Here is a 114,416-nt window from a genome sequence, read left to right as displayed (position 1 = left end):
GTCATAGGTCGCGCCTTCAGGACGTTCGGTGAAGCCGAAGCCGACCATATCCGGGGCGATGACGCGATTGGATTTGGCGATTTCGGGAAGGACCAGCCGCCAATTGGCCCAGGCGCTGACGCCCGGCCCCGACCCATGGATGAACAGCACCGGAAACCCGGAGCCCTGATCGTGATAATTTGTGTCGATGCCGGCGGCGCGCGTCCGTAGCGCGATTTCCGGATTTGCGGCGTTCATGATCCTGCTCCCGGGTGGTGGCGAGACGAGAGTCTCGTGATTTCATGATTTAGTGTATGCGATTCATATTATCGTGGAAATGAAAAAATATCGATATTATAGGAAATGCTGCGCGGCGCGAAGGCGTCCCCTTCAAATTTTCCGGGAGGCGTTCAATTGACGTCCGAATTCATGACCAACCGCTTCAAGATGGCGCTGCAGAACAGGCAGAAGCAGATCGGCCTCTGGCTCGCCATGGCCGATTCCTATAGCGCCGAAATCTGCGCCGGATCTGGTTTCGACTGGCTCTTGCTCGATGGCGAGCATTCGCCGCTCGACCTGCGCACCATGCTGGCGCAGCTGCAATCCGTCGCGCCCTACGCCACCCACGCCGTGGTGCGGCCGCCGACGGGCGACCCGGTCCTGATCAAGCAGATGCTCGACATCGGCGCGCAGAGCCTGCTCATTCCGATGGTCGAAACGCCGGAACAGGCGGAAATGCTGGTGCGCGCGACGCGCTACGCGCCGCAGGGATTTCGCGGCGTCGGCGCGGGCATAGCGCGGGCGGCGCGCTGGGGCCGCATCGCCCATTATCTCGATCAGGCCAATGATCAGGTCTGCCTGCTGTTGCAGGTGGAGACCCGGACCGGGCTCGAAAATTTGGAGCGCATCGCCGCGATCGAGGGCGTGGACGGGATCTTTCTCGGCGCGCCCGATCTCTCCGCGTCGCTCGGCCATATCGGCCAGCCGCAGCATCCGGAGGTCGTGGCGGCGATGGAAAGGGCGATCGCCGCCATTCTCGCGAGCGGGAAGGCCCCGGGATTGCTGGCGACGGATGAGGCGACGGCCTCGGCCTATCTGGCCCAGGGCGCGCAATTTGTCGCCGTCGGGGTCGATGTGCTGCTGCTGGTGCAGGCCACCCAGGCGCTGGCGCGGCGCTTCAAGCCGGACTCGGCGGCGCCCGAAGCGCCGTCGCCTTATTGAAAGCGGCGGACGCTTGATCGACAACAGCGGGCGCTTGATTGACCGCAGCGGGCGCTTGGCGCCCGCCGAAAAAAGTCACTCCACGGCGATCTTGTGCTTGCGCAGGCGATAGGCGAGCGTGGGCCGGCTGATGCTGAGCAGGCGCGCGGCGAGCGAAAGATTGCCATTGGCTTCCGCAAGCGCCAGCCGCAGCATGCGCGCCTCGGTGTCGGCCAGCTTCGGCAATCCGCCTTCGGCGGTCGGCGCGTCGGTCTCGATCATATCGGCCGCGGGTCCCAGCGCGCCGTTCTTCTGCACGATGAAGGTCGTCGAATTCAGTTCCTCGCCGGTCGTGAAGAGATGGCAGATGTCCAGCGCGCCGCCGTCGTCGGCAAGAATGACGGCGCGCTCGATCAGATTCTCCATCTCGCGCACATTGCCGGGCCAACTGTAATTGATCAAAGCGTCGACCGCGCGCTCGCGAAAACCGGTGATGGTCTTGCCATTCTTCTTGCAGGAGCGCTGCATGAACCAGTTCATCAGCAGCGGAATGTCGTCGCGGCGGTCGCGCAAGGGCGGCACGCGAATGGGAAAGACATTCAGCCGGTAGAACAGATCCTCGCGGAAGGAGCCGTCCTTGACCGCATCGCGCAGATTGACATTGGTCGCCGCGATCACGCGGACATCGACCTTGCGCACCCTTGAATCGCCGACCCGCTCGATTTCGCCCTCCTGCAAGGCGCGCAGCAGCTTGCCCTGCGCGGTGTAGCTCAAGGTGCCGATTTCATCGAGGAACAGGGTTCCGCCATGCGCGCGCTCGAAGCGCCCGGGCCGCGAGACTGTCGCCCCGGTGAAACCGCCCTTCTCGACGCCGAAAAGCTCCGATTCCGTCAATTGCTCGGGAATGGCGGCGCAGTTGACCGCAATGAACGGTCCCTTCGCCCGGTTGCTCAGCCGGTGCAGGTTATGCGAAAAAATCTCCTTGCCGACGCCACTTTCGCCGAGGAAAAGCACGGTCGCTTCGGTCGGCGCGACCTTCTTGACGAGATGGCAGACATTGTTGAAGCCGCTCGATATGCCGACCATCCCGAAACTGTTCTCCTGACCCGCGAGGCGCGCCGCAAGACGGGCGGTGACGGGCGGCTGGTTGGGCGGCGCGGGCGTCCATTTGACGAAGTCGCCAATTTGCAGAAAGCGGAGGTCCTCGCGCGCGTCGTCGCCCCATTCCTCGACGGGGCGGCCAACCACGCGGCACCGGTCATGCCCCATGGCGCGGCACTCGACTTCGCGCCAGAGGATGGGCCGGCCCATGAAGGTGCTGGTGTAACCGCAGGCATAGCCGACCAGCATCCAGCAGGACGATTCCTCGCCAATGCCGAAAGAGGCCACATGGGCTTCAGCCTCGGCGCAGTCGATCAGGGCGAAATCGCCAAAGTAGCGGCCGCTGCCGACATCGATGTCGAGGGCGATCGGTTCGCAATGCACGATCCCCTCAAGCGAGACCAGTTGCGGCCCGGCGAGGAAATGTTCGTAGGTGCTGGAAGAGGAGCGCAGTTTTTTGGCCATTTCGGCGTCGCGCGCGCCGGCCTGGTAGCCGATGCGCGTGATGACGCCGCGCGCGGCCTCCTTGCCCAGGCTGCCGATCAACTCCTCGCGAAGGGCGCCCAGCGAACTCACATGCATCAGCATCATCCTCTGGTCATCCAGCCAGATGCGGCCCTGTTCGGGGGCGAAGCGGAGGCGGTTGGCGAGATCGTGGATTTGGGGCACGCGGATGGCGCAACAGTCGGCGTGTTCGGCCACGGCGGAGGCGACGGCGCGTCCCGTCGGGACAGATTTCAGCACCGGTCTTTTCAAGAAATTGGCGCCCATTTTGCCGTCCTCCCTTCGCAATTGCCATCGCTCTTGCCGCTGGCGGCTCGCCTGGTTCAGCTGTCTTCGACTTTGTTATCCAGACGCTTCCCAATTGTGCGTCGATCTACGGCGAGGCCACGCCGGTCGGATCGAAAGATTGCCTCACATTGTCGCCGACGCGTCACGGAGTCGGCTTGACGTGGGTCATTTCGGGCGGAATCCCAGGTTCGACGATCAGCTAATCGACTCGCGGTTGCGGAAGGAGGCCTGATAGCCGCGTCCAGACTCAACGACTGGCGCGGGCAAACGCTTCCCCCACGCCCGCCCGACGAAGGACCGCTGGCCTCTTACCAATTTTAGATCGCTCCCCCGGTGGCTGGAATGCTTTTATTTTTACGCATCGCCACCGCCCTTTTTCGTAACAGCAGCCGTGCCTCGGGTCAAGATAATTGTCGATATTATATCATAATAACGATTGCATCCGGGCGGGCCGGCGCCCGCGCGACGCAAAAAAAGAGAGCGACGTCCTCGCGGACATCGCTCTCGATCCGATTGTTTCACCCCTTCTCCGACAGCTTTCAGGCGTCAGAAGAATTTGTCGAAATGGATTTGCGCATGCGGCGCCTTCCAGCGCATCACGAGCAGATCCTGCATAGCCTCGATCATCGGCGGCGGCCCGGCGAAATAAAATTCGTGATGCTCGACGGGAAGCTGCAGAGACTGTTCGACCTGCGCATGGACGAACCCGCGCGCGCCGCTCCAGCCGCTGTCCTCGGGTTCCGACGACAGCACCGGGATATAGTTCAGCGCCGCCATTTCCCTCTCCGTGAGCAGGGCCGGGACGCAGAGATCGGCGCGCGTGCGCGCCCCCTCGAATATATGCACGCCCTTCTCCCGGCCGAGCTTCAGCGCCGCGCGGGCGACCGAGACGACCGGCCCAACGCCGGACCCGCCGCCGACGCAGACGACCTCGCGCTCATTGTCCTCGCGCAGGTAGGCGTTGCCGTAAGGCCCGTCGATCGTCAGCGCGTCGCCGGGCGCGAGCGCGTCGAACATGGCGTTACTGCCCTTGCCGCCGGGCATGCGGCGCACGACGAAACGCCATTCGCCATTGGCGTTGGGAAGATTGGACATCGAATAGGCGCGCGGCCCCTCGACGCCCGGCGGGTGAAACACGGCATATTGTCCGGGCAGGAAGGTCGCCGGTCCGGGCGCCGTGAAGGTCAGCTCGGCCATGCCGGGAGCGACTTCGCGCCGCTCGGTCAGCACCGCCTGCAGGCGCCGGGTCGGGACGACCGGGCGATATTCGTCCGCGCAGCGAACGCGGACGACGCAATCGCCGAGCGGACGGCTCTGGCAGGCGAGCCGCTTGCCACGCTTGCGCTCCCGTTCCGAAAGGCCGGGCGCTTCGGGCCAAAGCGTCTCCATCTCGCCCGAAACCAGGTCAAAGCGGCAATTGCCACAGCCGCCGACTCCGCATTCGTAGGGAAAGCCAACTCCCGCACGCAAGGCGCCGCGGAGCAGGCTATCCTCGTCGGCGGAGACGTCGAAACCGTCTCCGCCCTCGATCTGGATGCGATGTTTCATCGATCCCCTGCCATCACAGGCCATAACCGCGGCGCAGCGCGGCGCAGGCTTCGCGGGCGGTTTGCGCGGCGCCGGGCGAATCCGGCAGATGCGCGCAAAAAGCGTCGATCGCGGCGTCGCCGAGCGGCGCCCATTTCGCCAGCCAGTTTTGCAGCGCTTCGCGATTGCCCTCGGTCTCGAGCGCCATCTTGACCAGCGCGCCGGTCCAGCGCCGATGCCGCTCGGCGTCGGCCAGTTGCGCGTCGGTCAGCAGGCCAAGCAGGGTGTCGCCATTGTGGCGGCCCGCCTGGCCAAGGGCGCGAAGCCCCGCCTCCTCGAACGCCGGACGCGCGACGAGATTCAGCGCGACGAAGCCTTCCGCCCAGTCATAGGCGCAGAGGCCCTTTTCGACCAGTTCGCGGAAGCCCTGCCAGGCCGGATCGTTTTCCCAGATGCCGCGTTCGCCGGTCCCGAAGCCGAGGTCGCCGAAGGTCTTTTTCAGCTCGGCGGTCCGGTAGGCAGTGTGGGTGAGCCAGCGCAATGAATCCGCGGCCTGATAGGTGGCGCAGTTCGAGATGGTCGAGGCCGGCGCCATCTGGGACAGATAGGCCGAACCCATCTGCAGCGTGTGCATCAGGTACCGCCCCGGCGTGTAAAGCCGGGCGAGATGGCGCGCCCAGCCGTCTTCCAGCATCGCGTCGTGACCGCGCGCGGAAAACTGGTCGAACAGGCCGAACACATAGTTTTCATGGCCGTCCTGCAGCATGTTGTAGGTGCGGTAGATGATTTCGTCGGGATCGCGAAAGGCGTTCCAGTCGCCGTGCTTGAGCGGGCTGGCGTTGCGGTTCTTCTTGAACCATTGCGCCATCGGAAAGTTCGGATCGAGCTCGAACGGCGCGTCCGGATTGTCCGTGGTGAAATGCAGATTGGTCGAGACGATTTCATATTCGCTCGGCTTGCGGCGCTTGCCGGCGAGATGGCTCCAGGTTTTCAGCGGCTTGGCGATTTGAGGCTCGGACATGGCTTGCTCACGAAATTTGGGCGCGTTGCTCGAAGGCGAAGAAATCGCGGACGAGTGCGGGCGTTGAGAGAAAGATTGGCGCGTCTCGCCGCGCGAGCGGCGAGGGAGGAATCAGAGCGTCTTCTCGTAAAAGAAGCGGACGAAGTCGTCCGTCGTCTCGATGCGGCCGGCGAAGGAGCCGAGATTGACTTCGAGCTCCGCCATCTTGAACGGCCGGCCGAGCGCGCGCTCGAGCGTCTCGCGGCGCAGGATCAGCTCGCCATCGCAGTCGATGCGGACATAGGCGATCTTGTCGTCGACGCGGATGGTCTTGTCGGGATTGTCTTCTTCAGCCGCTTCGATGACGCTGGCGGTGATGGGACTCGCCCGCAGGACCGGGCCCACCCGATTGTTGCGATAGCCGTCGGCAACGTTTTCCTTGGTCACGATTGGTACCTCCCGTTTTTTTCTTATGTGTGCGCGAACAGGGGCTTGATGCCCTCGATCGCGACGAGGACGGAATCGCCCTCGACTTTGACCGGATATTCGGCGAGGCGGCAGTCCGACGGATTGAGGCCGGCTCCCGTCTTTGCGTCGAAAGTCCATTGATGGGCGCGGCACATGATGACGCGGCCATCGAACTTGCCTTCGGAAAGCGGGATGTCCTGATGCGGGCACATGCCCTGAAAGGCGCGGATTTCTCCGCCTTCGGGCCAGACCAGCAAGATCGGCAGGCCGTCGACCTCGACCTCGGTCATGTCGCCTTCCCACAGATCGTCCAGAGTGCAAGCGGGCTTGAAGGACATGTTCTTTTCACCTGTCGCAGAAAATGAACTCAAGCGTCTCCATCGGCTTGATGCCGGTTTCATGGAGCCGCGCGTCGCGGGGGAAGAACTGCTCGTCGCCCTGGCGGCGCACGCGGACCACCTTGTCGGGACGCGGCGCGACGCGGCGTCCGACGGAGTGATGCGCGGCGGCGGCGGCGACCTCGTCCATGGTGTTGTCGGTGTCGACAGGCAGGAGTTGCAGCACGAAGTCATATTGGAAGTTGGAAATCACCGGAAACAGAGCCATTGCAGGCGTCCTTCTCGAAGGTTGTCGTTTTGAATGGGTTCAGCGAGGCGCCGCCCGCGAACGCAATGAGCGTCCGCGGGCATTGCGCGCTGTCATTCCGCCGCGGCTTTGGCCGGCTCGCGGAATTTCTCGACCCAGGAATAGCCGTGCGCGTCGTCGCCCATTTCGCCTGGCTGGAGGTTCATGTAGATCAGCGCGCCCAGCAGGTTCGGGGGCGAGATCTTGCCGGCGAGGAAGCGATCGACGAGGGTCATATGATCGCGATAGCGGGCGGGATCCTGCTCGAAGATCCAGCGATCGATTTCGGAATTGAAGTGATAGAGCCGTCCCTCATGTTCGAGCGGATAGTCCTTCACGTTCCAGCCGTCGCCGGGCACGGCGCAGATCGGAATCTGGCTCATGTTGCAGACGATCGGCAGCGTCTCCGGCGCCGTCAGTTCGGGGCGGCCATTGAGCAGGTTGTCGGTGATGACGTCCCAGCACTTGCCGAAAGTGGCGTTCCAGCCGGGATATTTCTCCTCGAGCCATTCGCGGCATTCGGGCGTCACGCCGGCGGCCGGATTCCACCACAGGGTCGGGCGCCAGAACCACAGGCCCATCTGATAGGCGTGGTGCTGGTAATCGAACTCGGCGATCATCTTTTCCCAATACCAGGGCAGATCGAGGCCAAGATCGATCAGGCTGCGCTCGAACTGGCCGACGATCCACTCCTGCATGAACTCCTTGAAGCTCTGCTTCCGGTGTTCGAGCGGCGTGTTGTAGTCCATCGACGGGCCGGTCAGGATGCAGAAGATCCGCCAGGCGCGGGCGATGGCGATATCGACCAGCCTCTGCGCTTCAGCCTTGCGGCCATTGGCGATCAGCACCTGCAGCGCCGGTCCGCCGATCTGGGCGTGACGCGACTCGTCGGTCTGGATGCTCGAAATCAGGCTGGCGAAGGTGAAGTCGCCGGTTTCAGCCGCATCGGCGGCGAGGCCGAGGAACTGCATGTTGGTGAAGCCCGTTTCAAACGCGAAGGTCAGCATGACGGCGATGTCGGTGGCGCTGCGCGACATGAACAGGTCGTCGAAGGCGTGGCGCGCCGCGATCGCCGCCCATTCATTGGTGTGATAGGCCTTGTGCGCCCAGTCGAACTGGCGGTCCTTCGGGCAATATTCATGCGGGAAGAACAGCTGGATCTGCGCGTGACGGTTCTCGTCCATCATGCCGAAGGTCGCCATGTTGCGCATGCCGGGCGCCTGGCCGAAACGCACCATGCGGGCTTCGGCGCTCATGGCGGCATATTCGCCAAGCGCGATAGCGCCGTAATGGGACTTGAGAATCGAACGCCAGCCCGGATCGGCGTCTTCGAAAATGCGGCTGCGCTCGAGCGCGGCCTTCACCGAATAGGCGCCGGCGTCCTTTTCGCGCTGGATGCGCACATATTCCGGATAGGAAGTCTTGTACGGCTCGTCGTAGACTTCCCATTTCTCCATCGGCACGCCCTGCGCGCCGGTCATGAGGTCTGGAAAAAGCTCCGCTTGGGAGACATATTTCGGCGTCCAGTTCGTGGCGCGAGCGATGTCGTACCATTCGGCGCGGTCAAGCAATGCCATGACGTTTCCCTGTAACGATGTTGTTGGCGGCGCGCATTCGGAGCGCGCTTCACGCAGCATTCATCGCAAGGTTGGCGCCAGCAGTCTGGCGGACAAATTCGCTGCACCGCAACAATTCGGCCTCTCGGTTATTTCCTCTAGGGGAATCGTTGTTTCAAAAAAATGGAATGCTGCGGTGCAAATGCTTTCTCGTCCGCAACACTCGACGGTTTGATCAAACCGGATTTGGCCGCGCGTCCATCCAAATTCATCAAATGATCAAACGCGAATTCCGCCTGAGCCGCCGCCTCAGTTTTGGTGAACCGGGCATGAAAAGCGGCCGCGGCTCCCGAAAGCGGAACGCCCCGCCGCTGGGTAAGCGACGGGGCGTTCTGAAGGGCGATCGCGCGTTGCGCCGGCGCTTACCAGTGGTAGGCGAGACCGCCGCTGACGATCGTCGGATTGAGACGAACGCGCGCCGTGACCGGCGCGCCGCCCACGTTGCCCGTGGCGCTTACAGAAAGGAAAAGATATTTCGCGTCGGCGAAAATGGACCAGTTCGGGGTCACGAAATAGTCGAAGCCGCCCTCGACGGCCCAGCCGCCCGAACTCGGGATGCTGAGATCGTGAACCGCGCGGCTTTGCGTCGAGAAAATGATCGCTTCCACGAAGCCCGCGCCGAGATAGGGCTGGAAGGCGCCGAAATTCCTGAGGTGATAGTCCAGAGTCAGGACGGCCGGGCCATAGGTCACTTTTCCAAGCGCCCCGAGCGCGGCGATGTTTCCGGTTCCGGTCAACGTGCTGGTCGGCGGGTAGCCTCCCGTCAATTGAATCGAAATGTTGTCGTTAATATAATAGCCGAACTCGACAATCGCCGTGACGTTGTCGCTCGCGTGGGCGGAGGCCGAGGGAACGCCGGCGCCCGCAAGGGTCAAGGTGGCGCTGGAATCGAACAGGACGCCGCCGGCGCCCAATCGGAAAAACCACGGCGGGTTGTAGGCGGCGACGGGCCCGACGACGGGCTCTTTGACGCTCGGCAAATCGGCGGCCTTCGAAGCGCCGGCGGCCGCGGCGAGCGCGACTGCTCCCATCCCGATCAATTTCGAAATCGTTCCGATTTTCATCCATCCCCCCGTTTTTTCATCATTTGAATCCGGCCGTTCATGCTGATTCTCGCGCAGCCAGCCTGGACACGCGGCAGCAAGGTTGGCGCCACCGGAAAAAGGGGATGACACGGCGCCAAATAGAAACTGAATTACTTGTTTATCTTCAATATCTTATAAGAGACGCACTCAAGACGGCGCTGACCAGCGGCAACGCGTTTGAGCACGCCACGCTAGATGGTTTGATCAAATTTTTGTGATCGCTTGATCGGGGCAATTTACCAAATGATCAACCGCAAATTCGGCCCGGCGGCCTTGCGCGCCCCTCCGCAAATGAAAGCGCGATCGTCACTTTCAGAAATGATCGCGGTCGGCGCCGGAGGGGGCTCTTTCGCCGCGCTCGCTTCGGAACTGCCCGGCGTCAAAGGTCGCGCCATTCGGCCCGGTGACGCTTCGGACGATGTGCCCGTTGATGGTCAGCGCCCGCGCATGAACGAGGGCGCCATCGAAGGTGAGGCAGGACGCCGAACGGGATTCGGCCCGCCGAGTGACGCTGTAGTAGTTTACATGCCAACCAGCCATGTCGATCACCTGTTTTCCGCAGCACGACAAGCAGCATAGAGGCGCCTCGTGGCGAGCCTGCGGCGGGACAATGGCAATTTGGGCTACGCGCCGACCGGGCGCCGCGATTTTGAGATTCTGCCTCGGGCCGCCGCGAGTTTGACACAAGTCCGGGCGATCATCCTCTCAATTCCAAGGCGAGCTCGGATGTACAGCCGCCAGGGAGGCAGCCCCGCACGGTGAAAACCGGTTGCGGGGTTTATCGTTTTTCGACATGGGGCCGGATCGTTCCGCCGCAGCAAAAGCGTCGCCTGACGCCATTGGCGCAAAATCGCGGCTGGAACGCCTTGACGTGAAACGGACGCCATGATGGAGGCGAATGGTCTCGTGACATTCACCAGTCGGATAAAAACTGGATCGTTTCGTCAAACACTTTTGCACGATGCTCGAAGAGGTGCTCGTTCAAAACGGTTTTCTGCGCTCGTGCGGCGCTCTCACGGCGCAAGTTCTCATCCGACAACAATTTGCCGATGACCGTCTCGAAGGTTGCGGCGTCCTCATAACTAAAAACGTCCTCGGAAAAAACACTCTCAAGACCAATGACGCTGTCCGTCACGACGCATCCGCCCGCTGCGGCGACGTCAAAGACACGGTTGGAGATGATTCCCCACTTCCTCATGTCCTCCCAATGATCATTGATCGTGATTGGGGCTTCCTCGTAAAGCGATAAAAGGTCGTCATATGGAATGCTCGTGGCGCGAATATTGTCAACGGAAGCGAAATTCTCCCATCCGTAACCGATCAGATCGTATTCCGCGCCGATTTGTTCCAACATCTTGGCGCCGACCCGCATTTCGCCGCGGGTATTGCAGGCATAAAGCAGTTTGTGCTTCAGCGCGATTTCGGCTTTCTTCGGCTTCCGGCGCAAGGTGGCGCACTGGAGCAGCACAGAGGCGTTCGAGGCGCCCATTTCCCGAAAGCGGCGGCACGATTCTTCACTGGCGGCGAAGACGTGGTCATATTGCCCCAGTTCACTTGCGGAGACGTCATCGGGATGCGAGATGACCCAGACGATATTGAGCGCGGTCGTAACCTTGGGGAATGCCTTCAGGCCTCGCAGGTCGATGACGACATCCTCGCGTCCAGAGGCTCTTTCCCAATCCTGACGAGTTTGAACCACGACCCAATAGCCTAAACGGCGCAGTTCGAAAGCCAATTGTTCCGCGTAATGGACGTCTCCCCAGACTTCCTTGGTATTTCGGGACGGAGCGCAAACTCGAATGGCGATCCGGCGGCAGCGCGCACTCAATTTGATGATCTTCGAAAGCGACGTAGCCCTTTCCGCGTAAGTATGCCGGTCCATGACGATCGTCCGCAATTTTTCGACCAGAGCGAGTCGTTCTTCCGGATGAGCCAGATAGTGCTGGATCTTGCAGATGAGATCGTCTCCGTCGGTCCAGACGGGAAGCAAGCCGTCGAACGAAGCCGCTGACGTCTGGGCTGAATTCGTGATGATCAAACATCCAGCCGAGAGTGCGTCGAAGACGCGGCTGTTTGTTCCACCCCATTTCCGCGCGGAAGTATTGGCGTCGTCGATGACGATTTTCGTCGACGCATAAAGGTCCGGCATGGAGTCGTATTCTACGAATCCGCTTAAATATTGCTCCAATGCGCTGCCTTCCCACCCGGAGCCGAAGACCTTGAAAGAAAATGGCAGCTCCTTTTCGGCGAATTCAGCGTTGAGATCGCGGTCGGCTCCGGCAAAGGAGCCGTTAAAGATGACATCGGCGGCATAGCACGGCTGAAATACGCCTCGCGCCATTTTTGCCGCGTTGGCGGCGATTTCGAGCTTGGAGCCGGAAATTCCCGTTTGTTCCCTGATTTCCTCCAAAAAGGGTTCCGACGACGAAAGGATATAATCATACGTTTCGAGGGCGCCGCCTTCGAGCCAATCTTCGAAATTGTTCCTCAACCAAGCGATTTTGAGCATGTTCGGCTTCGGATTGGCCAGGTCGCGTATGTCAAACTCGTTTCGCAAATTAATGATGACGTCGAAATCGCCAGCCGTATTCCAGCCAGTCGCTGCGTCGATGAAGAAGACGCTGCACGACATGGTCTTGACGAGTTCGCCCGCCAGTTCGCGCGCCGTAAAATAATCTCCGGCGCGAGTCACAGGACTGGCGTCGAAAACAATGAATGCGACGGTCAGCTTTTTCGTCGTGTAAACCCAATCGCCAGCATAGAGACTCTTCAGATATTGCTGGCGGATAAGCCTGCCATAAAGATCGGCGATGATCTTGTCGTTATGGCGAACACGCTGCATGAACTCTTCATCCATCTTTCCGGACAGGCGCATGAAGCCGCGATGGTGGAAAGAGGTGACGTCATTCAACGAAACCGCGCGCTTGTTGAGTCGTTGCATCACTTTCAAGCCGAGAGTAACGTCTTCATAACCATAGAAAAATTGCTCGTCGAAACCGCCAATCGACAGAAATTCGTCGCGGTTCATGATGCAGAAGGCGCCCGTCACCGAGGCGACATCCGTCGGCACGAAGCTTCGCCACGCGTTCTCGGCGTCATCGACGATTTCCATGGGCTTGATCGTGGCGGTCCTCCGATCCTCGGCATAGGCGATTCCGAGATGGTGAACTTTGAAATCGTTCATTGAATCAGCAAAACGGGACTTGCGCAGCTCGAGCAATTTGATGCCGACGAGGCCCACATCCGCATTGGCGTCCATATAGTTTCGAACCGACGACAGCACGTCTTGCGTAAACACGATATCGTTGTTGACGAACGCGACGCGACGACCGCGCGCATGCCGAGCGGCAAAATTGTTCGAATAGGAAAAGGTATTGTTGCCATCGCGTACAAATAACCTGATTGGAAGACGCTCGGACCAGCGTTCGACCACCTTAAGCGAATTATCCGCCGAAGCGTGATCAACCAAAAGGATTTCGAAGTCATGTTTCCAGAAATAGTCCGCTATGGATTCGAATGCGCGTTCAAGAACTTCCCCGGCGTCCTTGTTGAGAATGATCAGTGAGAATTCAGGAGTCTCGCTGGCGACGATTTTTGGCGGATCAAGCGGCGCGAGCGGCGAACGCAGGCCATTGAGATGAGGCGTCCGAGGGAACGGAAGATCGGGGAGACGCTTCGGAAACCTGATGGATTGCGGGCTGCTATTAAGTGGCGCCATGCTCTCCGCATTGATAATCGAGACGAGATGCGTACGGCCGTCCATCAGCGGGGCCGGTATCGCGATCTTGAAGCCGTGATTGAAGGATGTGATCCCTGTTGATTTGAGGTCGCCCCTCATATCCGTGGCCGGATATTGTCCCATCACGATCCCGTCGATGGTGACCAGCACGCCAAGGGATCTGTTATGGTCGCCGGCGTCGAACAGCCATCCGGTCAGCGCATCGCTATGTAATCCGTCAAAATTTGAATGCAGTTTGCCGGTTAATTTCGCCGGCTGATCAACCAGCGACAAACTTAGCCCTTGAGGCAGCAGGCGGAGATGCATGCGCCCCGGCTCGAGGGTGCGATCAGGCAAGGGCATTTCGAAATCGACTCGCTCAGCGATGCGGGACGTGTCAGTTCCCAGCCAGCACGATCCGACGACGTCCTGGCCGACGATCAACTCGATCCGGCTTGCTGACGAAATGAAACCCTTCTCCACGAAACCGACAATCGAATCGCTGGTCACGCGCGCCTGTCCAGGATTGGACGGGCTGCTGATCGTGGATTCGACCGAGCGCAGGACTTTCTTCGTGTCGAGCCTGACAACTTCAATCTTGTTGGCGGCGGGCAACAGCCGGTTGTGCGGCAGCGGCAGCAAGAAGCCGCGGGCGCCCTGGCCGGTCGCCTCCTCGACATCGGGCCGGGGACGGCGCGCCGTCGTCCGGCCGCAGGGCGCATCGTTGATTCGAAGCTCGACCTGGGGCTCGACATTGTCCTCGATACGCACCCAGCCGCCGACGAAATGGGGTCCGATCTGGTCGACCTTTCCGTCATTGCTCCTGACAATCGGCGCCTTGCGCGGCCGCATGCCGTCGAGGCTTCCATCGAGGGTGATTTCGCCGAAAATCGTGTCGGACCCGGCGAGTCTGCAAATAACCCGGACGCGCCCGCCTTTCGTGATGTCCGCAAGATCGGCGGCGACGCCGATCAGACCTTCGATGCGTTCGCCCTGTATGTCGAGCGAATGGCTGAAGCGACGATCTACCGAAAAGACTCGTCCATCCTCGGTTACAAGTTCGATCTCGCAAGGCTGGTTGGGGTCGCGCAGATCGAGTGCAATGGCCTCGAAGGCACTGCCATAAACAGTGAGCAGCTTGAAATAGGCAGGGCTCTCGAAAATGAAGTCATCGCCCTCTTTCAGGTGCTGTCCTTTGGCAAAGACTTTCGTTGATTTGAGGTCATCGATCGGGATATCCGGCGGAATCGCAAATTGGAATTGATGCGCGCTACGGGCGCGCCTGTCCTTGGTCGCTTCCGTCCGTCGGGCAAATTTTGCCTCGACATTTCGCCGCTCCTTCGCCCAACGCACTTGCATCGCCGGCAAATCCCCCGACGCGGGGATTCGGACCCAGCCTGTAACGTGAATGGGCCCGAAACGTTGAACCTTTCCCTTCGCAGCGGGGTCGAAGCTCGGCGCGGTGGCGACGCTCGGCTCCGCTTCTACATTCGCCTCAATCGCGTCGGCTAAAATCTCCACGAACTCGTCATCCAGCGATTCCAACAGGCGTTGCGCCTTGTCGTCGACGTGATTTTCCATATAGGGGCGCATCGTGTTGAGGTGGCTCTCCCGGGAGAGAGCGAGAATCCCCTGGCTCTGTCGATGCGCGATCTCACCCTTGATCGAAACAATGAACACAGCATCAGGGTCAGATGTAATCGCAGCGTAAGCGAGCGCTCCATTATCCTCGACGCTGAGTTGCGCCACGAAACATTTGCCAATGCCGAAAAGATCCTCTCGCTCAAAGAGCAGCGCGGTCGCCTCTCCGCTGATCTCGCCGGACCCGTTCCAAATCTTGACTTCGACCCCAACTTCGCCCCGCCGATCCGTGCGGAGCCAGCCGCTCAAGAGCACACGTCGCGATGCCGGCAAATAGGAAACCATCTCGAAATTGCCGGGACGCATGATTTCATCGTCTTTCGCCAATTTGATAGATTTGCTTTCCATCACAGCGTTTCCCATTTTGCGTCGAGAGTCGACCGATCAGATCACAGCACAAACCTCGAAAACAATCTCGAATCAAGATTCTTGGACATTCCGTTGGGGAAAAGAGCAGCTCCTCTGCTGCTTCCGCCAGGACTCTCTCGAATCAATCGTTCGCCCCCCGGGACCGCCCTGAATTGGGAATCTGCCGATTTTCAATGCGCCAACCGGCCTTATTCGCCACTGGGGCCGGTGAAGCCTCAATTTTGTGTTCTGACGATCTGAGGCGCCGGTTGTTGCTCTGCGCCTTCGCCGCTCGCTGGATCGAACAGCCGCGCCGGCGATGGCCTGCATCAGGGCTCCCGGCGGCGATCGGCTTACGATAAACGGAGGCGAAAGCCGATCGGACGCGGCTTGCCGCTTAGATGACGCGGGCGACAATTTTCAAAAATCTCAGCCGCAAGCAAGCAGCCGTATGCAAAACGAGGCGCGCCAGGGCGCGTTGTTCCTTCTGCAAAATTTGACGCAATGGCGGAGGTGGTTGGAGCGAATTGCCCAACAAGCCAGATGACGCAACCAAATCCTGCGCGCTGACAGCGCCTTTGATCACGCTCGCCAGCTCGCCCAGCAAATCTGGCGAATAAAACGGGCTAGACCCGGGCCGACATCCATCTCAAACTAGGGATATTAAAATCACGCGGCAAGCCTTAGACTCGCCACGCACCATGCAACGCTGAACCTATCGAACGAAACCGCCTGCCACGATATGATGGAGCATTGAATGGAAACACCCATAATATTCTAAGTTTCTGTCAAATCGATAGCGAATCACAAAGGCATTTTTCGTATTTCTTACATCGGAATTAATATAGAGGGGAAGCCCAAGCCCGCCCTCGGGCCACTCCTTCCAGTCAATCGAATTTCGTCCACTATCAGCGCGTTTTCGCAAACCGTAAATAAATAATCATCAGGAAATGGCGATGTCGACGACTGTAAAATGCGACGCCCCCACTGCTCGCGCGGGCAATATGCAACAGAATTCAGCGGAAGAGCTTTCCCGCTCCGAATATTCGTCGGATACCAATCTGTCAGGCGAGTCGTCAGCACGCGCCATCACCGCAAATTCTGGCCCTGAAGCAAATGCGCCTCCCTCGACGCAAGACAAGGCGTTGCCGGCCGATCATTCAGTCCAGCCTAAATTTCATGGGCGTTTCGATGACGTCGCCGATGGAATTGCTACTGGATGGGCGACCGATGCGATTGATCCCACGAAACAACTTGTCGTCGAGATCTGGGCCGATGACGCCCTCATCGCCTCGGGACAAACGTCAAAATACAGGGTGGACGTCGCTAAAGCCGGCTTTGGCAGCAGCAACTGCGGCTTCGCGATTCCGCTTCCCAGACTCGCTATCGGCGAACATAAATTGATCGCTAAAGTATTAGGTTCCAACAAGGCGCTAAATGGCGTCGTAAACGTAAACATATCCAAGGGTACGATTCAGGGTGGAATTGATAAGCTTCAGGGCATGACCCTTGACGGGTGGCTGACCACCTCAGGAAATTATGATATCACCGTCCAACTTGTTGCCGATGGCGCCATTATAGACGAAAAACAGTTTCTCTTACCAATCCAGGGTCATCGTTATGACTTAAGAACAGCGCTTCCGGCCGCTCTGGCAGATGGAAGAATCCATTGGTTTCAGCTGAGAGATCCCGATTCGGAGCAGATCATTGCGGAGGCAGTCTTTGCCACTCCGATCGTCACAACGCCTGAAGACGCCCTTCAGAAATATGCCGCTCATTTTCCGAGCTTCCTCTCGCCCAACGCGGCAAATCGCTATGCCTCTTTGGAAGGACAGCTTGAGCTTGCTTTATCCGACGCATCGGACGAGCGCCAAGGTTTGGCCGCACAATATTTCAGGCAACTCGCGTCGGCCCATAAGCGCGTTAAATGCGGCATTGCCGAACAGCTGAAGACTCCGGACGAATTCAATTTCCCAATCCATGAAAGACCTCTTGTAAGTATTATTATTTCAGTTCAGAATAAATTTTCGGCAACTCATAATTGTCTTGCGGCTCTATTGCTGGCGCCCAATCGCAGCACGTTCGAGGTCATTGTCGTTGATGACGGCTCTTCTGATCTCACGACCGAGCTGGAAGCTTATGTTACGGGAATCACCATACTACGTAACAAAGTGAGCCTGGGTTTTGTCAAAAGCTCGAATCGCGGTGCGCAATCAGCCCGCGGCGAGTTCGTGATTATGCTGCACAATGACACAGAGCCCTGCGCATTTTGGATCGACGAACTTATCCATGTGTTCAGGTCGTTCAACGATGTCGGGCTTGCTGGATCGAAACTTGTTTACCCGGATGGACGACTCCATGAAGCGGGAGGGATAATCTTTCCCAACTTCGACGGGGCCAATTACGGTCGCAACGGTAATCAACACGATCCCCGGTATAATTATACCCGGCAAGTTGATTACGTTTCTGGCGTGAGCCTTATGTTGCGTCGCGAATTATGGGACGAACTTGGCGGATTTGACGAACTCCTCGCTCCTGCCTCCCACGAAGACATTGACCTCGCATTTCGCGTAAGAGCCAAAGGGCTCAAGACCTACTATACACCATTCTCCAAAGTCGTTCATTTTGAAGGCATATCGAGCGGCGCTTCATTAGAGTCCGGAACAAGTCGGTTTCAACTCATCAACGAGCCGAAACTCTCGGCGCGCTGGGCTTCGACAATTCGAAAACTCCCCGCGAGCCTTGACAGCGAATTTGTCAAGGATCGCGGCATCCAGCTGCGCGCTCTTGTCGTCGACATTCAGATTCCCCAACCGGACAAGGATGCGGGAAGTTACGCCGCCGTCCAGGAAATAAGGTTGCTGCAGTCGCTCGGGTTCAAGGTGACGTTTCTCCCGCACAACATGACCTATCTGGGCAACTACACCGAGGCGCTGCAAAGAAGCGGGGTCGAGTGCCTTTACGCCCCGTTCCAGACCTCCGTTTCGGAGGTTGTCGAGCAGAGGGCTAAAGAATTCGACATCGTTTACATCACCCGCTATTCCGTTGCTGATCAATGTGTTGATATGATCCGGAAGTACGCGCCAAAAACAAAAATCATATTCAATAACGCGGACTTGCATTTCCTGCGGGAAATCCGGTTGGCGCTGGCCGCGAAAAATCGCGAGGCGCTTCGCAGCGCGCTCGAGACGCGTGACATCGAGCTGTCCGTGATGCGGCGAACGGACATCACCTTGTCATACAGCGATACGGAAGCCGCGATTATTCTGTCGCATAATTTGGATGCGACGAAAATCGCCCGCTGTCCTTGGGTCGCGCAAGTCGACAAGTCGATTCCGTCATTTGCCGAGCGTAAAGGGCTCGCCTTCCTCGGAAACTTCAGCCACCCGCCGAACGAGGAAGGCATTCGCTACTTCGTGAGCGAAATATGGCCCGAATTGCGCCGGCAAGTTCCGGATATAGAATTGAGCATTTTTGGCTCCCATATGCCGTCCGATCTTCGCAAGCTTGAGGCAGAAGGGGTTCAGTTCCGAGGCTATGTCGAAGACGTGGCCGAAGTCTATCACTCGTGCCGCATCTTCATCGCCCCCCTGTTGTCTGGCGCCGGGATCAAAGGGAAGGTCATCGGCGCCTTAGCCGCGGGCTCGCCGACGATCATGACCTCGATCGCAGGCGAAGGCATTGCCATCAGCAATGGGTCGGAAGCTTTCATTGCCAACGCGCTGACCGAATGGGTCGACAGCGTCAAAACGCTCTACATGGACGAAAAGCGTTGGATGGACATGTCGGATCGAGCGCGTCGCTTTGCCCGCCTGAATTTTTCTTTTGAGGCCGGCCGAATCAAAATGAAGGAGGCCTTGGCCAAAGCGGGCGTATATGTGGATTAATGCTCAAATTGGCGTTCTCGCCATTCGGCGGCGCCAAACGGCTTCGATTCTGCTCAGGCCAAATCGCGGCGGCGGCGTCTCTCCTTGATTGCGATGAGGCGATCAGGAGTCAGCGCTATTCGACGAGTTCCAGAACGACGAACCGCCATGCGTAGAATTTTGCCCATCTTTTTTTTGGCGCCGGGCATTCTGGTGACGCTTTCACAGGAGGCGCGCTGCGCCTCTGCTGGCCTCGTCTTCGGAGGCCACGGTCAAGCGGAAACTATCCATTTGCCGGCGGTCCATCCACGAACATTTATGACGCGGGCCGATGTGGCTGATCTTGCTGCGCGATCGGGAAGAAAAGGAACGTTTTCGGCATCCATGTTCGTTAGACTTATGGAAACCGTGCGCCAAAGCCTTGATCCAAAAATCGATTGGGACGCAGCATACAGCGGCTGCGATATCGAAGCCTACTTGCATCTTTTCTCATACGAACCCGCAGGAGGCTACGCCAACGAAATCCGCTCGGACGGCGAGCTTCGAGCCGCAGCGCATGTGGACGCCGGAATGGATCCGCCCCGGGGGGCGGCCGTTGTCGCGGCCCGCGCCGCGCTTTACGCCGCGCTGCTCAGCAACGGCGCGCCCCGCCTTGCGAACGCCCCCACCGCCGAACAGGCGGCGGAATTGACGAAACGAATTTTGCAGACCTGGGCCCGCCATGGTTTTCGCGATGGACAAGGCAAGTATCTCAATTCTTCGGAGCAATTTTGCGTCGATGGTAAGCCGGACCTCGGCGCCCAGGTCGGCATGCCGCTGCAAATTTCGCGCGGCGTGGTCTATTCGGCTTTTGCTCAGGATCTGCTCGAGTCCATCGACGCGTTAAACGTGTCGGAAATCAAGGAATTGAACGCCTTCCATCTGGCGATGGACGATCTCATCGGCAACGGGCAGGCCTTATACGCCAGGATCACAAAACCGCTCGATTGCGAATATTTCAACAATCAGGTCGCGAGCCATATTGTCGGCCGAATGGCGATCGCCGCGCTCCTTCGCGATGAGATCCGCTTGCGTTCGCTTCTCGACGGCGAGAACGCCGCCCTCGCTCCGCCCGCTCCATTGCTGACCTATTTCAACCACGCTTTCTACGGCGAGGGCGACAAGTCAAACAGTTGCTTTGCGAATACGGGCCGCGACGGAGCCACAAGCCAGCCCACTTTCAGCACGGCCCGCGCCGCGCTCGGCGAGATCGACGACCGTTACCGGAACGCGAATCCGGCGCAGGCGATCGGCTATTCTGCCGGCGTCGTGACCCACATGTACCGGGCTGCCGAAATCCTGAAGATTGCGGGCTTCGATTTTTACGCCTATCGCGGCGATCATGGCCAGTCGATTGAAGCGGCGACGGCGTTCTTCTCTTGTTATGTGAAGGGCGCGGGCCTGGGCAAAACGATCGACGCAACGAATGCGGCTCATTGCAGCAATTTTCCCCAATATGATGGCAAGGTCGTCAATGGCGTTGAAAGCAATATCGTCATTGGGGCCTATCGACTGCATGGCAATCAACAGATCGACGAATTGGACAATCTAGCCAAAGGAGCGATCCTGCATTCCTCGATTGATCCGATCGTTTTTGGCGCTTGGAGAGATTGACGGCTATTTCATCGAGAGAGGCGGTTGCAAATCCGAAGCGGTTCAATTGCCAAAACGATTTTCGAATTGAATTCGCGCTCGTAAAAAAGTAGTTCGAGGGAGGAGGAGAGCGTGATAAAAGTGCGACGGTGGTGAAATATGTCCAGCACACTTTGCGCAATCATGAAGAATGAGGCACCCTATATTCGTGAGTGGGTAGCCTTTCATCGCCTCATCGGGTTTGATCGGATTGAAGTCTACGAAAACGATAGCTCAGACGATACCGCTGCAATTCTAAAAGAGCTATACGAAGCTGGTTGGATAGCGCGCTATGTACCATGGGCCAATGCCGACGGGTCGCCACAGTTAGGCGCCTATAGCGACGCAATTCGGAATTGTCGGACGGACTGGCTGAGCTTTCTCGACGCGGACGAGTTCTTGAACATCCACTCGCGCGAACCAGTCAACGTCTTCCTTGAGCGGTTCGCTGCAGACGTCTCTTGTGTCGCTGTCAATTGGCGGATCTTTGGGTCGAACGGCCTCGCAGAATTCGAACCCAATCCTGTTATTGAACGTTTTACGAGCGCATCCACTGTCGCTGCTGCCGAAAACAGACATGTAAAATGCTTCGTTCGCCCCCAACAGGTCGAAGAAGTGCACATTCACGCGCCCTTTATGCGTGCCGGCAGGAGCGTCATGGCAAACGGAAGCCCCCTTGAAATGGAGCCCCGCGGCGTCAGCAAGCTTGTGGCGTTCGAGCCCGCTCAAATTAATCACTATTTTGCAAAATCGCGCGCCGAATACATCGTCAAACGGCAACGGGGCAACGCTAACCGAAATAATGCCGACCCCACGAAATTCACGCGTTACACGGAAGAGATGTTCACCGCTCACGATCTTAATGATCAGATTGACGATACAATCTTATGGGTAGCGAATAGCCTCCGTGAGGCGCTCGCAACACTCGGATAGAACCTGGATGAATTTGCAATGAACATTAAAGGAAATCTTGATGGAGTCGTGAGGCACTTCGTTAACGGGGTTCCATCTTTATTTATTTTTGGATGGGCCGCAGATTTCGACGACTTCGAGCGGCGGCCGATTGTCGAAATTCTGATAGACAACGAGCTCTGCGGTCTCGTGACGCCGTCGACTTGGCGGTCGGATTTACAACAAGCCAATATTGGCCGTGGCGATCATTGCTTTAGATATCCGGTACCATCTCGATACCTGGATTTCAAAACGCATATTTGCCAAATTCGAGCCCGAGGTGCTGAACGAGAACTTAGCCCGCCTAGACACTTCGTTGCGGAACGGTCAAAAATTGCATTGTGCGCCATTGTCAAGAATGAAGCGCGATACCTTGTCGAATGGATTTGTCATCACAAGCGAATCGGCATAGATCACTTTTTTATATATGATAATGAAAGTAGTGACGAAACATCTGGCATTTTGAAAGAATTCGAAAACGTGGGTTTGGTCACCATAATACCTTGGGCTAGCCGCGCATTTCCTGATACTCAAACAACCGCTTATAATGATTTTCTTAGAAACTACGCTTATCACTTTGGTTGGGTCGGATTCCTTGATGCTGACGAGTTTTTCATACCTCTCATTGGGGAGAGAATCGATGAGGTCTTGAAACTCCACGACGACGCTTCGGCAGTGGCGTTTAATTGGCGTGTATTCGGTTCTTCGGGCGCTACTGCATTCGAAAATCGTTTAGTGTCTGACAGATTTAGGAAATGCGCAACAAAGCCGTTTGCGCCGAACCGGCACATCAAAACGTTCGCGCGCCCAGAGTCCGTGGAGAGTGTTGACGTACATCATGTTAATCTGAAAAATGGTATTTATGTCACCTCGGCCGGCAGACATCTGACGCAACCTCCCATCAGCGGAAAGCTTAATGCGGCCGATTTTGTCTCCGCACAAATAAATCATTATTTCGTGAAATCGAAAGACGAGTGGGACTTAAAACGTGCACGCGGCATGGCAGACAGGGCGCCTGATGACCCATCGCGAATCCGACCCGATGATTTTTTTGCAAGCCATGATCGAAACGAAGAGGATTATTCCCCATCAAATCTGGATAGACTTCAAGAGTTAATATCGTGGGCGCGAGGGTTAGGTCCCCACTGCGCCGCGCTTGCGCCGAAGTGGTGAAGTCAATATGTCTGTGTTAGCGGGAGAGTGTATATCGTTTATTTTCCACGTTGTTAGGACCACTCATTACCCCAACAGTCTGTGTACATGGGCTCGCGCTTTTGCCTCACAGACCAATGCATGTTGTTGTGATTATAGTCCTCAGCTGAGTTCACGTAAAGGTTCCCCCATGAGTCCTGCCTATCGAGAAAAAGAATTCCATTTCTAGGTTCATCTTTTTCAATTTGTTGTTGGAGTGCGACAGCAAGACAGACAGGACCCGAGACGCCAAAAACACTAACCCCCCGTCTCAATTTTATATTATTGACCGCTACCTGAAGCGCCGCAGCAAGGATAATAGAATTCTGATTGGCGCCTATAAAATTCGTTTGGACATCTTTATGAATGTCGTGATGAACAGGTGTAATTTGCGGCGCAATGACATGCTCAAAATCCAAAAATAGGTCAGGGATAGGCTTGAGTGGCTTGAGCTTAAGATCCACCCAAAATCCACCAAAGCAGTGCATGATAAAAAGTCTAAGTATATCAGCTTTCATTGCTGGGAAACGAGCAACGTTGACGGCCTCTACAATTTCGTGTCGGTCGTGTTTTTCGCATAGATTCAAAGCATCGTCCAAGGACCAAAGTCGATAAGCATATTCTCGATTAAGGTCTCTCCATAAGTGTGCTTGCGCAAGGACGGAAGGCGGCGGCGTGGCTGTCGTAGATGAGGGGTCGATCCAAAGTTGATGAATGATTTTTGGGATCATGTTTTTTCGCTAGGCGCCTCTGTTTACTGTAATTGTCACGCAACTGTGGCGCATCGAATTGGCTGAAGGAGCGGATAGGAACCGATCGTGTCCCGGGGCGTGGTGTAATTGACTGTAGGTGCAATCGTTTCTTGGTCAAAAGAATCGGTCGGGCGACCGTGGCGAGCATGCTGAACGAGAATTTATCGCTCAAAAGCGCCCTCGTCTCAAGCGTCATGCTCCACTTCGCTTCGACTGGGCGAGTCCGGCGTCCTTTCCTGGCACATCTCCAATAACGCGGACGACGCGTCCGAACCTCGCACGCGAGTGAATGGTTCGACGTTTGGCACGGGCGCTGCAATAATAAAATACCCATGCCGCGACGAGCGACGACGCGCCGGGGAATCTCTTCACGCCCCCCCTGACGCGACAAACAAATCACTGAGAAGAAAGCTAGGAGCCGAGGCCATCGGCGCTCTAACAAATGCTTTCGGTCAAGTTGCGCTCATGTCCTGCGTACACGAAGGTTATTGCGGCGCTCGGCTCGGTTGAACCTGATATTGTCAGGAAACAGCGCGACGATTCGTGCTGATTCGCGATTCCTTGCACCATCGCTCCAACAATCAGAAACAATCGCCTGAGCGCCTGCGACCTATTTGCGGGCTTGTTCCGGAAGAAATCGGGGAAAGCTTGATATGATTGCCAAGATCGATTGCTTGTTGAAGGAGCTTTCGAAACGCTATCAGGCGCAATCCCTGTTCGATCCAATCGAACTCGTTGATTATGAGATAGTCCAAAGCCACGACAGATTGCCTGCCTGGTGGGGCGCCAACGGCAATTTTCTCGTCCGTCCGCGCGGAGCCGCCAATGGGATCCCACATATTCAGCTCCACCCGGGTCATGAAAAATGTTCCAATTTCATCCTGATTTGCAACGGAGAACATGACTACGGCGTTCTCGTTTGGGGCGATGGCGGATTGATGTATGTTGCTCGAGAGGCCAGCATCGCGGGCGCAAACATTGCGCTTGGGTCGGGCTGCGTTTATTGCGGTCCTTATGTTCGCCATACAGCGCGGCTTAATCTCAACTGCCGCAATGGCGGGGCCATTTTTCTTCGCAGGGACGTTCTGATTGCTTCCGACGTCATCATCCAGACGGACGACTGCCATACGCTTTTCAGTGTCGCGGAACGGAAGCGACTGAACCCTTATGGCGGTTTAATCGATATCGACGATCATGTTTGGATAGGACAGGAGTCGATGGTCATGGGCAACAGCAAAATTGCGCGCGATTCTATCATCGGCGCCCGATCTTTTGTGCGAGGCGGCGAGTTTCCGAGCAATGTTGTTCTTGCCGGCTCGCCAGCGCGCGTCGTTTCGAGCGGGGTTAATTGGGACTTCCGTGACTTGCCGCCGGCGGTCGCGCCAACTTCGAGTTGATCTACGCGAGCTTGCTCGTTTCGAAAGAACATCGGGGAGCATTTATTGCCGGGCCGGTTCTCTTTGGACAGGGCGATTGGAGTGTGGTTGATTGATCGCCCCCAAGGACGAGGTTGATCTCGCGACAGACTGCTCTCCGACGGGAGGGGCGCCGCGACCGTATAATCCAGTGAAGCATCACGGAGCCGCTCTTCACTGTCATTGAGCGGTATGGTCGCAGGCTTATTCAGGTGGGTCGGCAACGAGCCGTGATGAAACTGCCGGGCTGTCCCAAGGGCGAATGTCAGCCCGCCTCAGCCAGTTAAAAGGGGCGGCGGATTGGGGTGGCGCGATGCCGTTCGCCTGTCACTTCCGACGGCCGGTTAGGTAGCTAATATAGGCGGCGATCGCGTCGACGTCGCCATCGCTCAGTACGTCTTTGGAAAAACCCGGCATGCGCCGGCCCGGCCAGGAGCGCACGGAGCCCGGATCGCGAATGAGCGCGCGGAACGCCCAGGGCTGGAAATATTCGGTCGGGCTATGCGGCCGGATCAGGTCCGGGCCAATGTCCGCGTCGCCGGCGCCATCAACCTTATGGCAAACCATGCACTGGCTCGTGACGAGCTCCTGACCCTTGCGCGCGGGGGACGCCGCCGCCGCGTCGCCACCGACCGCGATTTGCGGCCAGCGCGTGGCGGGCGCGTCGGAGAGTTGCAGCTTGACAATCGCAAAAGGCCATTGCTCCTGCAAAATCCCCGAAGCCGCCGGATTGAGCCAGACAAGGTAGAAAGGGCCCGTCGCCGCGCCTCCGGGCGTCGGTGGCCAAGGCGCGTCCGGCGGCTCGATTGCCAGCCAGGGAACAGCGTCCTCGCCGTCGGCCGGGAAAAGCAAAGACGCGGGCAGATTGCTGACGAAGCCGTCGGCGGCGACAAATTGCAACACCTTGCCCGGGGGCAGCGCCGGGACGCCGAGAAGGGCGCGCAGCGGAACCGCGCGATAGGTCATCTCGCGCCCATAGCTCGCATCCATGGGCACTGTTATAGTCGCAGCGTCCGGCCTGGCGAGCAGGGTCGCGCTTTCCATGGTGCGCGGCGCGCCGATATCGATGACAAGCTGTCCCGCCGCCGAAGGAATAGCGAGGCCGATGACGACTGCGAAAGCCGCCGCCAAGGCGACCAAATTCCACCGGAGGTGCGCGCACATGAAAGGCCTGACCCTATTTTCCAGTGGAAATTGAATTGTCCTGACCATTAGCACGCAGGCGAGCCGCCACGAAATTCACTCCCACTCGATCGCGCCGGGCGGCTTGGACACCACGTCATAGACGACGCCGTTGACGTCGCCCGAACCCGATGCCGGTTGTCGCCAAATACGAGGGGCGCGAACGTCGGCTCGACGTGGCCGAGTAGTGGAGCATCGCGAGAGAACGGGGCGCAATCCTTATAAATTGCCGAGGGGCGCGGAAGGAACGGCCGATAAAAGTGGCATCGAGCACCTTTTGGTTATTCATATGCGATAGCCGTTTTCAAAATCAAATTTTCCGCATGAAGTCGGCTTACCAAAACCCACCGCGATAAAGGTGCGACGCTTTGAACAAAATTGCGATTGCCGATCTCAGGCCGACCCAACTCACGCTCGGCCTGTCAGAGGTTTCCCGTCGGGCCGCGAAGATAGCCAAAATGTCCGCTGACGAGCGCGAAACCTATCTCGAGCGCAAATCCATTCCTCACATCATCGGTCCGGGCAAATGTCTCTATATGGTCGATCATCATCATCTGGCGCGCGCCCTGTGGTCGCTCAAAATTCGCGAAGCGGCGCTCGGCGAACAACTCGGGGACTGGTCGGATCTCGAAACCCGTCCGTTCTGGCGGAAAATGGAAGCCAAGGGCTATTTCTGGCCAATTGACGCCGACGGCAATCGCCGGCCCTATGCCGCAATTCCGCGTCATGTAACCGATCTGACTGACAATGTCTGGCGTTCGCTCGCGCGACGAGTGCGTGGCGAGGCCTTCACCGATCTCGACACCCCATTCCAGGAATTTATCTGGGGCGATTATTTCCGCACTTTCATGAGCCGCCGCCTGATTGAGCTGGAATTCAATCAGGCGGCGGAACTAGCGACCAAACTGGCTCGGCTTGATGAGGCGCAGGATTTGCCCGGTTTCCTCGGCTAACCGCGTGGCGGGCGTGGCGCGTTCAGCCGGTTGCAATTTTTACCAAACCGTTCCGCCAATGCCGAATTCGACCGCGACATGGATCATTGGGCTTGTCCAGACACGATCTTGAAGTTGTCGGCGTCTCAACGTGACGGGACCGCTTCTAATATTCTCATTCATCGTCGGAAGTCGCTGGTTCGGGATTGGCTTCTGTCGGCTGGCCGGCGACTGTCTTTCGTGGTCAGGTTAAATTTCAGCTTCAGCGCGACAAGAGAGCCCGTAGAGAACGATTGCGGCCGCGGTTGAGACATTGATCGAATTCGCCATGCCCCGCATTGGAATCTCGATGACGGCGTCGGCCAGATCGACGACCTTTTGCGATACCCCATCGAATTCGCCGCCGAGAACAAGGCACACGGGAAATTTCGGTGTAAACGCTTCGGGTCGAACGCTATTGGACGCCAATTCGACGATTGCAATCTGGTATCCGTCAGCCTTCGCGCGAATGACCGCCTCTTCGGCTGATTTTTCCTGAGACCAAGGCGTCCAATATTGCGTTCCACACGCGGCCTGCCCCAGGTTGCGCTTGCGCAGGTCGACGTCGGCCCCAGTGATCACGAGTCGCTCGGCCAACATCGCATCACAAAGCCGAAAGATGGCGCCAATGTTATAGGCCTGCGACACCTGGTCGAGCACCACAAGGATCGGCAGGCGCCGCTTTGCCGCAAAGGCTTCCCGGTCGCATTTGCCCTGGCGCAACACCCCGGTCGGTGAAACGCGATGCCGGCGCTCAGTCTCCATTCATGTCTCTCGTCAACCGATTCTGGCATTTTCTGAGCTTGTAACCCGCGTGTAGCCACGCAGTTCCGCTTACGCTTAAGCCCTGAATGAAGACGATCGGGTTTGCGTCGCCCCGTCGCACAGGAGCGCGCTCCGGTTCACAGCCGTATATCGAAAATTGCGTTGGAAAATGGCGCGCCCGAAAGGATTCGAACCTCTGACCCCTAGATTCGTAGTCTAGTGCCATAGGCTGAAATAGGCTGACAGATCAGGACGCCACATCCCCTTTAATCGCTTATTTTTCTTGAGTTTTTCTCATTTGTCCGGTAGCGTCTAGGACATTGGGTAACAGGTCAAGACGGCTCATTTTCGTTACCCCAGCGATACCCGTAGAATAGGGGGTAACGGATTACATGGCAAAAGACCTCACCGTAAAAGCGCTGGACAGCCTCAAGCCTGGCGCGGCGCGGCGCGAAATTCCAGATGGTCACACGCGCGGCCTTTTCTTCGTGCTTCAACCGAGCGGCGCCGGAAGCTGGGCGCTCCGCTATCGGTTCGCGGGCAGGCCGAAAAAGCTGACCATAGGCCCCTACCCTGCGATCGACCTTGCTGCGGCTCGGAGGCTAGCCAGCGAAGCCGTACAAGTCATCGCGCGCGGTGACGACCCTTCTCAGGCGAAACAGGCCGCGAAGATCGCCGCTCGGGAAGAGGCGGCGCGCGAATACGAAAGCGTCGAGCATGTTGTCGAAACATTCATCGAACGGTATTCGACGAAAAACTCGAAACCCAAATATCTGAACGAGACGCGACGACTGTTGCGGAAGGAAATTTCGGGGCCATGGAAAGGCCGGCGCCTGTCATCGATCACGCGCGCGGATGTTCATGCCCTTCTCGACAAGATCGTCGATCGTGGTTCGCCGATTACGGCGAATAGAACCCTCGCCGGTTTCCGGAAGCTTTGCAATTGGGCGATCGAGCGCGGGATTATTGACGCCTCGCCCTGCGACAAATTGCGGGCGCCGTCTGCCGAGAATAGCCGCGACCGAGTCTTATCGGACGCAGAAATCAAGACGGCCTGGGAAGCGTTTGAGGCGATCGGCTGGCCTTTTGGCCCGATCGCGCAACTGCTCCTATTGACCGGCGTTCGGCGCGACGAGGTTGCGGATGCCCGGTGGTCGGAAATCGACCTCGATAAGAAGATATGGACGATTGCGAAGGAGCGTTCGAAGAACGGCCTCGCGCATGAAATTCCGTTGTCCGATGCGGCCGTGAAAATCCTGAAGGCATTGCCCCGGATCTCAGCCGGCGAGAAGGAGGGGAAGAAATCAGATTTCGTTTTCACGACGACCGGCAAGACGTCTGTTTCCGGTTTCAGCCGGGCGAAAGAGCAATTTGACGCCGTGATACTCGACGCCATCCGCGCCGAGGCGGTTGAGCGCGGCGAAGACGCGGATGAAGCTAAGGCGCCCGCGCGCTGGACGCTTCACGATCTCCGCCGGACGGCCGCCAGCGGCATGGCTGGGCTTGGGATCGCGCCCCATGTTGTCGAGGCGGTGCTGAACCATAAGAGCGGCACGATCAAAGGCGTCGCGGCTGTCTATAACCGATACAGCTACGCCGACGAGAAGAAGGCGGCGCTTGAGGCATGGGCGCGAAATCTCGACGCAATCGTGAGCGGCAAGCTTGCCAGCAATGTCGTCGATTTGGCGAGCGAGAGGGGCTAATTCATGGATCCGTTGATCATAACGCCGGACCTGAGCCCGTGGGAACGAGGGGCTTTGTTTCTGTCAGCGCTCGCCTTTCCGAATGATCGCAGTCGTCGCGCAAAGTTTGAGGCGGGCATATACCTGACCATGCGGAATGGAGCGAAAGCTGCGAGCCGCCGCATCCCTCGAATTGTCGACGTGCTTTTGAGCGTGAGCGACATTCATGAACTGGAAAAGGCCGCCAGTTCCGGATGGAAGATAATCCAAACTGAGCGATTGATTGCTGAGAAAATGGCATGGCCGGAAGCTCACGCCGCGGCTTTCGACATCATCGGTGTCTCGCGCCCCGCGGACGTTCCCAAGCATTTCTCTAATGCGATGCTGAATGCAGTCGATAAGGACGTTGCAGATCGCCGAACGAACAATGGTCCGGGGCGACGTCCGGAAAGCGGCGATGCGCTTCGCAACGATGAAAATATCAAGTTCCGGAAATGGAAACCAAGCATCCCCTCGCTCCATCTTGCTCTCGCCTATAGGTGGGAATGCGGGGACGATAACGGGCTTAGCTTTGGAGACATTCTGGATGATGATGCCCGCACTCGCCGACTTGTCGGCCTCGCAATCTCGTTCAGGCGGATAATCCAAGACGTATTAAAAATACAAGAAAATCAGCTACTTCAAATATTGTTGGAGAATTGAGACTGATAATAAGGCGCTAAAAAACTCAATCTCACCTCAGGCCCCTTCAAGCCGAGGTAAGACATGACTAACGAGCCTGAATTTCCGCTTCCTATCCGCATGCGCGGTCGCCTGTTCTGGCGACGATCCGAACTTGAACTTTACAAGCGCAGGCTGATGGCCGCCGCTCTCGGCGGCACGGTTCCCGAAATTGTTCCCGACCAGATCGAAACTTTCGTGCCCGCCGAACAAGTGGCGCGCGAGTTTGGATTTGGTCGCCGCACCCTTGGCAGGCGCATCGCCGGCCGCAACTCGATGGTGGCGGCTGCGGAATGATGACAGAAAAATTGAACCCAGCCACGCTGGCGGCGGGCCGGGTCCGGAATACGATCAGCTTGGCGGCGATCGATCCGGAGAATAGCCCCCCAAATCTCGTTTTGCAATTTCTTCGTCGCCGCTACGGCGTGGCGCCGGAGATTGCCGCGACAATCGCCGCCCTTGCCGGACTCGGACCGCGCGAGGTGCGGTCATGACCAATACTTGCATTGCCAGTTTCGACCCTGGCGTGACGACCGGCGCCATCGCCTTCGTTTTCACGGACCATCCCTCGACGGTTTCGGCGGAAGATATCCCTGTTGCGGATGGTCAGGTCGACGCCGCCACCCTTGCCCGGCGGTTCGAGATCATGAAGCCCGATATCGCCATCATTGAGCGGGTCGGATCGATGCCGGGTCAGGGCGTTTCGAGCACGTTCAAGTTCGGGCAGGCCTACGGGACATTGATCGGCGTCGTCGCCGCGCTGAAAATCCCGGTCAATTTCGTCACCCCCGGCAAATGGAAACGGCATTTTGGGTTGTCGGCGGACAAGGAGGAATCCCGCGCTCGCGCGCTGCAGCTCTGGCCGGCTCGCGCCGAACTTTTCGCCCGCAAAAAAGACCACGGCCGCGCCGAGGCGGCGCTGATCGCCCGCTTCGCGGCTGAAACGATTGTGCGGGAGGGCGGCCATTGACCAGCGTCCCTTCCGAAGAATTGGCGACAAAAGCCCGCGAAGAATCGCACAGCAACCTCGCCATGGCGATGCATTACGCACGACTCGCGCAAGGCCATCTGGAGATCGCCGACGACGCCGGCGCCATTTGGGATCTGCAATGCTTCGCGGATCACGCCCGCGCGGCTCTTCGCGAGTTCAAGACCGTGCGGGCCGTCATGGCCGCGCCGGTGGAGATGTGTGAGGCTGCCGAATGAGACAACCCATCCCATTCGATCCGTTCTACGAGCAGCCGGGCGAGGCCTTCCAGCCGCCGATGCCCGGCAAGGCGATCCGTGCCAAGCCTTTCGCCTGGATTGAGCCCGACACGATCCCAAAGCGTCAATTTATCTATGGAGGCCATCACACCCGTAAATTCATCAGCACCACGGTCGCGCCGGGAGGCGTTGGCAAATCCTCGCTGGGAATTGTTGAGATGCTCGCGATGACCAGCGGGAAGCCGCTGCTCGGGATCAGCCCTTCGGGTAGATTCAAAGTTTGGATGTGGAACGGGGAAGACCCGGAAGACGAGCTTCAACGCCGCATCATGGCCGCCGCCGTCAAACACGGTTTGGCGGCCTCAGACTTTGAGGGACGCCTGTTTGTCGATTCCGGCCGCGATATGGATCTGGTCATCGCCGAGCAGACCAGAGACGGCGCCCAGGTCATCGCGCCGGTGATCGACGCCATCAAGGCGACCATCATGGCCAACAAGATCGACGTGGTGATTATTGACCCTTTCGTCAGTTCGCACCGCGTCACGGAAAACGACAACGGAGCAATCGACCGCGTCGCCAAGGCATGGGCGAAGATCGCCGACGACACAGGATGCGCCGTCGAACTCGTCCACCACGTCCGCAAGACCAATGGCGCCGAGGTCACCGTCGAGGACGGGCGCGGCGCTGTGGCGCTCCTGTCCGCCGCCAGATCAGCCCGCGTGCTGAATGTCATGACCGAAGACGAAGGCGCCAGAGCTGGCGTCGAACATCGCCGGCTCCATTTCCGCGTCGACAACGGCAAAAGCAATCTGGCGCCGCCGCCGGACAAATCCGATTGGTACAAAATCACGTCGGTCGAGATTGGCAACGGCGATCACGTCGGCGTCGTCACCGTATGGAAATGGCCTGACCCACTCGACCAGGTCACCGTCGCCGATCTCCGCGCCGTTCAAGACGCCGTCGCCGCAGGCCAATGGCGGGATAACTCGCAAGCGGCTGATTGGGTCGGAAAGGCCGTGGCGCAGGTGATGCAACTCGACACCGGCAACAAGCAGCACAAAGCCAAAATCATCGGCCTCCTGAAAATCTGGAAAAAGTCAGGAATGCTCGTCGTCGCCCAGAAGCGGGACGCTAAGCGAGAGCTTCGCGATTACGTCGAAGTCGGGACATTCGCCGATGACTGATTTTGCCGCACCTCACATTGGCTGGAAAATCTGCCCCGCCCCACCCCACACCCCTATAGGGGGTTGGGTGGGGCGCCACATCCGCCGAACTTGCCGCACCTTGCCCCGCCGCACCTTCACAGGTGGGGCAGTAGTGAGCGGACCATGCGAGGAATTGGGAGGGAAAAGACGCCCTGCCTTCTCCACTCGTGCGACGGGATTTTTTTTGCCTTGACCTTGGCCATAAGAAAACCTCCCTGATTTTCCGCCCAAAAGGGCGAAAACAGCAGCGCCGAGTTTTCCTCTCTCCGTCGATCCGGGCGCCATTTCCCGCTTGGTCGCCGGCCCGTAAAAACAGCGCGCACCTGATACAACAACAGGTGCTCAAAAATATTTTCTGATGTTTTTTCAATGTCTTGATTTGTCATATTGGGCACGAATCTCAAATAGGGTAACTTGAGGGTATCAACGCGACGATTTTTCGCGCTCAGAAGGAGGCCAATTTGATCAAGACATTGAAACTCGTCGAACCCATCGACGGCGAAAACGTCTCACCGGGGCGCGAGATGGTCAACAAGCTGCTCGGAGAGCGGCAAGAGCATCTTTCCGAGGCGACTGGCTTGCGTCAGGCCATCGAGCGGCTGAGCGGGGCCGAACAGGCTGAGCACGCCTATAGCGCCGATCTGGCGGGCATCGAAGCCCGCGAGGCCGCAGACGTTCAGGCGTGGGCGACGAGCGGCAAGGGCGACGCTCCCGGCCCGCGCATCGAGGAGCGCAAAGATCTCGAAAATCGTTCGGCTGAGACTCGCGCCACGGCAGCGGCGGCGCGCACGGCGGCTGGCCAGCTTCGCCAGCAACTCAACGAAGCCGAACGCAAGGCCAAGGCCATCGAAGCGGAAATCGAACTGGCCGTCCTGGACATCCTCGCCGAAGAGATCACGCCGATCGTCGACGAATTGAAGGAAGTCGCGGCGCATCACAATAAACTGATCGCCAAAGCCCTCGGCGTCCGCGAGCCTCTGATCCTACTGGGTCATCAGCGCAACTCGCGCCTTCCCAATTCCGGCCTTGAGCATCTTCGCTGGCTTGAGCAGTACGACGCCAAAATCGGCGATCTGAAGCCGGTCGGCCCGTCAACCGACGATGTTCGACGCGCTCAGCTCGAATGGTCCGCCCATATCGCCGAGACGACCGGCGGTGTTGTGAAGGGCCTCGATCAATGAGCGCCCGCTTCCACGTCTACGGTCGGCTGCGCAAGGTTGAGGAAGACGACGACGGCCTGCTGCACATCACCGGCATCGCCTCGACGGAAGAGGTTGACCGGTCCGGCGAGATCGTTCTCGCCTCGGCCATTCGCAAAGCCATTCCCGACTTCATGGCGCATGGGACAGGCGCCCTCCGCTCGATGCACGGCCTGGACGCGGCGGGCAAAGTCGATCACGTCGAGATCGACGACAAGAACCGGACGCTGATCGAGGCGACTGTGGTCGATCCGGTCGCGATCAAGAAGGTTCAGACGGGCGTCCTGAAAGGCCTGAGCATCGGTGGCAAGGTCTTGGGCCGCGACCCGAAAAACTCGAAGATCATCACCAAGATTGCTTGGTCGGAATTGAGCTTGGTCGATCGCCCCGCCAATCCGGAGGCGGTCCTTGATCTGTGGAAGGCTGACGGCCCCGTCGACTATCGCCGAATTGATCCGCGTGACGCCGATTTCCGCAAAGCCGAGGCGCTGTTGGCGCAGGCTGACGATCTCCTTTCGAAGGTCGAGGATCTGAATCGCCGGCTCGGCAACGTCGAGCAGTTCGACAAGGTTTGGCGTGAAGCGAATGCGCGGTCTGCGTCGGTTCGCGGCCGTCCTGAATCCGATTGGAGACAATGATGCAGCTTACGACCCGCCTACTCCCGCCGCCGAACATCCAGCAACAGAGTGTTGTTGCGAACGGCCGCACCTATTCCGCCGCGCCCGGCAGTTATGTCGATGTCCCTGACTTCGACGCCGCAGTTTTAATGGCCAACGGCTGGGCGAATGTCGCTCCGTCGGGTCCGACATCCGCACGGCCGAAGCCCGGCGCCCTGACGCCGCCTTACACGGCCGCGCCCGGCTTCGAGTTCATCGACACGACGCTGAACAAATGGATCGTCTTTGACGGCCTCGTCTGGCGCGATCCCCTCACCGGATCGGCGGTGTGACATGACGGATATGGTCCGATTGATCGCGCCGCCCGGCTGCGATGAGTGCAATTACGGCACCGAGCGATATCGCGTTCACGACGACGGCACCGTCTCCGTTCCGGAACAGGCGGTCGCTTCCTTGACGGCAGGCGCCGGTTTTACCTTGATCGAAGAAGAGGTGGCGCCGGCTCCGTCGCTCGGATCGATCCGGCTGATGGGTTCGCCCCGCGCGGGCTGCTCGTGGCGGGGACAGGCGTTCGCGGCTGACGACGACGGCGTGATCGTCGCGCCGATCGAGGCCGTTGCCGATCTGATCATTCACGGTTTCCGGGTCGCGGAAGAGGGCTGAAATGCCGAAGGGCTACCCGAAAAGCGGCTCACGGAAAATCTCGCCGGAGAACCGTTGCACCGTGTGCAAGCATCCTGAGCGTCCTCGGATCGAGGCGCTTCGCTGCGCTGGTGTGAGCCTCGACAAGCTGGCCGAGCAATTCGACCTGCATCGGGATGCAATCTGGCGCCACATGGAGCGCCATGTCAGCGACGACCGCAAGGCGTCGTATCTGATCGGCGCGGGCAAGATCGCCAAGCTGGCGGAAGTCGCCGCCGAAGAAAGCCAATCGCTGATCGATTATTACGCCATTCTCCGATCGGCGCTTTTCTACCAATTTGATCGCCTCGCGGCGAAGGACGATCTCGCCGGCGTCGTAGCCATATCGGCTCGGCTGACGGACGTCCTGAAGGAGATCGGCCGGGTTACGGGGCAAGTCTCGACTATTGCCAGCAGCACGATCGTCAACGTTCAAAACAATTTCGCCATTCTCAACAGCCAGCCCTTTTCCGAGTTGCAGGCCGGGCTCATTCAGGTCTGCGCCGCTCATCCGGAGGCCCGCGCCGATATCGTCGCCCTCTTCAAGCGCCTCGACGAAAAATACAACGCTGCGCCCATGATCAATGGGGCGCCGCCGAAACTGATGGAGGCGACCCGTGCATGATTCCGCCGACCATTCGCCCTTCGCGCGACTGGCCTCAGCCCTCGAAGACGATTGGGCGTCGAAGGCTCGCCCCCAACAATTACCGCCGCCCGACGACGAATGGACGACCTGGTTGATTTTGGCGGGCCGTGGGTTTGGAAAAACCAGAACCGGGAGCGAATGGGTTCGATCGATCGCCGAGGCCGGCAAGGTTCACCGTATCGCCTTGGTGGGGCCTACGGCGGGCGACGTGCGCGATACGATGGTCGAGGGCGAGAGCGGCATCCTGTCGATCTGTCCGGACTGGAATCGACCGACCTATGAGCCGTCAAAGCGCCGTCTGACATGGCCGAACGGCTGCATTGCGACGATGTTTTCGAGCGAGGAGCCGGAGCGCCTTCGCGGGCCGCAACACGGCGCAGCATGGGCCGATGAATTGGCCGCCTGGCGCAATGTCGAGGAAACGTGGTCGATGCTGCAATTTGGTCTGCGCCTTGGCGAACGGCCGCGCCAGGTTGTGACGACGACGCCGAAGCCGCTCAAAATCATCAAGCAGCTCGTCGCGCAGGATGGCCAGGACGTGAGAGTCACGCGCGGCTCGACCTATGACAACCGCGAGAATCTGGCGCCGACATTCTTTTCGCAGATCGTGCGGAAATACGAAGGCACGCGCCTCGGCCGGCAGGAATTGAACGCCGAGTTGCTCGAAGACGTCCAAGGCGCGTTGTGGACCCGCGACATGATCGAATCCAGCCGCTGGCAGGACCGGAAGGGCGTCAACCTTCGGCGGATCGTGGTCGCGGTCGATCCCGCCGTTTCGGTGAGCGAAACGAGCGACGAGACCGGGATCGTGGTCGCCGCGATCGACGACAACGCCGAGGGCTGCATTCTCGAAGATCTGTCGGGCAAATACTCGCCGACCGAATGGGCCTCGATTGCGGTCAGAGCCTATCACCGATGGGAAGCCGACCGGATCGTCGCCGAAGCGAACCAAGGCGGCGCGATGGTGGAGAGCACGATTCGAGTCATCGATCCGAATGTCGCCATCACCCTCGTCCACGCCTCGCGCGGCAAGGTCGCCCGCGCCGAACCTATATCTGCACTCTATGAGAACGGCCGCGTCCATCACGTCGGGATGTTCGCCGAGCTGGAAGATCAGCTTTGCAGCTTTGAGCCCGGGTCGAACAAGTCGCCGGACCGCCTCGACGCTCTGGTCTGGGCGCTCACGGAATTAATGACCAAGACGATGGTCAAAGGCTCGGCGCTGTTCGAACTGATGCGGCGCGACGCGATGGCGCAGGCGGACGCTCCGGAGCCGATTGCGCGAACCTACGCGGTTGGGTCGGTCGAATGGGACGCCGAACAAGCCAAATCAGCCGGGGATGCAACATGAAGACTTTTTCCCTAGGCGAATTTGCCGCTCATTTGCTGACAATGGAGGCCGATATCCGCCTCGCCGAGGAGGTTGCCGTCGTAAGGGGCTGCAAGCTCATTCAGCGCAAGGCGAAGGGTATGCTCGGCCACCCGCAGCCGTTTTGGCCGGCGCTGAAGCCTGAGACGATTGCGCACAAGGCGAGGGGCGACACGCCATTGCTTGAAACCGGCGAGCTTAAGCGGTCGATCGAGATCACGGCGCCGGTTCATGAAGGAAGCGACATTGCCGGTTATGTTGGATCGAACAACGTGAAGGCGGTCTGGCACGAGCTGGGGACGTCGAAAATTCCGCCGCGTCCATTCTTGTCGGCTGCCGCCATGGCCAATGGCCATTTGATCGCTGAGATGACCGGGAAGCTTGTCTATACCGCGATGATAAGCGGCGGCTCCAACTTCCGGAACGTGGCCCACCTTCTGCACATCCTGAAAGAAACGGGTGAAAAGATCTGGGATGAATTTGGCCCCGAGGATGAAGACGAGGGCAAGCGCAAATGACGCCGGAACTGAAGCAGGCTGTCGAACTCATTCGGGGGGTGATTGCCCCGTTCGCCGATCGATATCTTTACGAAACATGCCTGGATCTCGCGGGGCGACCGCAGGCCGAAATTGACGCCGAATTAGCCCGAATTGGATCCGAGGTCTCACGGCTTATTAAAGAGCTAAACCCGGAAATTTCCGACGCGGTCGCCTTCGCTATGCCGAAGGTTTTCATTGATATGGCGCGCGAGCAACTTTTGACGATGCCGGCGGCCGGTCAGGCGTGACCGACGCCGAACAGCAGAACACCCACCACGGATGCACTGGCGTGCGGCGTCTCGAGGGTTACTCTCGCCATGGCAGTTTTGTAATCAGCTCAATTTCGTTGGGCCCATTTGCAAAATCCAGGCTTGTGCAAAATCCGAATCTTTCGACAATGGCGCCTCGCCGATAGGGTCTTCGGCAACTTGCTGAGGGGGCGGCAGATCATGGTCCGAACGTGGGGACATCGCGAAAATCACGCCGTCGAGCGCCTCGGTTGGCTCAGGGCGGCGGTTCTCGGCGCTAATGACGGCCTGCTCTCCACCTCGAGCCTGATTATCGGCGTCGCCAGCGCCCAGGGAACGCATCAGGCTATTCTCACGGCGGCCGTCGCCGGCCTCGTCGCCGGCGCCATGTCGATGGCCGCAGGCGAATATGTCTCGGTCAGTTCCCAATCCGATTCCGAAACGGCGGATTTGTCCCGCGAACGCAGCGAACTCAGCGAAAATCCTGAGGGAGAGTTGAAGGAACTGGCAGGAATTTACATGAAGCGCGGACTGGACAAGACGCTCGCCCTGCAGGTCGCCGAGCAACTGATGGCGAGCGACTCGCTCGCGGCCCACGCTCGCGACGAACTCGGTATATCGGATTTGACCCGGGCGCGGCCCGTGCAGGCGGCATTGGCTTCCGCAGCCTCGTTCGCGGTCGGGGCCGCCCTGCCGCTGGTCCTGGCGCTGGCGACGCCGGCCTCGCACGTAGTGGAAACCGTATCCATCGCCTCCCTATTGTTTCTGGCCCTGTTGGGCTACGTCGGCGCCAGGACTGGCGGCGCCAAGGTTTTTCAGGCGACGATCCGCGTCACCTTTTGGGGCGCGTTGGCGATGGCGGTCACGGCCGGGATTGGCTTCGTCTTCGGAACGCAAGTTTGACGTGAACGTCGGCAGCGGGTCGCGTCAGCCGCGACTTCGCTTGGTCAATATCCGCATCGCCAACATGACATTGGCGACCTCGCGGGCCTCGTTCTCTGAGAGCCGGCGCAGGAGGCGCGCGCCATCGCCCGGAGCAAGGCGATCTATGAGACGCTGCACCCGGAGACGAAGCGGAACGGCAATTGTGGACCGAACGGACAATTTGTTCGAACGGATGAGGGCGTGTTCACATCAGCGACAGCCGACGCCACCGGCAAGGACGAGCGCACCGTGCGCCGCGCCGCCGCCCGTGGGGAAGCCCTTGGCGATGACCTGAACGACATCGCCGGAACATCGCTTGATAAGGGCGTCGAACTGGACGCGCTGGCGAAAACGGATGCGCCAGCGCGGTCGCCCTATGCGCTTAATGTTGATAGGCGGCGATATAGGTGCCGTCATCCCCGGGGTTGTCCCTTCCAAGCGGGAATTCGATCGCAAGGACGACAACTAGCGCCAGCACGGCGGCAGCGCAGACCAAAAATTCGAGAGCGCCGACGTCGGATGACGAGAGTTTAGGAAGGTGAAAAGAGAAATGAGGAGCATGGAGTGTCTGCGGCATTTCAACCTCCTGCGAGAATACAGTTGCAAAGGCCAAGCGTGCCGCGCCGTCCGACCAAGCGACCGGCGCCAAATTCCTACGTCCTCTAAAATATTAACGCGCAGTGGTCGCTTTCGCACATCACGAATGCGGGAGGGTATCATTTTTGTTGTTTATTTTACAGGCAAAAAAATGACCAATACTTGATCAGGCGTAGAAACCTAGAGCTAAACGGCAGGCTATTTGCTTGTCGAAGACTTGAAGGTCAGATCGATGACAAGCGGTAGAATGGCCGCAAGCCTAGTTGATCATGGACTTTCTGAGCCTCACCCCCGCGCCGCCGCCATTCTCCGCGATGAACTCGACGCCCGCGGCTTCTAGCGCGGCGACCATCTTCGAAACTGCGTCGCCCGAAACTTTCACGCCATTGTCCGTCTCGAAGCGTTTTACGGTCGGCAAGGACAGGCCGGCAGCTTCCGCAAGCTGTGTTTGCGACCAGCCAATAAGACCGCGAGCCGCCCTTACCTGATTAATTTTCGTCATCGAGTCTTGACCAATTTTGGATCATTAATGTATGATCCATTTTGTATCACAAGCTGCTCTTAGGGAGCAACCCATGTCGAAAAACACCATTTCGGCAAGCGCTACCGGCTTGCCTTCTCGCCGCCTATTCCTTGCCGCCGGATCAGCTGCAACCGTGTTCGGCGCGATCTCCGCCGCTGCGCACGGCACTGAAGCTTCCGATCTGCTCAGCCTGATCGCCAAACACCGGGCGGCGCGCGAGGCGTTTTGCGAGGCCATCGATCTCCAGGAGGCGACGCAGGATCGATATGATGAAGCATACCCAGATCCTGTGCTGACGCCGGCCGGTCCAGGCCGCAGCTACGAGCTCACCTACGGCTATGATTTTTGTAAGAAGGGCATCGCCGACGATTTCGAAGAACAGCGCAAGAAGCTGTCGGGACTCGTCCGCCTTGACCCGACAGCAGCCGAACAGGCGCTGGCAGCGATCGACGCCAAGGAGGTCGAACGCATCGCCACCCTCGATGTGAATTTCGCCGCCGATGAAGCTCGCAAGGAAGCGTTCGGGCTCAGCGCCGCCAACCGGCGTTGGCAAGAGACGAACGACGCAGAAAGGGAACTGACCATCATCCTTCTGGCCTACCAATGCCGCGACATCGAGGAGGCGCGGATCAAGGTTGAATACGTTATGTCGTCACCACTCAAGGATGAGATACACGACGAGGATCTTCTGATGCCGCTGCTTCAGTCGTTCGTCCGCCCCACTTTGACAGTTTGAGGAGAGTTCCATGGCCTATCCGAATGACGAGCACCTTGCGGACGCTTTCCGCCGCCTGGAAATGCCAATCTTCAATGCTCTCAATATGTCCGTTCTTTTGACCCAGTTTGCTGAAGACCAGGTTCGCCATGTCGCTGAAGACGTGGGGGGCGACGGCGACCGAAAAATCGTGATCAGCAGCGAGTTCTTGAAAGTGCTGATGTTTTCGATCAATCACGTTGAAGATCTAATCCGCGAGGCGCACACGCAATATCACAAGGCCTATGATGACGCCGTAGCGGTGGCGCCCTTGTCGAAGGAAAAAAGCACCCCCACTTTGAGTCCAAGCTGAGCTTTCCTACCCGACGGCTCATGCCAACTGACGCCCGCCACGGATGCACTGGCGGGCGTTTTTGTTAAGCGGAACGACCATTCGAGTTTCGAGCGATATGCCCATCGTTAACCGTTGCGCCCTTCAGGCAGGCTTCGCGTATTTCGCTACGCCGGTAAAGTCGATCAATACGCAGCGTTGGTCGCCAACAATCCACGCATCGTGGCCAGGCGGCATGTAAAAGGCGTCGCCGGGGCCGTATTCGATCTGAGCGCCGTCATCCATCTTCACCACCATATGACCTTCAAGGACATAGCCGGTGTGTGAAGCTTGGCAGGATGGAGTTCCGGCAATCGGCTTGACGTGTTGCGACCAGCGCCAACCGGGCTCAAAGACACCACGGCCGAAGGTATGATCGCCAAGTGTGACGACTTCAACTTTGCCCTTCCCATCCTTGAATAGGCGTGTCTCGTCGGGCTTGTCGATGTGTTTGCATTCGAGCTTGCCAACCATGTCGCGTCCTCCACTATGAGTTGTTCTGCGGCGGCCGACTCCGTTGGCTCAACAAGCTCATTAAGAGGCGTTTGGTTCCCATCCGAGTGAAAAGTCCGGTGGTCAATGGCAGAGCTTCTGGCGCTATTGAAGAATGAAGATTCAGCGGCCGCGCTCTGGGCGAGCTCGATTGTACAGCAGCCAAGGAGCAGGCCCCGCACGGCGCGTTTTCGATCGATCGCGGTGGGCCGGCTTGAAAACGCTCGCGCGGCGCTCATTAAAAAGCCCCCGGTTTTGCCGGGGGCTTATCGTTTGCCAGTTCAAGGTCTTGCGTCAGCAGCTCAGGCTACGCTGCCGAAACTGTTGTCGGTCGCCATAAACGGAGCCTTCAACCCAGCCAGCCTGCAACCTTGCGCAATCGGCCCGCCGGGGAGGATCTCGTATAGATATTTGAGGCCGCCGAGGAAGTGGAATTTCTCGTCCAGCGCATCGTGCAGTTCGCGCATGTTGATCACGGGCTCGTCATGGCGCGCATAATAGTATTGCAGCGCCCGTATCAATTCGCAATGTGCGTCGGTAAGCTTCAGCCCTTCCTCTTTGGCGGTTTCTTCTGCCGCCTGCCGCGTCCACGCGCTCGGCGCATCGGGAAAGTCCGGATCCTGATTATCGTCTCGCGTCAGCGCGTTGATGTCCAGCGTTTCGGAGACCATGATTCCCTCCACGATTGCTTTTTTTTACTGTGCTTGGGAAATAAGCATCGAAGGCTGAGCCTCGCCTCGCGGGATGTCAAGATCGTTTTCCGCCGCGAACGATGCTGGGCGACCGCAGCGATGAAAACCTATTACGAGCTTTATGAAAAGGCTGGAGCGAGCGATGAATAGCCCCACGCCCCGCACCTTCATCGAGTTCCGGCCAGGGATGCGCCGGCTGATCGAGGACGCGATCGAGAGCCTGATCCTGCTCCTCGACGAGATCGATGGCGACGACGACTTCGAGGAGGAACCTGATCGCGAAGATGATCTTGACGAAGAAGACGAGAGCGGGATTGGGGATGCGGATGGCCTCGCCGAGCAAACTGGAATCATCAACGGGGCCGATTGCGCCTATGTGGAGTGACGAGCCTTCATAATGACACAAGCGCCGGTTAAGCTGACTTCAATTCCAAGGCGCGCTCGGATGTACAGCCGCCAAGGATCAGGCCCCGCACGGTGAAAACCGGTTGCGGGGTTTTTCGCTATCGGCCGGCGTCCGCGACAAACTGAAGGCGGCGTTCGGAGCGACCATCGCGGCCGAGGAGGTCGCTGGTGCGGCGCTGATGAACGACTGTAAGGATTCGGTGCTATCTTCGGGACGATAGGACAATTCGCCCAAGTTTTCCAAACGACGGGAACACCCCCATGAACACAGCGAATTTGCAGCTCGAAGGCGTCTATGCCGTGCTTGCCGCGCTTTTTCAGGCGCTCGTGGACAAGAAAGTTCTCGACGAGGAAGAGGTGGGCCTCATGCTCGCGGAGGTCGAGCGAGGCATTGCGACTGGCGCAGGTCGCCCCACGGAGATCAGGTCGTCGAACGTCGAGGCGATGTGTTTCCCGGTTCGATTCTTGAGATCAGCCCTGAAAGCCTCATCGCAAGGACAGCGCCCATCCTTCGCAGAGGTCACGGCGCGCATTAGAGACAAACAGGCCGAGTAAGCGCCGGCAATGTCCTGAGTCTGCAGGCCTGCTACTGTCGTCGACGGGGCAGGCGGGATTTGAGCGCCAATCGTTACCCTAGGAGTTACCCCAAAGAAAAACCGGAGGCGATACGCTCCGGCTTTTTCTTCGTAACTCTTTGATTTTAATGGCGCGCCCGAAAGGATTCGAACCTCTGACCCCTAGATTCGTAGTCTAGTGCTCTATCCAGCTGAGCTACGGGCGCATCACGCGTCGGACCAAGCGGGCCGGCGAGTGGCGCGGTGTTTAACCGCTCTCGGCGGGCTTGGCAATAGGCAAAGATGCATGGCGGCGCCAAATTCATTTCCCTCGCGTTGACTTTTGGCGGACCATGACTCTATAACGCCGCTCGCGATTTTCGGCTTCGCGCCGTGGTCGTTTCTTGTTATTGGCGCTGATCAAAGGCGGCGAGCAAGAGCGGCAAGCGCGAACCTTTTAAAATATGGCGGCGTCCGGCCTTGTCGACGCGCCCAGACAAACCGGAGCAGACCCGTGAAGCGGACCTATCAACCTTCCAAACTCGTGCGCAAGCGCCGTCACGGCTTCCGCGCGCGCATGGCCACCGTCGGCGGACGCAAGGTCGTCGCCGCCCGCCGCGCCCGCGGCCGCAAGCGTCTCTCGGCCTGACGCCGCGACGCCGGCGCGCCCGGCTTTCGCCATGACCCGTCCCGAAGACGGCGACACCTTATCCACGCACGCCGTCTCCGGCGTGCGTCTTGGTGTTTTGCGACTGAAAAAGCGCGCCGATTTCGTCTCCGCCGCCAAGGGGCGGCGCCAGCATCAGCACAGCTTCGTGCTGCAGGCGCGTGAACGCGACCCCGCCCCGGATTGCGTCGAATCGGCCCGCGTCGGTTTCACCGTCACCAAGAAAGTCGGCAACTCGGTCGTCCGCAACCGCATCCGGCGCCGCTTGCGCGAGGCGGTCCGGCTGGCGGACGAATCGCTTTTCCAGCTCCGCTGCGATTATGTCCTCGCGGCGCGGCGCGAGGCCCTGGCCGCGCCCTTCGACGAATTGCGCGGCGAACTCGCCCGCGCCCTGAAGAAAATCCATCGGGCCGGCTCAGGCCGGTCTCCCGCCGCACAGGCCGCCGACCGCAAGCAAGACCTCTGAACATGCAGCAGGATTCCCGCAATCTCCTCATCGCCATGGGCCTGTCGCTCCTGGTCATCCTCGGCTGGAACCATTTCTATGGCGCGCCCAAGGTTCAGCAGGCGCGCCAGACCCTGAACCAGCTCAACCAGATCGAGCCGGGCAATCCGGCCCAGCCAGGCGCCGCAGGCAATCCGGCTCAATCAGGCGCCGCCGGCGAGCCGGGACGCCTGGCCGCGCCGACGCCCCTGACCCGCGAGGAGGCGCTCGCCCAGAGCAAGCGAATCGCTCTCGAGACGCCGAACCTGTTCGGCTCGATCGCGCTCAAGGGCGCGCGGCTCGACGATGTCTCGCTCAAGAACTATCGCGAGACGACCGACCCCAAGAGCCCGAACATCGTCCTGCTTTCGCCCTCGGGCGCGCCGGACGGCTATTTCATCGACTTCAACTATGTCGCCTCGCGCGGCGTGACGCTCAGCCTGCCCAAGGCCGACACGGTCTGGACCGCCGACGGCGACAAGCTGACCCCGGCCACGCCCGTCACCCTGACCTTCGACAATGGCAATGGGCTGATCTTCAAGCGCAAGGTCTCGGTCGACGAGTTCTTCATGTTCACGGTGGCGGATACGATCGAGAACCGCGGCAAGGAGGCGGTCACCCTGTTCCCCAACGCCGGCGCGACCCGGCAGGGCCTGCCCAAGACCTCGGGCTACGCCGTCCTGCATGAAGGCTTCATCGGCGTGGTCGGCGCCGACCAGCCCTCGACCGAGCTGACCTATGCCGCGATCGCCAAGGAAACCAACAACGCCAAGGTGCTGCCGGTCGACGGCTACGCCCAGGGCGGCTGGCTCGGCTTCACCGACAAATATTGGGCGACGGCGATCATTCCCGACTCGGCCGAGAATTACAAAGGCTGGTTCCGCGAATTCCCCGGCGTGACGCCGCAATACCAGGCCGACGTCTTTGGCGAGGCCAAGACGCTCGCGCCCGGCGAGAACATGGTCCTCACCACCCGCGTCTTCGCGGGCGCCAAGGAATCCAAGGTTCTCGATCATTACCAGAACGATCTCGGCATCAAGAAGCTCGACATGCTGATCGACTGGGGCTATTTCCACTTCCTGACCCGGCCGATGTTCTGGCTGCTCGAGGAAATCTACAAGCTCGTCGGCAATTTCGGCGTCGCCATCCTCATCATCACCCTCGTCGTCAAGGGCCTGTTCTTCCCGCTGGCCAACCGCTCCTATCTGTCCATGGCGCGGATGAAGGAGATGCAGCCCAAGATCAAGGCGCTGCAGGAGCTTTATCCCGACGACAAGGTGAAGCAGCAGCAGGAGATGATGGAGCTTTACAAGCGGGAGAAGATCAATCCCGTCTCCGGCTGTCTGCCGGTTCTGCTGCAGATCCCGGTCTTCTTCGCGCTCTACAAGGTTCTCTTCGTCGCCATCGAAATGCGCCAGGCGCCCTTCTTTGGCTGGATCAAGGACCTTTCGGCGCCGGACCCGACCAATGTCTTCAACCTGTTCGGGCTGCTGCCGGTGGATCCGACCCATCTGCCGCTGTTCGGCCATCTGCTCCATCTCGGCGTCTGGCCGCTGATCATGGGCGTGTCGATGTGGGTTCAGATGAAGATGAACCCCGAGCCGACCGATCCGGTGCAGAAGACCATGTTCGCGTGGATGCCGGTGATCTTCACCTTCATGCTCGGCGCATTCCCGGCCGGTCTGGTCATCTACTGGACCTGGAACAACGTCCTCTCCGTGGCTCAGCAGACGCTGATCATGAAACAGGCGGGCGTGAAGGTCGAATTGTTCGACAATCTGCGCAAGACCTTTTCGCGCAAGGCGGCGTGACGCGCCCCCTCTCCCCGCCCGCGCGGGGAGAGGGACTGGGCGAGGCGCGTCGTATTTCCTTCGGAGCCATTCCGTGACAGAATCCGAACCCGCCCTCGATTTCGCTGAAATCGGCCGCAAGCTGTTTGCGCAGAACTGCGAATTCATCTGGGCCGCCGACAAGATCGACGGCCTGCCGCCGATGGGGCCGGTCGAGATTGCCTTCGCCGGCCGCTCCAATGTCGGCAAGTCGTCGTTGCTCAACGCGCTCACGACCCGCAAGACGCTGGCGCGCACCTCGCACACGCCGGGCCGCACCCAGCAGCTGAATTTCTTCGCGCTCGGCCCCGACCCGAAGGAGCCGCTGCTGCGTCTGGTGGACATGCCGGGCTATGGCTACGCCGCCGTCTCCAAGGAGAAGATCGCCGGCTGGACCCAGCTGATGCAGGATTTCCTGCGCGGGCGGGCGAGCCTGCTCCGCGTGTTCGTGCTGATCGACGGCCGCCACGGCGTCAAGGACCTCGATCGCGACATGCTGAAAAAGCTCGATCAGGCCGCCCTCTCCTATCAGGTGGTCCTGACCAAGCGCGACGAGGTGAAGCAGGTCCAGGTCGAAAAGACCATCGCCGACGCCAAGGCGATCCTGCGCGAACACCCCGCCGCCCATCCCGACGTCATATTCCTGTCGTCGCACAAGGGCGAAGGTCTGTCGGATCTGCGCGCCGCGGTCGCGCAGCTGCTGTATGAACGCGACAGAACGATTTTCCAGCCCGCCCAAATCGGCTAAACAGGCGCCACCCCATCAAAAGGCAGCAGAAATGAGCGAAGCCCCGGTCCCCTCCGCCCCCCTCGACCAGGCAGCCGCCATCGATCAGGCCAAGATCCTGATGCAGGCGCTCCCGCACATGCTGCATTACGATGACACCATCATCGTGGTGAAATATGGCGGCCACGCCATGGGCGACGAGGCGACCGCGCGCAATTTCGCCCGCGACATGGTCCTGCTCGAACAATCCGGCGTCAATCCGGTGGTGGTTCACGGCGGCGGCCCCCAGATCGGCGCCATGCTCAACAAGCTGGGCATCAAGTCGGAATTCGCCGACGGCCTGCGCGTGACCGACAAGGCCACTGTCGAAGTGGTTGAAATGGTTCTCGCCGGCGCCATCAACAAGCAGATTGTCGGCTACATCAATAATGAAGGCGGTCGCGCCATCGGCCTGTGCGGCAAGGATGGCAACATGGTCACGGCGCAGAAGGTCGTGAAGGTCGAGCAGGAGGGCAAGGCCCCGGTCGACCTCGGCTTCGTCGGCGATCCGTCCAAGGTCGATTCCACGGTGCTGGAGCAGGTGCTCGGGCGCGAGCTGATTCCGGTGCTCGCCCCCATCGCGCAGGGCGCGGCCGGCGAGACCTTCAACGTCAACGCCGACACCTTCGCCGGCGCCATCGCCGGGGCGCTCGGCGCCAAGCGCCTGCTTCTGTTGACCGACGTTCCCGGCGTGCTCGACAAGAACAAGCATCTCATCAAGCAGTTGCGCATCAGCGAAATCCCGGCGCTCATCGCCGACGGCACCATCACGGGCGGCATGATTCCCAAGGTCGAGACCTGCATCTACGCCATCGAGCAGGGCGTCGAGGGCGTCGTCATCCTCGACGGCAAGATCCCGCACGCCGTGCTGATCGAACTGCTCACCGATCACGGCGCGGGCACGCTGATCACAAGGTGACCGATCGAAGCGAACAAGGCGCGCCTCGCCTGGCGGATTTCCGCCGGGTCGAGATGTTCAGAAAGGTCGAGACCTGGGTTTTCGATCTCGACAACACGCTCTATCCGCCCGACAGCGATCTGTGGCCGCGCATCGACGCCCGCATCACCGCCTATATGATCGCGCTGCTCGGACTCGACGGCCAGTCCGCGCGCGCGCTTCAGAAACATTATTACCGCGTCTATGGCACGACGCTGGCGGGGTTGATCCGCGAATATGACGTCGCGCCGGACGACTTCCTGCATTTCGTCCATGACATCGACCGCTCGTCGCTGGACCCCAATCCCGAACTGGCGCAGGCGATCGAGGCCCTGCCCGGCCGCAAGCTGATTCTCACCAATGGCTCGCACGGACATGCGCTGGCCACTGCGAAGCAGCTCGGAATCGACCATTTGTTCGAGGGCATGTTCGCCATCGAGCATGGCGACTACCTGCCCAAGCCCGCCTTGCAGACCTATCAGCGCTTTTTCGAGCGCCATTCCGTCGATCCGTCGCGCGCCGCCATGTTCGAGGACATCGTCCACAACCTCGCCGCGCCCCACGCCTCGGGCATGCTGACGGTGCTGGTGCGCCCGAAACAGGGCGCGGAAGACCACCGCGAAGACTGGGAAAAGCACGATGACACGCCGCCGCATGTGGATTTCGTCACCGAGGATCTCGTGGATTTTTTGAACCGGCTGATCTGACGCCGCGCGCGAAACGCCCGAAAATTTTGCGGCGGGCGTCGTCTCGGATATGATCCGCCCGATCCTGCAGCGAATTCAATCGCAGCAGCCTCAAGCCGCGCGCCGCGGCGCGCGCGTTGAAAGCGCCGGAGACGCCTTGAAGTTCCCTGTCCTGAGCCTCAATCAGATCGCCGTCGGCAGCCTTGGCGTGAGCGTCGTCGTGCTCGGCGTGAAATATGTCGCTTTTCTGCTGACGGGCAGCATCGCGCTTTACTCGGACGCGCTTGAAAGCATTATCAATGTCGCCACGGCCCTGGCGGCGATTGTCGCCATTCGCATCGCCGCCCAGCCCCCGGACGACGAGCATCCCTATGGGCACCACAAGGCCGAATATCTTTCCGCCGTTGCGGTGGGCGTCCTCATCATCCTGGCCGCGCTGGCGATCATGCACGAGGCCTATCTGGGCTTCCTGACGCCCCGGGCGATCGAGGCGCCCGGCGCAGGCCTCGCGGTCAGCATGGGCGCCACCCTGCTCAATGGGTTGTGGAGCCGTTTTCTCGTGCTGCAGGGCCGCGCGCATCGCTCAGCCGCGCTGAAGGCCGACGGCAAGCATCTTATGTCCGATGTGGTCACCTCGCTCGGGGTGCTGGCGGGCGTCGCGCTGGTCGTCGTGACGGGGATCGAATGGCTCGATCCGGCGCTCGCCGGCCTTGTCGCTTTGCACGTCCTGTGGAGCGGAGGAGGCGTGGTGAGGGACAATGTCAGCGCCCTGATGGACGAGGCGGCGCCGGCGGAAGAGCTTTCGCGCATCAGGGAAATCATCGCCAGCAGCGGCGCGGGCTCGATCGAAGCGCACGCCCTGCGGACACGCCACGCCGGCAAGGCCACCTTCATCGATTTCCATCTCATCGTTTCCTCGGCCATGACGGTCGGCGCGGCGCATGACATCTGCGACCGGATCGAGGACGCGCTGACAGCGGAGTTTCCGGGCGCGCTGATCAACATCCATGTCGAACCCGAGAGCAAGGCGAAACAAACGGGCATTGTCATGGCTTGATCCGGCGCAGCCTTGACTTCTCCGCGCCAAAACCCGAAACCAGCGCAACAAATTTTCAAAGGGGAACGCTCATGCCGCACGCGCTCGCGACCATCATCGACGCCGCTTTCGAGGATCGCGCCAACATCACGCCCCAGACCACGGGCGACGTGCGCCAGGCCGTCGAATCGGCGCTGCACCTGCTCGACGCCGGCAAGGCGCGCGTGGCGGAGAAAATCCCCGGCAAGACCGGCCCCGACAGCTGGAAGGTCAACCAGTGGCTCAAGAAAGCCGTGCTGCTGTCCTTCCGCCTCAACGACATGCATGTCATTCCCGGCGGCCCCTATGGCGCGACCTGGTTTGACAAGGTTCCCTCGAAATTCGACGGCTGGGGCGCCAAGGACCACGCCGCCGCGGGCTTCCGCTCCGTGCCCGGCTGTTTCGTCCGCCGCTCGGCCTATATCGCCCCCGGCGTGATCCTGATGCCGAGCTTCGTCAATCTCGGCGCCTATGTGGACACCGCCACCATGGTCGACAGCTGGGCGACGGTCGGCTCCTGCGCCCAGATCGGCAAGAACGTGCATCTGTCGGGCGGCGTCGGCATCGGCGGCGTGCTGGAGCCGCTGCAGGCCGGCCCGACGATCATCGAGGACAATTGCTTCATCGGCGCGCGCTCCGAAGTGGTGGAAGGCGTCGTCGTCGGCGAGGGCGCGGTGCTGGCCATGGGCGTCTATATCGGCGCCTCGACCAAGATCGTGAACCGCGCGACCGGCGAGGTCCATGTCGGCTATGTCCCGCCTTATTCCGTGGTTGTTTCCGGCAACCTGCCCGGCAAGCCGCTGCCGGACGGAACGCCCGGCCCCTCGACCTATTGCGCCGTCATCGTCAAGACGGTGGACGCGCAGACCCGCTCCAAGACCGGCATCAACGAGCTGTTGCGCGACTGATGGATCAGGCTGAATTCAGCTTCCTCTTCCGCAATTCCGAAGGGACGATTTCCGCGGCGGTCTGGCGCCGCTGGACCCTGGCGCTGACCGGGCTCTGCCTGGTCCTCGCCGGCGTCTGGGCGGCGATGGGTTCGTGGACTCATCGCGACCTTGCGGTGCAAGGCCTGTTCGACCTCAAGGCGTTCCTCGCCTTTTTCTATCTGCTGCTTTACGCGAGCCTGGTTCTGCTGGCCCAGATCAGCCAGTATAATCTTTCCGCCAAGCGCTTTCGCGCGCGAGGCTACGGCCCCGGCTGGGCCAGCGTCTGGCCGTTCGCGGCTTTCGCGGCGGGCGCGGCGTTCTGGGCGCAGCCCAATCTGTTCGGCCTGATGCCCGCCTTCGCGCCCTGGCTGGTTCTTCTGGTGGCGCTGGCGGCCTTCGCCGCGCAATTTTACGAACTGGCCCTGCGCCCGGACTGAGCAAGGATGTGACATGGACGGCGATTTGGACGGCGATTTGGACGGCGAGACCAGTCCGAGCGTGGCCCTCACCCGCGACCTGATTCGCCGCCCCTCGGTCACGCCCGCCGACGCCGGCGCGCTCGACATCCTGCAGGCCCGACTCGACGCCGCCGGTTTCAAGACCCACCGCCTGCCCTTTTCCGAAGCCGGCACGCCGGATATCGACAATCTCTACGCGCGCGTCGGCGACAGCGCGCCCTTCCTTCTCTTCGCCGGCCATACGGACGTGGTGCCGCCAGGCGATTCCGCCAAATGGAGCGTCGATCCCTTCGCGGGCGAAATCATTGAGGGCGAGCTTTACGGGCGCGGCGCCGCCGACATGAAGGGCGGCATCGCCGCCTTCGCCGCCGCCGCATTTCGCCATCTCGAACAGCATGGCGCGCCCAAAAAGGGCTCGATCGGCTTTCTCATCACCGGCGACGAGGAAGGCCCGGCCATCAATGGCACGGTGAAGATGCTGCAATGGCTGGCCGAGCGCGGCGAAAGCTTTGACCATTGCGTCGTCGGCGAGCCGACCAACGCCCAGGACCTCGGCGACATGATCAAGATCGGCCGACGCGGCTCGCTCAATGGGCGGCTCGTCGTGCGTGGCAAGCAGGGCCATGTCGCCTATCCGCATCGCGCCGACAATCCGGTCCCGCATCTTCTGGCGCTCTGCGCCGCGCTCAAGGGCGAGCCGCTCGACAAGGGCACGGACTGGTTCGACGCTTCCAATCTCGAAATCACCTCGATCGACATCGGCAATGAGGCGACCAACGTCATTCCCGGCGCGGCGCGGGTGCGGTTCAACATCCGCTTCAACGATCTCTGGACGCCGCAGACGCTTGAAACCGAGATTCGCCGCCGCCTTCTGACCGCGCGGCCGGCGGAACAATTCGAGCTGGGCTTCGACCCCTGCAACGCCGTATCCTTCGTCACAAAGCCGGGAGAGTTCACGGAAAAGGTGGCGAAGGCTATCGAGGCCGAGACGGGACGCCGGCCGGAATTCTCGACCTCGGGGGGGACCTCCGACGCCCGCTTCATCTCGCAATATGGGCCGGTGGTGGAGTTCGGGCTGGTCGGCAAGACCATGCATCAGATCGACGAGCGCGTGGCCGTCTCGGACATCGACGGACTGACCCGGATTTACGCGCGAATCATCGACGCCTATTTCGCCTGATGCGCGAGTCGCCCGAGCGCGTCAATTCGCGCGGCGGCTGTTGAATTCCTCGACAAAGGCCCATTCATCGGGACCCGGATTGTCGCGCAACATGCGCACCCTATCGACCAGAATTTCATCCAATCCGGTCGCAAATTTCTCCATCGCCTCCGCGATGAATTGATCCAGCGGCATGGCGCGCGGCTCGTCGCGCGAGCCAATCGGGTCCGTGCGCACCCAGGGCGGGACCAGCTCCAGCACGCGCACGGACCCGCCCCTGAGCCTGATGCGCAGCGATAGGGTCCAGGAATGCAGCGCCGCCTTGGTCGCGGAATAGACCGCCGAATGGGCCAGCGGGGTGAAGGCCAGCCCCGATGTGACATTGACCACCGCCGCATAGGGCCGGGTTTTCAGATGCTCGACCAGAGCCGAGGTCATGCGGATGGGACCGAGCAGGTTGGTCTCGACGATGGCGCGCGTAAGGTCGTCGTCCATGAAAGCGCCGGTCTTGTCGCCCGCCATGATCCCGGCGTTGTTGATCAGGACATTGACGTCCGGATGGGTCATGACCAGCCAATCGGCGGCCTCAGCGACCGCGAGAGGATCGCGCAAATCGAGTTCGCAGAAATCCATGCCCGCATGCGTTTGCGTCAGCGCCAGCAAAGGCGCCTTGCGCCGCCCGGCGACAATCACCTTATTGCCCCGGGCGTGAAAAGCCTTGGCGAGTCCCTTGCCGATGCCTGATCCGCCGCCTGTGATGAAAATTGTGTTGCCAGTCATTCTCATGACAAGACTCCCGCGCTGCTTCGGCATAGATCAGGGGTCCGGGCGCCGGTTGCAAGCGAGCGGATTGCCTTTCTTCGCCAATGCCGCTATCGCGGAAAGCGTGGAATTTCCGGAGCCCGCCATGGACCATTCACCCATTGAATTGCTGAAACGGCAGGCCGCCGAACGCGCCGCCGCCCTGGTGCGCTCCGGCATGAAGCTCGGCCTTGGCACCGGCTCGACCGCCGCTCATTTCGTCGACTGCATCGGCGAAAAGGCCCGCGAAGGCCTCGACGTGACCTGCGTGCCGACCTCCGAGCGCACCCGCGCTCAGGCCGAAGGCTGGGGGCTTCGCCTCTCGACGCTCGATGAGACGCCGGAACTCGACCTGACTGTCGACGGCGCCGACGAATTCGATTCGGCCTTGCGCCTCGTCAAGGGCGGCGGCGGTGCGCTGCTGCGGGAAAAGATCGTTGCGGCGGCCTCGAAGCGCATGATCGTCATCACCGACGCGAGCAAGGAGGTCGCCCATCTCGGCAAGTTCAAATTGCCCGTCGAGGTTGATCGTTTCGGCCTCGTCGCGACCCGCCGCCACATTGAGGATGCCGCCCGCGCCTGCGGCTGCCCCGGGCCGGTCGTGCAGCGCAAGGTCGCCGAAGACAAGGACTACCTCACCGATGGCGGCCATCCGATCTTCGATTGCGATTTCCGCCTCATCCCCGACCCCGACGCGCTCGCGCGCGCGCTCAACGCCATTCCCGGCGTGGTCGAACACGGATTATTCATCGGCCTTGCGAGCGTGGTGATCGTCGCCGATGTGAGCGGAATACGCGTCGTCGGCCAACTCGAAGGCTGAGACGCTGAAATCTGGAAGGAGCCTGCGCCGATGAGCGAATTCGAAGCCGATCTTTTCGTGATCGGCGCCGGGTCGGGCGGCGTGCGCGCCGCGCGCATCGCGGCGGGCCACGGCGCGAAAGCCATGATCGCGGAGGAATTCCGCATCGGCGGAACCTGTGTCATTCGCGGCTGCGTTCCCAAAAAGCTCTATGTCTACGCCTCGCGCTTCGCCGATGATTTCGCCGACGCCGCGGCCTTCGGCTGGCGCCTGCCGCAAGAGCCTGAGTTCGACTGGCGCAAGCTCGTCGCGGCCAAGGAGGCGGAGATTTCGCGCCTCTCCGGCATTTACGAGGCCAATCTGCGCAAGGCGGGCGTCGAGGTTTTCGAGGAACGCGCGGAAGTTCTCGGCCCCCACGAGGTGCGCCTGACCCGCAGCGACCGGGTCATCCGGGCGCGGCACATTCTGGTCGCCACCGGAGGCGCGCCAACCTTCCATCCCACAATTCCGGGACTCGAGCACGCCATCAGCTCGAACGAGATTTTCGATCTCGCAACATTCCCGAAACGTCTGGTCGTGATCGGCGGCGGCTATATCGCGGTCGAGTTCGCCTGCGTTTTCGCGCGCCTCGGCGCCAAGGTCACACAGATATTTCGCGCCGACAACGTGCTGCGCGGCTTCGATCAGGCCATGCGCGAGGGTCTGCGCGACGGCATGACCCACGCCGGGATCGCGCTGCGGCACGACGTGCTGCCGACAGCGATCGAAAAGACGGCCGACGGCTTGCGGATCGCGCTTTCCGACGGCGGGACGATCGAGGCCGACCAGATTCTCATCGCCACCGGCCGCAAGCCGCATACCCAGGGACTGGGGCTGGAAAAGGCGGGCGTCGCGCTCGACTCGGTCGGCGCGGTCAAGGTCGACGCGCGCAACACTTCCAATGTGGAGTCGATCCACGCTGTCGGGGACGTGACCGATCACATCAATCTCACGCCCATCGCCATCCGCGAGGGGCATCTGCTCGCCGACCGCCTGTTCGGCGGGAGCGAACAGGAAGTCGATTATCATTTCATTCCCACCGCCGTCTTCACCACGCCGGAAATCGGCACGGTGGGCATGACCGAGGCCGAGGCGCGCGAGAAATTCCGCTGCGTCGATATTTACCAGACCTCGTTCCGCGCGATGAAGGCCACGCTGACGGGCGGCGCGGAGCGGGTGATCATGAAGATCATCGTGGACGGCGACAGCGACCGCGTGCTCGGCGTGCATATTCTGGGTGAGGATTCCGGCGAAATGGTCCAGCTGCTCGCCATTTCGCTCAAGCTCGGCGCGAAAAAGGCCGATTTCGACGCCACCATGGCGCTGCATCCCTCGGCCGCCGAGGAACTGGTGACCCTGCGCACCCGCTCGGCGCGCTACATCCGCGACGAAGCGTAATGCCAGGTCCCGCAAGCGAGAGCCTCTGAAACCTGGTCAGGCGCGACTGCGCCGCCGAGCTGACTCGAGGGGATCGTTGACCGCGACCTGTCGCGATCAATGGGAAAGGGCAAAGAAATGTGCGGTCGCTTCGCCATCACCTCGCCGCCCGAGGCCGTCCGCGCCCATTTCCGCTATGCGGAACAACCCAATTTTCCGCCGCGCTATAATATTGCGCCGACCCAGCCCATCCCGATTATCACGGCGCGGCGCGGACCGTTGGGCGTCTCGCGGCATTTCCTGCTGGCGCGCTGGGGTTTTTTGCCCGGCTTCGTCAAGGATCCGCAGAAATTCCCGCTGCTCATTAACGCCCGCGCCGAAACCCTGGCCGAAAAGCCGAGTTTTCGCGCGGCCCTGCGGCGGCGGCGCTGCCTCGTTCCCGCCGATTGTTGGTACGAGTGGCGCGCCAATGGGCCCGTTTCCGGCAGGCCCAACTCTGGAAAGCCCTTGCCGAAGACGCCCTTTCTGCTGCGCCGGAGCGGCGGCGGCCTGATGGCCTTCGCAGGATTGTGGGAAACCTTCACCGACCCTTCCGGCGGCGAGATCGACACCGCCTGCATCGTCACCACCATGGCCAATGGCGCGACCGTCGCGATCCACGACCGCATGCCTGCCGTGATCGAGCCGGAACATTACGACGCCTGGCTCAACCCTGACGAAACCTTCCCCCCGCCTCTGAACTTGCTGCGTCCCGCCGACGAAGACGCCATCGAATTTTTTGCTATTTCGCCGCTGGTCGGCCGCGTCGCCAATGACGGGCCGGAGGTTCAGCAGCCGGTTTAACTTCCGGTTTCCTCGGGGCATTGTAAGAAAAGGAAAGCGGCGGCGCCGACAATCGCGCCGTTCGGTCGTTTTGCGCGGATTGGGGTCCATGAGTTTAGTCGCCGGCCTGCTGACGCTACTGGGCGCGTTGGGATTCTTCCTTGCGCTGGACGCGCGCGGCCGGATGGACCGCATGGAGCGCGCCCTGCGCGCCTTGCAGGCGGAATTGCAGGCCCTGCGCGCCTTTCCGCCCGCCCAGCCGCCGCAGGCGGCGCCAGCCCAGTCGCAGGCGGCCGCCACGGAAACCAGACCGGAATTGGACGCGCCGGTCGAGCCGCTGCATGAAAATCCGCCGCAAGAACCGGTTCCGCCACAGGCCGAACAGCCCCTTTTCGCGCCCGCGCCGCGCCCCGCCGCCTCGCTCGAAGAGGCCATCGGCACGCGCTGGGTGGTTTATGTCGGCGGCATCGCTCTGGCGCTCGGCGGCCTGCTGCTGGTGCGCTTCGCCATCGAACAGGGCCTGTTCGGCCCCGCCGCCCGCGTGCTGCTCGGGCTCGCCTTTGCGGCGGCGCTGACAAGCGCTGGGGAATTTCTACGCCGGCGCGAAAAAAGCGCTGGCGAGGCGACGCCCACCCCCGCCGTGCTGACCGCCGCCGGCGCGACCGCCGGCTTCGGCGCGATCTACGCCGCCTATGCGCTCTATGGCTTTATCGGTCCTGGCTTCGCCTTTGTCGCGCTGGGCGCCGCCGGGCTCGCAACCATGTTCGCGGCCGTGTGGCATGGCCCCGCCATCGCAGGCTTCGGGCTGGTCGGCGCCCTCGCCGCGCCGCTTCTGATCGCCACGCCCGACCCGACCCCATGGCCGCTGCTGATCTATCTCGGCGTCGTCGCGGCGTCCGCTTACGGGCTGGCGCGGCTGCGGCAATGGGCATGGCTCGCCGTCTCCTGCGCCATCGGCGCCGCGCTCTGGGGCCTTGCCCTCGCCGCTGGCCGACAGCCGGATTTTCCCCAGGCCGCCGAACTGCATTTCGTCGTTCAAATGGCTTTGGCCTGTTTCGCTTTCGCGCTGGACCGCGCGGCCCTGACGGCAAGCCCGCGCCGGCGTCTCGCCCTCGCCCATGCGGGGCCGCTCGGCATCGCCTTTGTCGCCAGCCTGACCCTATCCTTCTGCGCCAATCGCGGCGACTTCGACAATTTCTGGCTGTTCGGCGCGCTGGGCGTCGTCGGTTTGCTCGCGGCCAGCGGCTCGGCGCGGCCCTGGCTTGCGCCCGGCCTGTTGGCGGGGGCGGGCGCGGTCGCCTTCTGGCTGCTGGCGCTCTGGCCGACAGACACGCCCAATTTCGACCTTGCCGAGGCGCCGCCCGCCCTGCCCGTCCGCTTCCAGCTGTTCGCGGCGCTCTGCGCGGCGGCGGTCGCCGGGCTCGCCGGCCACAGCCTGTGGCGGCGCGTGGAAATCCCGAAATTCGCGGCGCTGGTCCTCGCCGCGACCGCCGCGCTAACCCCGCTCGCCATTCTTTGCATCGTTTACCTGCGGCTGACCTGGGCCGCGACGAGCCTGCCGCTCGGCCTCGTCGCCCTCGCTCTTGCGCTGGCCTTTCTTGCCTTCGCGCAGGCCTTCCGCCGGCGCGACGCGGAAGGCTCGAACGACCGCCTCGCCCTGGGCGTCATGGCCAGCGCGACCCTCGCCGCGCTTGCGCTCGGCCTGACCTTCACGCTCGATCGCGGCATGCTCACCGTGGCGCTGTCGCTTTCCGCCCTTGGCGCAGCCTATGTCGAATCGCGTCTTGGCGTCCCCGCCCTGCGGCGAGCCGTCGCCGCCATGGGCTTCGTCATCGCCGCCCGGCTCGCGTGGGACCCGCGCATCGTCGACGCCGAGCTCGGGACAAATTTGATCTTCAACTGGCTGCTGTTCGGCTATGGCGTTCCGGCCTTGTCTTTTGGTCTGGCGGCGCAGCTGCTCGCGCGCAATGGCGGCGAGGATCGCCCGACCCAGATCGCCGAAGCCTTGGCCATCGTCTTTTCCGCCTTGCTGGTCTTTTTCCAGATCCGCCACGCGCTGCATGGCGGCGATCTCTTCGTGGAGGATTCGAGCCTGGCGGAAAACGGACTCTACGCCGTCAGCGCGATGGGATTTTCGCTGGTGCTGTCGCGGCTCGATCTCGGACGCCGCAGCCCGGTTCTGTACTTCTTTTCGCTCGGCTTTGGCGTCGTCTCGGCCCTGATTGCGTGCCTTTCGCTTGCGCTGTGGAGCAATCCCTTTTTCAGCCAGCGCCCGGTCATCGGCGGACGCTGGCTGAACAGCCTGCTGCTCGGCTACGCCTTGCCGGCGGTGGCCGCCGCCGGGCTGGCCAAGCTATGCCGGACCACGCGCCCCCTTTGGTTCCTGCGCATGGCGCGGCTGATGGCGCTGCTGCTGATTTTCCTCTATGCGACGCTGGAGACGCGCCGCCTGTTTCAGGGCATGTGGATCGGCTGGAATCAGGCCACAAGCGCGACCGAGCAATATGCCTATTCGGCGGTCTGGCTCGCCCTTGGCGTGGCCCTGCTCGCCTATGGCCTGCTGCGCCATTCGCTGGAGGCGCGCGTCGCCTCGGCGGCCGTGATCGTCCTCGCGGTGCTGAAGGTGTTTTTTTTCGATCTCGCCCATCTGGTTGGGGCGCAGCGGGCCTTTTCCTTCATCGGACTCGGCGCGGTGCTGATCGGGATCGGCCTCGTCTATCAGAAGCTGGTGTTCCGGCCGAGAAGGCCGCCCGAAAACTAGACCGGTTCGCGAATTGCGAAACGGTTAGGAGCGAATGCCATAGGGCGCCGAACGACGCCCGTCCCAAGACGGGCTATCGGCCGAGCTGATGCGAAGGGTCCCTTGATCGCGATATATCGCGATCAAGGGCAAAGAACCTATTAAAGCGTCAGGAACCCTTCGCCAATCATGACGCAGGCGCCGCCGACGCTGGTTTCGGCCAGGGCGCCCCCCGCGATCTGCATAGTCAAGGCGATCTGGCTCGGGCGGCCGATCGCGAAGCCCTGTTCAATGACGATGGTGTGTTCCCCATCCTCGGGCCGCTCGAATTGAACGGCGACGGCGGCGAAGGCGCAGGCGGCCGAACCGGTCGCGGGATCTTCATGAGCGCCGAAGCCATAGGGTGTCGCGAGACGCCCGTCTTTCGACGGGCTATGGACGAAGACGCGCGCCTGCACATGGTTCGCCAGGTCGGCGGTTTCGTGCGTGTAGAGGAAGGCGGCGGGCCGCTCCAGTTGGAAGGCGGCGGAGAAACGGGAAAAATCCGGCGCGATTCGATTGAGCGCCGACAGGCTGCGAACCGGAACGAAGGCGAAGGGCAATCCCGCCGAAGCCAATACCGGCTCATGGCCGTCAAAGCCGATCTCGGCTTCATCCAGCCCCAGCGCGGCGGCGATGGCCGCGCGATCCGCAAGCGCGCCGCAAAGTTCGGGCTGTTTCGGCGCGACAAAACTGGCGCGCAGAATCCCAAAATTGGCGCGCGGCGCCCCCTGCGAGCGCACCACTTCGCAGACGACCGCGCCCGCCTGCTCTTCCAGCACCAGTCGCAAAGGCTGGCGGCCCAGCATGTCCGGCGCGCGCAATTGCGCGATCAGGCAAGCCGCCCCCACGGTCGGATGTCCGGCGAAAGGCAGCTCCTGCGTGGGCGTGAAGATGCGCAGCCGCGCCGTATGGACCGGATCGCGCGGCGCGACGACGAAAGCCGTCTCGGACAGGTTGAATTCGCGCGCAATGGCCTGCATCTGCGCCGCGTCGAGGCCGTCGGCGTCGGAAACGACCGCCAGCGGATTGCCCGCGAGCGGGCGCTCCGTGAAGACGTCGAGCAGATGATAGGCGAGACGCATCGCCGCTCAGGCCGCGCCGTCAGCAGGCGGCGGCGATGTCCCGGCGTTCTGCGCCGCGTCCTGTTCCGACAGGCGGCGGAAGGCGCGCACCGAGAAGGGGATCATCGCCAGATAGAGAAGGCTGACGCCGATCAGCATCTGTAGCGGGAACGAGGCCAGGAGAATGAGAATCGCGGCGACCGCGAAAAGCACGAAGACGAACGCCTCGCGCGGCACCCGGCCGATGGTCTTGCCCGAATAATGCGGGATGCGGCTCACCATCAACCCGGCGACGACCACGACATAGAGCGCCTCGACCAGGGTCAGCGCCCGCGATTCCGGCAGGTCGAACGACAGGTGCAGATAGAGCGGCAACAGCACGACGATCGCGCCGGCCGGGGCCGGCATGCCGGTGAAGAACCGGCCCATCCAGGCGGGCTTGTCGGGATCGTCGATCATCACGTTGAAGCGCGCGAGGCGCAAGGCCGCCGCGATGGCGAAGATCAGCACCGCCGCCCAGCCCACGGTTTTCAGGTCGTGCAGCGACCAGAAGAACAGCAGCAGGCCCGGCGCAACGCCGAAATCAATGAAATCGGCGAGCGAATCCAGCTCGGCGCCGAAACGCGACGAACCCTTGAGCGCCCGCGCGATACGGCCATCGATCCCGTCGAGCACGGCTGCGACCAGAATGGCGAGCACCGCGCTCTCGAATTTAGCCTCGACGGCGAAGCGGATCGCCGTCAAACCGGCGCAAAGCGCCAGCAAGGTCACCACATTGGGCACGACGAAGCGCAGCGGAAGCCCGCGCAGCCCGGGCGGACGGTAGGTCGCGCGAGCCGGACCGGCGGAGGAAGGACGATCGGATTCCATCTCAACCGACCTTGAAATGACGCTCGCCCTCGGTCTCCCGATAATCGGCCAGCACGGTTTCGCCCGCCACCGCCTTGGAGCCGATCGCGACGAGAACGCGCGCGCCCGGCGGCAGATAGACGTCCACGCGCGAGCCGAAGCGGATCAGGCCAAAGCGCTCGCCGACGCCAAGGCTCTGGCCTTCCTGCACGAAGGACACGATGCGACGCGCGACGAGGCCGGCGATCTGCACAACGCCGAACCGCCCATAGGGCGAGTCGATCACGAGGCCGTTGCGCTCATTGTCCTCGCTCGCCTTGTCGAGATCGGCGTTGAGGAAGAGGCCCGGCTTGTAGGCGATGCGGGAGATGCGGCCCGTGACCGGCGCGCGATTCACATGGCAATCGAACACATTCATGAAAACGCAGACGCGCTGCATCGGGTCCACGCCGAGGCCGAGCTCCGGCGGCGGCGGGAAATTGCCGATCGAGCAGACGATTCCATCCGCGGGCGACACCACCAGCCCGTCGAGCACCGGCGTCACGCGCGGCGGATCCCGGAAGAAATAGGCGCACCACAGGGTCAGGAAGCCGCCGACCCAGCCGAGCGGCGCCCAGATCCAGCTCAGCACCAGCGAGACGCCAGCGAAAAGCGCGATGAAGACATAGCCTTCCGGATGGATGGGAACGATCTGCTTGCGCAGGGAATCGATGATCGTCATGAGCGCGCCAACTCGCAAAGGAGGATTGCGCGCGCTTTATGGCGCCAAAACGCCGCCAAGTCACGGGTCACAGCGGACGAGTTCCGCTTTGCCCGCGCGAAAGGCGCTAATAATGGGGCGGCGGCCGGTCCGGCGCGCTGCGCTCGCCCTGGACCTGAACCTCGTCACGGAGTCGCAGGACTTCGCGTGTGAGCGCGTCGATGCGCGCCCACTGCGCCGCGACGGCGTCGCTGAGCTCGGCGATGATACGGTCCTGATGCGCGCAAGCCGCCTCAAGCGCCTCGATGCGCGCCTCGTCCGGGGCGGGATTTGATGTTGTCATGGCCGCCTGTCTAGCGCGGGGCGCGGAAAAGGTCACCGCCGTCCGAATAATTTCTCGATATCGGCGAGCTTCAGCTCGACATAGGTCGGACGGCCGTGATTGCACTGGCCAGCGCCCGGCGTGCGCTCCATTTCGCGCAACAGCGCGTTCATTTCCTCCGGCGCGAGGCGGCGGCCCGAGCGCACGGAATGATGGCAGGCCATGGTCGCCAACACATGGTCGAGCTTTTTCTCCAGCGGCGCGGCGGCGCCGTCCTCGGCCAGCGAACAGGCGAGATCGCGCACAAGCGACTCGATGGCCGCCACGCGCAGCGCCGCAGGCGCCTCATGCACCGCCACGGCGCCGGGGCCGAAGGGCTCGAGCGCCAGCCCAAGCGAAAGCAGGAGATCGGCGGCCTCAGTCAGGCGCGCGGCGTCGTCGGGGTCGAGATCGACCACCAGCGGCGACAACAGAGCCTGCCGCGCCACGCCGTTCTTCGCGCGCTCCGCCTTGAGCCGCTCATAGACCAGCCGTTCATGGGCGGCATGCTGATCGACCAGCACGAGCCCGTCGCGGGTCTGGGCGATGATATAGGTCTCATGGATTTGCGCGCGCGCCGCGCCGAGTGGCGCCGCGAGGTCGCGTTCCTGCGGCGCGGCCTCATGCGCCCGGGCGTCGGCGGCGGGCGCGGCCTCGGCGAAACCGGGCGGAGCACCCTCGTCAAGGGAAGCCGTGGCGTCGAGCAGCGAAGGCGCGGAAGGCGAGGCGCGCCAGTCCCAATTCTGAGCCGGCGCGGGACGGAAAAAGCCGGGCAGGTTCGATGCGAATTTCTGCGCCGCGGCGGTCGCATTGGTTGTCGTGGCGCGATGCAGGGCGCCAGCGAGGCTCTGCTTCAAGGCGCCGATGACCAGCCCGCGCACCAGTCCGGGATCGGCGAAACGCACTTCGGCTTTCGCGGGATGGACATTCACATCGACGCGATGCGGCGGGCACTCGATGAACAGGGCCAGAGTCGGGTGCCGGTCGGAACTGAGATAGTCCATATAGGCCGCGCGTATGGCGCCCGCGATCTGGCGGTCGCGCACCGGGCGGCCATTTACGAAGACGAATTGCGCCAGGGCGTTGGCGCGATGCCAGGTCGGCAGGCCGGCGAAGCCCCACAGCTGGAAATCGTCGCGCGCGGCGTCGACCGCAAGCGCGTTCTCGCGGAAATCGCGGCCCAGCACTTGGGTCAGCCGCGCCAGCAGGCCCTCCTGACCGGGAGAACAGGCCTGATGGTCGAAGCCCGACAGTCCTTCTCCACCGAGAGAGAAGCGCACGTCCGGATGCGCCATGGCCAGCCGCTTCACCACATCGGAGACGGCGGAGGCTTCAGCGCGCTCACTTTTCAGGAATTTCAGCCGCGCCGGCGTAGCTGCGAAAAGGTCGCGCACCTCGACGCGCGTGCCCTGCGCCAGAGCCATCGGCGCGGCGGCGGAAACCTCGCCGAATTCCACCCGCAATCGCAGGCCATGTGGGGCCTCCGCCCTGCGGGTGGCGATCTCCAACCGCGCCACTGATGCGATGGAGGGCAGCGCCTCGCCGCGAAAACCGAGAGTCGCGATATTGGTGAGGTCGCCGTCCGGGATTTTGGAGGTGGCGTGGCGTTCGACGCAGAGCGCGAGATCGGCCTCGTCCATGCCGGCGCCGTCGTCGATAACGCGGATCAGTTTCTGGCCGCCGCCCGCGATGGTCACGTCGATGCGCGAGGCGCCGGCGTCGAGCGCGTTTTCGACCAGCTCCTTGACGGCCGCCGCCGGGCGCTCGACCACTTCGCCAGCGGCGATGCGGTCGGCCAGAATGGGATCGAGCCGACGGATGGCCATGGGTTCGCGCGCCCTTCCTGTCAGGCGGCGGAGAGCGAAGACACCCCTTCCGGCCGACCGACGATGGCCACGAGAAGGCGCGAATCGCTGATCAGGCGCTTCGCCACGCGGCGGGCGTCATCCAGACTCACGGCCTCGACCTCGGCGTTGCGGCGGTCGAGATAATCGACGCCAAGGCTCTCGCGCTGCAATTGCAGCAGATGGCCGGCGATCTTGGTCGAGGTGTCGAAGCGCAGGGCATAGGAGCCGGTCAAATATTTCTTGGCCTTTTCCAGCTCATCGGCGCTCGGGCCGTCCGCCGCGAGGCGCGCGTATTCGGTCTCGATCACGCTGAGCGTTTCCGCCGCGCGCTCGTTCTTGGTCGAGGTCGAGCCGACGAAGGCGGGGCTGTGATCTGCTGTGCTGAGCGAGGAATAGACCGAATAGGTCAGGCCGCGCTTCTCGCGCACCTCCTGCCACAGACGCGAGGTGAAGGCGCCGCCGCCCAGAATGTGATTGACCACCATGGCGGGGATGTAGTCCGGGTCGCGGCGCGCGATTCCGGGGCGGCCGAAACGGATATTGGACTGCGGCACATCATAATCGACGACAATGCGGCGGCCCAGCCCCTGCACCTCGATATCGGGAACGGCCGTCAGATCGGCTTTTTCCGGCAGTCCGGCAAACAGCGAATCGAGATGGCGGGCGAGCGTCGCCGCGTCGATGGCGCCGACCACAGCGACCTTGAGCGTTTCGCGCGCGATGATCTTCCGGCGCAGCGCCACGAGATCCTCGCGCGTCACGGCGTCGATCTCGCCCAGTTCGCCGCGCGACGCGCGCGAATAGGGATGATCCGGCCAGGCGGCGCGGCGCCAGGCCTGCGCGGCCATCGCGTCGGGCTCGCGCGATTCCCGCCTGAGCGCGGCGTTGAGCTGGGCGCGCACGCGCTCGAGCGGCTCGGCGTCGAAGCGCGGCGCGTTCAGGGCCAGCGCCATCAGCTCGAAGGCCTTGTCGCTGTGACGGACCAAAGTCTGCAGATGGCCGTAGAACTCGTCGCGCTCGGCGCTGAAGCTCAGCCGGATGGCGTGATCGTCAAGTGCGCGATGGAAGGCCTCGGCCGTCAGATCGCCGGCGCCCTCGTCGAGCAGTCCGGCGAGCAGCGACCCGGCGCCCGCCTTGCCCTGCGGGTCCTGCGAGGCGCCGCCGGCGAAGGAAAACTCCACCGCGACCAGCGGCACGGCGTAATCCTCGACCAGCCAGGCGGAAATTCCGCCCGGGCTGACGACTTGCTGGACGCGCTCAGCGCGCGAGGCGGCTTTGACGGGGGTGTTTTTGGCAGGTGCGTTCGTGGTAGATGCGTTCACAGCGCAAACTCTCTTCTGACGGTCACGCCGCGGCTTCGTCCTTGAGCAGATAGCCCGTGACGGCGCGGCGCTTCTGCAGCCATTTCATGGCCTTGGCGACGTCCTCGACGGTCACGGCCTCGACGCGGGCGCTCCAGCCCAGCACATCCTGAACCGTGCCGCCATTGGCCAGAGCCGCGCCGAACCAGCGGGCGAGCGAGGTCTGATTGTCCTGCGCATAGACGGCGTCGGCGACCAGACGGGTCGACGCCCGCTCGACGTCCTCGCGGCTCATGCCATCGCGGCGCAGCTCGGCGAGGACATCGTCCACGCCGCGCTCCAGCTCTTCGAGGCTGACGCCCTCGGCCGGCAGGCCATAGACATAGAAGCGGCTTTCATCCACCGCATCGGCGTAATAATAGGCGCCGGCGGAGACCGCGAGCTTGCGCTCCAGCACCAGCCGGCGGAACATCAGGCTGGTCTGGCCGCCGCCGAGATGGTGGGAGAGCACGTCCAGCGCCTCGGACTCGCCCTTCTGTCCGGTATGGGCCGAGGGCGCGAGATAGATGCGCTCGAATTGCGGCTGCTCGACCTTGGCGTCGGCCAGCTTGACGATGCGCTCGGCGCGCGGCTCCGGCTCCCGCTGGCGATTGCGCTTCGGCGCCTCGCCGCGCGCGGGGATTTTGCCATAGGTCTCACGGGCGAGCGCCTCGACCTCGGGCGCCTCGATGTCGCCGGCGACGACGAGAATGGCGTTTTCGGGCGTATAGAAGCGGTTGTAATAGGCGAGCGCGTCCTGGCGGTCGAGCGTCTCGATCTCATGGCCCCAGCCGATGATCGGCACGCCATAGCTGTGATGCGTGAAGAGCGCGGCGTTCAGCGCCTCGTCGAGCTGCGCGGCGGGATCGGCCTCGGTGCGCATGCGGCGCTCTTCCAGCACCACCTCGCGCTCGGGCGCCACAACCTCGTCGGTGAGGTTGAGATTGGTCATGCGGTCGGCCTCGAACTCCATCACCACGCCGAGATGCTCGCGCGCGACGCGCTGGAAATAGGCGGTGAAATCATAGGAGGTGAAGGCGTTTTCCTGGCCGCCCAGCTCCGCCACTAAATGCGAAAACTCGCCCTGCTGGTGCTTGTGGGTGCCCTTGAACATCAGATGTTCGAGGAAATGGGCGATGCCGCTCTTGCCGCGCGGATCATCCGCCGAACCGTTGCGATACCACACCATATGGGTCACGACCGGCGCGCGATGGTCCGGAATGACCACCACATCCATGCCGTTTTCGAGCTTGAAATGATCGACGCGCGGCCCGGCGTGCGACGCCTGCCCTTCCCCCGCCCCGACCGAAGGCGTTTCCTGCGCCGAGCCAGACTGGGGAGAGCTGTTCGATAGGGCCACTGCGCGAATCCTTGTCCTGACCAAATCCTATCCATCCAATATAGAACGCAAAAGCCGGAGCGACAGCCCCGGCTCCTGAATTTTTGCTGGATGGGTTCGGCGTCAGAACAGGCCGAAGAACTTCTTGTCCTTGGGCAGGTCGCTGTCGCGCAGGCCCGAGGCGACGCCGTCAGGACCGCGAACCTTTTCGAGATAGGATTCCGGCGGCTTGATCAGATAATCGCCATTGGCGGCGCGGGTCGGCGGCGGCTCTCCGGCGACCTGCGGCGGCGGCGGCAGGGCGCGCTCCTTGGGAACAGCCAGTTTCGGGCGCTCGTTATAGTTGATGGTGTCCGGCGAGCCGTTGCCCGCGCCCACGACCGACCCCAGCATCTTGTCCCACATGCTCGGCTCCGCCGCGCGCGGCGGCGGGGGAGGCGGCGGAGGCGCGACGGCCTGGGTGGGCGAAATCGCCTTTTGCGTGGGGGCGACGGCGCTCGCCTGCTGTGTGGAGGCTCCCTGCGCGGCGGAATCTCCGCCGCGACCCCAGCCAAACCAGTTGGTCAGAAGGTTCGGACCCTGGGCGGGCGCCGCCTGGCTGACGCTTTCCTGGGGAGCAGCGCGGACCGGATTGCTGGACGTGACGTCCTGTTTCGGCTGCGGCGCCTGAACATTCTGCTGAGGCGCCGGCGCGGCTGGCGCAGGGGCGCTGTCCGGAACGGACGGAGCGCCGCCGCCAAGGCCGATTGAACCGATCGCCTTGCTCCAGAGCGAGTCGTCGGCGCGAGCGGCCGGCGCGACCAAAACAGACGCGCAGACCAACATGCCGGCTGCAATGAGCGGCTTGGCCTTCGCGTGTTTCATGTGGTTCGTCAGCGGCATCCTCACCTCGAAATCCCTCGCTTAATTATAAAACATCGCCTCTAACCCGGATTCAAGGCGTTTTCGCGGCGGGCGCCGGCGCGGTGGACGGCGGCGGGGCGCTGGCCGCGCTCGGGGCCGGGTCTTCGCCAAAGGTTTCCGAGCTGAACATGCGGTTCAGCAAATAACGCTTCGGGAACGGGCCGTTGCCCTCTTCCTCGGCGGCCTGAGCCGTGGCCGAGCCGCCGCCTGCCTGGCCGCCTGCCGCGCCGCCGGAGCCCTGTGGCGCGGGCTGAGGAGCGGGATTGGTCAATTTGTTGAAAAAGAACTGTCGCGGCATCTGCGCCCCAAAAGCCGTCGCCGGCTGCGGCGCGGGCTCCTGCGCCAGCGCAGGGACAGCCATGCCGCAGGCGACCAGCAGGCACGCAGCAAGGCGCGGCGCCGATTTGGCGCTCAAAAATGGCTTCAACCGCATCATGATCATCCCGAAAACCTTCCTGGCCGCAATCCTGTCGTCCGGCGAACCGGGCTTCGCGGCGATCTCGGGAAAATGGCCCATCAGGCCTTGTCTTCCCGGCTCGTAAACGCGTCATACACCAGCAGGACGACGCCGACAAATATGGCGGCGTCGGCCAGATTGAAAACATAGTTCGACAAAGGCCCCAACGAAAAGGGCGTGTGGAAATAAAGAAAGTCCGCCACCGCGCCATGCGCCAGCCGGTCGCTAGCGTTGCCGAGCGCGCCGCCGATCAGGCAGCCGAAGCCGAGCGTGGCGGCAAGCCCCCGCGCGCGCCATAGCCAGTATGACAGCAGGCCCACCGCCGCGAGAGCCAGCCCCGCCAGGGCGAAACGGCCGAAATTGCCGTCCGAGCGCAGCAGCGTATAGGCGATGCCGCGATTCCAGCTCATGACGAGTGCGAGAAAGGGCGTCAAGGCGATGGTCGGGCGGTCCGGCCCGTCGAGCAGGCCGATCGCCCAGGATTTACTGACCTGATCCGCGACAAGGACCGCCGCCGCCACGGCGAAGCCGATCAGACGGCGACGCGGCTCGGGACCCGAAAAGCTCACGGCCAGAGGCCCAGATCCCGCAATTCGCGCAGGGCCTGCGCGTCGCGCGGGGTCACGTCCGGAAATTCCGGGTCCGAACCGACCAGCTCCGAAATGCGCCAGGAACGCGCGCATTTCCGGCCTTGGGCGCGGCGGCTGACCACGCCGACGCCCGGCGCCTCCGGCAATGTGAAGGCGCCTTCCCGCGGGGCCTCAGCGACGATCTCGATGGCCGAAGTGATGCAGATTTCGGCGAAATCGACGCCGTCGAGCGCATCGCGCAAGGCGGAATCGGTGATGAAGACCTGCGGATCGGCTTCGAGCGACGCGCCAATGTTCTTCTGCGCGCGCTCGATTTCCAGCGCGCCGGTGACCACCGCGCGGATGCGGCGGATGGCGCGCCATTTCGCGGCGAGAGGCTCGTCGCGCCAGGTGGCCAGCCCCGACGGAAAGGCCGTCAGATGAACGGAGGGCGCAGCGCCCGGCCGGAAGGCGAGCCAGGATTCCTCGGCGGTGAAGCAGAGGATCGGCGCCAGCCATTTCAGCAGCGCGTCGCACAGGATGTCGATGGTCGTCAGCGCCGCCTTGCGCGCCACGCTCGACGGCGGATCGCAATAGAGGCCGTCCTTGCGGATATCGAAATAAAAGGCCGAAAGGTCGCCGGTCATGAAGGCCGAGAGCAGCGAAACCACCTTTTTGTAATCGAAAGCCGCATAGGCTTCCGCGACCTGCGCGTCGATTTCGGCCAGCCGGTGCAGGATGTAGCGCTCCAGCTCCGGCATGTCCTCGCGCGCCACCGCTTCAGACGGATCGAAATGCGCCAACGCGCCGAGCATCCAGCGGATCGTGTTGCGCAGCTTGCGATAGGTCTCGGAGAAGGTGGAGAGGATTTCCTTGCCGATGCGGAGGTCGTCGGAATAGTCGGAGGCCGCGACCCACAAGCGCAGGATGTCGGCTCCGGAATCCTTGATGACGGTCTGGGGCGCCACGACATTGCCGAGCGATTTCGACATCTTGCGGCCCTTCTCGTCCAGCACGAAGCCGTGGGTCAGCACGGTATCATAGGGCGCGCGGCCGCGCGTGCCGCAGCTTTCCAGCAGCGACGAATGGAACCAGCCGCGATGCTGGTCCGAGCCTTCGAGATACATCACCTCATCCGGTCCGCCGTCATGGCGGCGGCTGACGCCAGCCAGAGTCGGGAAATGGACGGGGTCTTCCAGCGTGAAGGCGTGGGTCGAGCCCGAATCGAACCAGACGTCGAGAACGTCGTCGATCTTGTCATAGTCGTTCGGATCGTGTTCGGGGGCCAGGAAGCGCTCGGCGGCGCCTTCATTGTACCAGGCGTCGGCGCCCTCCTCCGCGAAAGCCGCAACGATCCGGGCGTTGACCTTGTCATCCACCAGAATGTCGTGCCCGCCTTTCTTCACGAAAACCGCGATCGGCACGCCCCAGGCGCGCTGGCGCGACACCACCCAGTCGGGGCGGTTAGCGATCATGCCGGTGATGCGGTTCTCGCCCGCCGCCGGCACCCACTTGGTGCGCGCGATTTCTTCGAGCGCGATGGCGCGCAGGGTCGGGCCGTTGGAGCCGGCGCCCAATCCCTTCGCGGCGACCGCGTCGAGCGCGACGGCGAAAGGCTTGTCCATCGCAATGAACCATTGCGGCGTATTGCGGAAGATCACCGGCTTTTTCGAGCGCCAGCTATGCGGATATTGGTGCTTCAGGCGACCGCGCGCCAGCAGGGCGCCGACCTCGACCAAGGCCTTGATGACCCGCTCATTTGCGTCGCCCTTGTTTCCCTTGTCGTCAATGACGCGGGCGCCGGGGAAGCCGGGGACTTCGTCGGTATAAAAGCCGTCGGCGTCGACCGTATAGGGAATGCGGCCATCGATGCCGCGCTCCAACAGCAGGCGGCTGGACGCCATCCAGATGTCGAAATCCTCGCGGCCGTGGCCCGGCGCGGTATGGACGAAGCCCGCGCCGGCGTCGTCGGTGACATGGTCGCCGTCGAGCAGGGGTACGTCGAAATCATAGCCGAGCGCCGCGAGCGGATGGGCGCAGGTCATCGCCGCCAGCTCGGCGGCTGGAACGTCGCGGACGCGCTCGAAAGCCTCGACCTTGGCGGATTGCATCACGCCTTCGGCCAACTTGTCGGCCAGGACGTAGTGATCGCCGACCTTGGCCCAATTGCCCTCGGGCGCCAACGTCACGCGATAGAGGCCATAGGCGATCCGGTGCGAGAAGGAGATGGCGCGATTGCCCGGCAGGGTCCAGGGGGTGGTGGTCCAGATCACGAGGCGGGCGTCCTGTCCGCGCACCGGAAATGCGACAAAGACCCAGTCCGAGGTATGGTCCTCATATTCGACTTCGGCTTCCGCCAGCGCGGTCTTTTCCACCACCGACCACATCACCGGCTTGGAGCCGCGATAGAGCAGGCCATTGGCGGCGAATTTCAGGATTTCGCGGGCGATGATGCTCTCCGCCGCATAATCCATGGTGGCGTAGCGGCCAGACCAGTCGCCGGCGATTCCGAGCCGCTTGAACTCTTCGCGCTGCACGTCGAGCCAGCTTTCGGCGAAGGCGCGGCATTCGCGGCGAAACTCCACCACCGGGACGTCGTCCTTGTTGCGGCCCCTGGCGCGATATTGCTCCTCGATCTTCCACTCGATCGGCAGGCCGTGGCAGTCCCAGCCCGGCACGTAATTGGCGTCCTTGCCGCTCATGCGCTGCGAGCGCGTGACGATGTCCTTCAGGATCTTGTTGAGCGCATGGCCGATATGGATATTGCCATTGGCGTAGGGCGGGCCGTCATGCAGCACGAATTTCGGCTTGCCGGCGTTTTCCTTCCGCATCTGCTCGGTCAGGCCGATCTGCTCCCAATGGGCCAGCAGCTCCGGCTCCTTTTTCGGCAGGCCGGCGCGCATCGGAAAATCGGTGCGCGGCAGGTAGAGCGTGGCGGAATAATCGGGACCTGTCTTTTCGGACTTGGGCGAGTCGGGATTTGGGGCGTCTGCCTTGGGGGCGTCGGACATTTGGGGAAAACTCTCAAGCGATGGGCGGCGAAGCCCGGAATCGGCGCGGACGCATGGTCATCATGCGGAACATCCCGGCGCGCTGGCGAGCGCAGAAGCTCAGCCGCGGGCCGGGCCGATAATTCGCCGGGAGAGGAAACGGGCGCGGAACGACATGGCGCCTTGTAGCAAGAACTGCGCCCGCGAATAAAGGGCGCCGGCCCAAAATTCTCTGCCCCGCGATCCTTTGGCGCAAACAAAAAGGCGCAAGCCGGCTGTCCCGGCTTGCGCCCCTGCGCTTTCAGGAAAAGCGCGATTAGTGGGCCATGGCCTTGATGATGCTCTCGACCACCTTCTTGGCGTCGCCGAACAGCATCATCGTATTGTCCTTGAAGAACAATTCGTTCTCGACGCCGGCATAGCCCGAGCTCATACCGCGCTTGATGAACATGACGGTCTTGGCCTTTTCGACATCGAGGATCGGCATGCCGTAGATCGCCGAGGTCTTGTCGGTCTTGGCCGCCGGATTCGTGACGTCATTGGCGCCGATCACGAAGGCCACATCCGCCTGCGAGAATTCGGAATTAATGTCCTCCAGTTCGAAAACCTCGTCATAGGGGACATTGGCTTCCGCCAGCAGAACGTTCATGTGTCCGGGCATGCGGCCCGCCACGGGGTGGATGGCGTATTTGACCTCGACGCCTTCCTCCTTGAGCAGATCGGCCATTTCGCGCAGGGCGTGCTGAGCCTGCGCCACCGCCATGCCATAGCCGGGCACGATGATGATCTTGGACGAATTCTGCATGATATAGGCGGCGTCGTCAGCCGAGCCCTGCTTGACCGGACGGGTCTCCTTCTCGCCGCCGCCAGCCGCCGCGTCCTCGCCGCCGAAGCCGCCGAGGATCACGGAGATGAAGGAGCGGTTCATGCCCTTGCACATGATATAGGACAGGATCGCGCCCGAGGAGCCGACCAGCGCGCCGGTGATGATCAGCGCCAGATTGCCCAGCGTAAAGCCGATGCCCGCGGCGGCCCAACCCGAATAGGAGTTGAGCATCGACACCACGACCGGCATGTCCGCGCCGCCGATCGGGATGATGAGCAGCACGCCAAGCCCCAGCGAAACCAGCACGATCAGCAGGAACAGGAACTGGCCGCCCGTGCCGAAGAAGGCTGCGATGAGCAGCACCAGCGCGACGCCGAGCGCGAGATTGATGGCATGGCGCTGCGGCAGCATGATCGGCTTGCCCGACATGCGGCCGTCGAGCTTCAGGAAGGCGATGATCGAACCGGTGAAGGTGATCGCGCCGATGGCCGCGCCGAGCGACATTTCGATCAGGCTGGCGCGGTGGATGTCGCCGGGAACGCCGATGCCGAAGGCCTGCGGGGCGAACAGCGCGCCCGCCGCCACCAGCACGGCAGCGAGGCCGACGAGCGAGTGGAAGAAGGCCACCAGCTGCGGCATCTTGGTCATTTCGATGCGGCGGGCGAGCACCGCGCCGAAGCCGCCGCCGATCAGCAGGCCGAAGACCACCAGCAGCCAGCCGGACACGCTGGACGGCGGACGCAGGGCCAAAGTGGTGACAACGGCGATGGCCATGCCGATCATGCCGTTGCGATTGCCCTGGCGCGAGGTCGTCGGATGCGACAGGCCGCGCAAGGCGAAGACGAACAGGACGCCCGAGACGAGATAAAGAAGGGCCGCGAGATTGACGTTCATGGACCTCAGCCCTTCTTCTTGTACATGGCGAGCATGCGCTCGGTGACGAGGAAGCCGCCGAAGATGTTCACCGACGCGAGGATCAGCGCGATAAAGCCGAAGATATGCGCCCAGGCCGGGCCGCTATCCGTCGTTCCCGCCGCATCGACGCCGACCGACAGCAGCGCGCCGACGACGATGACCGAGGAAATGGCGTTGGTCACCGACATCAGCGGCGTATGCAGCGCCGGGGTCACCGACCACACGACGTAATAGCCGACGAAGATCGCGAGCACGAAGATCGCGAGGCGGAAGATGAAGGGATCGATCGCGCCGCCGCTTGCGGCGTGGGCCGCGGCGCCTGCGGCGTCCGCAACCTGATCGGCGTAACCTTGCGCGGCGTCCGCGGCGGCGCGGGCGTTCTGCGCCGCGCTCCGGGCGGCGTCGACGAGCGTTTGTGCGTCAGTTGCCATGGGATTCGCCCCTCTCTCGGGCTTTCAAAATGAGTTGTGACCGTTTCCGGTCGGTAACGCGGCCTCAGGCCGCTCTGTGGGGTCGTGAGGGCGGCGTCAGGCCGCCGCGAAACCGGGATGGACGATCGCGCCGCCGCTGGTGAGCCGCGTCGCCTTGACCAGCTCGTCCTCGCCGTCGACCTTGAGAGTCTTGCTCTCCTTGTCGATCATGGTTTCGAGGAAGGCGAACAGGTTCTTGGCGTAAAGCTGCGAGGCGGTGGCCGCGAGACGGCCCGCGACGTTGAGATGGCCTACGATCTTGACGTGGTTGTCGGTGACAACGACCTCGCCCGGACGCGCCAGCTCGCAATTGCCGCCGCGCTCGACCGCGAGATCGACAATGACCGAGCCCGGCCGCATGGACTCGACCATGGCGGCCGAAATAAGCTTCGGAGCCGGGCGGCCGGGAATGAGCGCCGTGGTGATGACGATGTCCTGCTTGGCAATGTGGGCCGCGGTGAGCGCCGCCTGCTTGGCCTGATATTCGGCCGACATTTCCTTGGCGTAGCCGCCGGACGTCTGCGCCTGCTTGAATTCCTCGTCCTCGACGGCGAGGAATTTCGCGCCCAGCGACTCCACCTGTTCCTTGGTGGCAGGGCGCACGTCGGTCGCGGTGACGACGCCGCCGAGGCGGCGCGCCGTGGCGATGGCCTGAAGGCCGGCGACGCCCACGCCCATGATGAAGATCTTCGCCGCCGGAACGGTGCCCGCCGCGGTCATCATCATCGGAATGGCGCGGCCATATTCGGCCGCTGCGTCGAGGACGGCGCGATAGCCGGCGAGATTTGCCTGCGAGGAGAGCACGTCCATCACCTGCGCGCGGGTGATGCGCGGCATCAGCTCCATGGCGAATGCCTGGACATGGGCCTGGGCGAGGCCTTCCAGCGCCTCATGCTGGCCATAGGGGTCCATGATGGCCAGAACCGCCGCGCCTTGAGCGACGCCGGCGAGGGAGGCCGGGGTCGGGCGACGGACCGCGAGAACGACATCGGCGCCCGCGACGGTCGCGGCCACGTCGGCGGCGATCGCGGCGCCGGCCTTCACGAATTCGGCGTCGGTGATGCCGGACCACGTGCCGGCGCCAGCCTGAACGACGACATCGGCCCCCAGGCCGACGAGCTTCTTGACGGTTTCGGGCGTCGCCGCGACGCGCGCTTCATTGGCGTCGGTTTCGGCGGGAACGGCAATGCGCATGAATGACTCCACATGGCCCGCAGGGAGCGGGTCTTGAAAGGTCCGGCGCGCCTTCGGCGCGCATGTGTCTTGGGATCAGAGCGTTAGAAAAGCCAGCAGGAGCACGGCGAGAGCGACGAAGATCGTCCCCCATTTTATCAATGAGGTGAACAGGCGATAGGTCGCCAGATGCGCGGGATAGTCCATGTCGGATTGGCCGAGCGCGCCATCCGCCGTCGTCACTTGGTTCGCGGCCATCTTCCTCTCCTCGCTTCGTGGGCCCCTGTTCTCGTTTTCGGGGCCTCGCAGGCTACTTTTCCCAAAAGGGCGAGCCCAAGGCAACTGTTATAAGGTAGGCGCCGCAATTTCGCCCCGTCTTTCTGAACAAGACGCGAAAATTAAGAACAAATCGTGCGGAGCCGGGGCTCACAACCCCGTTCGGTCAAGGGCCTCGCCTTGCCGCGCGGCGAGGGCGTCAAGATCGAAATCCTCCAGGGCCTCCTCGAACAGGCGATGGAAATTGAGCCGCGCCGAAAGGTGCAGGAAGGCCCCGCCGAGGCCGATGGCCGCCCGGTCCATGAAGACGAACTCGCGCGGGATCAGCACAGGCCCCTTTTCACGCAGATGGCGATGCACCTCAGCCGCCTCGCGCCGGCCATAGGCGCCGGCGGACACGCCGTCGGCGATGGTGCGGAGGCGGTCGTCGAGCAGCGGTCCGAGAATGAAGCGCGCCCAGATCGTCAGCGCCTCGATCAGGTCATGGGTGAGATTGCGGAAGCCCCAGATCCGGTAGGCCTCCGCGACCTGCTCCGCCCGCCCCTCGCGCAGACCTCGGTAAAGCTGGACCACGCCTCCGACGAAAGCCGGCGGGAAAATGCGGATGCAGCCGTAATCCAGCAAATTGATGCCGGTCGCCACGCCATTTTCGCGGAAGGCGGCGTAATTGCCCAGATGCGGGTCGCCGTGGATCACGCCGAACCGCGCGAAAGGCTCCCACCATGCCGCGAAAATCGCCCGCGCGACGGCATTGCGCTCCCCTTCCGGCGCGTCGGCCAGCGAGAGAACCTGCTCGCCCTCCAGCCAGTCGAGCGTCAGAAGGCGGCCGGTGGAAAGAGCCTCATGGACGCCGGGAACGCGGATATCGCCGCGTCCGGCCAGCATCTGCCGGTAAAGCCGGGCGTGTCTGGCCTCGCGGCGGTAGTCCAGTTCCTCGCGAAGGCGCTCGGCAATCTCCACCGCGGCCTCGCGCGCGTCGATGGCGGGGTCGAGCCGGCGATGCAGCGACAGGGCGAGGTCGAGCTGGGCGAGATCGGCCTCCACCGCCGAGGCCATGTCGGGATATTGCAGCTTGCACGCGACATCTGCGCCGTCGAGCGTGCGGGCGCGATGGACCTGCCCCAGCGAGGCGGCGGCGGCGGGCTGGAGATCGAATTCGGCGAACTTCGCGCGCCAGTCCGGGCCAAGCTCGGAACTCATGCGGCGGCGGACGAAGGCCGCGCCCATCGGCGGGGCCTGGCTTTGCAGGCCCGCGAGCGCTTCGGCGTAATCGGCGGGCAAGGCTTCCGGAATGGTGGAGATCAGCTGCGCCGCCTTCATCAGCGGTCCCTTGAGCCCGCCAAGCGCGCGCGCCAGCGCCTCGGCGTCGCCGTCGCGGCCATTTTCGCCACCTTGCCCGAACAGCCGCCCGCCGGCGACGCGCGCGGCGAAGCCGCCCGCCCGCGCGCCCACGGCGAGATAGCGGGCGGCGCGCGCGCCAAAGCGATTGGCCTCATCGTCCTTCATTTTATGTCCTTCCGGACATTGATACGCGCGAAAGTCGGCGAAGGCTCAGCGGCCGTAGGTTCCCGTCAGGCTCGCCTTGCCGAGCGAATTGGCGTTGATCAGGAAGCCCGCGAGCGAGGCCGTCGCATGGGGCGGCAGGTCGAGCTTGTCCGTCTTCAGCGCATAGACCGTGAAATTGTAGTGATGCGGCTTGTCGCCCTTCGGCGGACAGGGGCCGCCATAGCCGGGAACGCCGAAATCAGTCGCGACCTGGAGCGCGCCCGCCGGCAGGCCCTTGCCGTCCTTGCCGACTCCCTGCGGCAGGCCGGTCGCGCTCGCCGGGATGTTATAGACGACCCAATGCCAGAAGCCCGCGCCGCCGGTCGGCGCGTCCGGGTCATGGACCAGGAGGGCGAAGCTCCTGGTCCCGGCCGGTGGATTGCTCCAGGACAGGGCCGGCGAAAGGTCGCCGCCCGCGCAGCCAAAGCCGTTATAGACGAAAGTCTCGGCGATCGGGCCGCCGCCGGGCGCGATGTCGGGGCTTTTCAGCGCGAAGGCCCAAACGCCCGTCGCGGAAGCCGCCAGCAGAAAAGCCGAAGCCGCAAGCCTTTTCGTCGCGAGCCTTTTCAAAGCCATTTCATTCTCCCTTGTCGTCCAGCCGCGCCAGAACGCCGCGAATAAAATCCTCGGTCTCCGCCGGGCGCGTCACCGGCAGCATATGGCCGCCCGCGATCCGCGTCAGTTCCGCATCGGGCGCGATGGCGCAAAATCCCTCGCCCTGCTTGCCGGGGTCAAGCACCCGGTCGCCCGAGCCGAACAGCACGCCAATGGGTAGATCGAGCGCGCCGTAGCGCAGCATCATCTGCGGCATTTCCTGCGGTTGCGCGACAATGTCGCTCGAGGCGGCGAGCAGCGCCGATGGCCGGGCGCCGAGCAGGCCGCCGCCATCATTCCAGAACCGCGTCGGCATGGGATCGGGCGCAAAGACTTCGTCGCGCGCGACGCGAGAGCGCAACAAGGTCGCGACCGGGCCGAGCGTCCAGGCGCCGAACCAAAGCGACAGCCGGCTGCGATTGGACAGAGCGGCGAAAGGTTTGGGGGGCTTCGCCACCAGAAGGGTCAGCGGCGCGATGAGAGCCAGTCCGCCGATTTTCTCGCGATGGTCAAGAGCAAGGGCGAGCGCCACCGCGCCGCCGAGCGAATGGCCGACCACGAGTGGCTTTTGCAGGCCTAGCCGCTCGATCGCCTCCGCGACGATATTGGCCTGGGCCGCGAGCGTCTGTGGACGGGCTGTCTGGGAATAGCCCGAGCCGGGGCGGTCGATCAGGACGACGCGCCGTTCCGGAAAGCGCGCGGCCAGCGCGAAGGAAAAATGATTGAGCTGGCCGAGCAGTCCGTGGACGAAGACCAGCGGCGGCTCGCTCTGCCCCGGCTTTTCGCCGCTGTCGACCCGATGCAGACGCAGCCCGCCGACCTCCATGAAATCGCCGATCGGCGGGACCAGTGACTGGAAGAAGCGGACCAGAGCCAGATTGAACAAGGCCAGCGCGCCGACGATGAGCAGCCAGTAAAGGACCATCCAGGTCAGGGCGGAGATCACCATGAAGGGGTCCCGGCGCGGCCGCTCACGAGGACAGGCTTTCCAGCTCGTCGATCAGGCCCTCGATCATCGACAGACCAATGCTCCAGAACGCCGGGTCCCGAGCGTCGAGGCCGAAGGGCTTGAGCAGTTCGCTGTAATGTTTCGAGCCGCCCGCCGAGAGCAGCGCGAAATATTTCTCGACGAAGCCTGGCTCGGCCTTCTGATAGACGCCATAGAGCGAGTTCACCAGACAGTCGCCAAAGGCGTAGGCGTAGACATAGAAGGGCGAATGGATGAAATGCGGGATATAGGCCCAGAAGGTTTCATAGCCGGGGCCGAATTCTATGGCCGGGCCGAGGCTTTCGGCCTGCACGCTCATCCATAGCTCGCAAATGTGCTCGGCGGTCAGTTCGCCATTCTTGCGTTCGGTGTGCAGCTTGCGCTCGAATGAATAGAAGGCGATCTGCCGGACCACCGTATTGAGCATGTCCTCGACCTTGGAAGCCAGCAGCGCGCGGCGCTCGCGCGGGTCCTTCGCCTCGGTGAGCAAGGCGCGGAAAGTCAGCATTTCGCCAAATACCGAGGCGGTTTCGGCCAGTGTCAGCGGCGTCGGGGCCATCAGCGCGCCGTTAGGTCCCGCCAGCACCTGATGCACGCCGTGGCCAAGCTCATGCGCCAAGGTCATCACGTCGCGCGGCTTGCCCTGATAATTGAGAAGAACATAGGGATGCACGGAAGGCGAGGTCGGATGGGCGAACGCGCCCGGCGCCTTGCCCGGCCGCACTGGCGCGTCGATCCAGTTCTTGTCGAAGAACTGCTTGGCGATCTCGGCCATGCGCGGCGAAAACCGGCCATAGGCGGAGAGCACCGCCGTGCGCGCCTCCGCCCAGTCATAATTCTTCTGCGGCGCGTCGGGCAAAGGCGCGTTGCGGTCCCAGTGATGCAGCCTTTCCTTGCCGAACCAGCGCGCCTTGAGCTTGTAATAGCGATGCGACAGGCGCGGATAGGCGGCGCGCACCGCCGCGACCATGGCGTCGACGACTTCCGGCTCGACGCGATTGGAAAGATGCCGCGACTCCGCGACATCCTTGAATCCGCGCCATGTGTCCGCGATCTCCTTGTCCTTGGCGAGAACATTGGAGACCAGGGCGAAAATGCGCAGATTTTCCTTCAGCGTCTTGGCGATGGCGTTGGAGGCCTTTTCGCGCATGGCGGGATCGGCGTCCTGAAACAGGTTCAGGGCCGGCTCCAGCGTCAGCTCCTTGCCGTCAATTTCGAAGCGCAGCGAGGCGATGGTCTCGTCGAACAGCCGGTTCCAGGCGGAATGGCCGGTGATGGACTTCTCATGGAACAATTGCTCGATGCGGTCTTCGAGCTGATAGGGCTTTTCGAGCCGAAGGTCCTCGACCCAGGGCCGGTAATGCGAAAGAGGCGCCTGCTCCAGGGCAGCGGCAAGCGCCGCGTCGTCAAGCCGGTTCAACTCAAGCTGGAAGAACAACAGGTCGGTCGAGGCGGCGGTCACCTTGTCCTGCGCGTCGCCATAAAACTTGGCGCGGGCCGGGTCGACGGTGTTCTCGGCGTAGGAAAGGCCCGCGAAGGACATGATTTTCGTAATGAGGTCGTCGATCGCCTCATAGAGGACGATCGCCTCATAAAGTTTCTGCGGCGCGTCCGGGCCCGCCAGCAGTCCGGCGAGCGCGCCGCGATAGATGGCCGCGAACTCCCGGCATTCATGAACCATCCGCTTCATGTCTTCGGCGAATCGAGGGCTGTCCAGCCCCTCATAGAGATCGTCGAGCCGCCAGCTGGGCAGATCCTCGGCCGGCGCAGCGCCGGAAGACGTGCTGAAGCGAACGGAAGGCGCGGAGGGATCGATCATGGACGGGCCAGGCCTTTGCAGGATTTTCAAAAACGACTGGACACCATATTGGCGAGCAGCGGCGGCAATCAACCTGTTCTCGCAACCTATTCTCGGAACCGCTTCCCGCAAGCCCGTCGTCCGCCGCGCGTTAACATCGCATTTACCGTAATGGCGCAGCATGTCGCGAAGCGGTAAAACTGCTCGCGCGAAAGAACAATAATGACCTCGACCATCCTGATCGCCGACGACGACCCCGTACAACGGCGGCTTCTCGAAGCCATGGCGCGCCGTTTCGGCTATAATGCGGAATGTGTCGAAGGCGGCGAGGCCGCCATGGCGCGGCTTCAGGCCGTCGATCAGCCCCATATCGATCTTCTCATCCTCGACCTCGTCATGCCCGATCTCGACGGCATGGGCGTGCTGGCGCGGATGCGCGACGGGAAAATCGCCACCCCCGTGATTGTCCAGACCGCGCATGGCTCCATCGAGGCGGTGATTTCGGCCATGCGCGCGGGCGCGATGGATTTCGTGGTCAAGCCGGTCGGCGCCGAGCGGTTGCAGATTTCGATCAAGAACGCGCTCCGTTTCGGCGCGCTTGAGGGCGAAATCCGCCGCATCGGCCGCAAGGCGACCGGAAATCTGACCTTTCGCGACATTCTGTCGCGCGGCGAGGAAATGGCTCGCGCCATCCGGCTCGGCGAGCGCGCCGCCAAATCCAACATTCCCGTCCTGATCGAAGGCGAATCCGGCGTCGGCAAGGAATTGATGGCCCGCGCGATCCAGGGGGCCTCCGACCGGCGCGGCAAGCCCTTCGTCACTGTCAATTGCGGGGCGCTGCCGCAAAATCTCGTCGAATCCATCCTGTTCGGCCATGAGAAGGGCGCCTTCACCGGCGCCTCCGACAAGCATATCGGCAAATTCGTCGAAGCCAGCGGCGGCACGCTCTTCCTCGACGAGGTCGGCGAACTGCCATTGGAGACCCAGGTCAAGCTGCTGCGCGCGCTGCAGGAAGGCGAGATCGACCCCGTCGGCGCCCGCAAGCCGGTGCGCGTGGACGTCCGCCTGATCTCGGCCACCAACCAGAACCTGATCGAGCTGGTGAAACAGGGCCGCTTCCGCGAGGATCTCTATTACCGGCTCAACGTCTTCCCCATTTCCATCCCTCCGCTGCGGACGCGCCGCGCCGATATTCCCGACCTCGCGCGGCGTTTTCTCGCCCGTTTCAGCGCAGAGGAAGGCAAGAGGATTCGCGGCCTGACCGCCGAGGCCATGTCCATGCTCTCGACCTATGACTGGCCGGGCAATGTCCGCCAGCTCGAAAACGCCCTGTTCCGCGCCGTGGTGCTGTCCGACGGCGACGAACTGACCGTGGCCGAATTCCCGCAGATCGCCGCCCATGTCGACGGCTTCGACGTTCGCGTGCCGCCAGCCCCGCCGCCGGTCGGGCAGCGCGAGGTCCAGCGCGAAATCGTCCGCGTCGAGATGCGCGACCCCAATTCGCTCAAGCTTCTTGACGAGAACGGCGACGTTCACCGGCTGGAATGGCTGGAAGAAAAGGCGATCCGTTTCGCGCTCACCCATTATCGCGGCCAGATGTCCGAAATGGCGCGCAAGCTCGGGATCGGCCGCTCGACGCTGTACCGCAAGATGAAGGAATATGGACTGGCGGAGAATATCGCCGGAGACGGCGTCGACGCCGCCTGAGCGGGCGCCGACGCCCCGCTCTGTGGCCTTCGCGCGACAGTCACAATATTGCGAGCCGCGCCCATTGCGGCGACTCGGCATTTGAATTTAACCGTAAGGGCGGCCAGATCCTGTAAGGTCGCGCGAACGGCGCGCGGGCGGGCCCAGGACCCGCCCCCGGCTTGAAAGGCTTTCGGATGTTTCTGCTTGGCGCGTCCGCCACAAAGTTCCGGACGGCTCTGGCCGCCGCCGCGCTCGTCGCCGCTGTACCCGCTCTGGGCCAGGCCGCGTCGAACGCTGCGTCTGGCGCCGCAACAGAAGATTCCACGGCGGCGATCCCGCCCTCGAAGGCGCCCGGCGCGGTCTGGAGCATTCCGCCGGCGTCCCGGGAAGCCAGCAAGGACGATGGCCTGACGTCGGCCAGCCAGGATTCGCCCGAGCCCGCCGCCTCCGCGCCCGCCGAAGGCCAGCTTGTTGGCGCCGAGCCCGCCCGCGCGGCGGAAGCCGTCGCGAAGGAGCCGTCCGGCCCCGCCAAGCCGGCGATGAACCAGGCTATCCGCGCCGCGCTCTCCCGCGAAACCGCCGAGGCGCTGCGGCAGCCGCCGCAATTGCGCGCGGTGCGCCAGGCCGTTGATGCTTTTTACGCCAGCCGCGGCGACGCGCCCGTCTGGCTCGCCGACGGCCATTGGACCCCGGCCGCCCGCGCCGCCTTCGAGCGCCTGCAGCAGGCGCCTGACGACGGGCTCGATTTGCGCGCTTTTCGCGTCTATTCGCTCGACCAGGGACCGGATTCCTCGCTGGCGCTTGGCGACGTCGCCCTTTCCGAGGCCGTGGCGGCTTACGCCCTTCAGGCCAGCGGCGGCCGGATCGACCCCGCCCGGATCTCCCGCCTGATCGGATCGCACCCGCCTGTCGTCAGCGCGGCCCAGGCGCTGGACGAAACCTCGAAATCCGCGGACGCCGACAAGACCCTGCACGGCTATAATCCGCAGCATCCCGGCTATCTCGCCTTGCGCGACAAGCTGGCGGAGGTCCGCTCGGCGCCGGAACTCCAGGCCCGGATCGCGGCCACGGAGCGCGGACGCCGCGTCAGCGACGCCGCTCCGGCGCTCGGCGCGCGCCGCAACGCCGATCTCGAAGCCGATATCGTGACCAATATGGAATTCTGGCGCTGGCTGCCGCGCGACCTCGGCGCCGACCGGGTGGTGGTGAACATTCCGGAATTCACCGCGCGGCTTTACCGCGACAATGCCGTGATCCTGCCCATCCGCGTCATCACCGGCAAGCCGGACAAGCCGACGCCCTTGTTTTCCGACAAGATGGAATATCTGGTCGTCAATCCGTCCTGGAACGTGCCGCAGTCGATCATCAAGAACGAAATGATGCCGAAGCTCGACGCGCTGCGGGCGCAAGGCTACGACATCCGCACGGTCAATGGCCGGCTCACGGTCCGCCAGCCTCCCGGCGAACGCAATGCGCTGGGCCAGATCAAATTCATCTTTCCCAATGATTACGCCGTCTACATGCACGACACGCCGACGCGCAATCTGTTCGCAACGTCCCGCCGCGCCTATAGCCATGGCTGCGTGCGCGTCGATCAGCCCTTCAAGCTGGCCGTAGATCTGCTGCGGCCGGAGCGCGGCTGGACCGAGGAGCGGCTGAAGAAAATGGTCGGCAAGACCGAGCGCCGGGTCAATTTGCCCGAGCCGATGCCGATCCATATCGTCTATTTCACCTTCACCGTGGACCAGACCGGACAGGCGCAGCGCTTCGAGGATATCTACGGCTACGGCCGCAAGACGCGCGAGCTGCTCGGCCTTGGCGGCTGAGCGCTGTTGGGGACAGCCGCAATCCTGCCCTAGAATCGCCGCGAATTTTGTTAATTTGGCCACAGGCGACAAAAAAGCGCCCGGCGGAACTAAGTTTCGCCCGGGTGTGGCTTTGCCGCGACAGATGATGTAATCAGATGCGCCGCCACGCTTGAAAAACGGATGTCTGTGAACCTGACGTCAATCTATTCGAGCAATAATTTCGTTACCATTTTCGCCAAGTTTGCGTCCGGACGAAACGTCAAGACAAACACGATGGGAGCGCGTTTGATTTTGCCCAGCCTCGCCGCCGCCCGACGCGCTCTCAAGCGCGCAAGCCGGCCCACCGGCAAACGCGCCCGCGTCGCCGCCCTCGGCCTTTTCGCCGTTTTGGCTCCCGAGGCGCTGGAATCCGCCGCCGCCAATGGCGACACCCGCACCATCTATCTCTATCATGCACACCGCAAGGACACGATCGCCGCAACCTTCCGAGTGAACGGCCATTACGACGGTGAAACGCTCGAAAAGCTGAATTGGTTCCTGCGCGACTGGCGAAATGACGAACCCACCAAAATGGACCCACGGCTGTTCGACGTGGTCTGGGAAGCCTATCGCAGCGCCAACCGCCTCGGCCCGGACGATCCGATCATCGTGATGTCCGCCTATCGCTGCCCCTCCACCAACGCCATGCTGCGCCGCCGCTCCAGCGCCGTGGCCGAACACTCCCAGCATATGCTCGGCAAGGCGATGGACACCAGCATGCCGGGCCTTTCGATGGAAAAGCTGCGCGAGATCGGCATGCGCATGCAGCGCGGCGGCGTCGGCTATTACCCCACCGCAGGAACGCCCTTCGTCCATCTCGACGTCGGCGGGGTGCGCCACTGGCCGCGCATGAATTACGACCAGCTGGCGCGGCTGTTTCCCGACGGCAAAACCGTCCACATCCCCTCCAACGGCAAACCGATGGAGCGCTATGAGGAAGCCCGCGCCGAAATTCTCGCGCGCGGCGGCGAGGCGGCGACCTTCGCCGAAGCCACGTCCCCGGGCGGCATCTTCGGCTTCTTCGCCAAAATCTTCGGCGGCGGCGAGGACGAGGAGGAGGCCCGCCAGACCGCGCGCGTCACACGTCCGACCCGCGTCGCCTCGGCGCGTCAGGAGGCCGCGAACGAGGCGGCCGCGGCCAACGCCCAGCGCCGCATGGTCGCAACCGCCGAGGCCGACCTGCCGCGCGGCGAAACCTATATGGGCGCCCCGGACAATGCCGGCTTCGGCCGGCGCGCGGTCGCCGCGCAGCAGCCCGCGCCCCAGCCCGCAGTCCAACCCGCGCCGCAGCCGCAGCCGCAGCCGCAGCCACAGCCGGAGGTCGTCGCCCAGCCCGCACGTCCCGCGCCGCAGGAAACGCCCCAGCAGGCGGCGGAGGCCGACGAGCCGGCCGCGGCCATGAATCACCCCGCGCCGCCGCGCCGCCCCGACAATCTGGTCGCCGCCCTCGACGCGCCGGTTCCCCCGCCCCGCCCGGTCGAACTCGCCCGCTTGCCCGATGTGATCACGCACGGTTCGTCGCTGGCGCTGCGGCCCTCCGCCAGCGAGACCGTCGCCCTCGCCTATGCCGCCCCTGCGAGCGCGGCCATCCCGCTGCCGCCGCCGCGCCCGCCGCTGCCTCCACTGCGCGCGGCCGCGCAGAGCAAGGCCGAGGATCAACGCGCGGCGAAAGCAGTCGCCAGCCAGATCACGCCCGCCCGCCTGGATCGCGCCGCGCTGCAGGCCATGTCGACGCCCGCGCCCCAGATCGAGGCCCGGCCCAAAAACAGCGCCGGATTCGCCCCCGCCCTGCGCTCCGCGGCCCGGATCGACGCGCTCGCCGCCAATGCGCCGCGCCGCGGCGCGCAGACCGGCTTCGCCTCGAAGGCGACAGTGCTGAGCGCCAATTCCTTCTCCAAGGACGACGACTAGACGGCAAAGGCGGAATGTCTCGTCCCGGGCGCAAGCCTCTCGCGCGCGCCAATTTGACCGTGATCGCCTTGGTCGAGCCTTTTGCCAATTGCGTCAGATGGACATGACCGAGCGCCGCCAGCCCCACATCCTCAACGCAGCCTCAAACCTTCTCGGCATATGCTTTGTACTGATCACCGCCATCAAGTTAAGCGGCTCATCAGATTCCACCTATCTGGATGAAATTTGCATATTAGCGGCCCTCGGATTCATGAGCTCATGCCTTTTATCTTTTTATTCTATCAGGAACCCCGTAAATACGGATAGAGTAGAGTTATTCGCTGATTACATTTTCTTTTCGGCCATGATTCTGCTTTTCTTCGCTGTCCTGCTTTACGCCCGGCATATCATCTAGCGCACCCAATCCAGCGCGTCATAAACGTGGCCGCCCCCGGATGGTTAATGCTCTGTTAAGCCTGAAGTCCTAGCCTTGTTGAGGGCGCGGCCAGAGGCGGCGCGCCGATCCCGTTGGGGAGATCGAGCCATGATTCAGGAAGCGATCAAGTCCGAGGAATTCTCCGTGGCGCGCCGGCGCCGCGTGGATAGTCCGGCGGCTTGCCGCTGGCAGCAATTCGTCCGCCTCGTGATGCTGATGGCGATCGGTTTCGGCCTCGTTTCGCTCACTCTCAACCCCAGCCGGGTAATGTCGGCGACCTCCGACATTGAAATGCGCCTCAAGAGGGCCTGACGCTCGCTTCGCCCGGCGGAATCGGCTAGCATCGCTCCATGCCGCTCCTCCGCCGTCTGTCCGTCCTCATGCTCGCGCTTGTCTGCCTGGCCGGCTCGGCTCCCCCGGCGACGGCGCAAAATCCGTTCTCCGACTTTTTCGGCTCGGTCTTCGCGCCCCGCCGCGCCCGGCCGCCCGAGGAGCCGAGGCCGCGACCGATCCATCGCCCCAAGCCCAAGCCCGCCGCGACGGCGCCCAATCCGGCCAATGCGGGCGCTCAAGGCGGCGACGGGCAGACCGCCAAGCAGGCGCCGACCTTCTTCATCGCGGTCATCGGCGACAGCCAGGCCAATATGCTGGCCCAAGGCCTCGCCGAAGCCTTCGCGGGCGACCATCGCGTGGCGGTCGTCAACAAGGCGAAGGAAGACACCGGCCTTGTCCGCAGCGATTTTTATGACTGGCGCGCGGCGGCGCGGAGCCTGCTCGACGGGCCGCAACATTTCGACGCCGCCGTGGTCCAGATCGGGATCAATGACAATCAGAAGCTGCGGCTCGGCGGCGAGCCCAGCCCGGACCCGCTGAGCAAGCCGTTCAATGAAATCTACGCCAAGAGGGCCGAGGAGCTCGCCGCGATCTTCCGTGAAAAGAAAGTTCCCCTGATCTGGGTCGGCCAGCCGATCATGCGCAGCGAATCTCTCTCCAACGCCGCGCTGGTCTTCAATGATATCGACAGACAATATGCCGAGGCGCAGGGCGCGCATTATGTCGATCTCTGGGAGGCCTTTTCTGACGAAAATTCCGTCTATCGCGCATCCGGCCCCGACGTGAACGGCGTCATCGTCCGGTTGCGCGCCGCCGACGGCGTCCATTTCAACAAAGCCGGCGCGCGCAAGGCCGCGCATTTCGTCGAGCCCGAAATCCGGAAATTGCTCGAAGCCGCCCTGCAACCGCCCGAGACGCCCGCAGGCGCCGCACCCGAGGCCCCCGCGACGCCCGCGCCGCCAGGCGGGGGCAATGAAACCGCGCCCCCCGCCGCGCCCGAGGCCGCGGCGCCCGTCGCGCCGCCACCGAAGCCCATCGCCGGTAAGATCGAAAGCCTCACCGAATCAGCGGTCTCTCCCGGCGGCGCGCTCGCGGCGCCGCCCGCCGGCCGCGCCCAGCCCAAGACGCTGGAGGCCGCCCCCGCGCAGCCCGGCCGCGCCGACGATTTCGCCTGGCCCCCCAAGTAGAACTGGCCCCCCAAGTAGAACTGGCCCCCCAAGTAGAACTGGCCCCCGAAGTAGGATGGGCCCGAGTAGGACCGCCCCTCAATAGCGACGATCAGGCTGGCTCAACCGGCGCGAAAATCGAGGCGACGAATTCAATCACGAGTTCGCCGCGCTGGTTGACGCCTCGATTGTGGCTGGTGATGAGGCCGAGGCCGGGTTTGGACGTCTCGCGCTTGGCTATAACCTGGGTGGAAAAAGCAACGCGGTCGCCGATGAGGACCGGACGGCGCCACAACATGTCCCTGAAACCCGGCGACGCGCGGCTGGCCAGTTTGCCGCCTCCAAGACGGTGGCGCGTCTCGATGAAATGGCTCATCCAGCATGAGGCCGTGTGCAGCCCCGCCGCCGACATGGCGCCCAGAAAATGCGCCTCGCCGGCCTCTTCATCGACATGGAACGGCGCAGGATCAAATTTCAGCGCGTAATCGCGGATCACGTCGGCGGTGAACAGGGTCTCGCCTAATTCCGCATAGGCGCCGACGCGCGCCCGCGCGAAATCTTCCGGCATGGCGGCGGCCGGATCGTCGATCCGCTCCGGAGGCGCGGCGTCCTGGGCCTTCGGCGCGGAGCGGCGCGCCGCGCTCGCCGGCGGTTCGGCGAGCGGCGTCCTGCGCGCGAACAGGTTCGAAATTGTCTGGGTCATGACCTCGCGGCCATCCTGATTGCGCAACGACGTCCGGACCTTGACGATTCCGGCGCCAGGCCGCGAGCGCAAGTCCGATTTCTCCAGCGTCGTAGTGTGGGCGGTCAAGCGGTCGCCGGCGCGGACCGGGGCCAGCCAGCGGTTGTCCTCAATGCCGATTCCGGCCAAAACGGAGCTTTCGCCGAGCCAATCATCGATCATCATGCGCATCAGCGCGGAGCAGACCTGCCAGCCGGACGCCGCCAGCCCACCGAGAATCGTCTCCTTCGCCGCCTCGGCGTCGAGATGGAAGGGCTGCGCGTCATAAGCGGCGGAAAAAGCCAGAAGCTCCGCCTCGTCAATCAGATAATCGCCATAAACCCTCGTCTCGCCCAGGCGAAAATCCTCGAATGTCACAAGATCCATCTATGTCTCCGCTGCCGGCGGGGACTTTGGCGCCTGACTGGAGCGCGAGCAAGACAGAGCGCGGAAAAGCAAGCTATGCAATAGTCGCATGGCAGCCCCGCTGTTTGCGAAATTGTTGTGCGCCGCACAATAGGGCATACACATATCACTCCACAAACGGACCAGCTGTCCTCCCCTGCTGTCTCCGTGTGGAAAAGACTACGCCCTGCCTTGTGTGGGCGATGCCGGACGCGAAAGCGTCCGGTTTTTTTTGTCCTGAACAGGGCGCATTTCTCCCTGCCGGGGGCCTCTTTCTCCCTGCCGGGGGCCTCTTTCTCCTTGCCGGGGGCTTGTTTCTCCTTGCCGGGGGCTTGCCCGCCCGCCAGGCTTGCGCCACTTTGCCGCCCCAGGAATCGGCCCAGAAGAATCGGCCCAAAGGTGACGCCAAAATGACCAAAGCGCTTCTCGGAATTATCGGCGGCTCCGGCGTCTATGACCTGCCCGGCCTGGAGGACGTCCGCGAGGAAGCTGTGGCGACCCCCTGGGGCGAACCTTCGGACCTGCTGCGCTTTGGCCGCATCGGCGGCACACAGGCCGTCTTCCTGCCCCGTCATGGCCGCGGCCATCGGCTGTCGCCCTCGGGCATCAATTACCGCGCCAATATCGACGCCCTCAAGCGGGTCGGCGTGACCGACGTCATTTCCGTCTCCGCCTGCGGCTCGTTCCGCGAGGAGCTGCCGCCCGGCCTGTTCGTCGCCGTGGACCAGTTCGTCGACCGCACTTTTGGCCGGCAATCCTCCTTCTTCGGCAATGGCTGCGTCGCCCATGTCTCGATGGCGCATCCCGTCGCGCCGCTGCTGCAGCAGCGCATCGTCGCCGCCGCCCATGCCGAGCGGATCGACATCATCAAGGGCGGGACCTATGTCTGCATGGAGGGGCCGCAATTCTCCTCGCGCGCGGAATCGCTCGGCTACAAGGCCGCCGACTATCATGTCATCGGCATGACCGGCCTGCCCGAGGCCAAGCTCGCCCGCGAGGCGGAAATGTCCTACGCCACGCTCGCCATGGTGACGGATTACGATTGCTGGCGCGACGATATCGCGGCGGTCGAGGTCCACGACATTCTCGCCGTGGTGAAATCCAACGCGGAAAAGGCCTCGAAACTGCTCGCCCGGCTGATGCAGGATTTTCCTGCCGAACACGCGCCCTGCCCGATCGGCTCCGACCGCGCGCTGGATTACGCGCTGGTCACCGCGCGCGACGCCTGGGACCTGGAATTGGTGGGCAAGCTCGACGCGATCCTGGCCCGCGTTCTCGCGAAATAAGCCCACGCGCCTTGCCATGAGGGCGCTCGCCTTTTATAAGCCGCGCTTCGCGTTCGTTTCCGACACCCCTGGAGGCGTGAGCGCGGCTTTATAAAGGATTGAACTATGGCCGAGATCAAGAAACTCGCCGCCACGGTTCGCAGCGGGACCGGCAAGGGGGCCGCCCGCAGCGTTCGTCGTGAAGGCAGAATTCCAGCCGTCATTTATGGCGGCGGCGAAGCGGCGACGCCGATTTCGCTTTCCTACCGCGACGTTCACAAGCTGATCTACGCGGGCCACTTCCTGACCACGATTTTCGAAATCGAGATCGACGGCAAGGCCGAGCGCGCCATTCCGCGCGACTATCAGCTGGACGTCGTGCGCGACACCCCGATGCATGTCGATTTCCTGCGCCTGAAGTCCGGCTCCAAGCTCAAGGTCGGCGTGCCGGTGCATTTCGTCAATGTGGAAACCGCGCCCGGCATCAAGCGCGGCGGCTCGATCAACATCGTGCTGCACACGGTCGAACTGCTGGTTCCGGCCGACAACATCCCGGAATCCATCACCGCCGACCTCACCGGCCTCGACTTCAACGATTCGGTGCACATCGGTTCGATCGCCCTTCCCGAGGGCGTGACCCCGGTCGACAAGTCGAACTTCACCATCGCGACGATCTCGCCGCCCGCCGGCGGCGCCGCGGCGGCGGAGGCGGAAGCTGCGGCGGCCGCAGCGGCTGCGGCCGCTCCGGCCAAGGGCAAGAAGTAAGCTTCTGGTTCCAAAATATTGCGCCGCCCGCCAAGGCCCGTCGAAAGACGGGCGTCCTTCCCCAAGGATCCGGCGGGCGGTTCTTTTTCCGGCAAGTGATTTCAGACAAGAGCCTTTGCCATGCTGCTGCTCGTCGGATTGGGCAATCCCGGAAAGAGCTACGCCGGCAACCGGCATAATATCGGCTTCATGGCGGTCGACGCCATCGCCCGCGCCTGCGAGGGCGCGCCCTTCCGCAAGAAATTCCACGGCGAATTCAGCGAAGCGCGGCTTGGCGGCGAACGCGCGCTGCTGCTGAAGCCCGAAACCTACATGAACGAGAGCGGCCGCGCCGTGGCCGAGGCCGCGCGCTTTCACAAGATTCCGCTTGCCGACATCGTCGTGTTCCATGACGAGCTGGACCTCGCCTCTGGCAAGCTGCGGATCAAGCGCGGCGGCGGCGACGCCGGCCACAACGGGTTGCGCTCCATCACCGCGCATATGGGCGGCGATTATCGCCGCGTGCGGCTCGGCATCGGCCATCCCGGCGACAAGGCTCTGGTCCACGGCCATGTGCTGAGCGATTTCGCCAAATCGGACAAGCCCTGGGTCGAGGCCCTGTGCGAGGCGATCGCGAAAAATGCCGCGACGCTCGCCAAGGGCGACGATGGCCTGTTCCAGACCCGGATTCACGAGGCCATGCAGGCCGCGGGCTTTTAATCCCAACCTTTGCTATGATGGCGCCGTTCAGCTGCGGGCAGCGCGCATGAAATCCGAACCCTTCGCTCCATCCAGACCCTTTTTGGCGCCTTTCGCGCCGCCCGACGAAGACTTCGCCGCGCTCTGGCTCGCCGCGCCGCTGCGGCCTGAAGCGCGCGAAGCGGAAAGCGCGCTCGCAATGGAGCTTTTGCGCGCGATCCGCGCCAAGCCGTCCGGCGTCGGCGGCGTCGACGATTTCCTGCGGGAATTCAAGCTTTCGTCGCACGAGGGCCTCGCGATCATGGCGCTCGCCGAGGCGCTGGTCCGCGCGCCGGACAACGCCACCGCCGACCTCCTCGTCGCCGACAAGCTGGCCGCCGGCGATTTCGACCATCATCACGCGCTTTCGCACGCCCCGCTCGTCCAGGCCAGCGCCTACGCGCTGGGTCTTTCAGCGCGCGTCGTCGAGGCGGAGGATTCGCCCCATCGCGTCGTCGCCGGCCTCGCGCGGCGGCTCGGCGTCCCGGCGCTGCGCCGCGCCGCGCGGCAGGCGATGCGGCTGCTCGGCGGCCATTTCGTGTTCGGCGAAACCATCGAAGCCGCGTTGGCGCGGGCGGCCTCGCCAAGTTGCCGGCGCGACCTGCATTCCTTCGACATGCTGGGCGAAGGCGCGCGCACGGCGCTGGACGCGGAAACCCATTTCGACGCCTATGACCGCGCCATCGACGCGATCGGCAGGACGAAGGAAGGCGCGACGCCCACACAACGGCCCGGGATTTCGGTCAAGCTCTCCGCCCTGCACCCGCGATATGAGGCGATCTCCGCCGATCGCGTCCGCGCCGAGCTGACGCCCCGCCTGCTGGAGCTGGCGCAACTGTCCCGGCAGAAAAATATCGGCCTGACCGTCGACGCCGAGGAGGCCGACCGGCTGGAATTGTCGCTCGACATCATCGCCCGCGTCGCCGCCGATCCTTCGCTCGGAGACTGGGAGGGATTCGGGCTCGCCATCCAGGCCTATCAGAAACGCGCCGGCGCGGTGATCGACCATGTCGCGGAACTCGCCCGAAGCCTTGGCCGGCGCATGAATGTACGTCTGGTCAAAGGCGCCTATTGGGACAGCGAGATCAAGCGGGCGCAGGAGCGCGGGCTGGCGGATTTTCCCGTCTTCACCCGCAAGGCGATGACCGATCTGAATTTTGTCGCCTGCGCCGAAAGCCTCTTCGCCGCGTCCCATCTCTATCCGCAGATCGCCACGCATAACGCCCTGACCGCCGCCGCCGTCGTCACCCGCGCCAAGGGGCGGACGGATTATGAATTCCAGCGGCTGCATGGCATGGGCGAGGCGCTGCACGACGCCTTGCGGGCGCATTCGGGCGTCGCCTGCCGGGTCTATGCGCCGGTCGGGCCGCATCGCGAGCTGCTCGCCTATCTGGTGCGGCGCCTGATCGAGAACGGCGCCAACGCTTCCTTCGTCGCCCGCGCCGCCGAGCCGGATTATCCGCAGGAGGAATTGCTCGCGGACCCCCTTGAGCGCCTGCGCGCCTCGGGACGCGCGCGCCACGCCCAATTGCTGACCCCGCATGATCTGTTCGCGCCGGAGCGCAAGAATTCCATTGGCGTCGAATTCGGCGATTCCGCCGCGCTCGCCGCCTTGCTGGCCGAGATCGAGCCGCATCGCAAGGCGCTGGCGGCGATCGAACCGCGCGCGCTTGGCCCCGGCGCCGCTATCGAGCGGGCGGAAAAAGCATTCGCGGCCTGGGAGGCGACGTCCGCCGATCAGCGCGCTGACAGCCTGTTGCGTGCGGCTGATCTCATCGAAGCGCGGCGCGGAAAATTGATCGCCCTGTTGCAGGCAGAGGCCGGCAAGACTTTGGACGACGCCGTCGCGGAAGTCCGGGAGACCGCCGACCTCTGCCGCTATTACGCCAGCGAGGCGCGCAAACTCTGCGCCGAAGCCCGCCTTCCCGGCGTCACCGGCGAAGACAATCTCTTCAGTCGTCGCGGCCGCGGCGTATTCGTCTGCATCTCGCCGTGGAATTTCCCGCTGGCGATCTTTTCCGGCCAGATCGCGGCGGCGCTGGCGGCGGGCAATTGCGCCGTCGCCAAACCGGCGGAACAGACGCCGCGCATCGCCGTCGCGGCGGTCGAACTGTTCAAGTCGGCGGGCGTTCCGGACGGCGCGCTGGTCTGCGCGCCGGGCGACGGCGCCCTCGGCGCGGCGCTCGTGTCCGATCCACATACGGCGGGCGTTGCTTTCACCGGCTCCGTCGAGACGGCGCAGGCGATCCAGCGCGCGCTGGCGGCGCGGGGCGGGCCGATCGTCCCGCTGATCGCCGAAACCGGCGGGATCAACGCCATGATCGTCGATTCCACCGGCCTGCTCGAACAGGTGATCGACGACGCGGTGACTTCGGCCTTCCGCTCGGCGGGCCAACGCTGCTCGGCCTTGCGGCTTTTGTGCCTGCAGGAGGACATTGCGGAGCCCACGATAAAAATGCTGATCGGCGCCGCGCGCGAATTGCGCGTCGGCGACCCGCGCAACATCGCCACCCATGTCGGCCCGGTAATTGACGCCGAGGCCAAAGCCAGCCTCGATTGCTATATCGCGCAATGCGCGGCGGCAGGGCGCATTCTCTTCGCAGGCGCGGCCCCGGTCCTTGGCAATTTCGTCGCGCCGCATATCGTCAAAATCGACCATCCGCGCGACCTGACCCGCGAAATCTTCGGCCCCGTGCTTCATGTGACGACCTGGCGAGCGGAGCAATTTTCGGAACTGATCGACGAGATCGCCGCCTCCGGCTTTGGCCTGACCCTTGGTCTGCACACGCGCATCGAACGCCGCATCGCGGAACTCGAGCGCAAGGCGCCGGCGGGCAATCTCTATGTCAATCGCAACATGATCGGCGCCGTGGTGGGCAGCCAGCCCTTCGGCGGCTTCGGCCTCAGCGGAACCGGCCCCAAGGCAGGCGGCCCCGACTATCTCCGCCGCTTCTGCCGGGAAACCGCGCTCAGCGTGAACCGGGCGTCGCTTGGCGGCGACGCCGGCCTGCTTGCGCTGGACGATTAGGCCTTTCCGGCGCCCCAGGATTGTTCCGTCACATATTTATAGGGATAATCCGGCTCGACATAGCCCTCCCGGCCCTGGCGCTTGGGGAGTTTGATCTTCTCGCGCGGCAGGTCCTCATAGGGAATGTGCCTGAGCAAATGCGAGATGACATCCAGCCGCGCCCGCTTTTTGTCGTCCGAACGCAGAACATACCAAGGCGCCCAGGATGAGTCGGTGGCGGAGAACATGGCGTCGCGAGCGCGTGAATAATCATACCATCTGCTGAAGCTCTTCAAATCCATCGGCGACAGCTTCCAGATCTTGCGGCCATCGTCGATGCGCGCCGCGAGACGGCGCTCCTGCTCTTCCTCGCCGACCTCAAGCCAATATTTCAACAGGATGATGCCGGATTCCACCATCGCCTTTTCGAAGCTTGGCGCTTGCTCGAGGAAGCGCTCGACCTGCGCATCATTCGCGAAGCCCATCACGCGCTCGACCCCGGCGCGATTATACCAGGAGCGGTCGAAGATCGCGATCTCGCCCGCGGCGGGGAAATGCTCGATGTAGCGCTGAACATACATTTGCGTCTTCTGGCGCTCGGTCGGCGCCGGCAGCGCGACGACGCGGAAGATGCGGGGGCTGACGCGCTCGCAGATAGCCTTGATGCAACCGCCCTTGCCGGCGCCGTCCCGGCCTTCGAAGACAATGCAGACCTTCAGCCCCTTGGCGACGACCCATTGCTGCAGCTTCACCAGCTCGACGTGAAGCTTCGCCAGCTCCTTTTCATAGGCCTTGTTTTTCAGCTTGCCGTTGGTCGCCTCCGCAGGCTGCTCGGCGACGCGATCGGCGCGCTTCTTGTTTTTCTTGCCCATTTCAGCTCCTCCTCAAGGACATTCCGCGCCCCCGCGCGGAGCAGCCTGCGCTTCATTCCCTCACATTTCGCCGTCGTGACGCGCGGCGAATTCCGACCGCGCAGCATAGCACAGGCTTGCAAATTCCGCGTGGCGCCGTCGCGCGACAAAAAGTCTTGCCGCGGCGCTGTTGCCGAAGCTTTTCTCTCTCGCCATCATGCTTGACGGCGATTCCCTTTTCGTCCGTCGCAACCTCGCGCGCGAACCGGCCGCCCCGGAGGAACGATGTCCCCGCTTCTCGACAATCCCTTCGGCCTTTTCATCCTGTCCCTGGCGGGCCTCTGGCTGATCGCTCTTGGCGGCTATTACTGCCAGCGGATCTGGCGGCCGCTCCGGCGCGAGGAACAGGACGAATTCAAGTCCGTGCTGGGCGCGTCGCTGACGCTGCTCGGTCTCATCGTCGGCTTCAGCTTCGCCATGTCGGTCAATCGTTACGACATGAGAAAGAGCCTGGAGGAATCCGAGGCCAATGCGATCGCGACCGAATTCGCCCGCGCCGACCTGCTGCCGGCGCCAGCCGCAACCGCGCTGAAGGGCGATCTGAAGGCCTATCTCGATCGCCGCATCGCTTTCTATACGGTGCAAGATCCGGCCATGCTCGCCCGGATCGATCAGGATACAGCCAAGCTACAGGCCGACGTTTGGTCCATTGTCCGCGACGCAGCGTCGGCGCAACCCACGCCGATCGTCGCGTTGGCAGTCGCCGGCGCAAATGACGCAATCAACGCGCAGGGCTATGTCCTCGCCACCTGGCGCAACCGCATTCCGGTCGCCGCCTGGGGATTGATGGTAATCATCGCCTCCGCCTGCAGCGGCCTGCTCGGCTTCGGCGGCCAGCGTTTCAACGCCTTTCTCCTGCTGGTCGTCCCGGCGACGATTTCGATTTCCTTCCTGCTGATCGCCGAAATCGACAGCCCGCGCGGCGGCTTCATCCGGGTCCTGCCGATCAACCTCGTCACCGTCGCGGAAAGTCTCAAAGCCCCGTGACGGCGCGCTCAAGACCGAGTATTAGCGCTAGGCGCCCGGGCGACATTTTGCCAATATGCGCCGCAATTCGCAGGCGCGAAATGGTTCTGCCGGCGTTGCCCGCTGACGTCGCGCCGCGCAAAAATGATTGTAAGTGCGATTGCAAAAGCGATCGCAAGCCAGGGAACCTGCATGATGAAGGCCAGGAAATTCGGAATATTCGCCGCCACCGTCGCCGGCTTAGCCTTGACCGCCGCCGCCGCCGCAGCCGCCCAATGCGGAAACACGTCGGCGGGTTTCGACGCCTGGAAGCAGGCCTTCGCGCAGGAAGCCAAGGCGGAGGGGATCGGCCCGACCGGCATCGCCGCCCTGATGTCCACCACCTATAACCAGCCGACGATCAACGCCGATCGCGGCATGAAGAGCTTCCACCTGTCGCTCGACCAGTTCCTCGCCAAACGCGGCGGCTCGATCATCGTGTCGCGCGGCCGCAAGCTGAAGGATTCCAATGCGGCTCTGTTCGCGCAGATCCAGCAGCGTTACGGCGTCCCGCCGGGACCGCTGCTCGCGATCTGGGGCATGGAGACGGGCTTTGGCGCGATCTCCGGCAATCAAAACATGCTCTCCGCCGTCGCCACGCTCGCCTATGACTGCCGCCGGCCGGAATTCTTCAAGGACCAGATCTATGCGGCCCTGAAGCTGGTGGACCGGGGCACGTTCTCGGCCAGCACGCGCGGCTCGATGCATGGCGAAGTCGGCCAGACCCAGTTCATGCCCAAGACCGTGCTGGAATATGGCGTCGGCAATCTCGACACCTCCAGCGGCGCCCTGATGTCGACCGCGAATTACCTCAAGGCCCATGGCTGGGTCGCGGGCGCGGGCTATCAGCCGGGCCAGACCAATTTCGCCGCCATCCAGGCCTGGAACGCGGCGAGCGTCTACCAGCAGGCGATCGCCCAGATCGGCGCGAAGATCGACGGCGGCGACCACTAAGGTCCGCGATATCGCCCGGCGCCTGCCGGCGCGATGGATGCCAAATGAAAAGCCCTCCCGGAATTTTTTCGGGAGGGCTTTTTTTATTGCCAACCGGCCTCAGATGCCGCCGCCGCCGTGAAAGCTTTCCTCGCGGGCGAAGGCCTGGGTGACATTGCTGTCGGGCGGCACGCTGTGGGTGAGCCAGACATTGCCGCCGATGGAAGAGCCGCGCCCGATGGTGATGCGGCCAAGCACGGTGGCGCCGGCATAGATCACGACATTGTCCTCGACAATCGGATGACGCGGGTAATTCTTGAGCAGCGCGCCGTCGCCATCAGTCTCGAAGCGTTTCGCCCCAAGAGTCACCGCCTGATAGAGCCTGACCTTGCGGCCAATGACCGTGGTTTCTCCGATGACCACGCCGGTGCCGTGATCGATGAAGAAGCCTTCCTCGATCTGCGCGCCGGGATGGATGTCGATGCCGGTCTGCGAATGAGCACTTTCGGCGACGATCCGCGCCAGCATGGGGACGCCGAGGCGGTAGATCTGGTGGGCCAGCCGGTGCCGGATGATGGCGAAGACGCCGGGAAAGCAGAAGATGATTTCATCAATGCTTTTCGCGGAAGGATCGCCCTCAAAAGCGGCGCGGATATCCGTATCGAGCAAGGCGCGGACCTTCGGCAGCGTCGCGGCGAAGGCGGCGACGATCTCGCCCGCACGCCGCGCGACGGCGTGGTCCGGCCCGTTCTTCTCGCCGGAAAGACGCAACTCCAGCTCAACCTGGCGGCGCAGCGCGGTCAGGTTATCCGCGAGCTTGCGCTCGACAAAGCCGTCAACCTCGCGCGCACGCAGGCCGAAAGGCCCGAAATGGCGAGGGTAGAGGGCCGCCGTCAGGCCATCGACAAGACTGATGGTCGCCTCGCGCGATGGAAGCTCCGGCGCCGCGCCGCGATAGCGCCGTTTCTGCGATGCTGTCCGCAGATCACGCAAAGCCTCGACGAGGCCCGGAATCCCGAGACCGTCGGCTTCGCTTTCGATGACGCGTTGGAGAAGGTTCAAGCGGCGAGTCCCTTGGCGTCGAATACGCCTTCGAACAGGATGGAGCTGAGATAGCGTTCGCCCGAATCCGGCAGAATCACCACGATGGTCTTGTGGGCGTTCTCGGGCTTCTTCGCCAGACGAGCGGCCGCGGCGACGGCGGCGCCGCTGGAAATGCCGGAGAGAATGCCTTCTTCCCGCGCAAGGCGACGCGCGTAAACGATAGCTTCCTCATTGCTGACGCGCTCGACCGAATCGATCAGCGAGAGATCGAGCACGTCCGGAATGAAGCCGGCGCCAATGCCCTGAATCTTGTGGGGGCCGGGCTGGATCGGCTGGCCGGCGAGCTTTTGCGTCAGAATCGGGCTCGCCTCTGGCTCGACCGCGACCGACTGTATTTGCTTTCCCTTGGTCAGCTTGATGAAACGCGACACGCCGGTGATGGTGCCGCCGGTGCCGACGCCCGAGACGAAGAAATCGACCGCGCCATCGGTGTCGTCCCAGATTTCGGGGCCGGTCGTCGTCTCGTGGATCGCGGGGTTGGCCGGGTTCTTGAACTGTTGCAGCAGAACATAGCGCGAGGGATCGGAGGCGGCGATGCGCTCGGCCTCCGCGACGGCGCCGGACATGCCCTTGGCGCCCTCCGTCAGGATCAGCTTGGCGCCGTAGGCGATCAGGAGCTTGCGGCGCTCAAGGCTCATCGTTTCCGGCATGGTCAGCGTAAGCGGAATGCCGCGCGCGGCGGCGACATAGGCCAGCGCGATGCCGGTATTGCCGCTGGTAGGCTCGATGATTTCCTTGCCGTGGCCGAGCAGGCCCTTCTTCTCGGCGTCCCAGATGAGGGCCGCGCCGATGCGGCATTTCACCGAATAGGCCGGGTTGCGGCCCTCGATCTTGGCCAGGACGGTCGCCGGGGCGTGGTCGACCACCCTATCCAGCCGAACGAGTGGGGTATGCCCGATGGACTGGGAATTGTCTTCAAACCAATGCGCCATGTTTGCCTCCGTCGCTCCCGCGGAGCCGAGTTATATAATGTGTCTATAAAATTAGTATATTTAATTGGAAAGGCAATCGGAAATCTTGGCCCAGCCGGCCGCCTCGACGCGGTCCCCGTTCCTGCCGCCGATTTTTTTTCGCGCGGGTTTCGGCAATGAATATTTTCCATGGTTTTCCTATCTTTTACATATTACTGAATTTCTTTCCCGCGTCGTTTTGCTCTTGCCGCAGCCTGAAATAGGTATTAATCAGAGATCGTAAGATAAATTTAAAGTATAGAATAATTTTCTCCTAATAAAGAAAATTATTCTATACCTCTCTATTCATAGAGCATGCAACGAGGGTCATATGGCCGACGATACCGAAATTCGTAGAACACTGAGCGAATCGGCCGCAAGGCAGCTCGCAAACGCCACCAAAACGCGGGCGCAATGGTCAGGCGTCACGCCACGTTGGTTGGTGTCCTTCCTGCCCTGGACGCCGGTCGAGGCCGGCATCTACCGCCTGAACCGCGTCAAGGAAGGCGAGGCCCTGACCGACGCCGACGTCCAGTGCAGCCCGGCGCGCGACCGCGACGCCGATCTGCCGGAAACCTTCGTCGATTACGAGGATCATCCGCGCGAATATTCGCTGAACGCCGTCACCACCGTTCTCGACGTCCAGACCCGCGTTTCCGATCTCTACAGCCACCCCTACGATCAAATTCAGGAACAATTGCGCCTGCTGATCGAGAAGGTGAAAGAGAAGCAGGAATATGAAATCCTCAACAACGCCGATTATGGCCTGATCGCCAACACCGCGCCCTCGCAGATCATCCGCACGCGCACCGGCGCCCCGACGCCGGACGACCTCGACGAGTTGCTCACCAAGGTGTGGAAAGATCCTGCGTTCTTCCTGGCCCACCCGCGCGCCATCGCCGCCTTCGGCCGCGAATGCACGCGCCGCGGCGTGCCGCCGCCAACCGTCACCCTGTTCGGCTCGCCCTTCATCACCTGGCGCGGCGTGCCGCTGGTCCCTTCGGACAAGCTGCCGATCGACGAGAATGGCAAAACCAAGATCCTGCTGCTGCGCACCGGCGAGAAGCGCCAGGGCGTGATCGGCCTGTTCCAGCCGGGCATTCCGGGCGAAGTCGCGCCGAGCCTTTCGGTGCGCTTCATGGGCATCAACCGCAAGGCCATCGCCTCCTACCTGATCTCGCTCTATTGCTCGACCGCCGTGCTGACCTACGACGCATTGGCCGTGCTGGAAGACGTCGAGATCGGCAAGTTCCACGAATATCCCTTCACCTACGTGTGATCGTCAGTTCGGCGGCGCCCTCGCGCGCCGCCGGATTCCTTGCCGGATCCGCGGCCGCCGAGGCCGCGACGAAACCAATTGCAGGACCGCCGCAATGCCGCTTGGCCTCACCGCGTCAGAAGCTTCCACGAGCCCAATTCAGGACAGACCTGTCGCGCCCGGCGCGGCGCCGGGGTTTCCCGACCTTTCGATCATCGCGCGAATGGCCAACGCCTTCTTCCATCTCGCGCCGAATCAGAGCCTGACGCCGGCCGCCGACCCCGGCATTCCGATCGCTCCTCCGAGTCCGGCATTCGCGCCAGCGCCCAATGTCGTCACCTCCGTTGCGCCCCACACGCCCGCGAACCCGATGGTCGGGCCGCCGGACCTGCCCCCCACGACCATTCCGTCCATCGCGCCAACGCCCAATCTCGTCGCGCCGCAGGCGCCGAGCCTTTCCTCTCTGCCGCCCGGTTACGGCGAACCGCCGCTGCCCGGCGCCTCGGCCGGCTCATCCGTTCCCTTCGATCTTGGCGAGACGACGCAGCTCGTTCCGGCAGGGCATCGAGGCAATTCGTATGATCCGGCGGCGGCGGCCTCCAGCGCGGACGGCGCATATTTCCTGAAAGAATCGGCCCTGCTCTCCCTGCCGCAGGCGCTTGCCGCGCCGACAGTCCCACCGGCGCCTCCGGGCGCCCCCGCTTCAACAGCGCCTTCCGCTGCCCCTGCGGCGCCCGCGGCGACCTATAATTTCTTGGAGCTCGACCTGCGCCCGCTCGCCGCCCCCGCGCGCGGCGCCATTGGCTTCCCGCTCGATCCGGAAGCGATCAAGCGCGACTTCCCGATCCTGCAGGAGCGCGTCAACGGCGGCAAAAAGCTGATCTGGCTCGACAACGCCGCGACCACGCAGAAGCCGCTGGCGGTGATCGAGCGGATCTCGGATTTCTACAAGCATGAGAACTCCAACATCCATCGGGCCGCGCACGCGCTGGCGGCCCGGGCCACCGACGCCTATGAGGCCGCGCGCGAAAAAACCCGCCGCTTCCTCAACGCGCCCTCCGTCCACGACATTATTTTCGTGCGCGGCGCGACCGAGGGCATCAATTTCGTCGCCCAGTCTTGGGGCCGCGCCAATGTGAAGGAAGGTGACGAAATCCTCGTCAGCCATCTGGAGCATCACGCCAATATCGTGCCCTGGCAGCAGCTCTGCGCCCAGACCGGCGCGAAATTGCGCGTCGCGCCGGTGGACGACAGCGGCCAGATCATCCTCGAAGCCTATGAGAAGCTGCTCGGCCCGAAGACGAAAATCGTCGCGGTCACGCAGGTCTCCAATGCGCTCGGCACGGTCACGCCGGTTGCGGAAATGACGGCGCTGGCCCATCAGCATGGGATTTGCGTGCTGATTGACGGGGCGCAAGCGGTCTCGCACATGCCGATCGACGTGCAGGCGATCGGCTGCGACTTCTATGTCTTTTCCGGCCACAAGGTGTTCGGCCCCACCGGCATCGGCGCCGTTTACGGCCGCGATTCGGTCCTGGCGCAGACCCCGCCTTGGCAGGGCGGCGGCAACATGATCGCCGACGTCACTTTTGAGAAGACCGTGTTCCAGGAGCCGCCGGAGCGCTTCGAAGCCGGCACCGGCAATATCGCCGACGCCGTGGGCCTTGGCGCCGCGATCGATTATGTCGAATCGCTCGGCATGGCCAATATCGCCGCCTATGAACATGGCTTGCTGGAATATGCGACCGCGAAAATGCTCGCGGTCCCGCGCCTGAAGCTGATCGGCACGGCGCGCGAAAAGGCCAGCGTGCTGTCCTTCGTCATCGAGGGCAAGGAGACGGTGGAAATCGGCAAGGCGCTGGACGCCGAAGGCATCGCCGTGCGGTCGGGCCATCATTGCGCCCAGCCAATCCTGCGCCGCTTCGGCCTCGAAGCGACCGTCCGCCCCTCGCTCGCCTTCTACAACACCTGCGAGGATGTCGACGCGCTGGTGGACGTGCTGTTCAAGCTGCAGGGCCGCAACTAATGCCAAGGCTCACAGGTGAGAACCTGGGAGCCTTGGCTAGGCGCGACTGCGCCCGACAGCCCGTCGAAAGACGGGCGTCTTTCGACGCGCTCCGGCTTATGCGAGGGAATCTCTGACCGCGATGAGTCGCGGTCAGAGCCAAATTGTGGAAGAGCTCAAAGGGCAAAAATCTCCCGCGCCGAAACGCGCGGGTTTGCCCCGGATAATAATTGACTATTATTATAGACTATATATTTTATTTCCTGTCGGAGCTAATCGCCAGGGAGCGGCGCCAACAGAGGCGCATGATCAATCGCATGACCCACGCCTATGTCATCCAGATCGCCGGACGCACCGCCGGCATCGTCGCGCGCGACCATGCCGATCAGGCCTTCCGCTTCTTCGCTTCGAACCAGACCTTTTTGCCGCTTGAAGGCGTTCTGTTCGACGAGCCGGAATATGCCGAACGCGCCGCGCGCCGGCTGTTCAAGGCGCGCGGAGCGCTCGGGCGGCTCTCCATCGACGATCTGACGGCCTTCGGCGGCGCCGTCGTTGCGGCAAGAGGCGGCCGCGCCATCTCTGCCCATTGAGCGCAAGCGATGTCCACCGCGCCGCGCCATCTCATTCTCGTCGAAAGCGTCAGGCGGCCGCTACTCGATTCGCGGGGGCCGGCGCATGACGACCCGCTGTGGAGCAAGCTCCGCGAGGAGGCCGAGGAAGCCTATGAGCGCGAGCCTACCCTTTCGGCGCTGCTGCGCCGCGCCGTTATTGACCGCGCCAGTTTCGAAGACGCCGTGATCCACCGCGTCGCGAGCCGTCTCGCCAGCGATCTCGTCGCGGGCGCCCAGATCATCTCCGCCTTCGGCCGCGCCCTGCGCGATGATCCGGACATCGCCCTCGCCTTCCGCGCAGACATCAACGCCGTGATCGATCGCGACCCCGCCTGCGAACGCTTCATTGAGCCGTTCCTCTATTTCAAGGGCTATCACGCGATCCAGACCCATCGCCTGGCCCATTGGCTCTGGGCCCATGGCCAGAGCGATTTCGCGCTCTATCTCCAGAGCCGTTCGTCGGACGTCTTCCAGACCGACATCCATCCCGCCGCGCGCATCGGCAAGGGCGTCTTTCTCGATCACGCCACCGGCCTCGTGGTCGGCGCGACAGCGGTCATCGACGACGACGTCTCGATCCTGCAGAATGTGACGCTGGGCGGAACCGGCAAGGACTCGGGCGACCGCCATCCCAAGGTGCGACGCGGGGCGATGATCGGCGCCGGGGCCAAAGTTCTTGGCAATATCGAACTCGGGGAGTTTTCGCGCATCGCCGCCGGTTCGGTGGTGCTGCGTCCTGTCCCGGCCTACGCCACCGTCGCGGGCGCGCCCGCGAAAGTCGTCGGCATTTCGCGCAAGAGCGAGCCCTATCGCGACATGGACCAGGTCCTCGGTCAGCTTGCCTACGACTCGTTCACCTTCGAGATCTGAACCGTTCTAATCGCGCAGCGCCTGATCGAGATCGGCGATGAGGTCGGCTGTGCTTTCCAGCCCCACCGACAGGCGGACCACGTCCGGCCCGGCGCCGGCGGCAAGACGCTGCTCGTCGGTCAATTGCCGGTGGGTCGTGCTGGCGGGGTGCAGGATCAGGCTGCGCGTGTCGCCAATATTGGCGAGATGCGAGAACAGGTTTACGCGCTCGACCACCCGCAAGCCCGCCTCATAGCCACCCTTGACTCCGAAGGTGAACACCGCGCCCGGCCCGAGCGGCAGGTATTTTTGCGCCAGCGCCCTGTAGGGGCTGGTCGGCAGTCCCGCGTAAGACACCCATGACACGGCGGGGTGAGCCGCAAGAAATTCCGCCACCGCCCTGGCGTTGGCGACATGGCGCTCCATGCGCAGCGGCAGGGTCTCGATTCCGGTCAGGGTCAGGAAAGCGTTCATTGGCGACAGCGCGGGGCCGAAATCGCGCAAGGCGACCGCCCGCGCCTTGGTCGTGAAGCCGAAATCGCCAAAAGTCTCGACGAAATTGAGGCCGTGATAAGCCGGCTCGGGGCCGGCGAGCGATGGAAATTTGCCGGATTTGGCCCAGTCGAACCTGCCGGATTCGATCAGCGCGCCGCCCAGCGAATTGCCGTGGCCGGCGAGGAATTTCGTGGTCGAATGGCAGATCAGATCAGCGCCCCAATCAAACGGCCGGCACAGGAAGGGCGTCGCCAGCGTATTGTCCACGATCAACGGAATGCCCGCCTCATGAGCCACATGCGCCACCGCCTCGATATCCACGATGATCCCGCCCGGATTGGCAAGGCTCTCGATGAAGATCGCCCTGGTGCGCTCTGTGAGGGCGCGGCGGAAATTATCCGGATCGTTGGGATCGACGAAAGAGCAGGTCCAGCCGAGCTTCTTGAAGCTCAGACCGAATTGCGTGAGCGAGCCGCCATAGAGATTGCGCGAGGCGACAAATTCGTCGCCCGGCTCCAGCAGCGTGAAAAAGGTCAGGAATTGCGCGGCGTGACCCGATGCCGCCGCCACCGCCGCTCGCCCGCCTTCGAGATTGGCGATGCGTTCTTCCAGCGCCGCCACCGTCGGATTGGACAGCCGGCTATAGACATGGCCGAAGCTGTGCATGTTGAAGAGCGAGGCCGCCTGTTCGGAATCCGCGAACACATAGGAGGCAGTCTGGTAGATTGGCGTAATCCGCGCGCCGGTGGTCGGGTCCGGCGCCGCGCCCGCGTGAATGGCGCGCGTCTCGAAACCGAAGGCGCGATCCGCCTTCACAGGCTCCTCAGAAACATTTTCCAGCGGCGGCTTCGGCGCCTGCCGCCGCTTGGCGGAGACGATACCGGAATCGACGCCCGACCAGGACAATTCGCCGCCGAGGCGGCCGAATTCGATCTTAGGGCAGCGGTCCATGATGACCGTCAGTCCGGCTGCCTGCGCCTTGGCGGCGGCCGCGTCATTGCGCACGCCCAATTGCATCCAGACCGCCTTGGCGCCGATGGCGATGGCCTCGTGCACAATGGGCGCGACGGCGTCGGAGCGGCGGAAAATATCCACCATGTCCACCGGCTCGCCGATTTCCGACAGGCGGGCGCGAACCGTTTCGCCGAGCAGGGTCTGGCCGGCGGCTGCGGGATTCACGGGGATCACCCGATAGCCCTTGCCCTGCAAATATTTCATCACGAAGAAACTGGGCCGGTTCCAGTTCGTGCTGGCGCCGACCAAGGCGATCACGTTCACCGAGCGCAGGATGCGGGCAATCAGGGCGTCCGGATAAACGAGGTCCGACATGTCAGCTTCCGGTCCAGACCGGGGCGCGCTTGTCGAGAAAGGCGCCGATGCCCTCCCGCGCGTCCTGCGCCTTCAGGTTTTCAGCCATCACCTCGCGCGTAAAGGCGTAAGCCTCGGCGAGCGGCAGTTCCGCCTGACGATAAAAGGCCTTCTTGCCGATGGCCAGCGTGAGCGGCGATTTCGAGGCGATCTTCCGGGCGAATTCGCGCGTGCGCGCCTCCAGTTCGGCGGCGGGGACGAGTTCGTTGACCAGACCGAAACGCAAGGCGGTCGGGGCGTCGATCAAATCGCCGGAGAGCAGCATCTGCATGGCGTGCTTATGCGCCACATTGCGCGACAAGGCCACCATGGGCGTCGAGCAGAACAGGCCGATATTGACGCCCGGGGTGGCGAAACGCGAATCCTCTGCGGCGATGGCGAGATCGGCGCTCGCGACCAATTGCGCCCCCGCCGCCGTCGCCACGCCATGGACCCGCGCAATCACCGGCTTCGACAGGTTCACGATCGCCTGCATGACCTCGGCGCAAAGGGCGAAAAGCTCGTCCACATAGGCCGGATCGTAATTGCGGCCACGCAATTCCTTGAGGTCATGCCCGGCGCAAAAGGCAGGGCCGGCGCCGGCGAGAATGACTACGCGGGCGCTGGCGTCGGCTTCGATTTCCGCCAATGCCGCGCGCAGGGCGCGCAACATGCCGAGCGACAGGCCGTTGCGGGCGTTGGGCCGGTTGAGGACGAGCGTGACGACGCCCTCGTCGTCGGAGCGGATGAGGAAGGGCTCCTCGGTCATGTCAGTCTCCATTGTTTCGGCGGAGCGTCTATTTCTTGCGCAGAGCCCCAGTCTGATCAACCTTGCGCAAATTGGCCAGTTCTTCCGCCGTCGGCTCGGGAATGAGACGCGCATCCGGCGAAACCCTCAAGTTCCAGCCGGTATTGGCCCTGATTTCCTCGATGCCGGAAAAGGCGAACCAGCCGTTGAGCACGAATTCATTCGTTCCAGGCTCAGGGCGCAGAATGCCGAGCGTGGTGATGATGGCCGAAGGCCCGCCGCCAACAAAATGATGCCGCGCGCGGGAGTCGCCGCCGTCGAGATAGCCCGGCGAGGAAACATAGGTCACCCTTTCGGCGAAGCGCTTTGGCTCATGGGTGACCATGATGATATAGCGCTTGGCGCCGCAGGCGATGTCATTGGCGCCGCCCGCGCCGGGCAGCCGGGTTTTCGGCGGGCGGTAGTGCGGCCCGATCTCGCCGTCCCAGATCCCGGTCGTGTTGACATTGCCGTGTTTGTCGACCTGCGCCGCGCCGATCACGCCAACGTCGCAGCGGCCCGAGGCGACGAGAAATCCCAGCGCATCGAGCGCCGAGGTGAAGCTGGTGGCGTTGGAGGAAATGCGGTTGCATTCGATGCCCCAGGGCAGGCCGCCCACCGGCGTCGCGCCATAGACGCCGCCTTCCGTCATGCTGCGCAAATTGGGCGCGTGATTGGCCTGGGCGAAGAAGCCCGCGAGCATGGACAGGCCGACGCCGAAAATCGCCAGTTCGCCGTCGCGGATCTCGCGGCCGGTGGCGATGGCCATCATTTCCTGACGGCTGTAGTCGAGGGCGGCGCTCATGCGGCGAGCTCCGGAGCTGCCAGACCGGCGACGTCTTCCGGCGGCAGGATCCAGCGCCGATAGGGATCGAGCAGGAAGCTGGAGCTGCCCTGCGACAAAGCCTTCGCCTTGTCGCGTCCGATCAGGTCAAGATAGGAGTCGAGATCGTCATAGCTTTCGACGAATTCGCGGAGATAGGCGGCGGTTCCCTCTTCCGTCGCCAGCGCCATGTTCATGAAGGCCATATGCGATTCGTCGATGTCATACATGCCGGGCGAGCCTTGCGGCCAGGCGGCGAAGGGCCAGTGGACCACAGCCTCGACAATGATGTCAGGAATGCGCACGAGATTGGGAAACTGCCGGATGCAGGCGGGATCGACGATGGCGTCGGCGATCAGCACCACCTTCTTTGCCGCGCGCGAAAGCTCGTAACGGCTCCATTCGGTGCCGAGCATGATGGCGTTGCCAGTCGGATCGGCCAGCGTGACTTGGATCGCGGCGAGATCCGGCCGCAGCGGTTTGAGCGCGCCGAATTCCCTGCCGGTGAAGGGATCGACCACGGCGGGGATCTTGGAGCGCGCGGGATAGTCGTCGGGCGCGAAGGCGCTGCGGTCCTGCAGGTCGGAGCCGATATTGACCGTCGCCGGGACGAAGGGCCAGTTCAGCGCGCCGCCGAGAAAGCGCAGCGCCATCGACAGGTTGGAATAATCCTCCAGCGCAAGCTGGCCATTCTCGACCGCGCGGCGCAGGCCATTGGCGAAGCCGAACACTTCGAGCGCGGAGAAGCCGCATTCGGCTTTGGTCACCGCGCCGGCGGCGGCGAGCAGGTTGAGCTGCTGGCTGTTGCAATGGAAGATGGCGTGCAGGTCCTTGTGCTTCTGCCGCAGCAGTTCGCGGCCGAAAATCACCGCGTCCGAGCCAACCGGCAGCGCGGCGCCGCTCGCATATTGCATGCCGTCCCAGGCGAAGCGGCGCGCCGCCTCGCTGAGCGAAATCAGTTTGCTGGTCATGGGTTTTGATTGTCTCTCGTCCGGGCCGCGCGCTTACCAGGAAGCGTCGAGGCCGAGCAAAGTGAGGATTTCCCGGCGGCGCGCCACGAGGTCGGGGTCGTCGCGATGGCGGGGATAAGGCTTGTCGATGCGAATATCGGCCTTGATCGAGGCCGGGCGCGCACTGAACACGACGACGCGCGTCGCCATCAGCAGGGCCTCTTCGATGTCATGGGTGACGAGCAAAGCGGTGAAGCCCGCGCGCCGCCAGAGATTGACGATCTCGCCCTGCATGGAGAGCCGCGTCAGTGAATCCAGCTTGCCGAGCGGTTCGTCGAGAATCAGCAGATCCGGGTCGTTGACCAACGCCCGCGCCAGCGCGACGCGCTGCGCCATGCCGCCGGACAATTGATGCGGAAACGCCTTGGCGAAATTCTCCAGCCCGACGAGGCGCAAGGTCGCGTCGATCCGGGCGCCGCTGGTCTTGAGCAGCCCCTGCGCCTCCAGTCCCAGCGAGACATTGTCGCGGACATTGCGCCAGGGGAACAAGGTCGGGTCCTGGAACACCACGACACGCGACGGGTCGGGTCCCGCAATGCGCTGGCCATCGGCGGCGACCTCGCCTTTGGTCGGCGGCTCAAGCCCGGCGACGAGCCGCAGCAGCGTGGATTTGCCGCAGCCCGAGGGTCCGAGCAGCGCGACGAATTCGCCGCGCGCCGCCGTCAGGCCCACATTCTCCAGCACCGGCAGAGGCGCGCCTTCGAGATCGAAACTGTGCGACACGTCGCGGATGGCGATCTCGACGCCCGCCGAAGCCGGGGCGGTTTTCAGAGCGGCGCTTACCATTTCACGTCGGCCTTCTGATAGGACAGCACGCGGTCGCGCAGCTTGAACAGCAATGTCACCAGCCCCGAACACATCAGCGACATGATCAGCAGCGCCGCATACATATTGGCGTAGGCGGCCCAGCCCTGCGCCCATTGCAGGTAAAAACCGAGGCCCGCCTTCACGCCCATCATCTCCGCCGTGACCAGCACGGCGAAAGACGCGCCCAGACCCATGAACAGCCCCACGAAGACATGCGGCAAAGCGGCGGGAATAGCGACCTTGAAGATCAGGAAAACGGGGCTCGCGCCGAGCGTGCGCGCCACGTCATAATAGGCCATGTTCACGCTGGCGACGCCCGACCAGGTCAGGATCGCGACCGGGAAAGCCGTGGTGAGGCCGATGAGAAAGATCGACGCGCTCCAGCTCGACGGAAAGGCGAAAAAGGCGATGGGCAGCCAGGCGATCGCCGGCAGCGGGCCGATCAGCCGCATGACCGGATGCGCCCAATAGCCGAACGCCCTTGACCAGCCGAGCAGCACGCCGATCACGAAGCCCGCGCTCGCGCCAGCGGCGAAGCCCAGCATTTCAAGCCTGATCGAGGCCGCGACGCTTTCCGCGAGCTTGGCCCAGTCGTCGACAAAGACTTCGAGCATGGCGTGAGGCGGAGGGAAGAAAGGCTGCGGCAACAGCGTGGATTTCGCCGTCGCCGCCTGCCACAACGAAAAGAATAGGCCCAGCACGAGAAACCACGGCGTCGAGCGCCGCAGGCGTTTCGCCGCGCGGGGCCACAAGCCGCCGAACAACCCGCCTGCTGCCAGCAGACCGCCGAAGATCGCGGCGGCCCAGGCCAATTCGGGGCCGCGTCCCCAATCGCCGATATCAGGCCAGCGCAGGGTCAGGAAAGCGAAGCCGAGCCAGACGGCGCCGGCGGCGAGCGCCAGAGCCGACTGCCCGAGCGAGGCGCGTGAGGCGAAGGCCCCGAACGCGGCTTCATCCGGCGCGCCGCGCGCCGCATCGAGGGAGGCGAGAGACATGGCGAGCCCTCAGCTCAACACGTCGACATAGATGCGCTCGGCATATTTCGCCGGGTCGGTCGTGGGCTTGAAGATCGAGATGAGCTTCAGCTCCTCGGCATAGGCGGCCAGCTCCTTCTTGAGGTCGGCTCCTGCGGGATGGTGATGATGGGTGTGGTATTTCGCCAGCGTGACGAGATCGGCGAGTTCGATCTTGCCCGGCGCATAGGGGACATAGGTCGCAGCCGCTTCTTCCGGGTGATGCGCGGCGAATTCCGCCGCCTCGACCAAGGAGCGTGCGATGGCGGCGGCGGTCGGCTTGTCGTCGCGGATCAGGCTGCCGCGCACGCCGACGATGCAGCAGACGCGGTTCGCATATTCGCTGTCCAGATTGCTCGACACCTCGCGGAAGGCGCCGTCCTTCTGGAACAGGAAGGTGATCGGGTCGTTATCGGCCAACGCATGGGCCTCGCCCTTCTCAACCGAAACGCGCAGCAGCGGGCCCGGGAATTGCTTGAACTCGACGTCGGTCTGCGGGTCCAGCCCCGCCTTCTTCAGGCGGATCGAGAAGAAATTCTTGCCCGGCGAATTCATGTCGCTGACCGCGATGATCTTGCCCTTGAGGTCCTTCAGCTCCTTGATGTCGGAACTCGTCGGCGCGAGCAGGCGCAGGCAGCCGCCATGGGTGCTGGCGATGATCTTGACGTCAAAGCCCTGCTCCATCGGCTTGAGCCAGCGCAGGGCCATGCCGGCGGCGGCGTCGGCCTTGCCGGTCGCGAGAGTTTCCAGCAATTGATCGGTCGAGCCGGAATAATTGATCAGATCGACGTCGAGACCATTGCGGGCGAAGAAGCCTTTTTCTTTCGCCACCGTGACGCCGACCAGACACGGCGCGCCGGCGTTCCAAGCGAAGGAGATCTTCTTCAGCGGGCCGGTCGCGGCGGCGGAGTCGGTCGCGGCGGTCTTGCAGATCGGCAGGTCGCCGATCAGGGGAACGGCGATTTTCGGCGTGGCGAACACCTTGGAGACGCCGAGGCCGAGCGGCGCGGCCGCGCCGACCGTCGCCGCGCCGACAAGAAAGGCGCGGCGCGACCGCGTTCCGGCGCCATTGTTCTGATCTGTCATGCGATTTTCCTTTCGGTCCCGCGCCTCAAGGCTTCGCGCGACCGCGTTGCAAAAACATGCTTAGCCCTTCGCCCCGACAAGGAAGCGGGAGGGCCATCCGTTGCCACCTTTATATAGTATATTAAATTTATCGACAAGATGCTCTTAAGGCGCGACGGTTGGCGTTGCGGGCCTGGGTCAGCTTTCTACGGCCTTTACAAACCGGGAGTCATTCGCCGACAAAAGCCTTGGCCTTCAACCGAAACCGGCGCATTTGCGCTATGCTGGAGCCGCCCGCATGATCGGTCTATTGGCGAGGAGCGCGTAAAATGACGAGCTGGCATTCGCAATTGGCATGGCTGCCGACCGACGCGCCGCAAAACCCTTTTCCGTTCGCCGTGCTCGATTGCCGCGCTGCTTGCGCCGCCCTTGCCGAAGCCACCGGCCCCATCGTCGACTCGCAGGGCCTGACCGCGATCGAGGACATGGTCCGCTCCTCGCAATCAACGCCGCTCCCGACCGACAGTTTGAGCGCGAATTGCTCGATCCGGATTCACCTGCGCGAACCGCCCTCGGCGCTGACGAGTTTCGCCACGGGCGAACATGGCGACAAGTGGATTTTCCATATGTTGCCGCGCAACATCGTGGCGCGCCGCCGTTGGACCGGGCAGACGATTCATGTCGCGGAATTCGAACTCGACGGCGAACTTCTGACGATCACCCATGTCGCCAGTCAAAAAGACTTCGTCCACGGCAGCGCCGATTACGCCGTCGCCGAAATCGAGTTCCTTTTGCGGAAATATCTGGAAGGCGCCCCCGCTGCCTTCCCGATCCCGCCCGGGCTGAGCGAAAAGGACGGCGTCAGGATCGCCTTGATTGGATGGAAGGCCTATGGGGCCATCGCGGAATTCGGCAGAATTCTTCCCAGGCCCTTTCGTCGCCAGGTTTGATCGAAGCGCCTGATCGAAGTGTAAGCTCAGACGGCGCCGGTTTCCTGCGCGACGTCCGAGCCTTCGATGACAATGTGGAGGACTTCGGGAGGAACGCCGATTCGCACAGGCCACCAGGAACATCCCAGGCCGCCGGAGACGATCAGATGGCGGCCTTCGTCGGTGTAATGCCCGTAATTATAAACGAGGCTCAGGTGCGACGGGGCGACAATCGGCCGGCCGAGCAGACGGACTTGCCCGCCATGGGTATGGCCCGAAAGGGTCACCGCGACGCGGTTCGGAACCTGTGGGAAGATATCGGGTTCATGCGCCAGCAGGATAACAGGCGAGTCGTCTGAAACCTTGCTCAGGGTCAGGTCGAGATCGTGGACGCCGGGGCCCGCCGAACTGCGCAAGCTTCGTCCGTGAAGAAAAGCCTGCTGATCGCCAAGACCGGCGATCCAGTATCCGCTTCCGCCCTTGTCGAGTTTGAAGCAGTCGTTTTCGAGCACGGGAATGCCCGCGCGCTCCAGCGCGATGCGCGCCCCGATCGGGCCGCGCCCCCTCAATTGCGCGCGTTCGTCCTCCCACCAATCGTGATTGCCGAGAACCGCGAACACGCCGGCCGGCGCGCGCAGCGCCCCAAGGGCGCCCGCCCAGTCCGCATCGGGCACGACCGCCGTGATCTTCTTGTGTCCGGCGACATAATCGCCGAGCAGCACGACGGCGTCGGCGCCCAGAAGGTTGGTCACATGCACGACCTGCTCGATCTGCCCGACCGTCATCCACGGATCGCAAGCGTGGAGATCCGCGATCACGGCAAGGGACAGCCGCAGCTGCGGCGGCCAGCCCTCGGGCGAGATGCGGTAGCGGGTGATGCGCGGGAGAAGCAAGGGTTCTATCGCCACGGCGTTGACCGCAGTCGCCGCCCCGACAAGTCCGACCGCAGCGAGCGAGGTCGCCGCGATCAACTGGCGTCGATTCAGCAGCCGCCCGCCGCCTGTCGGCCTGCGCAGTTCCGCCTCGAACGCATTCCCTTCATTTCGGCCTGCCGTGAATTGCTCGCCCGACCCTTGGCGAGACGATCTGTCAGGCATGCGTCATCGACTCCGCGCCGCCATCCATCGTCGCCAATTCCTCCGCGCCGGCTGCGGTGACGCAAGTCGCCTGCAACTGCGTCTGGAGATGATCGGCAAGGCGATGCGCCAACGCCATCAAGGTCAGCGTCGGCATGTCATTCGCGCAGGTCGGGAAAACCGAACTTCCCGCGACATAGAGATTTTGCATTCCGTGAACCCTGCAATTGGCGTCGACGACGCCTTCAGAGGGATTTTCGCTCATGCGCGTCGTCCCCATATGGTGCCAGACCCATCGCGGCGTTTCGAATTTCTGGTTGGCGAGCGGGCCGCCCGAACCTTCGACGAAGGCGTTCAAACCGTTCTTGCGCAACGCGTCGACAATCAATTCCTGCGTGACGTTCAGCGTGTGCTGCGCCAGGGACGTCAACCGCCAATCCAGTTTTACGCGCGGCAAGCCCAGGGCGTCCGTCCGGTCGTCGAGCAGCACCCGGCTGTCCGGATTGGGCTCCGGTTCGAGAATCGTCAGGAATTGCCAATGATTGCTCCGTCCGGCGATGGAGCGCAGATGGGCAATCGCCGCCGCTGCGGCATTCGGGACGTCGCCGATGATTTTTTTCCCTCTCAAGACAATGTCGGACGGAATGCGGCGCCGCGTCGCCCAGAGTACGACTTCGCGCAACTCCCGCCCGCCATCGCGTTCGCCTTGCGGCGCAACGGGCAAAATCCAGGTCCGAGAGGCGAGCGTCCTCTCGCGTTTTTGAGCGGCTTCGCTGAGCGCAATGCCCGCGCCAAACAGCGGAGCGGCCCCCGGCGGCGGCACGCCATAACGCCTCTGGCCGACGCCGTGAGTCGGGTTATAACGTTGCAAAATGGCAGCATTGCGAACCGAATTGATCTGGCCCCAGGCGTAGCGCGGATGGTCCATGAAGCAGCGCCCGACCCATCCGCCGCCGTTGCCGAGTCCGCTGGCCACGGTCTGGTTGGAGAGCAGCATCAATCTCGCGTTTTCAATGCCGCCGCTGGCGATCACCGTGAAGCGCGCCGAGACGCGATGTCGCCGCCCATCGAGCGTGGCGAACCGAACCGCGGTCGCGATGCGCCCGTCGGAATCCGTTTCGATTTGCGTGACGTTCGCATGCAGGATCACCTGCACATTGGCTGACGCCTCGATGCTTTCCAGGAATGTTTCGGAGAGATGCGGAGCCGTGCTCAGGGCGACCGGGTCATTGACGCAGTCGCCGCCCAGCGGCAGGCAATCCGCGGATTTCCCGTCTGCCCGCGCGAGCTGCTCGAGGTCCGGCGGCAACATGACGCTCGCCAGCGCCCTTTCGTAATA

Annotated in this window: 109 protein-coding genes, 1 tRNA gene and 1 pseudogene (2 of these 111 cut by a window edge); 57 read left to right on the top strand and 54 right to left on the bottom strand. The window is 62.9% G+C overall.

From position 1 onward, the window contains the following. Positions 1–237: the beginning of an alpha/beta fold hydrolase gene (locus QM467_RS00790; protein WP_283364376.1), read on the bottom strand. 597 nt of this gene lie to the left of the window's left edge; the window shows 237 of its 834 coding nt (coding positions 1–237); its start codon is at positions 235–237; its stop codon lies beyond the left edge, outside the window. A 171-nt stretch (positions 238–408) separates the two neighbouring features. On the opposite strand from QM467_RS00790, the gene hpaI reads away from it, so the two are divergent. Further along, the gene (gene hpaI / locus QM467_RS00785; protein WP_342395091.1) at positions 409–1,200 is read left to right on the top strand and encodes a 4-hydroxy-2-oxoheptanedioate aldolase; all 792 of its coding nucleotides are present in this window, start codon (positions 409–411) and stop codon (positions 1,198–1,200) included. Between the two features lie 75 nt (positions 1,201–1,275). Here the strand turns inward: hpaI and QM467_RS00780 are convergent, their stop codons facing one another. The 7 genes from QM467_RS00780 to QM467_RS00750 form a co-directional block, all read right to left on the bottom strand. Then, positions 1,276–3,051, bottom strand: coding sequence for a sigma-54-dependent Fis family transcriptional regulator (locus QM467_RS00780; protein ID WP_283364374.1), 1,776 nt, complete (start codon positions 3,049–3,051; stop codon positions 1,276–1,278). Between the two features lie 567 nt (positions 3,052–3,618). After that, positions 3,619–4,620 (bottom strand): 2Fe-2S iron-sulfur cluster binding domain-containing protein, encoded by a 1,002-nt coding sequence (locus tag QM467_RS00775; protein WP_283364373.1) that lies wholly within the window; start codon positions 4,618–4,620, stop codon positions 3,619–3,621. Between the two features lie 13 nt (positions 4,621–4,633). Continuing rightward, the gene (locus QM467_RS00770) at positions 4,634–5,620 is read right to left on the bottom strand and encodes an aromatic/alkene monooxygenase hydroxylase subunit beta (protein WP_283364372.1); all 987 of its coding nucleotides are present in this window, start codon (positions 5,618–5,620) and stop codon (positions 4,634–4,636) included. A gap of 111 nt (positions 5,621–5,731) precedes the next feature. After that, complete coding sequence (locus QM467_RS00765; protein ID WP_283364371.1) at positions 5,732–6,046, bottom strand: MmoB/DmpM family protein; 315 nt, start codon at positions 6,044–6,046, stop codon at positions 5,732–5,734. 23 nt (positions 6,047–6,069) lie between these two features. Further along, positions 6,070–6,405 carry a Rieske 2Fe-2S domain-containing protein gene (locus tag QM467_RS00760; protein WP_283364370.1) on the bottom strand — a complete coding sequence of 112 codons (336 nt, stop codon included), beginning with the start codon at positions 6,403–6,405 and terminating at the stop codon, positions 6,070–6,072. 7 nt (positions 6,406–6,412) lie between these two features. Next, positions 6,413–6,673, bottom strand: coding sequence for a toluene-4-monooxygenase system B family protein (locus tag QM467_RS00755; RefSeq protein WP_283364369.1), 261 nt, complete (start codon positions 6,671–6,673; stop codon positions 6,413–6,415). 92 nt (positions 6,674–6,765) lie between these two features. Beyond that, a complete protein-coding gene (locus QM467_RS00750; protein WP_283364368.1) occupies positions 6,766–8,268 on the bottom strand; it encodes a toluene monooxygenase in 1,503 nt (500 codons plus the stop codon). Here QM467_RS00750 and QM467_RS00745 point away from each other — a divergent pair. Then, positions 8,267–8,482 carry a hypothetical protein gene (locus tag QM467_RS00745; RefSeq protein ID WP_283364367.1) on the top strand — a complete coding sequence of 72 codons (216 nt, stop codon included), beginning with the start codon at positions 8,267–8,269 and terminating at the stop codon, positions 8,480–8,482. The two genes, QM467_RS00750 and QM467_RS00745, sit on opposite strands and share 2 nt — an antisense overlap. 187 nt (positions 8,483–8,669) lie before the next feature. Here QM467_RS00745 and QM467_RS00740 read toward each other — a convergent pair whose 3' ends face one another. From QM467_RS00740 to QM467_RS00730, 3 genes are all read right to left on the bottom strand, one after another. Further along, positions 8,670–9,371 (bottom strand): OmpW/AlkL family protein, encoded by a 702-nt coding sequence (locus tag QM467_RS00740; RefSeq protein WP_283364366.1) that lies wholly within the window; start codon positions 9,369–9,371, stop codon positions 8,670–8,672. Between the two features lie 333 nt (positions 9,372–9,704). Then, on the bottom strand, positions 9,705–9,932 hold the full coding sequence (locus QM467_RS00735) for a hypothetical protein (RefSeq protein ID WP_283364365.1): 228 nt from the start codon (positions 9,930–9,932) through the stop codon (positions 9,705–9,707). 373 nt (positions 9,933–10,305) lie between these two features. Continuing rightward, positions 10,306–15,099, bottom strand: coding sequence for a glycosyltransferase family protein (locus QM467_RS00730; protein WP_283364364.1), 4,794 nt, complete (start codon positions 15,097–15,099; stop codon positions 10,306–10,308). Positions 15,100–16,055: 956 nt separating this feature from the next. On the opposite strand from QM467_RS00730, the gene QM467_RS00725 reads away from it, so the two are divergent. From QM467_RS00725 to QM467_RS00710, 4 genes are all read left to right on the top strand, one after another. Further along, on the top strand, positions 16,056–18,986 hold the full coding sequence (locus QM467_RS00725; protein ID WP_283364363.1) for a glycosyltransferase: 2,931 nt from the start codon (positions 16,056–16,058) through the stop codon (positions 18,984–18,986). A 549-nt stretch (positions 18,987–19,535) separates the two neighbouring features. Further along, the gene (locus tag QM467_RS00720; protein WP_283364362.1) at positions 19,536–20,618 is read left to right on the top strand and encodes a hypothetical protein; all 1,083 of its coding nucleotides are present in this window, start codon (positions 19,536–19,538) and stop codon (positions 20,616–20,618) included. Between the two features lie 138 nt (positions 20,619–20,756). Next, positions 20,757–21,569: a glycosyltransferase family 2 protein gene (locus QM467_RS00715; protein WP_283364361.1), complete on the top strand. Its 813-nt coding sequence runs from the start codon at positions 20,757–20,759 to the stop codon at positions 21,567–21,569. Between the two features lie 18 nt (positions 21,570–21,587). Beyond that, positions 21,588–22,760, top strand: coding sequence for a glycosyltransferase family 92 protein (locus QM467_RS00710; RefSeq protein ID WP_283364360.1), 1,173 nt, complete (start codon positions 21,588–21,590; stop codon positions 22,758–22,760). A gap of 53 nt (positions 22,761–22,813) precedes the next feature. Here the strand turns inward: QM467_RS00710 and QM467_RS00705 are convergent, their stop codons facing one another. Beyond that, positions 22,814–23,509 (bottom strand): glycosyltransferase family 32 protein, encoded by a 696-nt coding sequence (locus tag QM467_RS00705; RefSeq protein WP_283364359.1) that lies wholly within the window; start codon positions 23,507–23,509, stop codon positions 22,814–22,816. Positions 23,510–24,183: 674 nt separating this feature from the next. Here QM467_RS00705 and QM467_RS00700 point away from each other — a divergent pair. Next, on the top strand, positions 24,184–24,927 hold the full coding sequence (locus tag QM467_RS00700; RefSeq protein ID WP_283364358.1) for an acyltransferase: 744 nt from the start codon (positions 24,184–24,186) through the stop codon (positions 24,925–24,927). A 345-nt stretch (positions 24,928–25,272) separates the two neighbouring features. Here the strand turns inward: QM467_RS00700 and QM467_RS00695 are convergent, their stop codons facing one another. After that, positions 25,273–26,109: a cytochrome c gene (locus QM467_RS00695; protein WP_283364357.1), complete on the bottom strand. Its 837-nt coding sequence runs from the start codon at positions 26,107–26,109 to the stop codon at positions 25,273–25,275. Between the two features lie 386 nt (positions 26,110–26,495). Between QM467_RS00695 and QM467_RS00690 the strand changes: the two genes are divergently transcribed. Beyond that, positions 26,496–27,080, top strand: a complete 585-nt coding sequence (locus tag QM467_RS00690; RefSeq protein WP_283364356.1) for a ParB-like protein — start codon at positions 26,496–26,498, stop codon at positions 27,078–27,080. Between the two features lie 228 nt (positions 27,081–27,308). Here the strand turns inward: QM467_RS00690 and QM467_RS00685 are convergent, their stop codons facing one another. Then, positions 27,309–27,863, bottom strand: a complete 555-nt coding sequence (locus tag QM467_RS00685) for a TrmH family RNA methyltransferase (protein ID WP_283364355.1) — start codon at positions 27,861–27,863, stop codon at positions 27,309–27,311. A 392-nt stretch (positions 27,864–28,255) separates the two neighbouring features. Between QM467_RS00685 and QM467_RS00680 the strand changes: the two genes are divergently transcribed. The 6 genes from QM467_RS00680 (at position 28,256) to QM467_RS00655 (ending at position 32,655) form a co-directional block, all read left to right on the top strand. Then, positions 28,256–29,566, top strand: coding sequence for a tyrosine-type recombinase/integrase (locus QM467_RS00680; protein WP_283364354.1), 1,311 nt, complete (start codon positions 28,256–28,258; stop codon positions 29,564–29,566). A gap of 3 nt (positions 29,567–29,569) precedes the next feature. Further along, positions 29,570–30,247 carry a hypothetical protein gene (locus tag QM467_RS00675; RefSeq protein WP_283364353.1) on the top strand — a complete coding sequence of 226 codons (678 nt, stop codon included), beginning with the start codon at positions 29,570–29,572 and terminating at the stop codon, positions 30,245–30,247. A gap of 63 nt (positions 30,248–30,310) precedes the next feature. Beyond that, on the top strand, positions 30,311–30,562 hold the full coding sequence (locus QM467_RS00670; RefSeq protein ID WP_283364352.1) for a hypothetical protein: 252 nt from the start codon (positions 30,311–30,313) through the stop codon (positions 30,560–30,562). 193 nt (positions 30,563–30,755) lie between these two features. After that, positions 30,756–31,235, top strand: a complete 480-nt coding sequence (locus QM467_RS00665) for a hypothetical protein (protein WP_283364351.1) — start codon at positions 30,756–30,758, stop codon at positions 31,233–31,235. Further along, positions 31,232–31,471, top strand: a complete 240-nt coding sequence (locus QM467_RS00660) for a hypothetical protein (RefSeq protein WP_283364350.1) — start codon at positions 31,232–31,234, stop codon at positions 31,469–31,471. Before QM467_RS00665 ends, QM467_RS00660 begins: the two co-directional genes overlap by 4 nt. Before the next feature lie 59 nt (positions 31,472–31,530). Then, on the top strand, positions 31,531–32,655 hold the full coding sequence (locus QM467_RS00655) for an AAA family ATPase (protein WP_283364349.1): 1,125 nt from the start codon (positions 31,531–31,533) through the stop codon (positions 32,653–32,655). 116 nt (positions 32,656–32,771) lie between these two features. Here the strand turns inward: QM467_RS00655 and QM467_RS00650 are convergent, their stop codons facing one another. Next, entirely contained in the window at positions 32,772–33,062 is a 291-nt protein-coding gene (locus tag QM467_RS00650) for a hypothetical protein (RefSeq protein ID WP_283364348.1), read from the bottom strand. Positions 33,063–33,137: 75 nt separating this feature from the next. Between QM467_RS00650 and QM467_RS00645 the strand changes: the two genes are divergently transcribed. The 9 genes from QM467_RS00645 to QM467_RS00605 all read left to right on the top strand — a co-directional run bounded on the left by QM467_RS00645 (position 33,138) and on the right by QM467_RS00605 (position 38,878). Next, positions 33,138–33,857 carry a hypothetical protein gene (locus tag QM467_RS00645; RefSeq protein ID WP_283364347.1) on the top strand — a complete coding sequence of 240 codons (720 nt, stop codon included), beginning with the start codon at positions 33,138–33,140 and terminating at the stop codon, positions 33,855–33,857. After that, positions 33,854–34,513, top strand: coding sequence for a hypothetical protein (locus QM467_RS00640; protein WP_283364346.1), 660 nt, complete (start codon positions 33,854–33,856; stop codon positions 34,511–34,513). The genes QM467_RS00645 and QM467_RS00640 overlap by 4 nt, the downstream gene beginning before the upstream one ends. Beyond that, positions 34,513–34,824 carry a hypothetical protein gene (locus QM467_RS00635; RefSeq protein ID WP_283364345.1) on the top strand — a complete coding sequence of 104 codons (312 nt, stop codon included), beginning with the start codon at positions 34,513–34,515 and terminating at the stop codon, positions 34,822–34,824. Before QM467_RS00640 ends, QM467_RS00635 begins: the two co-directional genes overlap by 1 nt. A 19-nt stretch (positions 34,825–34,843) precedes the next feature. Next, positions 34,844–35,155: a hypothetical protein gene (locus tag QM467_RS00630; RefSeq protein ID WP_283364344.1), complete on the top strand. Its 312-nt coding sequence runs from the start codon at positions 34,844–34,846 to the stop codon at positions 35,153–35,155. Position 35,156: 1 nt separating this feature from the next. Beyond that, entirely contained in the window at positions 35,157–35,798 is a 642-nt protein-coding gene (locus tag QM467_RS00625) for a hypothetical protein (RefSeq protein WP_283364343.1), read from the top strand. Next, entirely contained in the window at positions 35,791–37,170 is a 1,380-nt protein-coding gene (locus QM467_RS00620) for a DNA-packaging protein (protein WP_283364342.1), read from the top strand. Before QM467_RS00625 ends, QM467_RS00620 begins: the two co-directional genes overlap by 8 nt. Next, the gene (locus tag QM467_RS00615; protein ID WP_283364341.1) at positions 37,167–37,706 is read left to right on the top strand and encodes a hypothetical protein; all 540 of its coding nucleotides are present in this window, start codon (positions 37,167–37,169) and stop codon (positions 37,704–37,706) included. Before QM467_RS00620 ends, QM467_RS00615 begins: the two co-directional genes overlap by 4 nt. Further along, a complete protein-coding gene (locus QM467_RS00610) occupies positions 37,703–37,975 on the top strand; it encodes a hypothetical protein (protein ID WP_283364340.1) in 273 nt (90 codons plus the stop codon). The genes QM467_RS00615 and QM467_RS00610 overlap by 4 nt, the downstream gene beginning before the upstream one ends. A gap of 201 nt (positions 37,976–38,176) precedes the next feature. Next, the gene (locus QM467_RS00605) at positions 38,177–38,878 is read left to right on the top strand and encodes a VIT1/CCC1 transporter family protein (protein ID WP_283364339.1); all 702 of its coding nucleotides are present in this window, start codon (positions 38,177–38,179) and stop codon (positions 38,876–38,878) included. A gap of 403 nt (positions 38,879–39,281) precedes the next feature. Here QM467_RS00605 and QM467_RS00600 read toward each other — a convergent pair whose 3' ends face one another. Continuing rightward, positions 39,282–39,476, bottom strand: a complete 195-nt coding sequence (locus QM467_RS00600; RefSeq protein WP_283364338.1) for a hypothetical protein — start codon at positions 39,474–39,476, stop codon at positions 39,282–39,284. Positions 39,477–39,755: 279 nt separating this feature from the next. Further along, positions 39,756–39,998, bottom strand: a complete 243-nt coding sequence (locus tag QM467_RS00595; RefSeq protein WP_283364337.1) for a helix-turn-helix domain-containing protein — start codon at positions 39,996–39,998, stop codon at positions 39,756–39,758. A gap of 73 nt (positions 39,999–40,071) precedes the next feature. Here QM467_RS00595 and QM467_RS00590 point away from each other — a divergent pair, with 73 nt between their 5' ends. Together QM467_RS00590 and QM467_RS00585 are read left to right on the top strand one after the other, a co-directional pair. Then, a complete protein-coding gene (locus QM467_RS00590; RefSeq protein WP_283364336.1) occupies positions 40,072–40,755 on the top strand; it encodes a hypothetical protein in 684 nt (227 codons plus the stop codon). A 10-nt stretch (positions 40,756–40,765) separates the two neighbouring features. Next, complete coding sequence (locus tag QM467_RS00585; protein WP_283364335.1) at positions 40,766–41,086, top strand: hypothetical protein; 321 nt, start codon at positions 40,766–40,768, stop codon at positions 41,084–41,086. 123 nt (positions 41,087–41,209) lie between these two features. Here QM467_RS00585 and QM467_RS00580 read toward each other — a convergent pair whose 3' ends face one another. Both QM467_RS00580 and QM467_RS00575 read right to left on the bottom strand, forming a co-directional pair. Then, the gene (locus QM467_RS00580) at positions 41,210–41,578 is read right to left on the bottom strand and encodes a cupin domain-containing protein (protein ID WP_283364334.1); all 369 of its coding nucleotides are present in this window, start codon (positions 41,576–41,578) and stop codon (positions 41,210–41,212) included. Between the two features lie 320 nt (positions 41,579–41,898). Then, entirely contained in the window at positions 41,899–42,267 is a 369-nt protein-coding gene (locus tag QM467_RS00575; RefSeq protein ID WP_283364333.1) for a TusE/DsrC/DsvC family sulfur relay protein, read from the bottom strand. Positions 42,268–42,409: 142 nt separating this feature from the next. Between QM467_RS00575 and QM467_RS00570 the strand changes: the two genes are divergently transcribed. Further along, complete coding sequence (locus QM467_RS00570) at positions 42,410–42,673, top strand: hypothetical protein (RefSeq protein ID WP_283364332.1); 264 nt, start codon at positions 42,410–42,412, stop codon at positions 42,671–42,673. Positions 42,674–42,954: 281 nt separating this feature from the next. Next, positions 42,955–43,248 (top strand): hypothetical protein, encoded by a 294-nt coding sequence (locus QM467_RS00565; protein ID WP_283364331.1) that lies wholly within the window; start codon positions 42,955–42,957, stop codon positions 43,246–43,248. Positions 43,249–43,397: 149 nt separating this feature from the next. On the opposite strand, the gene QM467_RS00560 is transcribed toward QM467_RS00565, so the two are convergent. Further along, positions 43,398–43,474, bottom strand: a tRNA-Arg gene (locus QM467_RS00560). 287 nt (positions 43,475–43,761) lie between these two features. On the opposite strand from QM467_RS00560, the gene rpmH reads away from it, so the two are divergent. The 10 genes from rpmH (at position 43,762) to dapE (ending at position 52,258) form a co-directional block, all read left to right on the top strand. After that, complete coding sequence (gene rpmH / locus QM467_RS00555; RefSeq protein ID WP_283364330.1) at positions 43,762–43,896, top strand: 50S ribosomal protein L34; 135 nt, start codon at positions 43,762–43,764, stop codon at positions 43,894–43,896. Positions 43,897–43,927: 31 nt separating this feature from the next. Beyond that, positions 43,928–44,380, top strand: a complete 453-nt coding sequence (rnpA, locus tag QM467_RS00550; RefSeq protein ID WP_283364329.1) for a ribonuclease P protein component — start codon at positions 43,928–43,930, stop codon at positions 44,378–44,380. Between the two features lie 2 nt (positions 44,381–44,382). Beyond that, a complete protein-coding gene (yidC, locus tag QM467_RS00545) occupies positions 44,383–46,209 on the top strand; it encodes a membrane protein insertase YidC (RefSeq protein ID WP_283364328.1) in 1,827 nt (608 codons plus the stop codon). A 73-nt stretch (positions 46,210–46,282) separates the two neighbouring features. Next, positions 46,283–46,975, top strand: coding sequence for a ribosome biogenesis GTP-binding protein YihA/YsxC (gene yihA, locus QM467_RS00540; protein WP_283364327.1), 693 nt, complete (start codon positions 46,283–46,285; stop codon positions 46,973–46,975). A 31-nt stretch (positions 46,976–47,006) separates the two neighbouring features. Beyond that, positions 47,007–47,912 carry an acetylglutamate kinase gene (argB, locus tag QM467_RS00535; protein ID WP_283364326.1) on the top strand — a complete coding sequence of 302 codons (906 nt, stop codon included), beginning with the start codon at positions 47,007–47,009 and terminating at the stop codon, positions 47,910–47,912. Then, positions 47,909–48,637 carry a pyrimidine 5'-nucleotidase gene (locus QM467_RS00530; protein WP_342395088.1) on the top strand — a complete coding sequence of 243 codons (729 nt, stop codon included), beginning with the start codon at positions 47,909–47,911 and terminating at the stop codon, positions 48,635–48,637. Before argB ends, QM467_RS00530 begins: the two co-directional genes overlap by 4 nt. Before the next feature lie 136 nt (positions 48,638–48,773). Next, positions 48,774–49,673 carry a cation diffusion facilitator family transporter gene (locus tag QM467_RS00525; protein ID WP_283364325.1) on the top strand — a complete coding sequence of 300 codons (900 nt, stop codon included), beginning with the start codon at positions 48,774–48,776 and terminating at the stop codon, positions 49,671–49,673. A gap of 71 nt (positions 49,674–49,744) precedes the next feature. After that, a complete protein-coding gene (dapD, locus tag QM467_RS00520) occupies positions 49,745–50,599 on the top strand; it encodes a 2,3,4,5-tetrahydropyridine-2,6-dicarboxylate N-succinyltransferase (RefSeq protein ID WP_283364324.1) in 855 nt (284 codons plus the stop codon). Then, positions 50,599–51,057 (top strand): hypothetical protein, encoded by a 459-nt coding sequence (locus tag QM467_RS00515; RefSeq protein ID WP_283364323.1) that lies wholly within the window; start codon positions 50,599–50,601, stop codon positions 51,055–51,057. The genes dapD and QM467_RS00515 overlap by 1 nt, the downstream gene beginning before the upstream one ends. Positions 51,058–51,070: 13 nt before the next feature. After that, complete coding sequence (gene dapE / locus QM467_RS00510) at positions 51,071–52,258, top strand: succinyl-diaminopimelate desuccinylase (RefSeq protein ID WP_283364322.1); 1,188 nt, start codon at positions 51,071–51,073, stop codon at positions 52,256–52,258. A gap of 21 nt (positions 52,259–52,279) precedes the next feature. Here the strand turns inward: dapE and QM467_RS00505 are convergent, their stop codons facing one another. After that, positions 52,280–53,023, bottom strand: coding sequence for an SDR family oxidoreductase (locus QM467_RS00505; protein ID WP_283364321.1), 744 nt, complete (start codon positions 53,021–53,023; stop codon positions 52,280–52,282). Between the two features lie 121 nt (positions 53,024–53,144). Here QM467_RS00505 and rpiA point away from each other — a divergent pair, with 121 nt between their 5' ends. The 4 genes from rpiA to QM467_RS00485 all read left to right on the top strand — a co-directional run bounded on the left by rpiA (position 53,145) and on the right by QM467_RS00485 (position 58,836). Beyond that, positions 53,145–53,858, top strand: a complete 714-nt coding sequence (gene rpiA / locus QM467_RS00500) for a ribose-5-phosphate isomerase RpiA (RefSeq protein ID WP_283364320.1) — start codon at positions 53,145–53,147, stop codon at positions 53,856–53,858. 30 nt (positions 53,859–53,888) lie between these two features. Beyond that, a complete protein-coding gene (gor, locus tag QM467_RS00495; RefSeq protein WP_283364319.1) occupies positions 53,889–55,274 on the top strand; it encodes a glutathione-disulfide reductase in 1,386 nt (461 codons plus the stop codon). A gap of 117 nt (positions 55,275–55,391) precedes the next feature. Next, positions 55,392–56,096, top strand: a complete 705-nt coding sequence (locus QM467_RS00490; RefSeq protein ID WP_283364318.1) for an SOS response-associated peptidase — start codon at positions 55,392–55,394, stop codon at positions 56,094–56,096. A gap of 88 nt (positions 56,097–56,184) precedes the next feature. Continuing rightward, on the top strand, positions 56,185–58,836 hold the full coding sequence (locus QM467_RS00485) for a DUF2339 domain-containing protein (RefSeq protein ID WP_283364317.1): 2,652 nt from the start codon (positions 56,185–56,187) through the stop codon (positions 58,834–58,836). 140 nt (positions 58,837–58,976) lie between these two features. On the opposite strand, the gene QM467_RS00480 is transcribed toward QM467_RS00485, so the two are convergent. The 19 genes from QM467_RS00480 to QM467_RS00390 all read right to left on the bottom strand — a co-directional run bounded on the left by QM467_RS00480 (position 58,977) and on the right by QM467_RS00390 (position 79,879). Further along, positions 58,977–59,939 (bottom strand): PhzF family phenazine biosynthesis protein, encoded by a 963-nt coding sequence (locus QM467_RS00480; protein ID WP_283364316.1) that lies wholly within the window; start codon positions 59,937–59,939, stop codon positions 58,977–58,979. Positions 59,940–59,945: 6 nt separating this feature from the next. After that, complete coding sequence (pssA, locus tag QM467_RS00475; protein ID WP_283364315.1) at positions 59,946–60,788, bottom strand: CDP-diacylglycerol--serine O-phosphatidyltransferase; 843 nt, start codon at positions 60,786–60,788, stop codon at positions 59,946–59,948. A 1-nt stretch (position 60,789) separates the two neighbouring features. After that, the gene (locus tag QM467_RS00470; protein ID WP_283364314.1) at positions 60,790–61,488 is read right to left on the bottom strand and encodes a phosphatidylserine decarboxylase; all 699 of its coding nucleotides are present in this window, start codon (positions 61,486–61,488) and stop codon (positions 60,790–60,792) included. A 106-nt stretch (positions 61,489–61,594) separates the two neighbouring features. Beyond that, positions 61,595–61,810, bottom strand: a complete 216-nt coding sequence (locus tag QM467_RS00465) for a SlyX family protein (protein ID WP_283364313.1) — start codon at positions 61,808–61,810, stop codon at positions 61,595–61,597. Positions 61,811–61,842: 32 nt separating this feature from the next. Beyond that, complete coding sequence (mutL, locus tag QM467_RS00460) at positions 61,843–63,654, bottom strand: DNA mismatch repair endonuclease MutL (protein WP_283364312.1); 1,812 nt, start codon at positions 63,652–63,654, stop codon at positions 61,843–61,845. A gap of 20 nt (positions 63,655–63,674) precedes the next feature. Then, positions 63,675–64,997, bottom strand: coding sequence for a M16 family metallopeptidase (locus tag QM467_RS00455; protein ID WP_283364311.1), 1,323 nt, complete (start codon positions 64,995–64,997; stop codon positions 63,675–63,677). A gap of 22 nt (positions 64,998–65,019) precedes the next feature. After that, positions 65,020–66,375: a M16 family metallopeptidase gene (locus QM467_RS00450; protein WP_283364310.1), complete on the bottom strand. Its 1,356-nt coding sequence runs from the start codon at positions 66,373–66,375 to the stop codon at positions 65,020–65,022. 102 nt (positions 66,376–66,477) lie between these two features. Continuing rightward, complete coding sequence (locus QM467_RS00445) at positions 66,478–67,218, bottom strand: hypothetical protein (RefSeq protein ID WP_283364309.1); 741 nt, start codon at positions 67,216–67,218, stop codon at positions 66,478–66,480. 70 nt (positions 67,219–67,288) lie between these two features. Beyond that, on the bottom strand, positions 67,289–67,774 hold the full coding sequence (locus tag QM467_RS00440) for a hypothetical protein (RefSeq protein ID WP_283364308.1): 486 nt from the start codon (positions 67,772–67,774) through the stop codon (positions 67,289–67,291). Further along, positions 67,774–68,283 carry a signal peptidase II gene (gene lspA, locus QM467_RS00435; RefSeq protein WP_283364307.1) on the bottom strand — a complete coding sequence of 170 codons (510 nt, stop codon included), beginning with the start codon at positions 68,281–68,283 and terminating at the stop codon, positions 67,774–67,776. The genes QM467_RS00440 and lspA overlap by 1 nt, the downstream gene beginning before the upstream one ends. Then, on the bottom strand, positions 68,280–71,294 hold the full coding sequence (ileS, locus tag QM467_RS00430; protein WP_283364306.1) for an isoleucine--tRNA ligase: 3,015 nt from the start codon (positions 71,292–71,294) through the stop codon (positions 68,280–68,282). Before ileS ends, lspA begins: the two co-directional genes overlap by 4 nt. A gap of 295 nt (positions 71,295–71,589) precedes the next feature. Further along, complete coding sequence (locus QM467_RS00425; protein WP_283364305.1) at positions 71,590–72,993, bottom strand: NAD(P)(+) transhydrogenase (Re/Si-specific) subunit beta; 1,404 nt, start codon at positions 72,991–72,993, stop codon at positions 71,590–71,592. Positions 72,994–72,998: 5 nt separating this feature from the next. Then, positions 72,999–73,445: a proton-translocating transhydrogenase family protein gene (locus tag QM467_RS00420; RefSeq protein ID WP_283364304.1), complete on the bottom strand. Its 447-nt coding sequence runs from the start codon at positions 73,443–73,445 to the stop codon at positions 72,999–73,001. 96 nt (positions 73,446–73,541) lie between these two features. After that, the gene (locus QM467_RS00415; RefSeq protein WP_283364303.1) at positions 73,542–74,678 is read right to left on the bottom strand and encodes a Re/Si-specific NAD(P)(+) transhydrogenase subunit alpha; all 1,137 of its coding nucleotides are present in this window, start codon (positions 74,676–74,678) and stop codon (positions 73,542–73,544) included. A gap of 75 nt (positions 74,679–74,753) precedes the next feature. Beyond that, positions 74,754–74,915 (bottom strand): aa3-type cytochrome c oxidase subunit IV, encoded by a 162-nt coding sequence (locus tag QM467_RS00410; RefSeq protein WP_283364302.1) that lies wholly within the window; start codon positions 74,913–74,915, stop codon positions 74,754–74,756. Positions 74,916–75,083: 168 nt separating this feature from the next. After that, entirely contained in the window at positions 75,084–76,439 is a 1,356-nt protein-coding gene (locus tag QM467_RS00405) for an ABC1 kinase family protein (RefSeq protein WP_283364301.1), read from the bottom strand. Between the two features lie 45 nt (positions 76,440–76,484). After that, the gene (locus QM467_RS00400; RefSeq protein WP_283364300.1) at positions 76,485–77,054 is read right to left on the bottom strand and encodes a YbhB/YbcL family Raf kinase inhibitor-like protein; all 570 of its coding nucleotides are present in this window, start codon (positions 77,052–77,054) and stop codon (positions 76,485–76,487) included. A 1-nt stretch (position 77,055) separates the two neighbouring features. Then, on the bottom strand, positions 77,056–78,021 hold the full coding sequence (locus QM467_RS00395) for an alpha/beta fold hydrolase (RefSeq protein WP_283364299.1): 966 nt from the start codon (positions 78,019–78,021) through the stop codon (positions 77,056–77,058). A 22-nt stretch (positions 78,022–78,043) separates the two neighbouring features. Beyond that, positions 78,044–79,879 (bottom strand): M3 family oligoendopeptidase, encoded by a 1,836-nt coding sequence (locus tag QM467_RS00390; protein ID WP_283364298.1) that lies wholly within the window; start codon positions 79,877–79,879, stop codon positions 78,044–78,046. A 201-nt stretch (positions 79,880–80,080) separates the two neighbouring features. On the opposite strand from QM467_RS00390, the gene QM467_RS00385 reads away from it, so the two are divergent. The 5 genes from QM467_RS00385 (at position 80,081) to QM467_RS00365 (ending at position 87,240) form a co-directional block, all read left to right on the top strand. Next, positions 80,081–81,565 (top strand): sigma-54-dependent transcriptional regulator, encoded by a 1,485-nt coding sequence (locus tag QM467_RS00385; protein ID WP_283364297.1) that lies wholly within the window; start codon positions 80,081–80,083, stop codon positions 81,563–81,565. 176 nt (positions 81,566–81,741) lie between these two features. Then, complete coding sequence (locus QM467_RS00380; RefSeq protein ID WP_283364296.1) at positions 81,742–83,373, top strand: L,D-transpeptidase family protein; 1,632 nt, start codon at positions 81,742–81,744, stop codon at positions 83,371–83,373. Positions 83,374–83,640: 267 nt separating this feature from the next. Continuing rightward, complete coding sequence (locus tag QM467_RS00375) at positions 83,641–85,305, top strand: DUF882 domain-containing protein (RefSeq protein ID WP_283364295.1); 1,665 nt, start codon at positions 83,641–83,643, stop codon at positions 85,303–85,305. Between the two features lie 523 nt (positions 85,306–85,828). Further along, on the top strand, positions 85,829–86,032 hold the full coding sequence (locus QM467_RS00370) for a hypothetical protein (RefSeq protein WP_283364294.1): 204 nt from the start codon (positions 85,829–85,831) through the stop codon (positions 86,030–86,032). Between the two features lie 38 nt (positions 86,033–86,070). After that, the gene (locus QM467_RS00365) at positions 86,071–87,240 is read left to right on the top strand and encodes an SGNH/GDSL hydrolase family protein (protein WP_283364293.1); all 1,170 of its coding nucleotides are present in this window, start codon (positions 86,071–86,073) and stop codon (positions 87,238–87,240) included. A 91-nt stretch (positions 87,241–87,331) separates the two neighbouring features. On the opposite strand, the gene QM467_RS00360 is transcribed toward QM467_RS00365, so the two are convergent. Next, the gene (locus tag QM467_RS00360; RefSeq protein ID WP_283364292.1) at positions 87,332–88,327 is read right to left on the bottom strand and encodes a MaoC/PaaZ C-terminal domain-containing protein; all 996 of its coding nucleotides are present in this window, start codon (positions 88,325–88,327) and stop codon (positions 87,332–87,334) included. A gap of 428 nt (positions 88,328–88,755) precedes the next feature. Between QM467_RS00360 and QM467_RS00355 the strand changes: the two genes are divergently transcribed. From QM467_RS00355 to QM467_RS00340, 4 genes are all read left to right on the top strand, one after another. Then, a complete protein-coding gene (locus tag QM467_RS00355) occupies positions 88,756–89,631 on the top strand; it encodes an S-methyl-5'-thioadenosine phosphorylase (RefSeq protein ID WP_283364291.1) in 876 nt (291 codons plus the stop codon). A gap of 105 nt (positions 89,632–89,736) precedes the next feature. Further along, complete coding sequence (locus QM467_RS00350; protein WP_283364290.1) at positions 89,737–90,375, top strand: 50S ribosomal protein L25/general stress protein Ctc; 639 nt, start codon at positions 89,737–89,739, stop codon at positions 90,373–90,375. A 120-nt stretch (positions 90,376–90,495) separates the two neighbouring features. Then, positions 90,496–91,074 carry an aminoacyl-tRNA hydrolase gene (pth, locus tag QM467_RS00345; protein ID WP_283364289.1) on the top strand — a complete coding sequence of 193 codons (579 nt, stop codon included), beginning with the start codon at positions 90,496–90,498 and terminating at the stop codon, positions 91,072–91,074. Between the two features lie 46 nt (positions 91,075–91,120). Beyond that, a complete protein-coding gene (locus tag QM467_RS00340; protein ID WP_283364288.1) occupies positions 91,121–94,120 on the top strand; it encodes an L-glutamate gamma-semialdehyde dehydrogenase in 3,000 nt (999 codons plus the stop codon). On the opposite strand, the gene ppk2 is transcribed toward QM467_RS00340, so the two are convergent. Continuing rightward, a complete protein-coding gene (gene ppk2 / locus QM467_RS00335) occupies positions 94,117–94,971 on the bottom strand; it encodes a polyphosphate kinase 2 (RefSeq protein ID WP_283364287.1) in 855 nt (284 codons plus the stop codon). The genes QM467_RS00340 and ppk2 overlap by 4 nt on opposite strands. Positions 94,972–95,235: 264 nt before the next feature. Here ppk2 and QM467_RS00330 point away from each other — a divergent pair, with 264 nt between their 5' ends. Then, positions 95,236–95,997, top strand: a complete 762-nt coding sequence (locus tag QM467_RS00330; protein ID WP_283364286.1) for a bestrophin-like domain — start codon at positions 95,236–95,238, stop codon at positions 95,995–95,997. A 171-nt stretch (positions 95,998–96,168) separates the two neighbouring features. Further along, entirely contained in the window at positions 96,169–96,969 is an 801-nt protein-coding gene (locus tag QM467_RS00325; RefSeq protein WP_446737706.1) for a lytic murein transglycosylase, read from the top strand. A 99-nt stretch (positions 96,970–97,068) separates the two neighbouring features. Here the strand turns inward: QM467_RS00325 and epsC are convergent, their stop codons facing one another. Continuing rightward, on the bottom strand, positions 97,069–98,010 hold the full coding sequence (gene epsC, locus QM467_RS00320) for a serine O-acetyltransferase EpsC (protein WP_446737705.1): 942 nt from the start codon (positions 98,008–98,010) through the stop codon (positions 97,069–97,071). Beyond that, on the bottom strand, positions 98,007–98,984 hold the full coding sequence (cysK, locus tag QM467_RS00315; protein WP_283364284.1) for a cysteine synthase A: 978 nt from the start codon (positions 98,982–98,984) through the stop codon (positions 98,007–98,009). The genes epsC and cysK overlap by 4 nt, the downstream gene beginning before the upstream one ends. A 349-nt stretch (positions 98,985–99,333) precedes the next feature. Between cysK and QM467_RS00310 the strand changes: the two genes are divergently transcribed. The 4 genes from QM467_RS00310 to cysE all read left to right on the top strand — a co-directional run bounded on the left by QM467_RS00310 (position 99,334) and on the right by cysE (position 103,746). Then, a complete protein-coding gene (locus tag QM467_RS00310) occupies positions 99,334–100,281 on the top strand; it encodes a family 2A encapsulin nanocompartment shell protein (protein ID WP_283364283.1) in 948 nt (315 codons plus the stop codon). 94 nt (positions 100,282–100,375) lie between these two features. Continuing rightward, positions 100,376–102,286: a family 2A encapsulin nanocompartment cargo protein cysteine desulfurase gene (locus QM467_RS00305; RefSeq protein ID WP_283364282.1), complete on the top strand. Its 1,911-nt coding sequence runs from the start codon at positions 100,376–100,378 to the stop codon at positions 102,284–102,286. 284 nt (positions 102,287–102,570) lie between these two features. Further along, complete coding sequence (locus QM467_RS00300; protein WP_283364281.1) at positions 102,571–102,855, top strand: hypothetical protein; 285 nt, start codon at positions 102,571–102,573, stop codon at positions 102,853–102,855. A 9-nt stretch (positions 102,856–102,864) separates the two neighbouring features. Further along, complete coding sequence (cysE, locus tag QM467_RS00295) at positions 102,865–103,746, top strand: serine O-acetyltransferase (RefSeq protein ID WP_283364280.1); 882 nt, start codon at positions 102,865–102,867, stop codon at positions 103,744–103,746. Positions 103,747–103,752: 6 nt separating this feature from the next. On the opposite strand, the gene QM467_RS00290 is transcribed toward cysE, so the two are convergent. The 8 genes and pseudogenes from QM467_RS00290 to QM467_RS00255 all read right to left on the bottom strand — a co-directional run bounded on the left by QM467_RS00290 (position 103,753) and on the right by QM467_RS00255 (position 111,093). Continuing rightward, positions 103,753–105,036 carry an O-acetylhomoserine aminocarboxypropyltransferase gene (locus QM467_RS00290; protein ID WP_283364729.1) on the bottom strand — a complete coding sequence of 428 codons (1,284 nt, stop codon included), beginning with the start codon at positions 105,034–105,036 and terminating at the stop codon, positions 103,753–103,755. A gap of 123 nt (positions 105,037–105,159) precedes the next feature. Further along, positions 105,160–105,549: pseudogene (locus QM467_RS00285) on the bottom strand (CoA-binding protein); the annotation flags it as partial. A gap of 1 nt (position 105,550) precedes the next feature. Beyond that, positions 105,551–106,336 carry an enoyl-CoA hydratase gene (locus QM467_RS00280; protein ID WP_283364279.1) on the bottom strand — a complete coding sequence of 262 codons (786 nt, stop codon included), beginning with the start codon at positions 106,334–106,336 and terminating at the stop codon, positions 105,551–105,553. A 28-nt stretch (positions 106,337–106,364) separates the two neighbouring features. Next, a complete protein-coding gene (locus QM467_RS00275) occupies positions 106,365–107,159 on the bottom strand; it encodes a CoA-transferase subunit beta (RefSeq protein ID WP_283364278.1) in 795 nt (264 codons plus the stop codon). Then, positions 107,156–108,148 carry a CoA transferase subunit A gene (locus QM467_RS00270; RefSeq protein WP_283364277.1) on the bottom strand — a complete coding sequence of 331 codons (993 nt, stop codon included), beginning with the start codon at positions 108,146–108,148 and terminating at the stop codon, positions 107,156–107,158. The genes QM467_RS00275 and QM467_RS00270 overlap by 4 nt, the downstream gene beginning before the upstream one ends. Before the next feature lie 33 nt (positions 108,149–108,181). After that, complete coding sequence (locus tag QM467_RS00265) at positions 108,182–108,973, bottom strand: ABC transporter ATP-binding protein (protein ID WP_283364276.1); 792 nt, start codon at positions 108,971–108,973, stop codon at positions 108,182–108,184. After that, on the bottom strand, positions 108,967–109,989 hold the full coding sequence (locus tag QM467_RS00260) for an ABC transporter permease (RefSeq protein ID WP_283364275.1): 1,023 nt from the start codon (positions 109,987–109,989) through the stop codon (positions 108,967–108,969). Before QM467_RS00260 ends, QM467_RS00265 begins: the two co-directional genes overlap by 7 nt. A 9-nt stretch (positions 109,990–109,998) precedes the next feature. Continuing rightward, positions 109,999–111,093, bottom strand: coding sequence for an ABC transporter substrate-binding protein (locus tag QM467_RS00255; protein ID WP_283364274.1), 1,095 nt, complete (start codon positions 111,091–111,093; stop codon positions 109,999–110,001). Positions 111,094–111,401: 308 nt separating this feature from the next. Between QM467_RS00255 and QM467_RS00250 the strand changes: the two genes are divergently transcribed. Then, positions 111,402–112,022: a hypothetical protein gene (locus QM467_RS00250; RefSeq protein WP_283364273.1), complete on the top strand. Its 621-nt coding sequence runs from the start codon at positions 111,402–111,404 to the stop codon at positions 112,020–112,022. A gap of 26 nt (positions 112,023–112,048) precedes the next feature. Here the strand turns inward: QM467_RS00250 and QM467_RS00245 are convergent, their stop codons facing one another. Together QM467_RS00245 and QM467_RS00240 are read right to left on the bottom strand one after the other, a co-directional pair. Continuing rightward, positions 112,049–113,098, bottom strand: a complete 1,050-nt coding sequence (locus tag QM467_RS00245; protein ID WP_283364272.1) for a metallophosphoesterase — start codon at positions 113,096–113,098, stop codon at positions 112,049–112,051. After that, positions 113,091–114,416 carry the 3' portion of a GMC oxidoreductase gene (locus tag QM467_RS00240; protein WP_283364271.1) on the bottom strand. It continues 360 nt past the right edge of the window, so the window shows 1,326 of its 1,686 coding nt (coding positions 361–1,686); the start codon falls outside the window, past its right edge; its stop codon occupies positions 113,091–113,093. The genes QM467_RS00245 and QM467_RS00240 overlap by 8 nt, the downstream gene beginning before the upstream one ends.

This window comes from Rhodoblastus sp. 17X3 (assembly GCF_030056575.1).
Classification (GTDB): Bacteria; Pseudomonadota; Alphaproteobacteria; order Rhizobiales; family Beijerinckiaceae; genus Rhodoblastus.
This window is presented reverse-complemented; position numbering and strand designations above follow the sequence as displayed.

Coding starts and splice junctions, on each gene's coding strand:
- QM467_RS00275 (WP_283364278.1), bottom strand. CDS start 107,159: ATGAGCGCCGCCCTCGACTACAGCCGTCAGGAAATGATGGCCATCGCC.
- QM467_RS00280 (WP_283364279.1), bottom strand. CDS start 106,336: ATGACCGAGGAGCCCTTCCTCATCCGCTCCGACGACGAGGGCGTCGTC.
- QM467_RS00675 (WP_283364353.1), top strand. CDS start 29,570: ATGGATCCGTTGATCATAACGCCGGACCTGAGCCCGTGGGAACGAGGG.
- QM467_RS00370 (WP_283364294.1), top strand. CDS start 85,829: ATGATTCAGGAAGCGATCAAGTCCGAGGAATTCTCCGTGGCGCGCCGG.
- QM467_RS00385 (WP_283364297.1), top strand. CDS start 80,081: ATGACCTCGACCATCCTGATCGCCGACGACGACCCCGTACAACGGCGG.
- QM467_RS00395 (WP_283364299.1), bottom strand. CDS start 78,021: ATGGTGATCTCCGCCCTGACCTGGATGGTCCTTTACTGGCTGCTCATC.
- pssA (WP_283364315.1), bottom strand. CDS start 60,788: ATGGAATCCGATCGTCCTTCCTCCGCCGGTCCGGCTCGCGCGACCTAC.
- QM467_RS00400 (WP_283364300.1), bottom strand. CDS start 77,054: ATGGCTTTGAAAAGGCTCGCGACGAAAAGGCTTGCGGCTTCGGCTTTT.
- QM467_RS00580 (WP_283364334.1), bottom strand. CDS start 41,578: ATGGTTGGCAAGCTCGAATGCAAACACATCGACAAGCCCGACGAGACA.
- QM467_RS00485 (WP_283364317.1), top strand. CDS start 56,185: ATGAGTTTAGTCGCCGGCCTGCTGACGCTACTGGGCGCGTTGGGATTC.
- QM467_RS00625 (WP_283364343.1), top strand. CDS start 35,157: ATGCCGAAGGGCTACCCGAAAAGCGGCTCACGGAAAATCTCGCCGGAG.
- yidC (WP_283364328.1), top strand. CDS start 44,383: ATGCAGCAGGATTCCCGCAATCTCCTCATCGCCATGGGCCTGTCGCTC.
- QM467_RS00770 (WP_283364372.1), bottom strand. CDS start 5,620: ATGTCCGAGCCTCAAATCGCCAAGCCGCTGAAAACCTGGAGCCATCTC.
- QM467_RS00425 (WP_283364305.1), bottom strand. CDS start 72,993: ATGAACGTCAATCTCGCGGCCCTTCTTTATCTCGTCTCGGGCGTCCTG.
- QM467_RS00250 (WP_283364273.1), top strand. CDS start 111,402: ATGACGAGCTGGCATTCGCAATTGGCATGGCTGCCGACCGACGCGCCG.
- QM467_RS00265 (WP_283364276.1), bottom strand. CDS start 108,973: ATGGTAAGCGCCGCTCTGAAAACCGCCCCGGCTTCGGCGGGCGTCGAG.
- QM467_RS00445 (WP_283364309.1), bottom strand. CDS start 67,218: ATGAAACACGCGAAGGCCAAGCCGCTCATTGCAGCCGGCATGTTGGTC.
- QM467_RS00750 (WP_283364368.1), bottom strand. CDS start 8,268: ATGGCATTGCTTGACCGCGCCGAATGGTACGACATCGCTCGCGCCACG.
- QM467_RS00600 (WP_283364338.1), bottom strand. CDS start 39,476: ATGCCGCAGACACTCCATGCTCCTCATTTCTCTTTTCACCTTCCTAAA.
- QM467_RS00655 (WP_283364349.1), top strand. CDS start 31,531: ATGCCCGGCAAGGCGATCCGTGCCAAGCCTTTCGCCTGGATTGAGCCC.
- QM467_RS00410 (WP_283364302.1), bottom strand. CDS start 74,915: ATGGCCGCGAACCAAGTGACGACGGCGGATGGCGCGCTCGGCCAATCC.
- ileS (WP_283364306.1), bottom strand. CDS start 71,294: ATGTCCGACGCCCCCAAGGCAGACGCCCCAAATCCCGACTCGCCCAAG.
- QM467_RS00465 (WP_283364313.1), bottom strand. CDS start 61,810: ATGACAACATCAAATCCCGCCCCGGACGAGGCGCGCATCGAGGCGCTT.
- QM467_RS00685 (WP_283364355.1), bottom strand. CDS start 27,863: ATGGAGACTGAGCGCCGGCATCGCGTTTCACCGACCGGGGTGTTGCGC.
- QM467_RS00490 (WP_283364318.1), top strand. CDS start 55,392: ATGTGCGGTCGCTTCGCCATCACCTCGCCGCCCGAGGCCGTCCGCGCC.
- QM467_RS00505 (WP_283364321.1), bottom strand. CDS start 53,023: ATGAGAATGACTGGCAACACAATTTTCATCACAGGCGGCGGATCAGGC.
- QM467_RS00515 (WP_283364323.1), top strand. CDS start 50,599: ATGGATCAGGCTGAATTCAGCTTCCTCTTCCGCAATTCCGAAGGGACG.
- QM467_RS00595 (WP_283364337.1), bottom strand. CDS start 39,998: ATGACGAAAATTAATCAGGTAAGGGCGGCTCGCGGTCTTATTGGCTGG.
- QM467_RS00310 (WP_283364283.1), top strand. CDS start 99,334: ATGGCCGACGATACCGAAATTCGTAGAACACTGAGCGAATCGGCCGCA.
- QM467_RS00305 (WP_283364282.1), top strand. CDS start 100,376: ATGCCGCTTGGCCTCACCGCGTCAGAAGCTTCCACGAGCCCAATTCAG.
- argB (WP_283364326.1), top strand. CDS start 47,007: ATGAGCGAAGCCCCGGTCCCCTCCGCCCCCCTCGACCAGGCAGCCGCC.
- QM467_RS00300 (WP_283364281.1), top strand. CDS start 102,571: ATGATCAATCGCATGACCCACGCCTATGTCATCCAGATCGCCGGACGC.
- QM467_RS00720 (WP_283364362.1), top strand. CDS start 19,536: ATGGATCCGCCCCGGGGGGCGGCCGTTGTCGCGGCCCGCGCCGCGCTT.
- cysK (WP_283364284.1), bottom strand. CDS start 98,984: ATGGCGCATTGGTTTGAAGACAATTCCCAGTCCATCGGGCATACCCCA.
- rnpA (WP_283364329.1), top strand. CDS start 43,928: ATGACCCGTCCCGAAGACGGCGACACCTTATCCACGCACGCCGTCTCC.
- ppk2 (WP_283364287.1), bottom strand. CDS start 94,971: ATGGGCAAGAAAAACAAGAAGCGCGCCGATCGCGTCGCCGAGCAGCCT.
- pth (WP_283364289.1), top strand. CDS start 90,496: ATGCTGCTGCTCGTCGGATTGGGCAATCCCGGAAAGAGCTACGCCGGC.
- QM467_RS00760 (WP_283364370.1), bottom strand. CDS start 6,405: ATGTCCTTCAAGCCCGCTTGCACTCTGGACGATCTGTGGGAAGGCGAC.
- QM467_RS00665 (WP_283364351.1), top strand. CDS start 30,756: ATGACCAATACTTGCATTGCCAGTTTCGACCCTGGCGTGACGACCGGC.
- QM467_RS00575 (WP_283364333.1), bottom strand. CDS start 42,267: ATGGTCTCCGAAACGCTGGACATCAACGCGCTGACGCGAGACGATAAT.
- QM467_RS00670 (WP_283364352.1), top strand. CDS start 30,311: ATGACTAACGAGCCTGAATTTCCGCTTCCTATCCGCATGCGCGGTCGC.
- QM467_RS00755 (WP_283364369.1), bottom strand. CDS start 6,673: ATGGCTCTGTTTCCGGTGATTTCCAACTTCCAATATGACTTCGTGCTG.
- QM467_RS00420 (WP_283364304.1), bottom strand. CDS start 73,445: ATGGCAACTGACGCACAAACGCTCGTCGACGCCGCCCGGAGCGCGGCG.
- QM467_RS00680 (WP_283364354.1), top strand. CDS start 28,256: ATGGCAAAAGACCTCACCGTAAAAGCGCTGGACAGCCTCAAGCCTGGC.
- QM467_RS00615 (WP_283364341.1), top strand. CDS start 37,167: ATGAAGACTTTTTCCCTAGGCGAATTTGCCGCTCATTTGCTGACAATG.
- QM467_RS00255 (WP_283364274.1), bottom strand. CDS start 111,093: ATGACAGATCAGAACAATGGCGCCGGAACGCGGTCGCGCCGCGCCTTT.
- QM467_RS00325 (WP_446737706.1), top strand. CDS start 96,169: ATGATGAAGGCCAGGAAATTCGGAATATTCGCCGCCACCGTCGCCGGC.
- dapD (WP_283364324.1), top strand. CDS start 49,745: ATGCCGCACGCGCTCGCGACCATCATCGACGCCGCTTTCGAGGATCGC.
- QM467_RS00730 (WP_283364364.1), bottom strand. CDS start 15,099: ATGGAAAGCAAATCTATCAAATTGGCGAAAGACGATGAAATCATGCGT.
- QM467_RS00270 (WP_283364277.1), bottom strand. CDS start 108,148: ATGACCAGCAAACTGATTTCGCTCAGCGAGGCGGCGCGCCGCTTCGCC.
- mutL (WP_283364312.1), bottom strand. CDS start 63,654: ATGGCCATCCGTCGGCTCGATCCCATTCTGGCCGACCGCATCGCCGCT.
- QM467_RS00745 (WP_283364367.1), top strand. CDS start 8,267: ATGACGTTTCCCTGTAACGATGTTGTTGGCGGCGCGCATTCGGAGCGC.
- QM467_RS00735 (WP_283364365.1), bottom strand. CDS start 9,932: ATGGCTGGTTGGCATGTAAACTACTACAGCGTCACTCGGCGGGCCGAA.
- QM467_RS00480 (WP_283364316.1), bottom strand. CDS start 59,939: ATGCGTCTCGCCTATCATCTGCTCGACGTCTTCACGGAGCGCCCGCTC.
- QM467_RS00610 (WP_283364340.1), top strand. CDS start 37,703: ATGACGCCGGAACTGAAGCAGGCTGTCGAACTCATTCGGGGGGTGATT.
- hpaI (WP_342395091.1), top strand. CDS start 409: ATGACCAACCGCTTCAAGATGGCGCTGCAGAACAGGCAGAAGCAGATC.
- QM467_RS00715 (WP_283364361.1), top strand. CDS start 20,757: ATGTCCAGCACACTTTGCGCAATCATGAAGAATGAGGCACCCTATATT.
- QM467_RS00705 (WP_283364359.1), bottom strand. CDS start 23,509: ATGATCCCAAAAATCATTCATCAACTTTGGATCGACCCCTCATCTACG.
- QM467_RS00565 (WP_283364331.1), top strand. CDS start 42,955: ATGAACACAGCGAATTTGCAGCTCGAAGGCGTCTATGCCGTGCTTGCC.
- QM467_RS00470 (WP_283364314.1), bottom strand. CDS start 61,488: ATGACGATCATCGATTCCCTGCGCAAGCAGATCGTTCCCATCCATCCG.
- QM467_RS00245 (WP_283364272.1), bottom strand. CDS start 113,098: ATGCCTGACAGATCGTCTCGCCAAGGGTCGGGCGAGCAATTCACGGCA.
- QM467_RS00330 (WP_283364286.1), top strand. CDS start 95,236: ATGTCCCCGCTTCTCGACAATCCCTTCGGCCTTTTCATCCTGTCCCTG.
- QM467_RS00415 (WP_283364303.1), bottom strand. CDS start 74,678: ATGCGCATTGCCGTTCCCGCCGAAACCGACGCCAATGAAGCGCGCGTC.
- QM467_RS00390 (WP_283364298.1), bottom strand. CDS start 79,879: ATGATCGATCCCTCCGCGCCTTCCGTTCGCTTCAGCACGTCTTCCGGC.
- QM467_RS00605 (WP_283364339.1), top strand. CDS start 38,177: ATGGTCCGAACGTGGGGACATCGCGAAAATCACGCCGTCGAGCGCCTC.
- QM467_RS00695 (WP_283364357.1), bottom strand. CDS start 26,109: ATGTGCGCGCACCTCCGGTGGAATTTGGTCGCCTTGGCGGCGGCTTTC.
- QM467_RS00405 (WP_283364301.1), bottom strand. CDS start 76,439: ATGAAGGACGATGAGGCCAATCGCTTTGGCGCGCGCGCCGCCCGCTAT.
- QM467_RS00350 (WP_283364290.1), top strand. CDS start 89,737: ATGGCCGAGATCAAGAAACTCGCCGCCACGGTTCGCAGCGGGACCGGC.
- QM467_RS00440 (WP_283364308.1), bottom strand. CDS start 67,774: ATGGGCCATTTTCCCGAGATCGCCGCGAAGCCCGGTTCGCCGGACGAC.
- QM467_RS00725 (WP_283364363.1), top strand. CDS start 16,056: ATGTCGACGACTGTAAAATGCGACGCCCCCACTGCTCGCGCGGGCAAT.
- QM467_RS00640 (WP_283364346.1), top strand. CDS start 33,854: ATGAGCGCCCGCTTCCACGTCTACGGTCGGCTGCGCAAGGTTGAGGAA.
- QM467_RS00700 (WP_283364358.1), top strand. CDS start 24,184: ATGATTGCCAAGATCGATTGCTTGTTGAAGGAGCTTTCGAAACGCTAT.
- QM467_RS00360 (WP_283364292.1), bottom strand. CDS start 88,327: ATGGATCTTGTGACATTCGAGGATTTTCGCCTGGGCGAGACGAGGGTT.
- QM467_RS00740 (WP_283364366.1), bottom strand. CDS start 9,371: ATGAAAATCGGAACGATTTCGAAATTGATCGGGATGGGAGCAGTCGCG.
- QM467_RS00775 (WP_283364373.1), bottom strand. CDS start 4,620: ATGAAACATCGCATCCAGATCGAGGGCGGAGACGGTTTCGACGTCTCC.
- cysE (WP_283364280.1), top strand. CDS start 102,865: ATGTCCACCGCGCCGCGCCATCTCATTCTCGTCGAAAGCGTCAGGCGG.
- QM467_RS00355 (WP_283364291.1), top strand. CDS start 88,756: ATGACCAAAGCGCTTCTCGGAATTATCGGCGGCTCCGGCGTCTATGAC.
- QM467_RS00380 (WP_283364296.1), top strand. CDS start 81,742: ATGTTTCTGCTTGGCGCGTCCGCCACAAAGTTCCGGACGGCTCTGGCC.
- QM467_RS00260 (WP_283364275.1), bottom strand. CDS start 109,989: ATGTCTCTCGCCTCCCTCGATGCGGCGCGCGGCGCGCCGGATGAAGCC.
- rpiA (WP_283364320.1), top strand. CDS start 53,145: ATGGACCATTCACCCATTGAATTGCTGAAACGGCAGGCCGCCGAACGC.
- QM467_RS00635 (WP_283364345.1), top strand. CDS start 34,513: ATGCAGCTTACGACCCGCCTACTCCCGCCGCCGAACATCCAGCAACAG.
- QM467_RS00710 (WP_283364360.1), top strand. CDS start 21,588: ATGAACATTAAAGGAAATCTTGATGGAGTCGTGAGGCACTTCGTTAAC.
- QM467_RS00650 (WP_283364348.1), bottom strand. CDS start 33,062: ATGACAAATCAAGACATTGAAAAAACATCAGAAAATATTTTTGAGCAC.
- dapE (WP_283364322.1), top strand. CDS start 51,071: ATGGACGGCGATTTGGACGGCGATTTGGACGGCGAGACCAGTCCGAGC.
- QM467_RS00590 (WP_283364336.1), top strand. CDS start 40,072: ATGTCGAAAAACACCATTTCGGCAAGCGCTACCGGCTTGCCTTCTCGC.
- QM467_RS00780 (WP_283364374.1), bottom strand. CDS start 3,051: ATGGGCGCCAATTTCTTGAAAAGACCGGTGCTGAAATCTGTCCCGACG.
- QM467_RS00585 (WP_283364335.1), top strand. CDS start 40,766: ATGGCCTATCCGAATGACGAGCACCTTGCGGACGCTTTCCGCCGCCTG.
- QM467_RS00570 (WP_283364332.1), top strand. CDS start 42,410: ATGAAAAGGCTGGAGCGAGCGATGAATAGCCCCACGCCCCGCACCTTC.
- QM467_RS00365 (WP_283364293.1), top strand. CDS start 86,071: ATGCCGCTCCTCCGCCGTCTGTCCGTCCTCATGCTCGCGCTTGTCTGC.
- QM467_RS00340 (WP_283364288.1), top strand. CDS start 91,121: ATGAAATCCGAACCCTTCGCTCCATCCAGACCCTTTTTGGCGCCTTTC.
- gor (WP_283364319.1), top strand. CDS start 53,889: ATGAGCGAATTCGAAGCCGATCTTTTCGTGATCGGCGCCGGGTCGGGC.